The sequence below is a fragment of the Arthrobacter sp. ATA002 genome (assembly GCF_026898095.1).
Lineage (GTDB): Bacteria > Actinomycetota > Actinomycetes > Actinomycetales > Micrococcaceae > Arthrobacter_B.
On the sequence record NZ_CP114015.1, the window covers coordinates 2459337 to 2570354 of the forward strand.

General features: G+C 66.0%; 108 protein-coding genes, 7 tRNA genes, 15 pseudogenes and 2 riboswitches (2 of these 132 running past the window's edge). Of the genes and pseudogenes, 60 read left to right on the forward strand and 70 right to left on the reverse strand.

From position 1 onward, the window contains the following. The 3 genes and pseudogenes from OL239_RS12210 to hisI all read right to left on the reverse strand — a co-directional run. Window positions 1–649, reverse strand: partial view of a Trp biosynthesis-associated membrane protein gene (locus tag OL239_RS12210; protein ID WP_268909182.1) — the 5' portion only. The gene continues 53 nt to the left of window position 1, outside the view; the window shows 649 of its 702 coding nt (coding positions 1–649); it begins with the start codon at window positions 647–649; its stop codon lies beyond the left edge, outside the window. Continuing rightward, window positions 646–2260, reverse strand: a pseudogene (locus OL239_RS12215) (anthranilate synthase component I). Before OL239_RS12215 ends, OL239_RS12210 begins: the two are co-directional and overlap by 4 nt. Window positions 2261–2278: 18 nt before the next feature. Further along, a complete protein-coding gene (hisI, locus tag OL239_RS12220; protein ID WP_268909183.1) occupies window positions 2279–2680 on the reverse strand; it encodes a phosphoribosyl-AMP cyclohydrolase in 402 nt (133 codons plus the stop codon). 179 nt (window positions 2681–2859) lie between these two features. Between hisI and OL239_RS12225 the strand changes: the two genes are divergently transcribed. Together OL239_RS12225 and OL239_RS12230 are read left to right on the forward strand one after the other, a co-directional pair. Next, the gene (locus tag OL239_RS12225) at window positions 2860–3594 is read left to right on the forward strand and encodes an SDR family oxidoreductase (RefSeq protein ID WP_268909184.1); all 735 of its coding nucleotides are present in this window, start codon (window positions 2860–2862) and stop codon (window positions 3592–3594) included. Between the two features lie 88 nt (window positions 3595–3682). After that, on the forward strand, window positions 3683–4327 hold the full coding sequence (locus OL239_RS12230; RefSeq protein WP_268909185.1) for a TIGR03085 family metal-binding protein: 645 nt from the start codon (window positions 3683–3685) through the stop codon (window positions 4325–4327). A gap of 88 nt (window positions 4328–4415) precedes the next feature. On the opposite strand, the pseudogene OL239_RS12235 reads toward OL239_RS12230, so the two are convergent. Next, a pseudogene (locus tag OL239_RS12235) lies at window positions 4416–5440 on the reverse strand (DUF808 domain-containing protein). Window positions 5441–5673: 233 nt separating this feature from the next. Between OL239_RS12235 and OL239_RS12240 the strand changes: the two are divergent. Together OL239_RS12240 and OL239_RS12245 are read left to right on the forward strand one after the other, a co-directional pair. Beyond that, window positions 5674–6078, forward strand: a complete 405-nt coding sequence (locus tag OL239_RS12240; RefSeq protein WP_268909186.1) for a hypothetical protein — start codon at window positions 5674–5676, stop codon at window positions 6076–6078. Window positions 6079–6150: 72 nt separating this feature from the next. Continuing rightward, entirely contained in the window at window positions 6151–6762 is a 612-nt protein-coding gene (locus OL239_RS12245) for a dihydrofolate reductase family protein (RefSeq protein WP_268909187.1), read from the forward strand. A 28-nt stretch (window positions 6763–6790) separates the two neighbouring features. Here the strand turns inward: OL239_RS12245 and OL239_RS12250 are convergent, their stop codons facing one another. From OL239_RS12250 to OL239_RS12285, 8 genes and pseudogenes are all read right to left on the reverse strand, one after another. Beyond that, on the reverse strand, window positions 6791–7345 hold the full coding sequence (locus OL239_RS12250; protein WP_268909188.1) for an RNA 2'-phosphotransferase: 555 nt from the start codon (window positions 7343–7345) through the stop codon (window positions 6791–6793). A gap of 129 nt (window positions 7346–7474) precedes the next feature. Continuing rightward, the gene (locus OL239_RS12255; RefSeq protein ID WP_268909189.1) at window positions 7475–8515 is read right to left on the reverse strand and encodes an NAD(P)-dependent alcohol dehydrogenase; all 1041 of its coding nucleotides are present in this window, start codon (window positions 8513–8515) and stop codon (window positions 7475–7477) included. A gap of 102 nt (window positions 8516–8617) precedes the next feature. Then, window positions 8618–8941, reverse strand: a complete 324-nt coding sequence (locus OL239_RS12260) for a hypothetical protein (RefSeq protein ID WP_268909190.1) — start codon at window positions 8939–8941, stop codon at window positions 8618–8620. Window positions 8942–8983: 42 nt separating this feature from the next. Then, window positions 8984–9752, reverse strand: a pseudogene (gene hisF, locus OL239_RS12265) (imidazole glycerol phosphate synthase subunit HisF). 12 nt (window positions 9753–9764) lie between these two features. Next, window positions 9765–10610, reverse strand: a complete 846-nt coding sequence (gene hisG / locus OL239_RS12270; RefSeq protein WP_268909191.1) for an ATP phosphoribosyltransferase — start codon at window positions 10608–10610, stop codon at window positions 9765–9767. A 78-nt stretch (window positions 10611–10688) separates the two neighbouring features. Further along, complete coding sequence (locus OL239_RS12275) at window positions 10689–10952, reverse strand: phosphoribosyl-ATP diphosphatase (protein WP_146362223.1); 264 nt, start codon at window positions 10950–10952, stop codon at window positions 10689–10691. 500 nt (window positions 10953–11452) lie between these two features. Next, window positions 11453–11767, reverse strand: coding sequence for a hypothetical protein (locus OL239_RS12280; RefSeq protein WP_268909193.1), 315 nt, complete (start codon window positions 11765–11767; stop codon window positions 11453–11455). Next, entirely contained in the window at window positions 11767–12447 is a 681-nt protein-coding gene (locus tag OL239_RS12285; RefSeq protein WP_268909194.1) for an epoxide hydrolase family protein, read from the reverse strand. The genes OL239_RS12280 and OL239_RS12285 overlap by 1 nt, the downstream gene beginning before the upstream one ends. A gap of 115 nt (window positions 12448–12562) precedes the next feature. Here OL239_RS12285 and OL239_RS12290 point away from each other — a divergent pair, with 115 nt between their 5' ends. Continuing rightward, the gene (locus tag OL239_RS12290; RefSeq protein ID WP_268909195.1) at window positions 12563–13081 is read left to right on the forward strand and encodes a MarR family winged helix-turn-helix transcriptional regulator; all 519 of its coding nucleotides are present in this window, start codon (window positions 12563–12565) and stop codon (window positions 13079–13081) included. 199 nt (window positions 13082–13280) lie between these two features. On the opposite strand, the gene OL239_RS12295 is transcribed toward OL239_RS12290, so the two are convergent. From OL239_RS12295 to OL239_RS12320, 6 genes and pseudogenes are all read right to left on the reverse strand, one after another. After that, window positions 13281–14483, reverse strand: a complete 1203-nt coding sequence (locus tag OL239_RS12295) for an ROK family transcriptional regulator (RefSeq protein WP_268909196.1) — start codon at window positions 14481–14483, stop codon at window positions 13281–13283. 81 nt (window positions 14484–14564) lie between these two features. After that, a pseudogene (locus OL239_RS12300) lies at window positions 14565–17595 on the reverse strand (alpha-mannosidase). A 48-nt stretch (window positions 17596–17643) separates the two neighbouring features. Next, a complete protein-coding gene (locus tag OL239_RS12305) occupies window positions 17644–18486 on the reverse strand; it encodes a carbohydrate ABC transporter permease (RefSeq protein ID WP_268909197.1) in 843 nt (280 codons plus the stop codon). After that, complete coding sequence (locus tag OL239_RS12310; protein ID WP_268911754.1) at window positions 18483–19322, reverse strand: carbohydrate ABC transporter permease; 840 nt, start codon at window positions 19320–19322, stop codon at window positions 18483–18485. The genes OL239_RS12305 and OL239_RS12310 overlap by 4 nt, the downstream gene beginning before the upstream one ends. Before the next feature lie 100 nt (window positions 19323–19422). Then, window positions 19423–20790 (reverse strand): extracellular solute-binding protein, encoded by a 1368-nt coding sequence (locus tag OL239_RS12315; protein WP_268909198.1) that lies wholly within the window; start codon window positions 20788–20790, stop codon window positions 19423–19425. A gap of 258 nt (window positions 20791–21048) precedes the next feature. Further along, on the reverse strand, window positions 21049–21801 hold the full coding sequence (locus OL239_RS12320; RefSeq protein WP_268909199.1) for an SDR family oxidoreductase: 753 nt from the start codon (window positions 21799–21801) through the stop codon (window positions 21049–21051). 204 nt (window positions 21802–22005) lie between these two features. Here OL239_RS12320 and OL239_RS12325 point away from each other — a divergent pair, with 204 nt between their 5' ends. Continuing rightward, a complete protein-coding gene (locus tag OL239_RS12325) occupies window positions 22006–22584 on the forward strand; it encodes a hypothetical protein (protein ID WP_268909200.1) in 579 nt (192 codons plus the stop codon). Between the two features lie 39 nt (window positions 22585–22623). On the opposite strand, the gene OL239_RS12330 is transcribed toward OL239_RS12325, so the two are convergent. From OL239_RS12330 to OL239_RS20210, 5 genes and pseudogenes are all read right to left on the reverse strand, one after another. Further along, window positions 22624–23181 carry a hypothetical protein gene (locus OL239_RS12330; protein WP_268909201.1) on the reverse strand — a complete coding sequence of 186 codons (558 nt, stop codon included), beginning with the start codon at window positions 23179–23181 and terminating at the stop codon, window positions 22624–22626. A gap of 148 nt (window positions 23182–23329) precedes the next feature. Then, the gene (locus OL239_RS12335) at window positions 23330–23608 is read right to left on the reverse strand and encodes a hypothetical protein (protein WP_268909202.1); all 279 of its coding nucleotides are present in this window, start codon (window positions 23606–23608) and stop codon (window positions 23330–23332) included. A gap of 123 nt (window positions 23609–23731) precedes the next feature. Next, window positions 23732–23917: pseudogene (locus OL239_RS19570) on the reverse strand (hypothetical protein); the annotation flags it as partial. Window positions 23918–24042: 125 nt separating this feature from the next. Further along, window positions 24043–24234: pseudogene (locus tag OL239_RS19575) on the reverse strand (ATP-binding cassette domain-containing protein); the annotation flags it as partial. Next, a complete protein-coding gene (locus tag OL239_RS20210) occupies window positions 24231–24389 on the reverse strand; it encodes a hypothetical protein (protein ID WP_442864139.1) in 159 nt (52 codons plus the stop codon). The gene OL239_RS20210 and the pseudogene OL239_RS19575, both read right to left, overlap by 4 nt. Window positions 24390–24766: 377 nt before the next feature. Here OL239_RS20210 and OL239_RS12350 point away from each other — a divergent pair, with 377 nt between their 5' ends. Together OL239_RS12350 and OL239_RS12355 are read left to right on the forward strand one after the other, a co-directional pair. Beyond that, a complete protein-coding gene (locus OL239_RS12350; protein WP_442864140.1) occupies window positions 24767–25159 on the forward strand; it encodes a YciI family protein in 393 nt (130 codons plus the stop codon). 35 nt (window positions 25160–25194) lie between these two features. Beyond that, window positions 25195–26334 (forward strand): RNA polymerase sigma factor, encoded by a 1140-nt coding sequence (locus OL239_RS12355; RefSeq protein ID WP_329609213.1) that lies wholly within the window; start codon window positions 25195–25197, stop codon window positions 26332–26334. Window positions 26335–26365: 31 nt separating this feature from the next. Here OL239_RS12355 and OL239_RS12360 read toward each other — a convergent pair whose 3' ends face one another. The 5 genes from OL239_RS12360 to OL239_RS12380 form a co-directional block, all read right to left on the reverse strand. Further along, on the reverse strand, window positions 26366–26671 hold the full coding sequence (locus tag OL239_RS12360) for an EthD family reductase (protein WP_268909204.1): 306 nt from the start codon (window positions 26669–26671) through the stop codon (window positions 26366–26368). Between the two features lie 94 nt (window positions 26672–26765). Next, window positions 26766–27305 (reverse strand): MFS transporter, encoded by a 540-nt coding sequence (locus OL239_RS12365; protein WP_268909205.1) that lies wholly within the window; start codon window positions 27303–27305, stop codon window positions 26766–26768. Continuing rightward, window positions 27305–27604 carry a hypothetical protein gene (locus tag OL239_RS12370; RefSeq protein ID WP_268909206.1) on the reverse strand — a complete coding sequence of 100 codons (300 nt, stop codon included), beginning with the start codon at window positions 27602–27604 and terminating at the stop codon, window positions 27305–27307. The genes OL239_RS12365 and OL239_RS12370 overlap by 1 nt, the downstream gene beginning before the upstream one ends. A 1188-nt stretch (window positions 27605–28792) precedes the next feature. Next, on the reverse strand, window positions 28793–29401 hold the full coding sequence (locus OL239_RS12375) for a hypothetical protein (protein WP_268909207.1): 609 nt from the start codon (window positions 29399–29401) through the stop codon (window positions 28793–28795). Between the two features lie 217 nt (window positions 29402–29618). Next, window positions 29619–30179, reverse strand: a complete 561-nt coding sequence (locus OL239_RS12380; RefSeq protein ID WP_329609214.1) for an RNA polymerase sigma factor — start codon at window positions 30177–30179, stop codon at window positions 29619–29621. A 240-nt stretch (window positions 30180–30419) separates the two neighbouring features. Further along, a riboswitch (TPP riboswitch) is annotated at window positions 30420–30529 on the forward strand. 30 nt (window positions 30530–30559) lie between these two features. Here OL239_RS12380 and OL239_RS12385 point away from each other — a divergent pair. The 8 genes and pseudogenes from OL239_RS12385 to OL239_RS12420 all read left to right on the forward strand — a co-directional run bounded on the left by OL239_RS12385 (window position 30560) and on the right by OL239_RS12420 (window position 36488). Then, the gene (locus OL239_RS12385; protein WP_268909209.1) at window positions 30560–31231 is read left to right on the forward strand and encodes a YkoF family thiamine/hydroxymethylpyrimidine-binding protein; all 672 of its coding nucleotides are present in this window, start codon (window positions 30560–30562) and stop codon (window positions 31229–31231) included. Window positions 31232–31253: 22 nt separating this feature from the next. Then, a complete protein-coding gene (locus OL239_RS12390; protein WP_268909210.1) occupies window positions 31254–31898 on the forward strand; it encodes an ECF transporter S component in 645 nt (214 codons plus the stop codon). Beyond that, a complete protein-coding gene (locus OL239_RS12395; protein ID WP_268909211.1) occupies window positions 31862–33595 on the forward strand; it encodes an ABC transporter ATP-binding protein in 1734 nt (577 codons plus the stop codon). The genes OL239_RS12390 and OL239_RS12395 overlap by 37 nt, the downstream gene beginning before the upstream one ends. Further along, window positions 33592–34398, forward strand: a complete 807-nt coding sequence (locus OL239_RS12400; protein ID WP_268909212.1) for an energy-coupling factor transporter transmembrane component T family protein — start codon at window positions 33592–33594, stop codon at window positions 34396–34398. The genes OL239_RS12395 and OL239_RS12400 overlap by 4 nt, the downstream gene beginning before the upstream one ends. A 92-nt stretch (window positions 34399–34490) precedes the next feature. Then, on the forward strand, window positions 34491–35489 hold the full coding sequence (locus OL239_RS12405) for an MFS transporter (protein ID WP_268909213.1): 999 nt from the start codon (window positions 34491–34493) through the stop codon (window positions 35487–35489). Then, the gene (locus tag OL239_RS12410) at window positions 35426–35860 is read left to right on the forward strand and encodes a hypothetical protein (protein ID WP_268909214.1); all 435 of its coding nucleotides are present in this window, start codon (window positions 35426–35428) and stop codon (window positions 35858–35860) included. The genes OL239_RS12405 and OL239_RS12410 overlap by 64 nt, the downstream gene beginning before the upstream one ends. A gap of 170 nt (window positions 35861–36030) precedes the next feature. After that, a pseudogene (locus OL239_RS12415) lies at window positions 36031–36150 on the forward strand (universal stress protein); the annotation flags it as partial. A 161-nt stretch (window positions 36151–36311) separates the two neighbouring features. Then, window positions 36312–36488 (forward strand): universal stress protein, encoded by a 177-nt coding sequence (locus OL239_RS12420; RefSeq protein ID WP_268911755.1) that lies wholly within the window; start codon window positions 36312–36314, stop codon window positions 36486–36488. Window positions 36489–36514: 26 nt separating this feature from the next. Here OL239_RS12420 and ribH read toward each other — a convergent pair whose 3' ends face one another. The 11 genes and pseudogenes from ribH to OL239_RS12475 form a co-directional block, all read right to left on the reverse strand. After that, the gene (gene ribH / locus OL239_RS12425) at window positions 36515–36997 is read right to left on the reverse strand and encodes a 6,7-dimethyl-8-ribityllumazine synthase (RefSeq protein WP_268909215.1); all 483 of its coding nucleotides are present in this window, start codon (window positions 36995–36997) and stop codon (window positions 36515–36517) included. A gap of 93 nt (window positions 36998–37090) precedes the next feature. Further along, window positions 37091–38422 (reverse strand): 3,4-dihydroxy-2-butanone-4-phosphate synthase, encoded by a 1332-nt coding sequence (gene ribB, locus OL239_RS12430; RefSeq protein ID WP_268911756.1) that lies wholly within the window; start codon window positions 38420–38422, stop codon window positions 37091–37093. A 33-nt stretch (window positions 38423–38455) separates the two neighbouring features. Then, window positions 38456–39081, reverse strand: a pseudogene (locus tag OL239_RS12435) (riboflavin synthase); the annotation flags it as partial. A 19-nt stretch (window positions 39082–39100) separates the two neighbouring features. Further along, window positions 39101–40198 carry a bifunctional diaminohydroxyphosphoribosylaminopyrimidine deaminase/5-amino-6-(5-phosphoribosylamino)uracil reductase RibD gene (gene ribD / locus OL239_RS12440; RefSeq protein ID WP_268909216.1) on the reverse strand — a complete coding sequence of 366 codons (1098 nt, stop codon included), beginning with the start codon at window positions 40196–40198 and terminating at the stop codon, window positions 39101–39103. Continuing rightward, window positions 40198–40881 carry a nicotinamide riboside transporter PnuC gene (gene pnuC / locus OL239_RS12445; RefSeq protein ID WP_268909217.1) on the reverse strand — a complete coding sequence of 228 codons (684 nt, stop codon included), beginning with the start codon at window positions 40879–40881 and terminating at the stop codon, window positions 40198–40200. The genes ribD and pnuC overlap by 1 nt, the downstream gene beginning before the upstream one ends. A 104-nt stretch (window positions 40882–40985) precedes the next feature. Then, a riboswitch (FMN riboswitch) is annotated at window positions 40986–41132 on the reverse strand. 141 nt (window positions 41133–41273) lie between these two features. After that, on the reverse strand, window positions 41274–41942 hold the full coding sequence (gene rpe, locus OL239_RS12450; protein WP_268909219.1) for a ribulose-phosphate 3-epimerase: 669 nt from the start codon (window positions 41940–41942) through the stop codon (window positions 41274–41276). A gap of 32 nt (window positions 41943–41974) precedes the next feature. Continuing rightward, a pseudogene (locus OL239_RS12455) lies at window positions 41975–43548 on the reverse strand (RsmB/NOP family class I SAM-dependent RNA methyltransferase). Next, window positions 43526–44454: pseudogene (fmt, locus tag OL239_RS12460) on the reverse strand (methionyl-tRNA formyltransferase). Before fmt ends, OL239_RS12455 begins: the two co-directional pseudogenes overlap by 23 nt. 12 nt (window positions 44455–44466) lie before the next feature. After that, complete coding sequence (gene def / locus OL239_RS12465) at window positions 44467–45075, reverse strand: peptide deformylase (RefSeq protein WP_268909220.1); 609 nt, start codon at window positions 45073–45075, stop codon at window positions 44467–44469. Between the two features lie 255 nt (window positions 45076–45330). Continuing rightward, window positions 45331–46212 (reverse strand): cytochrome, encoded by an 882-nt coding sequence (locus OL239_RS12470; RefSeq protein ID WP_268909221.1) that lies wholly within the window; start codon window positions 46210–46212, stop codon window positions 45331–45333. 161 nt (window positions 46213–46373) lie between these two features. Next, window positions 46374–46445, reverse strand: a tRNA-Val gene (locus OL239_RS12475). A gap of 524 nt (window positions 46446–46969) precedes the next feature. Here OL239_RS12475 and OL239_RS12480 point away from each other — a divergent pair. From OL239_RS12480 to OL239_RS12505, 6 genes are all read left to right on the forward strand, one after another. Beyond that, window positions 46970–47043, forward strand: a tRNA-Gly gene (locus OL239_RS12480). 60 nt (window positions 47044–47103) lie between these two features. Then, window positions 47104–47177: transfer RNA gene (locus tag OL239_RS12485), tRNA-Cys, on the forward strand. Window positions 47178–47200: 23 nt separating this feature from the next. Further along, window positions 47201–47272: transfer RNA gene (locus OL239_RS12490), tRNA-Val, on the forward strand. 38 nt (window positions 47273–47310) lie between these two features. Continuing rightward, a tRNA-Gly gene (locus OL239_RS12495) sits at window positions 47311–47384 on the forward strand. A 44-nt stretch (window positions 47385–47428) separates the two neighbouring features. Continuing rightward, a tRNA-Val gene (locus tag OL239_RS12500) sits at window positions 47429–47500 on the forward strand. Window positions 47501–47525: 25 nt separating this feature from the next. Beyond that, window positions 47526–47599 (forward strand) — tRNA-Gly (locus OL239_RS12505). Window positions 47600–47675: 76 nt separating this feature from the next. On the opposite strand, the gene OL239_RS20215 is transcribed toward OL239_RS12505, so the two are convergent. Both OL239_RS20215 and OL239_RS12510 read right to left on the reverse strand, forming a co-directional pair. After that, window positions 47676–47987, reverse strand: coding sequence for a DUF6355 family natural product biosynthesis protein (locus OL239_RS20215; protein ID WP_442864141.1), 312 nt, complete (start codon window positions 47985–47987; stop codon window positions 47676–47678). A gap of 28 nt (window positions 47988–48015) precedes the next feature. Beyond that, on the reverse strand, window positions 48016–48234 hold the full coding sequence (locus OL239_RS12510; RefSeq protein ID WP_268909222.1) for a DUF6355 family natural product biosynthesis protein: 219 nt from the start codon (window positions 48232–48234) through the stop codon (window positions 48016–48018). Between the two features lie 490 nt (window positions 48235–48724). Between OL239_RS12510 and OL239_RS12515 the strand changes: the two genes are divergently transcribed. After that, complete coding sequence (locus OL239_RS12515; protein ID WP_268909223.1) at window positions 48725–48982, forward strand: antitoxin; 258 nt, start codon at window positions 48725–48727, stop codon at window positions 48980–48982. Between the two features lie 899 nt (window positions 48983–49881). Here OL239_RS12515 and zapE read toward each other — a convergent pair. Next, window positions 49882–50919 (reverse strand): cell division protein ZapE, encoded by a 1038-nt coding sequence (zapE, locus tag OL239_RS12520; RefSeq protein WP_268909224.1) that lies wholly within the window; start codon window positions 50917–50919, stop codon window positions 49882–49884. A 165-nt stretch (window positions 50920–51084) separates the two neighbouring features. On the opposite strand from zapE, the gene OL239_RS12525 reads away from it, so the two are divergent. Genes OL239_RS12525 through ybaK form a run of 4 tightly spaced genes read left to right on the forward strand, consistent with a single transcriptional unit; the run spans window position 51085 to window position 53546 of the window. Continuing rightward, window positions 51085–51552, forward strand: a complete 468-nt coding sequence (locus tag OL239_RS12525; RefSeq protein ID WP_268909225.1) for a hypothetical protein — start codon at window positions 51085–51087, stop codon at window positions 51550–51552. 46 nt (window positions 51553–51598) lie between these two features. After that, window positions 51599–52507 carry a sulfurtransferase gene (locus OL239_RS12530; protein WP_268909226.1) on the forward strand — a complete coding sequence of 303 codons (909 nt, stop codon included), beginning with the start codon at window positions 51599–51601 and terminating at the stop codon, window positions 52505–52507. Between the two features lie 34 nt (window positions 52508–52541). Next, on the forward strand, window positions 52542–53006 hold the full coding sequence (locus OL239_RS12535) for a SufE family protein (RefSeq protein WP_268909227.1): 465 nt from the start codon (window positions 52542–52544) through the stop codon (window positions 53004–53006). A 30-nt stretch (window positions 53007–53036) separates the two neighbouring features. Then, the gene (gene ybaK, locus OL239_RS12540; RefSeq protein WP_268909228.1) at window positions 53037–53546 is read left to right on the forward strand and encodes a Cys-tRNA(Pro) deacylase; all 510 of its coding nucleotides are present in this window, start codon (window positions 53037–53039) and stop codon (window positions 53544–53546) included. A 66-nt stretch (window positions 53547–53612) separates the two neighbouring features. On the opposite strand, the gene OL239_RS12545 is transcribed toward ybaK, so the two are convergent. Next, on the reverse strand, window positions 53613–54902 hold the full coding sequence (locus tag OL239_RS12545) for an alpha/beta hydrolase family protein (RefSeq protein ID WP_268909229.1): 1290 nt from the start codon (window positions 54900–54902) through the stop codon (window positions 53613–53615). A gap of 129 nt (window positions 54903–55031) precedes the next feature. On the opposite strand from OL239_RS12545, the gene OL239_RS12550 reads away from it, so the two are divergent. From OL239_RS12550 to OL239_RS12615, 14 genes are all read left to right on the forward strand, one after another. Beyond that, the gene (locus tag OL239_RS12550; protein ID WP_329609215.1) at window positions 55032–55529 is read left to right on the forward strand and encodes a hypothetical protein; all 498 of its coding nucleotides are present in this window, start codon (window positions 55032–55034) and stop codon (window positions 55527–55529) included. A 7-nt stretch (window positions 55530–55536) separates the two neighbouring features. Next, window positions 55537–56001 (forward strand): peptide-methionine (R)-S-oxide reductase MsrB, encoded by a 465-nt coding sequence (gene msrB / locus OL239_RS12555; protein WP_268909231.1) that lies wholly within the window; start codon window positions 55537–55539, stop codon window positions 55999–56001. A 6-nt stretch (window positions 56002–56007) separates the two neighbouring features. Next, a complete protein-coding gene (locus tag OL239_RS12560) occupies window positions 56008–56553 on the forward strand; it encodes a flavin reductase family protein (RefSeq protein WP_268909232.1) in 546 nt (181 codons plus the stop codon). A gap of 309 nt (window positions 56554–56862) precedes the next feature. Further along, window positions 56863–57117 (forward strand): ferritin family protein, encoded by a 255-nt coding sequence (locus tag OL239_RS12565; protein WP_268909233.1) that lies wholly within the window; start codon window positions 56863–56865, stop codon window positions 57115–57117. Window positions 57118–57195: 78 nt separating this feature from the next. Further along, window positions 57196–57633 (forward strand): hypothetical protein, encoded by a 438-nt coding sequence (locus OL239_RS12570; protein WP_268909234.1) that lies wholly within the window; start codon window positions 57196–57198, stop codon window positions 57631–57633. Continuing rightward, on the forward strand, window positions 57630–58370 hold the full coding sequence (locus tag OL239_RS12575) for a hypothetical protein (protein ID WP_268909235.1): 741 nt from the start codon (window positions 57630–57632) through the stop codon (window positions 58368–58370). The genes OL239_RS12570 and OL239_RS12575 overlap by 4 nt, the downstream gene beginning before the upstream one ends. A 5-nt stretch (window positions 58371–58375) precedes the next feature. Continuing rightward, window positions 58376–58591 (forward strand): hypothetical protein, encoded by a 216-nt coding sequence (locus OL239_RS12580; RefSeq protein WP_268909236.1) that lies wholly within the window; start codon window positions 58376–58378, stop codon window positions 58589–58591. Beyond that, entirely contained in the window at window positions 58578–59948 is a 1371-nt protein-coding gene (locus OL239_RS12585) for a V-type ATPase 116kDa subunit family protein (protein WP_268909237.1), read from the forward strand. Before OL239_RS12580 ends, OL239_RS12585 begins: the two co-directional genes overlap by 14 nt. Next, entirely contained in the window at window positions 59945–60406 is a 462-nt protein-coding gene (locus OL239_RS12590) for an ATP synthase subunit C (RefSeq protein WP_268909238.1), read from the forward strand. Before OL239_RS12585 ends, OL239_RS12590 begins: the two co-directional genes overlap by 4 nt. Further along, window positions 60403–60657 carry a hypothetical protein gene (locus tag OL239_RS12595; RefSeq protein WP_268909239.1) on the forward strand — a complete coding sequence of 85 codons (255 nt, stop codon included), beginning with the start codon at window positions 60403–60405 and terminating at the stop codon, window positions 60655–60657. Before OL239_RS12590 ends, OL239_RS12595 begins: the two co-directional genes overlap by 4 nt. Window positions 60658–60673: 16 nt before the next feature. Beyond that, window positions 60674–61201, forward strand: coding sequence for a V-type ATP synthase subunit E (locus OL239_RS12600; protein ID WP_268909240.1), 528 nt, complete (start codon window positions 60674–60676; stop codon window positions 61199–61201). Continuing rightward, entirely contained in the window at window positions 61186–63111 is a 1926-nt protein-coding gene (locus OL239_RS12605; RefSeq protein WP_268909241.1) for a V-type ATP synthase subunit A, read from the forward strand. Before OL239_RS12600 ends, OL239_RS12605 begins: the two co-directional genes overlap by 16 nt. Beyond that, complete coding sequence (locus tag OL239_RS12610; RefSeq protein ID WP_268909242.1) at window positions 63108–64541, forward strand: V-type ATP synthase subunit B; 1434 nt, start codon at window positions 63108–63110, stop codon at window positions 64539–64541. The genes OL239_RS12605 and OL239_RS12610 overlap by 4 nt, the downstream gene beginning before the upstream one ends. 90 nt (window positions 64542–64631) lie before the next feature. Continuing rightward, window positions 64632–65231 (forward strand): V-type ATP synthase subunit D, encoded by a 600-nt coding sequence (locus tag OL239_RS12615; RefSeq protein ID WP_268909243.1) that lies wholly within the window; start codon window positions 64632–64634, stop codon window positions 65229–65231. A gap of 45 nt (window positions 65232–65276) precedes the next feature. Here OL239_RS12615 and OL239_RS12620 read toward each other — a convergent pair whose 3' ends face one another. Further along, window positions 65277–66080 carry an SDR family NAD(P)-dependent oxidoreductase gene (locus tag OL239_RS12620; protein ID WP_329609216.1) on the reverse strand — a complete coding sequence of 268 codons (804 nt, stop codon included), beginning with the start codon at window positions 66078–66080 and terminating at the stop codon, window positions 65277–65279. 207 nt (window positions 66081–66287) lie between these two features. Here OL239_RS12620 and OL239_RS12625 point away from each other — a divergent pair, with 207 nt between their 5' ends. Further along, window positions 66288–66767 (forward strand): DUF2809 domain-containing protein, encoded by a 480-nt coding sequence (locus OL239_RS12625; protein WP_268909244.1) that lies wholly within the window; start codon window positions 66288–66290, stop codon window positions 66765–66767. On the opposite strand, the gene OL239_RS12630 is transcribed toward OL239_RS12625, so the two are convergent. Next, the gene (locus OL239_RS12630) at window positions 66733–67899 is read right to left on the reverse strand and encodes an acetyl-CoA C-acetyltransferase (RefSeq protein WP_268909245.1); all 1167 of its coding nucleotides are present in this window, start codon (window positions 67897–67899) and stop codon (window positions 66733–66735) included. The two genes, OL239_RS12625 and OL239_RS12630, sit on opposite strands and share 35 nt — an antisense overlap. A 437-nt stretch (window positions 67900–68336) precedes the next feature. On the opposite strand from OL239_RS12630, the gene OL239_RS12635 reads away from it, so the two are divergent. From OL239_RS12635 to OL239_RS12645, 3 genes are all read left to right on the forward strand, one after another. After that, the gene (locus OL239_RS12635; protein ID WP_268911757.1) at window positions 68337–69917 is read left to right on the forward strand and encodes a peptide chain release factor 3; all 1581 of its coding nucleotides are present in this window, start codon (window positions 68337–68339) and stop codon (window positions 69915–69917) included. Window positions 69918–70049: 132 nt separating this feature from the next. After that, entirely contained in the window at window positions 70050–70367 is a 318-nt protein-coding gene (locus tag OL239_RS12640; protein ID WP_268909246.1) for a PadR family transcriptional regulator, read from the forward strand. Further along, complete coding sequence (locus OL239_RS12645) at window positions 70360–70899, forward strand: hypothetical protein (RefSeq protein WP_268909247.1); 540 nt, start codon at window positions 70360–70362, stop codon at window positions 70897–70899. Before OL239_RS12640 ends, OL239_RS12645 begins: the two co-directional genes overlap by 8 nt. On the opposite strand, the gene OL239_RS20220 is transcribed toward OL239_RS12645, so the two are convergent. Further along, on the reverse strand, window positions 70896–71369 hold the full coding sequence (locus tag OL239_RS20220) for a PLD nuclease N-terminal domain-containing protein (RefSeq protein WP_442864142.1): 474 nt from the start codon (window positions 71367–71369) through the stop codon (window positions 70896–70898). The genes OL239_RS12645 and OL239_RS20220 overlap by 4 nt on opposite strands. Here OL239_RS20220 and OL239_RS12650 point away from each other — a divergent pair. The 12 genes and pseudogenes from OL239_RS12650 to OL239_RS12700 all read left to right on the forward strand — a co-directional run bounded on the left by OL239_RS12650 (window position 71338) and on the right by OL239_RS12700 (window position 81909). Next, entirely contained in the window at window positions 71338–71718 is a 381-nt protein-coding gene (locus tag OL239_RS12650; RefSeq protein ID WP_268909248.1) for a VOC family protein, read from the forward strand. The two genes, OL239_RS20220 and OL239_RS12650, sit on opposite strands and share 32 nt — an antisense overlap. Window positions 71719–71928: 210 nt before the next feature. Beyond that, window positions 71929–72324, forward strand: a complete 396-nt coding sequence (locus OL239_RS12655; protein ID WP_268909249.1) for a GNAT family N-acetyltransferase — start codon at window positions 71929–71931, stop codon at window positions 72322–72324. 65 nt (window positions 72325–72389) lie between these two features. After that, the gene (locus OL239_RS20225; RefSeq protein WP_442864143.1) at window positions 72390–72848 is read left to right on the forward strand and encodes an SdpI family protein; all 459 of its coding nucleotides are present in this window, start codon (window positions 72390–72392) and stop codon (window positions 72846–72848) included. A gap of 197 nt (window positions 72849–73045) precedes the next feature. Then, window positions 73046–74437 (forward strand): DUF6421 family protein, encoded by a 1392-nt coding sequence (locus tag OL239_RS12660; protein WP_268909250.1) that lies wholly within the window; start codon window positions 73046–73048, stop codon window positions 74435–74437. After that, window positions 74438–75238 (forward strand): SDR family NAD(P)-dependent oxidoreductase, encoded by an 801-nt coding sequence (locus tag OL239_RS12665; protein WP_268909251.1) that lies wholly within the window; start codon window positions 74438–74440, stop codon window positions 75236–75238. Between the two features lie 15 nt (window positions 75239–75253). Then, window positions 75254–76363: a threonine aldolase family protein gene (locus OL239_RS12670; RefSeq protein WP_268909252.1), complete on the forward strand. Its 1110-nt coding sequence runs from the start codon at window positions 75254–75256 to the stop codon at window positions 76361–76363. 265 nt (window positions 76364–76628) lie between these two features. After that, window positions 76629–77354: a DUF3000 domain-containing protein gene (locus OL239_RS12675; protein ID WP_442864302.1), complete on the forward strand. Its 726-nt coding sequence runs from the start codon at window positions 76629–76631 to the stop codon at window positions 77352–77354. 7 nt (window positions 77355–77361) lie between these two features. Further along, a pseudogene (locus OL239_RS12680) lies at window positions 77362–78656 on the forward strand (HRDC domain-containing protein). 36 nt (window positions 78657–78692) lie between these two features. Further along, window positions 78693–79124, forward strand: a complete 432-nt coding sequence (locus OL239_RS12685) for a GNAT family N-acetyltransferase (RefSeq protein ID WP_268909253.1) — start codon at window positions 78693–78695, stop codon at window positions 79122–79124. A 124-nt stretch (window positions 79125–79248) separates the two neighbouring features. Continuing rightward, complete coding sequence (locus OL239_RS12690) at window positions 79249–79671, forward strand: NfeD family protein (protein ID WP_268909254.1); 423 nt, start codon at window positions 79249–79251, stop codon at window positions 79669–79671. Between the two features lie 129 nt (window positions 79672–79800). Next, window positions 79801–80232 carry an SRPBCC domain-containing protein gene (locus OL239_RS12695; RefSeq protein WP_268909255.1) on the forward strand — a complete coding sequence of 144 codons (432 nt, stop codon included), beginning with the start codon at window positions 79801–79803 and terminating at the stop codon, window positions 80230–80232. Window positions 80233–80658: 426 nt separating this feature from the next. Continuing rightward, window positions 80659–81909, forward strand: coding sequence for an MFS transporter (locus tag OL239_RS12700; protein ID WP_268909256.1), 1251 nt, complete (start codon window positions 80659–80661; stop codon window positions 81907–81909). Here OL239_RS12700 and OL239_RS12705 read toward each other — a convergent pair. From OL239_RS12705 to OL239_RS12760, 12 genes and pseudogenes are all read right to left on the reverse strand, one after another. Next, a complete protein-coding gene (locus tag OL239_RS12705; protein WP_268909257.1) occupies window positions 81896–82414 on the reverse strand; it encodes a DinB family protein in 519 nt (172 codons plus the stop codon). The genes OL239_RS12700 and OL239_RS12705 overlap by 14 nt on opposite strands. Before the next feature lie 57 nt (window positions 82415–82471). Further along, a pseudogene (locus OL239_RS12710) lies at window positions 82472–85575 on the reverse strand (glycoside hydrolase family 2 TIM barrel-domain containing protein). Beyond that, window positions 85572–86528, reverse strand: a complete 957-nt coding sequence (locus OL239_RS12715; protein WP_268909258.1) for a carbohydrate ABC transporter permease — start codon at window positions 86526–86528, stop codon at window positions 85572–85574. The pseudogene OL239_RS12710 and the gene OL239_RS12715 overlap by 4 nt, the downstream one beginning before the upstream one ends. Continuing rightward, window positions 86525–87469 carry a carbohydrate ABC transporter permease gene (locus tag OL239_RS12720; protein WP_268909259.1) on the reverse strand — a complete coding sequence of 315 codons (945 nt, stop codon included), beginning with the start codon at window positions 87467–87469 and terminating at the stop codon, window positions 86525–86527. Before OL239_RS12720 ends, OL239_RS12715 begins: the two co-directional genes overlap by 4 nt. Further along, entirely contained in the window at window positions 87466–88806 is a 1341-nt protein-coding gene (locus OL239_RS12725; RefSeq protein WP_268909260.1) for an ABC transporter substrate-binding protein, read from the reverse strand. Before OL239_RS12725 ends, OL239_RS12720 begins: the two co-directional genes overlap by 4 nt. Window positions 88807–89005: 199 nt before the next feature. Further along, window positions 89006–89419 carry a VOC family protein gene (locus OL239_RS12730; RefSeq protein ID WP_268909261.1) on the reverse strand — a complete coding sequence of 138 codons (414 nt, stop codon included), beginning with the start codon at window positions 89417–89419 and terminating at the stop codon, window positions 89006–89008. Window positions 89420–89516: 97 nt separating this feature from the next. Beyond that, complete coding sequence (locus OL239_RS12735) at window positions 89517–89654, reverse strand: hypothetical protein (protein ID WP_268909262.1); 138 nt, start codon at window positions 89652–89654, stop codon at window positions 89517–89519. Beyond that, complete coding sequence (locus OL239_RS12740; RefSeq protein WP_442864303.1) at window positions 89651–90196, reverse strand: GNAT family N-acetyltransferase; 546 nt, start codon at window positions 90194–90196, stop codon at window positions 89651–89653. Before OL239_RS12740 ends, OL239_RS12735 begins: the two co-directional genes overlap by 4 nt. 120 nt (window positions 90197–90316) lie before the next feature. Then, window positions 90317–92815, reverse strand: a complete 2499-nt coding sequence (gene uvrA, locus OL239_RS12745) for an excinuclease ABC subunit UvrA (protein ID WP_442864304.1) — start codon at window positions 92813–92815, stop codon at window positions 90317–90319. A gap of 123 nt (window positions 92816–92938) precedes the next feature. Further along, window positions 92939–93256 (reverse strand): hypothetical protein, encoded by a 318-nt coding sequence (locus tag OL239_RS12750; RefSeq protein ID WP_268909265.1) that lies wholly within the window; start codon window positions 93254–93256, stop codon window positions 92939–92941. A gap of 26 nt (window positions 93257–93282) precedes the next feature. Then, window positions 93283–93621, reverse strand: a complete 339-nt coding sequence (locus OL239_RS12755) for a hypothetical protein (RefSeq protein WP_268909266.1) — start codon at window positions 93619–93621, stop codon at window positions 93283–93285. A 321-nt stretch (window positions 93622–93942) separates the two neighbouring features. Next, window positions 93943–94278 (reverse strand): hypothetical protein, encoded by a 336-nt coding sequence (locus OL239_RS12760; protein ID WP_268909267.1) that lies wholly within the window; start codon window positions 94276–94278, stop codon window positions 93943–93945. 49 nt (window positions 94279–94327) lie between these two features. Between OL239_RS12760 and OL239_RS12765 the strand changes: the two genes are divergently transcribed. Next, on the forward strand, window positions 94328–94759 hold the full coding sequence (locus OL239_RS12765) for a pentapeptide repeat-containing protein (RefSeq protein ID WP_268909268.1): 432 nt from the start codon (window positions 94328–94330) through the stop codon (window positions 94757–94759). A gap of 28 nt (window positions 94760–94787) precedes the next feature. Here OL239_RS12765 and OL239_RS12770 read toward each other — a convergent pair whose 3' ends face one another. The 5 genes from OL239_RS12770 to OL239_RS12790 all read right to left on the reverse strand — a co-directional run bounded on the left by OL239_RS12770 (window position 94788) and on the right by OL239_RS12790 (window position 98617). Further along, the gene (locus tag OL239_RS12770) at window positions 94788–95348 is read right to left on the reverse strand and encodes a dihydrofolate reductase family protein (protein ID WP_268909269.1); all 561 of its coding nucleotides are present in this window, start codon (window positions 95346–95348) and stop codon (window positions 94788–94790) included. Window positions 95349–95412: 64 nt separating this feature from the next. Further along, window positions 95413–95619 carry a VOC family protein gene (locus OL239_RS12775; RefSeq protein ID WP_268909270.1) on the reverse strand — a complete coding sequence of 69 codons (207 nt, stop codon included), beginning with the start codon at window positions 95617–95619 and terminating at the stop codon, window positions 95413–95415. 42 nt (window positions 95620–95661) lie between these two features. Beyond that, entirely contained in the window at window positions 95662–96057 is a 396-nt protein-coding gene (locus tag OL239_RS12780; RefSeq protein WP_268909271.1) for a hypothetical protein, read from the reverse strand. Between the two features lie 173 nt (window positions 96058–96230). Continuing rightward, window positions 96231–97271 (reverse strand): hemolysin family protein, encoded by a 1041-nt coding sequence (locus OL239_RS12785; protein ID WP_268909272.1) that lies wholly within the window; start codon window positions 97269–97271, stop codon window positions 96231–96233. Beyond that, the gene (locus OL239_RS12790; RefSeq protein WP_268909273.1) at window positions 97268–98617 is read right to left on the reverse strand and encodes a hemolysin family protein; all 1350 of its coding nucleotides are present in this window, start codon (window positions 98615–98617) and stop codon (window positions 97268–97270) included. Before OL239_RS12790 ends, OL239_RS12785 begins: the two co-directional genes overlap by 4 nt. A gap of 292 nt (window positions 98618–98909) precedes the next feature. Between OL239_RS12790 and OL239_RS12795 the strand changes: the two are divergent. Together OL239_RS12795 and OL239_RS12800 are read left to right on the forward strand one after the other, a co-directional pair. Beyond that, window positions 98910–100156, forward strand: a pseudogene (locus tag OL239_RS12795) (thiolase family protein). Beyond that, window positions 100156–102300, forward strand: coding sequence for a 3-hydroxyacyl-CoA dehydrogenase NAD-binding domain-containing protein (locus OL239_RS12800; protein ID WP_268909274.1), 2145 nt, complete (start codon window positions 100156–100158; stop codon window positions 102298–102300). Before OL239_RS12795 ends, OL239_RS12800 begins: the two are co-directional and overlap by 1 nt. A 74-nt stretch (window positions 102301–102374) precedes the next feature. Here OL239_RS12800 and OL239_RS12805 read toward each other — a convergent pair whose 3' ends face one another. The 7 genes and pseudogenes from OL239_RS12805 to OL239_RS12830 all read right to left on the reverse strand — a co-directional run. Continuing rightward, window positions 102375–103352, reverse strand: coding sequence for an aldo/keto reductase (locus OL239_RS12805; protein ID WP_268909275.1), 978 nt, complete (start codon window positions 103350–103352; stop codon window positions 102375–102377). 273 nt (window positions 103353–103625) lie between these two features. Then, window positions 103626–103943 carry a hypothetical protein gene (locus OL239_RS12810; protein ID WP_268909276.1) on the reverse strand — a complete coding sequence of 106 codons (318 nt, stop codon included), beginning with the start codon at window positions 103941–103943 and terminating at the stop codon, window positions 103626–103628. 81 nt (window positions 103944–104024) lie between these two features. Further along, on the reverse strand, window positions 104025–104873 hold the full coding sequence (locus OL239_RS12815) for an NmrA family NAD(P)-binding protein (RefSeq protein ID WP_268909277.1): 849 nt from the start codon (window positions 104871–104873) through the stop codon (window positions 104025–104027). Between the two features lie 41 nt (window positions 104874–104914). Then, window positions 104915–106887: pseudogene (gene dxs, locus OL239_RS12820) on the reverse strand (1-deoxy-D-xylulose-5-phosphate synthase). Between the two features lie 179 nt (window positions 106888–107066). After that, window positions 107067–107684: a hypothetical protein gene (locus OL239_RS20230; protein WP_442864305.1), complete on the reverse strand. Its 618-nt coding sequence runs from the start codon at window positions 107682–107684 to the stop codon at window positions 107067–107069. Beyond that, entirely contained in the window at window positions 107612–109891 is a 2280-nt protein-coding gene (gene acnA, locus OL239_RS12825) for an aconitate hydratase AcnA (protein ID WP_442864144.1), read from the reverse strand. The genes OL239_RS20230 and acnA overlap by 73 nt, the downstream gene beginning before the upstream one ends. A 277-nt stretch (window positions 109892–110168) precedes the next feature. Further along, a pseudogene (locus OL239_RS12830) lies at window positions 110169–111018 on the reverse strand (class I SAM-dependent RNA methyltransferase) (it continues 475 nt past the right edge of the window).

The window sequence follows — 111018 nt, forward strand, 5'->3', positions numbered from 1 at the left end:
TGTCGTCAATCGGTTCCGCGCCGTCGTCCTCGTCCGCGGCGGGCGTGCCCGCGGCGGATGGGGAGGTTGAAGCGGTGCCGGGTGCTGCGGCCTCCGGCGCCGCAGCACCGGCCGCAGGTGCCGACGGCGGCGTCTTGCCGGCAGCGGCGGCCGGGGCGTACCGGCGCGAGGACTTCCAGCCGCGGCTGGCAATGGCCAGCCAGATGCCGGTGAGGGCGATCAGGACACCGGAAACGAGGGCAACCCACGGCAGAGCCGTGGGGGTGACCACGGTGCCCGTGGCGCCGCTGACCCCGATCGCCTGTCCGATGGCACCGGCGGCTCCCTGCTCCGGATCGCTGATCACGGTGTAGCTGGCGGCAGCCACCCCGATGCCGGACACCAGCAGGATCACGCTGACGATCCAGCGGGCCACGGGGCCGGCGATGGATGCCGCCAGGCCAGCGGTAATGGCGACGACGGCGAAGGCGGTCACCGCGGTGGCGGCGTCCGAACCGGAGACGGCCAGGTCGGGGGTTTGGACGGCCGTCCGCGGCAGCTGGACGTTCAGCCAGGTGCGCGTGGTGGTGGCAAAGGCTGCGATGCCAAAGAGCACCGCCGCCATAATGACGGTTCCCTTGCGCTGCCACCTCTTCATGGGTGTGCTCACTGCGGTACTTCCTGCTCTGGTGGTGGGGCGGTATTACGGACGGGGCTCAGGGGTGCCGGAACGGAGGCGCTGCCGGTGACGGTCTCCAGGCTTTCAGCGATCAGGGCCGCGCGCAGCGGCGCCGCTGCCTTGTTCACTGTCTCCTGGGCTTCGGCTTCCAGGTCGGAGTCGGCAACGATCCCGCCGCCGGCCTGAACAAAAGCCTTGCCGCCGCGCAGCAGCGCCGAGCGGATGGCGATGGCCATGTCCATGTCACCCGCGAAGTCCAGGTAACCGACCACGCCGCCGTAGATGCCGCGCCGGTGCGGCTCCAGCTCGTCCAGCAGGCGCAGGGCGCGGGGCTTGGGCGCACCGGAGAGGGTGCCGGCCGGGAAGGTCGCGGCCAGCACATCATAGGCGCTGCGGTGCGGGGCCAGTTCCCCGACGACGGTGGAGACCAGGTGCATAATGTGGCTGAACCGCTCCACCTCCATGAACTGGGTGACGTCCACGCTGCCCGGAACGCACACCTTGGACAGGTCGTTGCGGGCCAGGTCCACCAGCATCAGGTGTTCGGAGCGTTCCTTTTCGTCAGCCAGCAGCTCCTCGGCGAGGACGCGGTCGGCGTCGGTGCCCTTGCCTCGCGGGCGGGACCCGGCGATGGGGTGCGTGATCACTTCGCTGCCGGTAACCGTGACCAGTGCCTCGGAGAGGAACCCACGACGGCGAAGGGGTTGCCGCGGGAGTCCTCGAAGTTGAACAGGTACATGTAGGGGCTCGGGTTGGTGTTGCGCAGCACCCGGTAGACCTCCAGCGGACCGGCTCCGCACTCCGTTTCGAAGCGCCGGGAGATGACCACCTGGAACACTTCGCCGTCCACAATGGCTTCCTTGCCGCGCTGCACGGCTTTCGTGTACTCCGGCTTGGGCCAGGATTCCTTCACTCCGTCCGTAAGGGCAGCCAGGTCCACGGTGCCGCCGCGCAGCACGGAGACCGGCTGCGGGGTGGGTTCGGCCAGCCGCTGCAGCATGGACTCGACCCGCGCCACGGCGTCATGCCAGGCCTCGTCCACCCTCTCGTCGGAGCCGTCCATGTTGATGGCGTTGGCCACCAGCATGACGGTGCCGTTGGAGTTGTCGTGGATGGCCATGTCCGAGACCAGGTTCATGGCCAGTTCGGGCAGGTCCAGGTCGTCGGCGGGCGGGTTGGGCAGTTTCTCCCAGTGCCGGACGGTTTCCCAGCCTACAAAACCGACCAGCCCGGAGGTGAACGGTGGAACCCCGTCGAGGCGCTCGGTTTGCAGCAGTTCAATGGTGCGGGCCACCGCTTCCACGGGGTTTCCGTCCAGCGGCACCCCGGCCGGCGGCGCCCAAGCCAGTGGGTTTCACCGTCATGCGTGGTCAGAGTGGCGCGCGACGAGGCACCGATGAAGGAGTAGCGGGACCAGACGCCGCCGGCGGCCGCGGACTCCATCAGGAAGGTCCCCGGTGCCCCGGCCGCGAGCTTGCGGTAAATCCCGATGGGCGTGTGGGCGTCGGCGAGCACGCTCAGATGCACCGGCACCACGCGGTGCTCGGCGGCCAGTGCCCGGAATTCCTCAAGGCCGGGGCGGATAACTCCAAGATCCTGCATATGTATGGTTTCTTTCGGTCAGCTGGAAGCGTCGGTCGCGGCCAGAACCGGGAGTTCCCGGCCGTCAAAGCAGGTGCGCGTTCCGGTGTGGCATGCGGCTCCCACCTGGTCCACGCGGACCAGCAGGGCATCGCCGTCGCAGTCCAGGGCGACGGACTTCACCCACTGGACATGCCCGGAAGTATCGCCCTTGCGCCAGTATTCCTGCCGGGAACGCGACCAGAAGGTCACCCGTCCGGTGGTCAGGGTGCGGTGCAGGGCTTCGTCGTCCATCCAGCCGAGCATCAGCACTTCACCGGTGTCATGCTGCTGGACGACGGCGGCCACCAGGCCGGCGTCGTCGCGCTTCAGGGCGGCACTGACCGCGGGATCGAGGCCGGGCGCCGGCGGGAAGTCGGAAGAAGGAGTTAAGGAAGACATCGTATCGATTCTAGTGGGTCGGGGCGGTGCGCGGCCGCTGAACCCGTTTCGCCCGGTTCACGGCGCTTCACATGCCGTTTTGGGAGCCGATGCTTATGGTGCCGGAGCCCCGCCGCTACCGTGGAAGGAACCCCGCCTGGCGCCGGAAACACCGGATAAGCCTGGAAAGGACAGCTGCCATGACCACTCAGGCATCACCCGGTCCCGTCGCCGTCATCACCGGCGCTTCGTCAGGGATCGGAGAAGCAACGGCACGGGAGTTAACCGCCGCCGGGTACCGCGTGGCGCTGCTGGCCCGGCGGACCGGGCGCCTTGATGCCCTGGCTGCCGAACTCGGGGACGGCGCCCTTCCGATCCAGGCGGACGTGACCCGGCGGGATGATCTGGAGGCAGCTGCCGGGCGGGTGAAAAGCGAACTCGGCGGCACCGATGTCCTGGTGAACAATGCGGGCGTCATGCTGCTCGGCGCTTTTGGTCCGGACCGGCACAGCGACTACCGGAACATGGTGGACGTTAATTTGCTGGGCGCCATCACTGCGACCGAAGTGTTCCTTGACCAGCTTCGCGACGGCGGCGGCGACCTGGTCAATATGTCCTCCGTGGCCGGACGCACGGCCCGGCCCGGGGATGCCGTTTATGCTGCCACCAAGTGGGGCTTGATCGGGTTCTCCGAATGCATGCGCCAGGAGCTGCTGCCGGATGTCCGGGTGACCGTGGTTGAGCCGGGGTACGTAGCCACTGACCTGCCCACGCACATCACCGATGATGAAGCTCGCCGGTCCACTGAGGAACTGTATTCACACGTCACCGCCACCCCCGGGGACGTGGCGCGGGTCATCGCCTTTGTCCTGGCGCAGCCCCGGCACCTGTCGGTCAATGAGGTCGTTGTCCGTCCCAGCGACCAGCGTCACTGACTTCCTCCCGGCGTCCTTCGGTGCGGAACCTTCCCGCCGGGCCTGTCACCCGCGCCAAACCGCGCTTAACGTGCTAGTTTCAGCAGTGATGCGATTTGTACAGCCCTCCCGTGAAGTCCTGGCCGAAACGTTGCTTGCGGCCGGTCCTCAAGCACCCACTTTGTGCGAAGGCTGGCTGACCAGGGATCTGGCCGCCCACCTGTATTTGCGGGAGCACAAGCCCGCCGCCGCCCTCGGTTTCTTCCTGAAGCCGTTTGCCGCGAAGACGGACCGGGTCATGGAGGAAACCGCTGCCCAGGCGTCCACCGCCGAGGGCTACGCCAAGCTTGTGCGCGCTTTCCGGTCCGGGCCGCCACGCCTGTCCCCCATGCACCTGAAGTCCGTGGATAACAGCGCCAACCTCGTGGAGTACTTCATCCACACCGAAGATGTTCGCCGGGCGGGTGACCGCTGGGCTCCGCGCGCGCTGGACAGCGACTACTCGGACGCCCTGTGGGCGGACCTGATCAAACGCGCAGCGCTCCTGTACCGCGGGGTGGATCTGGGCATCGTCCTGGTGCGGCCCGACGGTCCCCGGCACGTGGCCAAGCGGGCGCCGGTGTCCGTTGCCATTATCGGCGAGCCCGGCGAGCTGCTGATGCATGCCCACGGCCGCACCAAGCAGGCTCTGGTGATGTTCGAAGGCCAGCCTGACGCCGTCGCGCTCCTGGAAAGCGCCGACATCGGCCTCTAAGCGTCCCGCCGCGGGCCCGCAACCCTGCGGGCCGCGGCCCGCGGCTCGCCTGATCCCCGGGCCCGTAACCCGGCCCGGGGACGCTCATTCAGCCGGCCGGATCGGTGCCGGGTTTCTCCGGCCGGTGGCCGGCAGCAGCTGCCCGGACATCGCCGTCGTCGTGCCCGTCTTTCTTCTTGCCGAACGGCAGCACCTTTTTCAGGGGAAGGAGAACGGCCATGACAACCAGCCCCCAGGCCAGTCCAACGGCGGCCGAGCACAGGGTGTTCACGAGCCAGCCCAGGAAGCCGCCAACAACCGCAATGCCTGCCACGGGGTTTTCAAGTGCATGGACCAGGTCATACGGCGCATGCCAGCCCAGGTCTGAGACACCCACCAGCATGATATGGCCGCCCACCCAGAGCATGGCGATTGTTCCGACAAGGGTGATGGCAGCCAGGACGGACGGCATGCCTTTGACCAGCAGCCCGCCGATCCGCTTGGATCCGGCGGAGTCCTTGCCGCCATATGCAGCCCGATGTCGTCCATTTTGACGATCAGTGCCACGGCTCCGTAGACGAGTACCGTGATCGCCACGGCAACCACCACCAGGATGGCCCCCCGGACCCAGATGGACTCGGCCGCCACCTCGTTCATCGAGATGACCATGATCTCGCAGGACAGGATGAAGTCTGTGGTGATGGCACCCTTGACCACCTTGGACTCAGCGCCGGGACCGCGGTCCACCGCAGGCGCTTCTTTGGCCTCATGGTGGCCGCCAAAGAACTTGTGCCAAACCTTCTCCGCGCCCTCGTAGCAGAGGTACGTGCCGCCGAGCATGAGGATGAACGGGATGATGCCGGGGACGAAGGCGCTGACCAGCAGCAGGGCGGGCAGGATGATGAACAGCTTGTTCCGAAGCGAGCCCCAGAAGATCTTCTTGATCATGGGCAGTTCGCGGGACGGGTCCGCGCCGGACACGTACTGAGGCGTCACGGCGGCATCGTCAATAACGACGCCGGCCGCCTTGACTCCCGCTTTCGCGGCTCCGGCAGCGATGTCGTCAACGGACGCGGCGGCGATTCGTGCCAGGGCAGCGACGTCGTCCAGCAGGGCGACGAGCCCGCCGCTCATCGAACGCCTCCGAGGTCATGGGCGGCCCGCGCGGAGAAGCTTCGATGGAAATAGGTACATGGCATATCGAAATTATAGGACCGCAGGGTTGCTGTTCCCGGCTCCCGCCCGGAGACACGGCTTGTGAAAGCGATGAGCCGTGGACCTGCGTACTTAGACCGCCGCGGGCCTTCCGCCACACCGCCAGCCCGCCAGCCCGCTCCAAATCTCTGGGCAGGGGTATTCTGCGGGTCATGACCTACGACATTTTGGCGTTTGATCCGGACACTGTCACAGATGAAGATTTCCCGGCCTGGTGGGAAGAGCAATCGAGCTGGCATGAGAGTCACTCGTACGACGACGCGGCCGTGACAACCCCATCCCTGAGGACGTTTTACCGGGAACTGATTTCGGTTTTCCCGCCGATGAACGGACCCGATGCTCCGTCGAATGAAAAAATTGATGAGGATCCGGATCTGGAAAGCCGGCTTACCGATTACACCATCGGGACGGCTGTGGTTTACGCGGCGTTCGCGTGGAGTCAGGACGGGAGAGCGCGGGCCCTATTCACGTCGTTGGCTTCCAAGCACGGCGTTGCCGTCGCACTGTTCAGCGATGACATCGAGATCCTTCGTCCGTCGACCCGCGAGCCCGGGTAGATTTCCGCTCCGGGTTCCCTCGGCTCCTACTCCGGGCTGATGATGGAGGAACTGAACCGGAAGGGCGAACCCATGGGCAACTTGTCGCTTGACCTCTTTATGACCCTTGATGGCGTCTACCAGGCGCCCGGCGGCCCGGACGAAGATCCCGGGGGCGGCTTCCGGTACGGCGGCTGGCAGGCACCCTACACCGATGAGGCAGCCAGCAGCTGGATTGGCGGCAACATCGAGCGGATGGATGCCTTGCTGCTCGGACGCAGGACCTACGACATTTTTGCGTCCCACTGGCCTGCACGGGGAAACGATGATCCCATCGCGGCAAAATTCAACTCGCTGCCCAAGTTTGTGGTGTCCCGGTCCCTGTCCGGTCCTGTCTGGCACGGCACCACCGTGCTCACTTCCGCCGGGGACGTGGCGGAGGTGAAAGACCGGTTTGCCGACATGCATATTGTGGGCAGCGGCAGCCTGGCCCGCGCGCTGTTGGACGCCGATCTGGTAGACCGGCTGAACCTGCTGTTGTATCCGCTGACCTTCGGCACGGGCAAGCGGCTGTTCGCGCATGATGCAGGGATTCCGGCCGCTTTCCGGTTTGTGCGGCCACCGCGCGCGTTTTCCACGGGGGCCGTGGCCCTTGAATATGAGCGGGCGGGGCCCCCGGTAACCGGCGTCACTGCCGGCAGCTAGGCAAACACGACACAGTCCAGGAGTACTTTCATGCCCGCACCGCCGACGCCGGAATCACGCCGCCGGCGAGCCATACGCCCGAGTCCGACCGGTAGAAACTGATGCCCTGAGCCTGGGCGATTCCGGTATCAACAGTGAGAATCACTGGTTCGGCGTCCTTACGCCGTCCCACCTCCCGGGCCTGTTCCGCGGTCTCCGCCAGATGGACGTACTGCCGCCGCATGGGGAGGATGCCCGACTCCCGGATGATCGCGGCAGCGGCGCGGCCCGTTCCATGAAACAGCACCGGCGGAGGTTGGACCGGCGCCGATGACGGCTGCACCGGGACGGAATGGCCGTGCACTGCGCGTATCCGGCCGTTCTCTATCTGATGCCGTTTTTTCCCGGTCCCGGCCAACACCTCGTGCAGCACGCCCTGATCAACAAACTCCCACTGGGGGCCCAAGCCATGGAGGGCCTCAAGCACCCCGCTCACGTGTGTCCACCCTTCGGCGTCGAGGGCTAGTCCGTATTCTGCGGGCGCATGACGCAGCGCGTGGGATAACACGCGGCTGATCTCGGGCGTCGTTGGACGGGTAGTCATGGGCACGGACCTCTCAGGCTTGCAACACTGTGGTTCGGATGCGTCAAAGAATACCCACATGAAACCCCGCATACGCGAAGGCGCCCCACCAATCGGTGAGGCGCCCCTGCGGACTGCGGAATCCGGGTCCTAGATGGTTGCCGCGTCAATGACGAAGCGGTACCGGACGTCGGACTTCAGGACACGCTCGTATGCGGTGTTGATGTCCTTGGCGTCGATCAGTTCGATCTCCGGGGCGATGTTGTGCTCGGCGCAGAAATCCAGCATCTCCTGGGTTTCGCGGATGCCGCCAATGTTCGAGGCGGCGTACGAGCGGCGCTGGCCCATCAGGGCGAAGACCGAGATCGGCAGGGGCTCGGGCGGGGCGCCAACGCTTACCATGGTGCCGTCCAGGCGCAGCAGCGAGAGGTACTGCTGCAGGTCGACCGGGGCGCTGACCGTGTTGATGATCAGATCGAACGTATTGGCCAGCTTCTCGAACGTGCTCTCGTCGCTGGTCGCGTAGTAGTCCTTCGCACCGAACCGGAGTCCGTCTTCCTGCTTGCTCAGGGTCTGGGACAGCACCGTGACATCGGCGCCCATGGCAACGGCGATCTTGACGGCCATGTGGCCCAGTCCGCCCATGCCGACGACGGCGACGCGCTTGCCCGGGCCTGCATTCCAGTGCGCGAGCGGCGAGTAGGTGGTGATGCCGGCGCAGAGCAGCGGAGCCGCGGCCTCGTACGGAATGCTTTCCGGGACCCGGAGCACGAAGTCGTCGTTGACCACCACGGAGGTGGCGTAACCGCCCTGCGTGATGGTGCCGTCCACGTCCTTGCTGGCGTACGTGCCGATGTTGCCGTTCAGGCAGTATTGCTCCATGCCGGCCTTGCAGTTCTCGCACTCACGGCAGGAATTGACCATGCAGCCCACACCCACGCGGTCGCCGACCTTGTGTTTGGTAACGTCAACGCCGACTTCGGCGACCGTTCCGACAATTTCGTGTCCGACGACCTGCGGGTATGCAATGGGACCCCATTCGCCGCGGACGGTGTGGATGTCCGAGTGGCAGACACCGGCGTAGGCGATGTCGATGAGGACGTCGTGCGGGCCGACGTCACGCCGCTCAATGGTGGTGGGGACCAGATCATCGGTGGGCGAGGTGGCGGCTAAAGCGCGTGCGGTGCTCAATGTTTCTCCATACTGTGGGGCTGGTGTGCCAGAGGGCACATAAAAGCTAAGCCTACTTTGCGTCTATTTATTTCCCGAAGGGCACAATCTCTGCCAGAACTCCTAGTGAGCCACCACGCCGTAGCTGCGAAGGCTCAGCCGGTGAGCATCTCCCGGGGCCGTTTCCAGCGCCTCGTCAAGGTGGACCGAGAAGAGCCGAAGCTTGATGGCCGCAGATGAGGCATCCTCACCCGGCCACAGTCCCCCGGCATCGATACGTTCAACGGCACGGTGAATACCGGCTGCATCCTCGTCAAAGGAGAACAGCCGGCCGTCGTTGCTACGAAGCGAAACCCGTGCGGCCCCACCGCCGCCCTCGGATTCGATCACTCCGAGATGGGCGGCGGCCGCGGACAACTGCGTGAGGAAGCGGGCACAGTCGGGCATTGGTTCACCATCTCTTGGCAGGTGCCGCGGGCAGGCCCGGCCCTAACGGACCGGGAAACCTGCCCCGCGGATGGCCTGCTTCACCTGATGGATTGCATCGTCGGGCCCGAAATGGAACACCGAGGCGGCCAGAACCGCGTCGGCCCCCGCGATCACGGCGGCCGGGAAATGCTCGGGCGTCCCCGCTCCCCGGAAGCAATCAGCGGAACCTGCACCGCGGCACGGACGGCCTTGATCATTTCAATGTCGAAGCCCTCGCGGGTGCCGTCGGCGTCGATGGAGTTCAGCAGGATCTCCCCCACGCCGCGGTCCGCCGCCTCGCGGGCCCAGGCGACGGCGTCGATCCCGGTCCCCCGGCGGCCGCCGTGCGTGGTGATTTCAAAGCCCGACGGCGTGGCGCCGTCGTGCGTCCGCCGTGCGTCCACGGACAGCACCAGCACCTGCGAACCGAAGTGCCGGGTGATTTCGTCGATGACGTCGGGGCGGGCCACGGCGGCCGAGTTGATGGAGGCCTTGTCCGCGCCGGAGCGCAGCAGCTTGTCAACGTCCGCGATGCCGCGTACTCCCCGCCCACGGTCAGCGGAATGAACACTTCCTCCGCGGTCCGGGACACGACGTCGAACACGTTGTCCCGGTTCCCGGACGAGGCGGTGACGTCCAGGAAGGTCAGTTCGTCGGCTCCGGCGCGGTCGTAGCGGTGTGCCAGCTCCACCGGATCTCCGGCGTCGCGCAGGCCCTCGAAGTTGATGCCCTTGACGACGCGGCCGGCGTCGACGTCCAGGCAGGGGATGACGCGGATCGCAACACTCATGGCGTTCCTTCGCTAGATCCGGCAGGCGTGGATGGTGCTCACGAGGATGGCGCGGGCGCCAATGTCATACAGCTCGTCCATGATCCGGTTAGTATCGGTGCGCTTGACCATGGAGCGCACGGCCACCCAGTCGGAATCCCGCAGCGGGGAAACCGTGGGCGATTCCAGGCCCGGAGTGCGCGCAGCGGCTTCCTCAAGGAGATCGCGGCGCACGTCGTAGTCCATCATCACGTACTGGCGGGCCACCAGGACACCGCGCAGCCGGCGGATCAGCACGTCCAGCCCGGCCGGGTGTTCGGCGTCCTTACGGCCGATGAGCACGGCTTCGGACTTTAGGATCGGCTCGCCGAAGATTTCCATGCCCGCGGCACGCAGGGTGGTGCCCGTTTCAACGACGTCGGCGATGGCGTCCGCGACGCCCAGGCGCACGGAGGACTCCACGGCGCCGTCGAGCCGGACCACGGAGGCGCTGATGCCGCGTTCGGCCAGGTAGGCGCGCAGCAGGCCGTCGTAGCTGGTGGCCACGCGCTTGCCTTCAAGCTGGTCGATGGAGGTGAAGTCCCCCACCGGGCCGGCGAAGCGGAAGGTGGAGGCGCCGAAGCCGAGGCTCATCAGTTCCTCGGCGTCCACCTGGGCGTCCAAGAACAGGTCGCGCCCGGTGAGGCCGACGTCGAGAGTTCCGGCGCCGACGTACACGGCAATGTCGCGGGGTCGGAGGAAGAAGAACTCAACCTCGTTGTCGGGGTCCACCATGACCAGTTCGCGGGAGTCGCGGCGCTGGCGGTAGCCCGCCTCGTTGAGCATGGCGGAGGCGGATTCGGACAGGGCACCCTTGTTGGGCACGGCTACACGGAGCATGGGAGGCATCTTTCGCTGGAAGTCACTGTTTGTGGGGTGAGGTTTGCCGGCGGGGCCACGCACTGGATCAGCGCGTGGCTAGAGATGCTTGTAAACGTCCTGCAGGGTCAGGCCTTTGGCGAGCATCAGGACCTGGAGGTGGTACAGCAACTGGGAGATTTCTTCGGCGCATTCGGCATCGGATTCGTATTCGGCGGCCATCCACACTTCGGCGGCCTCCTCAACCACCTTCTTACCGATGCCGTGCACGCCCGACTCGAATTCGGCCACGGTGCGCGACCCGGCGGGGCGGTCCTGAACTTTCCGGCTCAGCTCGGCAAAGAGGTCTTCGAAGGTTTTCACAGTGACAAGGGTACGCTGTGGCGCGGTGTGGCGTGGAATCGGCGGAGCGGGTGTGACACTGGAACGGTCAGGACGAGTGGGATCGCCGACCAAACATGCAACCGCATTTAACGACGCACCGCGGCGGTGCCGCCTTCTGCACTCCTGGGTCCCGCACTCCTCCGGCACACCGCCGCGCTGGCGACCTCCACGAGCGCGACGGCGACGACGGGACAGCCACACGGCTGTTCGCCTTGGGCGGCCCTGGCCTCCGGACCTGGGTGAACGCGGGCACCTGACCTGGCAGGCCGCCCGGCTCAACAGCACGCCGCCGGCTTAGCGCATGAGGCGGAAGCTGGTTCGAATATCGGCTACAAGCAGTTCAGGCTGTTCAAGGAGCGCGAAGTGTCCACCCCGGGCGACTTCGTTGAAGTGGACGAGGTTGATGTAGCGCTTCTCTGCCCATCGGCGGGATCGGCGGACATACTCTCCCGGCATGACACTGAGCCCGACGGGGATGGTCAGGGTTCCTCAATGGTGCCGGGGGCAGCCCAGCCTGATTTGTTGGTTTCCCAGTACAACCGGGCCGCAGAGGCAGCAGTATTGGGAAGCCAGTACAGCATGATGTCGTCGATCATCTCGTCCAGGGTAAACAGTTTCTCGGCGTCGCCATGTTCGCCGTGGGAACCTCCAACGTCCTGGAACATGGCATATATCCAGGACGCCAGGCCCACGGGAGAATCGGTAAGCGAGTACCCGATGGTCTGGGGACGGGTTGACATCTCCTGGGAATACGCCGAAAGCACCTGCCAGTAGTAGCCGCTCTCCTGCAGCATCACCTGCTCTTCCTCAGTGGCTGTACGGGCCTCGGCATCGGTGGGCATGAACAGAGCCATGTTGAGGTGGATGCCGGCGAGGCCGATGCTTTCAGATGCCTCGAGCGCGGCGAGTTCCGCGGTGACGGAAGCGCCGAGGTCCCCTCCTGCGCAAACCAGTTCGTATAACCAAGGCGCTGCATCAGAGTCGCCCAGGCCTTGGCGGTGCGGTTGAGGTTCCAACCGGGCTCGGTGGGCTTTCCGGAGAAACCGAATCCGGGCAGGCTGGGAATAACAAGGTGGAAGGCATCCTCGGCCGCGCCGCCGTAAGCTTCAGGGTCGGTGAGTGGGCCCACTACATGACGGAATTCAAGCACGGAACCTGGCCAGCCGTGCGTCAGGAGCAACGGGCGTGCTTCCGGCACAGCGGACCGGATGTGGAGGAAGTGGATGTTGAGGCCGTCGATAGTGGTGGTGTACTGGCCCCAGCCATTGAGAAGCGCCTCGGTTTGACGCCAGTCATAGCTGGTTGCCCAGTGTTCAACAAGCGCCTTGATCTTATAAAGCTGCGGTCCCTGCGAGGTGTCTCCAACGGTCTCCCGGTCCGGCCACCGGGTATTCACGAGGCGCTGCTTGAGATCGTCCAGCTCCGTCTGGGGGATGTGGAGGGTGTAAGGGGTGATCGAGGTGTTGATGCTCATGGCGCCGTCTTTCCGGTTGAATGAAATGGGCCCGCACGCCGCGGGCAGCCCCTCATTTCGTCATGGGCTGTGATCATCTTCACACGAGACGATCTATTTCCGATACGATTTTCCAATGGAAAGTTCTGACAGGTTAGTTGCGGCGGACGCCCTTCCGGAGATCGATTGGGACGCCGGAGGAATCGAGACCGAACTCGGCTGGGCGCTGCCGGCGGTGTATCAGGGGTTTTCACGGTCCACGATCGGCGCGGTTGCCGCTGTTCCCGGCGGACCCCGGGGATATCAGGTTCTGGTTGCCGCAACAACCGAGGAGCCTTCCTCCCAGCTGGCCCTCGCTCACCGCCTCGGGATCGACAAGACCCAGATGACCTACGTGATCGACGCCCTCGAGGCAGGCGGGTTTGTAAAGCGTTGCCCCGACCCGAACGACCGGCGTGTCCGTCAGGTATACGCCACTGATGCGGGCCGCTCCTTGCTCATCTCGGCACGGAGGGCGCTGCGTGACGTGGAGAATGCCCTCATGCGGCACCTGACCGAGAGTGAGCAGACGCAGCTGCGCCGCCTCCTGGCCCGCGTTGCGCTCGGTGTCGGCGACATTGAATCCTGCCTCGCGGACCGCACCACTCTGGAGTAGTCCCCGGCAGAGCCAGGCCGCTCCCGCAGACCTGCTCCTGAGCCCGCCTGAGCCGCATCATAAACACGGTCAGGACCAAATAATGCATATCCTCAGCCCTGGCTGCACCTGGGCCCGGTCTATTTCATCGGGTCCGTTACCCGCCATCCGGTTGTCCCGCCCACCCATGATCCCCGCCCGAAAGAGCGGCTCCCTCCGTTCAGTGCTGGAGCAGCAGCCGCCGGGTATCGGGCGAAATAGCGCCGTCGAAGACCGTACAGGCGGCGCCAATGGCTCCAACATCCGTACCGAGGGTGGTGCCCTCCACCCTCGGGCCCGCCGCATGCGGAGCAACGGTCAGTTTCCGCAGGGCATCAGGCACCAGGGCAAGGTATGCCTCGGAGAGTACCGGCCAGTACGGGCCGCCGAAAACAACCCGGTCAAAATCGAGGGCATTGGTAAGCACGGACACTGCCTTCGCCAGCCGGACGGCAGAGCGGTTAATGATCGCTCCGGCTCCGGAATCATCTTGGCGGACCTTCGCGCAAAGCTCCAGAAAGGCAGCCTCGACGGCCAAGGGATCTTCTAGATTCACAGGCTGTGTCAGGACACCCGCGCCGATCGCCTCCGCAACCAGGTTTCGCGGCATGCAGGTCACGGCCACGCAGCCGCGGAGACCGCAGAAACAATCCGGACCGTCCGGGTCAACCACAATATGTCCCACCTCACCCGCATTCCGGCTGACCCCCCTCAGGACGACACCGCCGGATACAAGTCCCATGCCGATGCCCGTACCGAGGTACACGAAGATGAAGTTTTCCGGCGACTGGCTGTGGCTGCCCCAGATTTCAGCGACCGCGGTAGCCGCCACATCCTTTTCAAGCACTACCGGAAACCCTGTGGCCTTGCCAAGAGCCTCACGCAGAGGGACACGCTGCCATCCCAGCAGGTGCGGCGGGTCGACGACGATTCCGTGCGCTGAATCGATTGGTCCAGGGGAAGCGATACCGACGCCCAGAACCCGCCCGTCTTCCACTCCTGCCTCGGCCAGCAGATCCGTTACGGCCTCGACCATCGCACGGATCACCACGTCCACGTCCATCGGCTGCGGCATCCGCCGGGTTGCACGGGACACCACGCGGCCGCTGAGATCGAGAACCACGCCGGTGATCACGGCCGGGTCCAGGTGAACACCGACGGCGTACCGGGCCGAGGGTTTGAGGGTCAGCAGAGTGCGGGGCTTACCGGGACCCAGCTGGACCTTTCCGGACTCGGTGATGAGTTCCTGTTCGAGCAGTCGGCGTGCGATGTTGCTGAGGGTCTGTGCCGACAACCCCGATATTTCCGCCAGTTCCACACGGCTGAGGCCATTGGGCGACCGGCGGATCGCGTCAAGGACCACCGTTTGGTTGAAGCTTCCCATTCGAGGGAGATTTGTTCCCCGGCGACCGACAGCTCCCGGTGCAGCGCTCAGGGCAGGACCTCCGTGTAGGAATGGGCGGTTTCATTGACCGGTGACAACAAATCTTAGCGTGACAAGCTGGAATGGCCGGAGCGCGAGGTCCACCCTGTTCCCGTCTCGACGCTGGATGGCCGAAACCGGCATCCGGTTCTCCAGCAGGTTGGTCTCCACGACGTCGAAGTGCCCGAAGTCTGTGGTCAGCGTGCCGTGTGCTCTCGTCCCGTGGGCCTCGTATAGACGCACGACGACGTCACCGGAACCGTCCTCGGCCAGCTTCACGGCCTCGACGACGAGGGCAGGGTTGTCGACCCGGATCAAAGGATCGAGAACGGTCCGCGCCACCCCCTTCACGGTGCGCAGCGGAAGATTCAACCGGTAGCCCTCGGCAACGGCGTCGGGGATCCCCGCACCAAAGACCACTGAGGTGGCCATCCGGTGCTGTCCCTGATCGGCCGCCGGGTCGGGAAATGTGGGTGCCCGCAGGAGGGACAGACGCACGGTCGTCGTGGTGGCGCGGCCTGAGTCTGCGGAGCGGGTGATGTCGTGCCCGTAGGTGGAATCGTTGGCAACAGCCACCCCGTAGTCCGGTTCGCCCACGTGGACCCAGCGGTGTGCAACGGTCTCAAAGCGTGCCGCATCCCAGGACGTGTTGGCGTGCGTTGGCCGGTGGATATGCCCGAACTGGATTTCCGACGTCGCCCGCTCAGCGTGGATGTCCAGCGGGAAGGCGAGCTTGAGGAGTTTCTTCTGCTCGTGCCAGTCCACCTCCGTGCTGATCTCCAGCCTCGGGGCGCCGCTGTCGAGGCAGAGATGCTGGATTACCCGCGAGGACCCGAAGAAACGCTCGATGCGCAGTGCCTGCCCTGCCGGTCCGTCGACAATTTCCACCAATGACACATCCACGAGGTTAAGTGTGTTTCGGCGGTAGTGCTCGTCGATGTCCCAGGCATCCCACTGGGTCGGAGTATCCCGGTGCAGCTGCAGCAGGTTGGCGGCAGAGCCGGACGGTACCAGTTCCCGTTTTGCGGACTTGTCATACATTGAGCGGATAAGCCCTGCCCCGTCGACATGGATCCGTGCGTTGGCGTTTTCGAGGACATAACCGTCCCCGGTGCGTGTGACCGTACTGCTGAGCGGAGTGGGTTCAGCGCCTGCACCAAGAGCGGTCACCCCGGCCACAGGATATGGCGACGCGTTCAGCGCGGCCGACTCAGTGCCGCGGCCGAGCAGCTGATGAGCCGCAGACTCGATGATTGCTGCGAGCGCTGCGGCCACCTCGGCATAGTTCCGTTCGGCTTCCTGATAGACCCAGGCGATCGACGTGCCCGGCAGGATGTCGTGGAACTGCTGCAGAAGCACCGTCTCCCATGCCTGCCGCAACTCCTCCGCCGGGTAGGGCGCCCCGGTCCGGATGGTTGCCGTCGCCGCCCAGAGTTCAGCCTCGCGAAGCAGATGCTCGGAGCGCCGGTTGCCGCGCTTCGTCCGGGCCTGGGACGTGTAGGTGCCGCGGTGGAATTCCAGATACAGCTCGCCCGACCAGACCGGAGGCTCCGGATATTCAGCCTCCGCAGCTTCAAAAAACGCTCGCGGGCTCGACAGCTCAACGGTGGGTGAACCTTCGAGGGACCGGGTTCGGCGTGCAGCAGCGATCATTTCCCGGGTGGGACCTCCCCGCCGTCACCATGGCCAAAGGGGACCATCGACGTCGTGCCGATCCCCTTCTCGGCATACTGTCTTTCCGCCCGGGCAAGGTCCGCGGCACCCAAGTCCGAGTTGTAAGTGTCCACCGGTGGGAAATGGGAGAAGATCCGTGACCCGTCGATGCCCTCCCACCGGAAGGTGTGATGCGGCATGGTGTTCGTCTCGTTCCAGGAGATTTTCTGCGTCAGGAACCAGCGGGCACCCGCAGCTTCCATAATCTGTGGCAGGGCAGCTGAGTAACCAAAGGAATCGGGCAGCCAGACCTCTTCGCAGTCGACCCCGAATTCCCGCAGGAAGAAGCTCTTGCCCGCGACGAACTGACGGGCCAGAGCCTCCCCGCCAGGCAGGTTGGTGTCCGACTCGACCCACATCCCGCCCACCGGGACAAAATTCCCCGCGGCGACCTTTTCCTTCACCCGTTCGAAGAGCCCGGGATAGGACTGTTTGAGCCACGCGTACTGCTGGGCCGAGGAAGCGGCGAAAACAAAGTCGGGGTTTTCGTCGATGAGGTCACACACGTTGGAGAAGGTGCGGGCCACTTTGCGGACCGTCTCGCGTGTGGGCCACAGCCAAGCTGAGTCGATATGCGCGTGTCCGACGGCGCGCACGTGGTGCGCGCTCGCGGATGCGGGTTTGCCCAGCACCGGCGCGAGGACCGAGCGGCCGACGGCGGCGGTTCCGGAGACGTCGTCGGGTTCCATGGTGTCCACCATCCGGTCGAGGGCACGAAGGATTTCGGCGCGCCGCTGGGAAGATGGGGACAGTTCCCCCAACAGTCCCACGAGAGCCTCGATGTCCTGTTTGAGCTCCCATACGGGCAGGTCAAGAAGTCCGACCTCGAGCTGGGCCAGGCGGTAGAGGCGGGCTTCACCCGCAGTCGCCTTGTCTCCATAGGGGGTGGGAAGGAACAAAAATCCTGCGCAACATTCGGATTGGCTGCTGCCTCAATATAGACGTCGATTCCACCGCCGAAACCAACCTCCAGCCTGACACTCCGGTTCAGAGGTTCCACGGCCTTAATGATCGACCCCGAGGAGGAATAGACCGTCCCCTCTGCCTGGAAGCCCGGCTGCGCCCCGGTGAATCCCAGGTCGACGACGAGTTCCACCTGCACGTCCTTTTCCTCCGCCCAGGCCGTCGGCACCTTGCCTTCGGCGTGAAACCAGACGGTTTCCCACGGCCTGCCCCATGCCATGCCGGGTTCCGCCGGCCGGTAATGCTCCCCCACCGCGGCATTGAAGGGAACCGGTTCATCGGGAACTTCCCAGAAGGATAGATCGAGCGGCTCAGTACTGCGGTAGAGGGCCGGAGTCAGCCGTTCCCCCAGGAATCGCCGGACACGGGCTTCAACAAGGGCGGAGTCATAGTGCATGTGGACTGCCTTTCAGGGGGCTGGTATGCGGGTTCGGGCGCGAGAGGGTCAGCCCTTGAGCGCGCCGGCGGTTGCGAAGGATCCGCCAATGCCCTTGGTTACGAGGACGTACAGGAGGATCACAGGGATGGAATACAGCAGTGAGAAGGCCGCCAGTTCGCCGTAGGCAACGCTCCCGTACTGGCCAAAGAAGTTGAACACCGTCACGGCTGCGGGTTGCCTATGGCTCGACAGCAGCAGGATGAAGGGAATAAAGAAATTTCCCCAGGCCTGGATGAACACGAAGATGAAGACGACGGCCAGGCCCGGACGCATCAGGGGAACCACCACAGTCCGCAGCGCCTTCATCGCGCTGGCACCGTCGATCCATGCTGCCTCCTCCAGGCTGACGGGCACCGAGTCCATAAAGTTCTTCGTCATCCATATGGCCATGGGAAGGGAGGTCGCGGCCATAAAGAGCGCAACCGCAGGGACGCTGTCGAGCTGTCCCAGGCGGACAAACATGCTGTAGACCGGCACCATCATCGCGGTGATCGGCAGTCCCGTCCCGAACAGCACTGCGTAGAGGAAGGGCTTGTTGTAACGGGCCTGATACCGGGACAGGGGATACGCGGCGAGCACCGCAGCAACGACGGTGATGATAGCGCACCCGGCCGAAAGCAGGAAACTGTTCCACAGCGGCCACAGTGTCTGCTCCGGAGTCAGCACCGCGGAGAAATTCGCCAATGAGAACTGTTCGGGCATTCTCAGCGATGCACTCGCCCCAGTGTCGAGGGACGCGAGAACCAGCCACGCCAGAGGCAGCAGGAAACACGCGGCGACAGCGAGGAGCACGCCGGAGGCCAAAGCCCTGGAAGCGCTGCGCCGCGGAGTGGCGGTACTGATGCTCATGAGGAGCCTCCCGGCTTGAGGACGCGGATATAGAGGAACGAAAACACGGCGCCGAGCAGCAGCATCACCGTGGCGATGGCGGTACCGTAGCCGATTTTGCCGAGGCCAAACGCTTCCGCATAGGCAAACAGGGGCAGCGTGGTGCTGCGCTGGTTCGGGCCGCCGCTGGTCATCACGAAGATCAGGGTAAAGACCGAAAGGGTCTGCAGCGTGATCAACATCAGGTTCGTTGAAATGCTGTTGCGGATCATCGGGATGGTTACATAAGCGAGTCGTTTCCAGCTGCCTGCGCCGTCAATCACCGCTGCTTCGGTGATCTCCGGCGCGACGTCATTCAGAGCGGCCTCGTAGATCATCATCGAGAAGGCGGTGCCGCGCCAGATGTTGGCCAGGATCACTGCGATCATCGGGTAGGCGAACAGCCACTCGACCGGTTCGATCCCGGCCAGGCCTGTCAGCGCATTCAGCGTCCCATCGCTGCTGAAGAATGCGTAACAGGCAAAAGCCGCCACGATCTCCGGCAGGACCCAGGCCGCGACGACCGTTGTACCAACGACTGAGCGGACGGCTTTCGGCGCCTTGGCCATCAGCAGCGCGAGCCCCAGTCCCAAGAAGTTCTGGCCGATGACTGCTGATACCAGGAGGAAAACAACGGTCAACCAGACAGCATTCGGGAAATCCGGATCCGTCAGCAGCGCAACATAATTATCGACGCCGATGAAACGCGGTTCCGAAGCGGCACTGCCTGAGAGCGCTGCGTTGGTAAATGAGCCCCAGATGGACCACAGGACCGGGCCCAACATAAACAGCAGAAGCAGGAGAACGGCGGGCACCAGGGGACAGCCCGGCGCGCCGAACGTCCCCGTGGTGCCTTCCGGCCGGCCGGAACGGCAGAGCGTGAAGCGCGTTCCTCGACGGGATGAGTGGGTGTGGCTGTCATCCCTGGCTGACGTTCTCTTCGCCGACGAGGGAGGTCACGGCTTCGTCATACGCCGCAGCGGCTTCATCCACCGATTGTTCACCGGTCATGACCGCCTCCATGGCCTGCTGGATGTTGCCCGAAATCTCCGCATAATCGGACGTTGTGGGCCGGTAGTTGGTTACCTCCACCAAATCGCTGAAGAAGCCGCTCACCGGACTGGACTCAGTGAATTCCGGGTCTTCCGCGACATCACTGCGTACCGGAACCTGGGAGGCGTTCACGTTGTAGGAGAGGCTGTTCTCCTTGTTCAATGCCGTGCTGATAAAGTCAAAGGCCGCATCCGGGTTATCGGTGCCTGCCCCCACCGCAAGGGTCCATCCTCCGGACATGCTTGTGGCGCCGGGCTCCCCGCCGTCCTGAGTCGGCATCGGAGTTACCGCCATAACCTCGGACCATTCCGGCCATGGCGTTGGACCGTCTGCAAGCCAGTTTCCCGCGATCCACGACCCGTCGATCGACGCACCGACTTGGTTGGCCGGATACCACTCGCCGTTGAGTTGCTGGTAGTAGTTCGAATCCAGGGCTTCCGCTACTTCCGGCCCCAGCCCGCCGACGTAGACGTCTGATACGAATTGGAGGGAATCCTTGAAACCCTGTGAGCCTACAATCCACTTGCCTTCATCATCGTCATAAAGTGTGTCCTCCGTGCCGTAGAGCAGCATTTCAAAGCCCTGCATGGAGGCTGCTTCACCCATTCCTGTGCCGGAGTAGATGTTGAAGGGAACCGCTTCAGGGATTGCCGCCTTTACCGTTTCCGCTGCGGAGAGAATGTCGTCCCACGTCTTGGGTTCCCACGGTACGGGTAGTCCTGCCTGCGCAAAGACCTCTTTGTTGTACCAGAGTGCCCTGGTGTCGGTTCCCATCGGAACCGCATATGTGCTGCCGTCTGACCCGACTCCTGCCTGCTTGGCACTGTCAATGAAGCCGGTGTCCCAGTCCTCCCACTCTGCGAGGTAGTCATCGAGCGCCAGAAGGTAACCCGCTTCCGCGTCCGGCCGGACGCGGAAGCTGTCCTCGTAGAAGACATCGGGTGCTGTGTCCGGGGACCGCTGCATCAGCGCAAGCTTGGTTGCGTAGTCGTTTTCCTCGGCTTGTATCGGCTCCAGATTTACAGTGACGTCCGGGTTTGCCGATTCGAAGTCTTCCTTTGCCTTCTTCATCAAGGCATCGACTTGAATGAAGGCACTAGTCGTCTGGTACGCCACAGTGATGGATTCTCCGTCGGCGTTTTCGCTTCCTCCGCTGCCCTCAGGGGCGCAGCCAGTGGCTCCGAGGGTCAGGATGAGGATGATGGGCACTGCCCGTGAGATGGACCTTCGCATGGTGCTCCTTTGCTCCACTCGGGACCCACTGTGCCTGCGGGAGCGCTCCAAGATGAGCGGCGCCGGGACCGTGGGATACGGCGTCGGACGTGAACTGACGAACGTGCGCATAAGTAAAGCGAATGGATAAACTCGTGTCAATGGTCCGGCGGAGGCGAAAAGGGACTTGTAAGCGGTCTAGCACCTGTTGCACTTGCGGGTGGCCGGCAAAAGTCAGGTCAGTGCCTCACCGGTGGCGGGGCAAGGCGTCAACGGCAGTTACCACGGCTGGTTGGCCGGTCCGACCGTGAACTCATTGACCGTGGTGTCCGGCGGCAGAGCAAGGGCATACGCGACGACGTCGGCCACCCGCCCGGGGGCGATCCCGTACCGCTGATAGAGGGACTGCGCCCCTTCTGCCGTGTCCTTGTCGCTGATCGTGTCCAGCAGTTCCGTGTTGATGGCTGCGGGGTAGATCGTGGCCGTGCGGATGTTCGTTCCCTCGGCGGCTGACTCCATGCGCAGGACTTCCATGAAGTCGCGCAGGAACCACTTGGTGCCGCCGTAGACCGCGCCGCCCGGATAGGCCTTGAGCCCGGCGACGGAGGAGGCGGCAATGACGTGCCCGGACTTCTGGTCAATGAAGGTGGGCAGTACTGCGGCAATGCCGTTGAGCACTCCGTTGACATTCACCGCAACCATCCGGTGCCACTCGTCGGTTTTAAGCGCGGACAGCGGACTGTTGGGCATCAGCCCGGCGTTGAGGAAGACGGCGTCCAGGCCACCGAATGCCTTCTGCGCCAGCTGCACGATCTCATCGTTCTCCGCCTGGACAGTGACATCCAGGCTTTGGCTGACCGCTTCGCCGCCGTTGTCCCGGATCTGCGTGACGATCCGGTCCAGCTTGTCCCGGCGCCGGGCGCCGAGCACCACCTTGGCGCCCCTGTGTGCGAGCAGTGTCGCGGCCGCCTCACCAATTCCCGATGATGCTCCCGTGATGACAACGACTTTCCCGGCGATGTTGCTGGCCATGGTGAATCCTCATTTCGCTGCAGTCCGTGCCGGCATGCTCACCCGAAGCGGGCGGGCCGTGTACGCGGCCCGCACACCGCGTGCCCCCATCAGTCTCCCGTTCCCGCGGTGGCAGCGGGAGGGTGGAGTGGCAGAATTGTTTCTGCCGAAATCCGCCGGCTCCACCCAACCGACACCGCTCAATAAGCAAATCGAGGCCGCATAGTGACCAATGACTCCATCCCGTCCGGACACACCGAACGTCCCGAACCCACGCCGGTTCCCAACGCGGGCCGCGCGCTCACCGTATGGGAGGACGGCGTTCGGCTGGACTTCACCTTTGACGACTGTATGAAATACCACGGCCCGGGCTTCCCCGGCGGTGTCGCGCATGCCTTCGCTGCGCTTGGCCGGGCGCTGCCGGAACTCGCCGCCCGCACCCCGGGCGGCCGGGTCGAGCGCCGCGGCATCCGGGTCCGCACTCCCTTCGGCGGTCCCGGCGCGCGGGACGCCTTCGAGCTGGTGACCCGCGCGGTCACCGGGAACCGTTATGCCGTGCTGCCGGAGCTCGCCCACCCCGAGCGCGGGAACACCCTGGCCCGCTATGTGTTCGAGCTGAGCGCCGGGGATGCCCGGGTCACCTGTGTGCTCCGCGACGACGGCATTGTCGCCGACGAATTCATCGAGCTCACAGCTAGGCCGGACAAAACGGCGGCAGAACTGGCCCACTTGGAGGTCCTCAAGGTTCAAATGCGCGACCGGATTCTCGAGCGGGACCCGGACCGGGTCTACGACGTGGAGTGACCGCCGCCGCCGAGCCTTGCAGTTCCTTCCGGAAGCCGGTCAGCGCACCGTGGCCGGACGCAGCAGCAGCCACGTTCCGGCGGCGGAAAGCCCCACTGCACCCACTGCCGCGGCCGTAAGCCACCAGAGCTGGAAGACGGCGGCGATTGCGGCCGCCTGAGGCACCAGGACGATTGCTGCTACGGCCAGGGCGAGGACGACGCCGCCGGCGATGAGCTGGGGGCCGAGCGATCCAAAGCGCACCCAGGCCGCGGCAAAGACTCCGCCGATGGTGAGGGTGGCGAGGACGCCGAAGAAGACGATCGGCAGCAGGCGCAAAATGTCGCCGCCGCCGAGAACGTAGATGTCAAAGATATAGAAGCCGGCGAACCAGTGGTTCGTGGCGGTCTCCACAGCAGTGAGCACAGCCAGGATCAGGGCCACGTAGGCGGCGGTCATCGCGTTCCAGATGAGCGTCCCGGCAACGAAGGCCCGCCGGGTTGCACCCAGAGCCAGTGCGAACGGAAAAGTGGTGCCGACGCTCGCCACGCCGAGGTAGCCGAAGAATCCCAGCAAGGCGTAGACAATTCCGGGATTGCTTGAGATCCCTGGATCCATTCCGCGCTGCCCGGCTGGCTGCCGGAGCGCCAGAAGATCAGCGCGATCAGCACGGAGATGACCGCGACGACCGCGGCGATCACGAGCGGCACGATAAAGGTTTCGGTCCGCCGGTTCAGGTGAATCCTGACGGTCGGGATGACGGCGTTCATGCGTGTGCCTCTTTCCTGCCGTGGACCGGTTCCGGCGCATCGGCTCCGAACCCGGCGACGAGATCCGGCAGGGTTGCCGGCGAAACGCTGGCTCCGAGCGCCTGCGCCTGGGCCCGGAAGCCGTCGTCGGCCGCTCCGCTGATGGTGGCTGATTTCAGGGTGCCGACCGCGTGCGAAAGCAGGACCGTCCGGCCCTCCGCGAGCCGTTCGACAGCCTCCGCGGAACCGCTGACGGTGAAGGCAAGGCCTGGAACTTCTTCACTGGCGCAGTTCACGCGCACCCTGCCGCGGTCAATGATCGCCACCCGGTCAAAGAGGGCTTCGGATTCCTCGATGAGGTGGGTGGAGAGGACGACGGTACGGGGGTGTTCCGTGTAATCACGGAGAAGAACGTTGTGAAAGAGCGCCCTCGCTGTGACGTCAAGGCCGAGGTAGGGCTCGTCCAGCAGCGTGAGGGGCGCCCGGGAAGCCAGGGCCAGAACAATCGCGACGGAGGAAAGCTGTCCCCGGGAGAACTTCTTGACCGGGGTCCTGCCCGGAATACGGAATCCTCCACCAGTTCCGCGGCAATGTCCGCGTTCCAGTTCGGCGCGAACTCGGGGGCAATCCGCAGCACATGGTGCAGCCGGTAGCTGTCCGGATACCGCTGGTTGTCGCGGATGAAGCTGATCCCGGACAGGGCCGCCCGGTTTTCAAAGGGATTCTGCCCGAACACTTCCACCGTGCCCGCACTGGGCCGGTCCTGGCCGGCGAGGATCGACATGATCGTCGTTTTGCCGGCACCGTTCCTGCCGAGGAGCCCGCAGATGGAACCTTCCGGCACGGCGAGCGTGACGTCGTCCAGCGCCCTGGAGCGGCCGAAGACCCGGCTCACGGAGCGGATATCGATTGCAGTGGTCATGCCGGATCCTGTTCGTCGTCAATCATCGAATGCAGCTCGGCGGCCGGGATCTCGAGGACCGCAGCTTCCCGAAGAAGCGGCTGCAGGTACTGTTTCCGGAACTCATCGCGCCGGCGGGTGAGGAGGATCTTCCGCGCTCCGGTTGCGACAAACATCCCGATGCCCCGTTTTTGTAGAGCACGCCCAGGTCAACGAGCATGTTCACGCCTTTGCTCGCGGTGGCGGGGTTCATTTGGTGAAACACGGCGAAGTCGGTGGCCGAGGGTACCGCGGTCTCTTCGGGATAGCTTCCCGCCACGATGTCGTCAGCGATCTTCGCAGCGAGCTGCTGGAAGATCGGCCCTTCTCCGGTGAACATGGGACCAACGTAGTCCATTAGTGGACTAATGGACAGGGGTACCGGAGACAAATTCTTGGAACCCGTTGCCGGCATTGTCGAAATTCCGTCCGCTGCTTCGTCCACGGGGTGAATGCAGCCACAATGGCTGTGTTGCTGGAGACCCAGTCAATGCAGGAGAACTAGGAGACCGTCATGGCCAAGTATTTGCTGCTTAAGCACTACCGCGGCGCACCGGCACCCCTGAATGACGTGCCGATGGACCAGTGGACGCCCGATGAGGTTTCGGCCCACATGCAGTTCATGCAGGATTTCGCCGACCGGCTGCAGGCCAGCGGCGAGTACATCGACGGGCAGGCCGTCGCACCGGAAGGCACCTTTGTGCGGTACGACGGCGAGGGCCGGCCGCCGGTGACGGACGGCCCCTTCGCGGAAACCAAGGACCTGATCGCCGGCTGGATGGTGATCGACGTCGATGACTATGACCGCGCCCTCACACTCGCCGGAGAACTCTCCGCTGCCCCGGCGGCAGGAGGAAGCCGCTGCACGAATGGATCGAGCTGCGCCCGTTCCTTGCGCAGCCCATGACCATCACGGAGTAAGCGCTCCCACGAGGAACGCCCGTGGAGGAGAAACCAGTGGACGAAAACCTGCTGCGGAGCCTCACCCCGCAGGTGACCGCCGTCCTCGTCCGCCGCGGAGCGGATTTCGCAGCGGCCGAGGACGCGGTGCAGGACGCCCTGATCGAAGCCCTGCGGATTTGGCCGGAGAACCCGCCGCGGGAGCCCAGGGCCTGGCTCGTCACTGCTGCCTGGCGGAAATTCCTGGATATGGCCCGGGCACAGTCCGCCCGGAGCCGCCGTGAGCTCACGGTCGACGCCGAACCTCCGCCGGGCAGCGCGGGCGGCACCGATGACACGCTGCAGCTGTATTTCCTGTGTGCCCATCCGACCCTGCCCCCGTCGTCGGCCGTGGCCCTGACCCTGCGGGCGGTTGGCGGGCTGACTACCCGGCAGATCGCCGCCGCCTATCTGGTAGGGGAAGCGACGATGGCACAGCGCATCAGCCGGGCCAAACGCACCGTCTCCGGTGTCCGGTTTGATTCCCCCGGCGAGGTGGCTACCGTGCTGCGCACCCTGTACCTGGTCCTTAATGAGGGCTACTCGGGCGACGTGGATCTGGCCGCCGAAGCCATCCGACTCACCCGGCAGCTGGCCGCCCGCATCGACCATCCCGAGGTCCAGGGGCTGCTGGCCCTGATGCTCCTCCACCACGCGCGCCGCCCGGCAAGGATCGACAACGCCGGCCGGCTGGTGCCGCTGGGCGAGCAGGACCGCAGCCGCTGGGACACCGGCCTGATCTCCGAAGGGGTGCGCATCCTGGAGCAGGCCCTGGCCCGGGACCGGCTGGGCGAATACCAGGCGCAGGCCGCCGTGGCGGCCCTGCACGCTGACGCGCTAACAGCCGCGGAAACGGACTGGCCGCAGATCGTGGAATGGTATGACGAGCTGGTCCGGCTCACCGGCAGCCCGGTCGCGCAGCTGAACCGCGCCGTCGCCCTCGGGGAGGCGGACGGGCCGCGCGCCGGGCTGGCCGCGCTGGCGAAACTGGACCCGGCGCTCCCCGGCACACCGCCGCACTGGCGTACCTGCACGAGCGCGGCGACGAGGCCGGAACAGCGGCCCGGCTGTACGCGGAGGCGGCATTGGCTGCACCGAACCTGTCCGAGCGGCAGCATCTGGCCCGTCAGGCCGCCCGGCTAAATGCCCGGCATTGACACCACCGATCCAGCACTCAGCCGTTGTCTATGTCGGAAAACAACCCCGTAAATGGTGTTCCGGAGGCCCTGAGCTGACCCATGAGATCAGTCCCGGCAGAGGCTGCCACCGCGGCGGAGGCGTCGTCGTAACTGTCAAAATACAGATCGAGTGTCCGGTGGGCCGGGGTGGGTGCGCCGTTTTCCTTGGGCCACACCTTGCCGGCTTCGTACCGGCGCAGCTTCGGCAACTGCTTGGCGGTGTCCTCGATACTCTTGTACGTGGTTTCGAAGGCGGCGGGGTCGGCGGGGTTATCGAAGATGAACGTGATTTTCGTGGGCATGACGGTGTCCCTTTCGAATCGGTTGGGATGGATTCCTCATTGTGGTGCAGACGGGAGCGGCGGGCCAGAGTAGGCGCGCTGGGAGCAACGCCGGCTACCGGCCCGGTTCAGCTACAACGGCTCCGCGCCGCGCCCAGAGCAGCACCGGAAGCAGCAGCAGCGCCAAAACACCGCCAGCCAGCGCAAGCACGGCGTAGCTTGTCCCGGCCATCACGACACCGGAGAGCATTCCGCCCCCGGCACCGGCAAGGGCCACCAGGACATCGATCTTGCCCTGGACCCGGGGACGGATGTCCGGTGCGGTGTTGTCCACCACCAGTGCCGTTCCCGAGATGAGCCCAAAGTTCCAACCGAGCCCCAGCAGCGCCAGCGCAAGAATCAGCAGCCCCAGCGATTCCCCGGGGGCCAGAGCCGCAGTAACGCCGGCCAGCAGCAGGGTCAGCCCGGCCGCAGCAGCCATCGGAGTGCGGCCCACCCGGTCCACCAGGGCACCGGTCACCAGGGACGGCAGATACATCGATCCAATGTGGACTCCAATCACCAGCCCGACGTCGGCCAGGCCGTGGTGGTGGACCCGCATGTGCACCGGCGTCATTGTCATGATCGCCACCATCGCAATCTGGGTTAGCACCATCACCGCCGCCCCGACATACACTCCGGCCCCCGGTGCGCCGGCTTCCGTAACCGGCACCGCAGCGCCCGCGGACGCGGCGCCGTCGCCGTCGTCGGCGGCGGCATTTTCCGCAGCCTGCGGGCCAGGAGGAACGGATCGGGCCGCAGAAACACCAGGAGCACGACGCCGGCAGCCAGGTATGCCGCCCCGGCCAGCAGGAAGGGCCCGGCCAACGCGGGAATACCGAGCGCGCCCGCGAGTCCGCCCATGGGCGTGACCAGGTTCGGGCCGGCCACCGCGCCCAGCGTCGTGGAGACCATCGCGATGCTGATCGCTTTGCCCTCCGGGCCGGAAGCGCCAGATCGGTACCCGCATAGCGGGCCTGGAGATTGGTTGCAGTGCCTGCCCCGTAGACAAACAGGGCGGCAAACAGCAGGGCAGGACTGCCGACGACGGCAGCCAGGACCACTCCCAGCGCGCCCAGCCCGCCGGCAGCGAACCCGGCCCCAAGGCCGAGCCTGCGCCCCGACCGCTGGGTCACCCGCCCCACCAGGTAGGCAGTCAGGGCCGAGCCGAGGGTAAAGAGGCCTGCCGGCAGGCCGGCGAGCCCGTCCGAACCCAGCAGCTCCTGGGCCAGCAGCGCACCGACCGTCACGCCCGCGGCCAGCCCTGCCCCGCCAAGGATCTGGCTGGCAATAACAACGGTCAGGGTCCGCCGCTGCACCTTGACGCGGACTTCTTCGTCGCCGGCAGGCATTCCCGGCGGATCGCGGGGCACATGTTCCATGTCCTGAGGATAGTTCGGGAAGTCCTCCGAGGACGCTCGTCATCTTCCTTCCAACGGGATCCGCTGTCCGAAGAGCCCTTGTCCCCGCTCATGTTTTCAACGGCTGCCCCGCTCCTGAGGGCCGGTGAAGGACCCGCCGGCCACCACCCGTTGCTGCTCCCGCTTTCGCATCCCGCCCTGCCGCAGTAATCACCGGCTTGCCAACGGGAAAATGCACGGCTTCTCCGGTTGTGCCTATGCTGAGGTGCATGAACAGAAAGCATGACTACCGTGCAGCCTTCTCCATTCTTGGTGTGGGATTCCTCAGCGCCGTTGCAGTATTGCTGATACCGGGATTGTTCGAAGAGTTTGGAATAGGCCGTTTCGTCACGATTCTGGGCCTGTTGGCAGGGGCAGCCTGTTTCGCTGTCGCCGCTACATGGAATCGGCGGCTCATTCAGGAGCAGGGGTAATTCTCCCCTTGTCGAGTGTCGCCGCGGGTCACGGATGCCGATGCTGACGGCAGGGGGCCGCCGGTATCGCACCGCCTGAGCATCCTGCATGAGGGCGCGAAACATCTCGGTCATATAGACAGCGATACCCGCATATTGCGCGACGAGGCCTGCCCCGTCCCCCAGCACGGCTCGAACAGGTTCCAGCGCCGGTGTGGACGGGTCCGCGGCGGCCGTGCGCAGCAGCTCCAGACGTTTATGGCCCGGTGCCGGCATTGGGGCACGTGATCCTAGAAGCTGAGTTCCTGGATCCCGGTGGTTCCGTCACGATAGGTCAGCACCACGGTGCTGCCACCGTCAGACGCATCTTGGAGTTCGTCTCCCGGCAGCCAAAATGCGAATTGTCCTTTGGATACGGTCGCTGTCACTTCCTCGCCGGTAATGCTGGTGTACGTTACGCCCACGACGTCGTCGCCGGCGCGTCCTGAAGCCACCGAGATGGGTTTGTTCATGATCATCCCGGTTCCCAGCTGCGTCGGTTTCAGGGATCGGGGGCCGGGATCGGTCTCGGCACCGAGCTTTCCGATGGAACCGATCATGCCTTTATCGAACCACGGCGCTGAAGCATCCGTAATGCATGTCGCTTCGAAACCGCCCGGGCCTGCGAGGACGACAGTCATCCATGCTCCGCGGCGTTCCGCGACGGCCACTTCCGCGGCGGCAAGGTCATCCGAGTACATGCCGTCGCCGGTGCTTTCATTCGCGTCCAAGCAGTCCGTGACGGCGTCATCGCGGTCCGTTCCGCTCAGGGATACGGGGTTCGCGGTCCACGTAGCGAAAGCTCGATCACCGCCTGTGAGGGCGGGGACGACGAGCAGTCCGGCAGTCGTGGCGGCCACCAACCCTCCCAGGACGATGGCCCGGCGACGGCGGTCGAACGTGCCGGGCTTCTGCCCGGGGCCCGAATGGCGTTTCCCTTCGCAGCGGGCGCCGCCGATGCAGGGTTTTGGGAGAGAATCCGCTCGAGGTCAGCCTGCGAGCGCGCCGCACGGGCCGGCGGCGCTTCCCTGGAAGCGTCCATAGTTCGCAGCAGTGCGTCGATGTCCTGGTCACGTGTCACGGGGTTGCCGTCCTTTCCGATGCTGATGCGGACATGTTGGCGGAAGGGGGAAGATGATCCAGAAGCAGACGCAGGGCACGCCGCGCCCGGCTCAGGCGGAGCCGGAACGCGACCGGCGATATGCCGAGCACCACGGCGGCCTGAGCCGCGGAAAGGTCTTCGAAGACTGCCAAGCCGAGTGCTTCTTGATGAAGTTCAGAGAGAAGGTGCCAGGCGCGGCTCAGGTCAACCCGGCTCATCACCGCATCCTCATGGGAGCTGCTGTGAGGCTCGGAGCCTGTGTCGGTGAGACGAATGCCAAGGGCCTGCCGGCGTTGCTCGCCGCGATGGGCGTTCAGCATGATGTTCCGGGTAATGCCAAACGTCCATGCCCGGGCGTCGTCCTGATTCCGCGGCACCTCGGCAAATCGGCGCCAGACAACGAGGAGCGCCTCCGACACGACGTCCTCAGCCAAAGCTGTGTTTGTGCGCCGTTGAACGAACCGGAGCAGGTCCGGGTACACCGCTTCGTACAGGGCCCGGAATGCATCCGCCCGGTCAGGGTGATGAAGGATCACTCATACCTGTACCTGTCCGCCAGTGGCCCACGTGTGTCGCACGGCGGGCAAGGAAATTCCAACCCAGTCGTTTCGACGCCCACCCCCGCCCCCGGCATGCTGCAACCTTATCGGCGTCGAAAGTGAAGACACCGCCGGGCTCCCGCTCCCGCCGGAACCTGGTGTGCCGCCCAGCCAGCACAACCGCGGGAATAACTTCGTCCTACCTGCGCTCTTTCGGCCAGCCTTCATGTAGGCTGCTGGCTTGTACACGGGAGTCCGGTGAGCCGGGCTGAGAGGAAACTTCTCAAGTTTCGACCGTTGAACCTGATCTGGATCATGCCAGCGCAGGGAGCAACCCTCAAACCCGTGCCCTGTTTATTCAACAGAAAGGCACGAAAATGCAAACAACTGACACTACCGCCGCGGCTGCGAACCGCCCCTCCCCCGGCAGGGATGAAACGCCGTTCACAGCTACCCCGCGCGAGTTCGGTGTGGGAGCAAGACTGACCCTGGCTGTCATGGCAGACAGCTACGCCGACGTCATTCTGGAAGCGCTGGAGCAAGCCGACGCCGCCGGACTCCTAGTCCAAACCGGGAAGGTCAGCACGTACGTCAGCGGCGCCGAGCAGGATGTGCTGCGCTACCTGAGCCAAGTCATTGCCGCGGCCGGACGCAGCGGAGCCCACGTGTCGGCCGCTGTCCATCTGTCCCGGGGCTGCCCCGGCGGCGTCACCTGCGACATACCAGAGGGCGGCGCAGCACTGTACTCGGACATCCCGCATGTGGAGATAACAGGCATATCGGCGACGGCGGACTGGGCGATCTACCCGCTCGCCGACGGCGGAACCGGCAGCGCCGCAGCGGATCACATGCGCGATATCTACGCTGCCATCGAGCACGCCAAATCCACCGGCGTAACCGTCACCGAAGACCACTACATCACCCGGCTGGACGGAGACCTGGCCCAGGTCCTGCAGACCATCGCGGCGGGTTGGGTCCTGGTCGGACGCTCGGTCCAACACGTCGTCACGCACGCGACCCTGTCCATCAACAGCCCCAGTGCGTCCTGACGCCGGCCGCGAAGGAATCCACGTGTCAACATCATCTGGCCCTGCCCGTGCACGGTCTTCCTGGAGTCTTAAGGACCTCGTCCTGCTGGTGGTCCTCGGCGTCGTCTTCGGTTTTCTCTACTGGGTTTTCGTCCAGGCCTGGACCGGCCTGTCAATTCTGATGGGGCCTCTCGGAGACCTCTCTCAGCACCTTCTTGCCGGAACCTGGCTGTTGGTTGCGCCGATCGCCATTGCCATCGTGCAGCGTCCATTCGCCGGCGTCATCGCCGAAGTTCTCGCATCAGTCATCGAAGTCGTGTTCCTGGGCTCGGCCGTGGGCCCGCTGCTGTTCATCGCGGCGGCCATCCAGGGCATCGGCAGCGAACTCCCGTTTGCGGCCACCCGTTACCGTTCCTATGGCTGGATGATATACGCCCTGTCCGGGCTTCTTGGAGCCGGGCTGGTCTTCTTCTACTCGGCTTTCCGCTCCGGCTGGTATGGCCAGGATCTGTTTCTCACCCGCCTGGTCATCCACCTGATCTCAGGAGTAGTTTTCGGCGGGCTGCTGGCGAAAGTGATCGTCGACGCCCTGGCGAAGACCGGCGTCGTGGATAACTTTGCGATCGGGCGCGCACGTCTGGGGGAAGATCAATGCCCGTTGAACCGGCCCTGTTGCTCGACGGCGTGACTGTCGAGTTTCCCCGGAGGAAGACCGCGGTATTGCGCGGTGTCACCCTGCGGCTGAACCCCGGCGAGCACCTGATCGTGTTCGGGGCCTCAGGGTCCGGCAAGTCCACGCTGCTGCAGGCGATTACCGGGGTGGTTCCGCACACGGTGCTGTCCACGCTCGGGGGCTCCGTATCCGTGAAAGGGACCGTCACGACTGATGCGTCCGTCGTCGAGCTGTCGCGCCATGTCGGCGTCCTTGCCCAGGATCCATCCTCCGGCGTCTGCCTTCCCGACGTGGAACAGGAGTTGGCCCTCCCGCTGGAGAACCGTGCCGTGCCTCCGGAACAGATATCGGAGCGCATCGACCGCGCGCTCAGGGCGGTTGATGCGGCCGGCCTGCGGCACCGGCAGACGGACCGGCTTTCCGGCGGAGAGAGCCAGCGCGTGGCGCTGGCCGCCAGCCTGATCGCCGAACCGGCGATCCTGCTGCTCGATGAGCCGACCTCCATGCTCGATCCATCCGGTCTCGCTGCCGTGCGGCAGGCGATCGACGCTGCCACCGCCGCCTACGGCCCGGCAGTGGTGCTGGTCGAACACCGGCTCGATGACTATGCCGGCCGCGCCGGAATCGCAGGGCTGCCGGGCCGGGCGGTCGTGCTCGGGGATGCCGGCCAGGTCCTGGCCGACGGCACCACCGCGGAGGTGCTGGTGAGCAACGCCCGGCAGCTCAATGCCCACGGATGCTGGCTGCCCCTGGAGGCGGAACTTTTCGCGGTGACCGGCCGGACCGGCGGCTTGGAAGAGTCCTGCGTCCGATCGGCTCTCCGGGACTTGGCCTTCGCGAATGACGGCGGCGCTCCGAAAGTGCCCAGTGCCGGCGGCACCGTCATGGCCGCGCGTAATGTCTGTGTCTCCCGCGGCGCCGACCGGAAAAAGCGGGGGCGTTCCCGGCACATCACCCCGACCATGGCCGGACCGGAACCGCCCATCCTCGAGAACGTGAACTTTGACCTAAGACGCGGCGAAATCACTGCCCTGCTGGGAGCCAATGGGGCGGGAAAAACATCGTTGCTGCTCACTCTTGCCGGGCTCCTTTCACCCGCCGGAGGAAGCGTGCTTGGGCCGCGTCCGGGAATGGTATTCCAGAATCCCGAGCACCAGTTTGTGGCCCACACTGTCGCTGATGAGGTTCGGCAAGGTCGAACGGACGCTTCTGAGGGCTTCTTCGCAGACCTGTTGAAACAGCACCGGCTCACACACGTGGCCGAACAGAGCCCCTTCCGGTTGTCCGGCGGCGAAAAGCGCCGCCTTAGCGTCGCCGCAATGTTGGCCCATAACCGGCCTTCGTTGCTGGCGGACGAGCCGACGTTCGGTCTTGACCGCAGGGACACGATTGCCACCGCCGCAGCGTTCAGGCAGGCGGCGGAGGCCGGACGCGCCCTTCTCTTCTCCAGCCACGACCTCCGCACCGTTGCCGCACTGGCCGACCAGGCCATCGTCATCGCAGAGCGCACTGTAATTGCCCGCGGACCCATCTTCGATGTGCTGCGTGACCGCGATATCCTGCGGCGGGCCGGGCTCAGGATGCCGCCCCTGCTCGACTGGCTGCTCGCGGAATTTGATACGGCAGCTGAAATCCGCTGTGTCCTGCGCGGGTTGGATGCGGCAGTGTCCGCTGAAGCCCCCGCGCAGCGCCCGACCAGGCGCGGCGCGTGACCGCCGCCCCACCTGTTTGGCCGCTGACCGCCGGCGGCACCCTCGCCCGCCGCAACCCCACGGTCAAGCTGGCACTGTTGTTCGTCGTCTCGCTGGTGCTGGTCTTCATTTTCGATCCGGTCACCCCGGCGGCCCTCTATCTCGTGGCCCTCGCGGCCATCGGCTCCTCCACCCGCCTGGCCGTCAAAACCATGGCGCTGGGGCACGTTCCTTTCCTCGCCTTCGGTCTGGGGATCCTCGTGGTCAATGCACTCAGCCGCCCCGGCCGGGTCCTCTGGGAGGCCGGGCCGTTGCGGGTCACCGTCGAAGGACTGTCGGTGGGTGGTTCCCTGGCCCTGCGGACGCTGGTGATCGGCGTTCTCGCCATCGGCTTCATCGTTTCCACCGACGGTGTGGCGCTGATGGGAAGCCTGCATCAACATGCTCGGCTCGGCTCCCGAATTACCTATGCGGTACTGGCCGGCTACCGCATGCTGCAGGAAATGCCACGGGAGTGGCAGACCATCAGGCAGGCACACGCCGTGCGGGCACCGCTCCGCCCCGACGGCAGCCTGCCCGGCGGGCTGTCCGCCCACGGGCGGGCGGCCTATACCCTGCTCGTGGTCTCCGTGCGCAAAGGCGAGCGGATGGCCCAGTCACTGGAGGCCCGCGGCCTGGGGCTAACCCCGCGAACAGTCTGGCGCAAGGTCCCGCTCCTGCGTGCTGACTGGTTGATGGCAGGAGCCGTCATCCTTGTGCTCGGCGGGATCGCTTATCTCAGCCACGTCCTCGGGTTCCTGGAAGGATACGGTGCGCTCAGGTAGGCGCCGGAGGTCAGCTGTCGCAGTAACCCTGTCCCGGCGGGCGCCGGGGTGCCAGCATGAAGGACAAAACTCCGGCAGGGAGGACCGACCCGATGGCAGACGCAGCCGGCAGCCCGGCAAACCCCGGCCGGATCCTGACGGTAGCCATCCTGGCGTCCTTTGTCGCGTTTCTGGACGGCTCCATTGTCACGGTCGCGCTGCCTGCCGTCAGTGCCGACCTGGGCGGAGGACTGTCCACCCAGCAGTGGGCCGTCAACGCCTACCTGCTGACCCTCGGCGCCCTGATCCTGCTCGCCGGGTCCCTCTCTGATTCCTTCGGACGGCTGAAAATCCTGCGGATCGGCCTGCTGGGCTTTGCCGCCGCATCGGTCGCCTGCTCCGTTGCGTGGAGCCCGGGCTTTTTGATCCTGGCCCGCGCCGTCCAGGGCGCCGCGGCGGCACTGCTGGTACCGGGTTCCCTCGCCTTGATTACGACGGCGTACCGGGAGCCGCAGCGGTCCCGCGCCATCGGCCGGTGGACAGGCTGGACCGGAACGGCCGCAATCATTGGCCCGCTGCTCGGCGGCGTCCTGGTGGATCTGGTCAGCTGGCGGCTGATCTTCGCGGTGAACGTGCTGCCGGTGGCTGCCACCCTGTTCCTGTTGGCCGGAATGCAGGACAGCTCCGCGCGCCGGAGAACCGCCCTGGACCTCCCCGGCGCGCTTCTGGCCATGACGGGGCTCGCCGGTCCGGTCTATGCACTCATCGAACTGGACCGGCGCAGCTGGACCCATCCCGCCGTCGTCGTTCCCCTGGCCACGGGAATCCTGGCGCTGGGGCTCTTCGTCCTCCGCGAAGTGCGCACACCGGCGCCGATGATGCCGCCGTCCCTTTTTCGGGCGCGGAACTTCCGGTTCGGCAACCTGGTGACCGCCGCCGCCTACGCCGGAATTTCGCTGGGTTCGTTTGCCGTCACCGTCTTTCTCCAGGAGACAGGCGGTTTCTCCGCCACGGAGGCCGGATTTGCGGCGCTTCCCTGCCGGTGGCCATGCTGCTGCTCTCCGCGCAGTTCGGCAAACTCGCGGGCATCCACGGCCCGCGCCTGTTCATGACCGCCGGACCGATGCTTTGCGGTGCCGGATTCCTGCTCATGCTCACGGTGCATCAACCGCTGAACTTCCTCACGCAGCTGCTGCCCGGGCTGCTGCTCTTCAGCCTTGGCCTGGCGGTCATGGTGGCCCCGCTGACCTCGGCCGTTCTGGGCGCGCTCCCGCCGGAGGACGCAGGGATCGGTTCGGCGGTCAACAATGCCGTATCCCGGGTGGCCGGACTGGTGTCCGTTGCCCTGGTTGGCACGATTTCCGCCGGCTCGCTGGACTACCCCGGATTCCGGCAGACCGCCGTGGTCACGGCCGCCTTGTTTCTAACGGCAGCCGCAACTGCGTTTCTGGGCATCCGCAACCCCGGGACCGCCGGGCGTTGACGGAAGCCACGGCAGTTCCGTCTCCTCACCGCGACCGTTGGCCCACAATTTCCGTACCGCTGCCTTTGGCTCGTTTTCGGGTCCGGGCCGGCCGAAACACCATCGGCCCTGAACAGCACACCGGCACGGGTCTACGATGCTCGATAAGGCCCATGAAAGGTATCGGACAAATGACCACTGGCGGCTCATTCACGATTGTTGTTGGCGTTGACGGCTCCCCCGACTCCCGGTTGGCACTGAAATGGGCCGTGGAGGAGGCCCACCAGCGCCACGGCCAGCTCCGCCTGATCACGGCCTGGAACAAGCCGCCGTTTGAATGGTATCCGGCAGTGCTGGAAACGGCGGCAGGCGGAATTGCCGTTGAACCTTCGCCTGAGGACGACGCCGGCAAGCTGAACGCCGAGGCGCTGAAGTTCGCCGCCGACGGGGCGCAGCCGCTACGGGGCAGGTCATCCACGCCCATTCACCGGCCACAGCGATACTCAACGGGGCCCTGGAAGCGGACCTCGTGGTTGTCGGCGCGCGCGGGTACGGCGGTTTTGAAGGGCTGCATCTCGGCTCTGTGGCCCATCAAGTCGTCAACCACGCCCGCTGCCCGGTGGCGGTTTTCCGCCCCAGGCATTCCTGAGGGGCAGCCCTTGGAACCCGTGGGGTTCAGACCCCGGCGCCGCGCAGGGCTGCCACGGTGTTCACCGCGGCGGCCACCGCCTCATACCCCTTGTCCTCGGACGAGCCGGGCAGGCCGGCACGGTCCAGGCCCTGCTGCTCCGTGTCGCAGGTCAGCACGCCGAAGCCGATTGGCGTACCGGTGCGGACGCTGACATCGGTCAGGCCGGTGGTCGCTGCGGAGCATACGTAGTCGAAGTGGGGGGTGCCGCCGCGGATGACGACGCCGAGCGCCACCACCGCGTCAAAGTGCGGTGCCAGCCGCGCGGCAGCCACGGGCAGCTCAAAGCTGCCGGGAACCCGAATCAGCTTTGGCCGCAGCCCGGCGTCCCCGACGGCCCGAAGGGCCCCGCCGATCAATCCGTCCATAATCTCCGTGTGCCAGCTTGCGGCCACAATGGCCACCCGGATATCCAGGGCCTGGGTCTTGATGCTGCTGACGTCATTGTCGGGTGCGCCGTGTCCGCTCATGGGGTGTGCTCCTTCTTGATGGTTCGTGAATGGGGTGTGGTGCGGGGAGGTAGGCCTGCCGTGCTGCAGCCAGCACCCGCCGGGTCCGGGGAACTAGCTTTGGTGAACCGGCTGGGTCCGCAGCAGCGTCAAATGGTGGTCCATGCGGTCACGCTTGGTCTGCAGGTAGCGCTCGTTCTCGGCGCGCACGGGAACTTCGGAGGGGACCATGGCTTCCACATCAATCCCGTACTGCTGCAGGCGGTCCCGCTTGAGCGGGTTGTTGCTTAGCAGCCGGATCCGGTTGAGCCCCAGGGTGTGCAGGATGCCCGCGGCGGCCTGGTATTCGCGGGAATCGACCGGAAGTCCCAGCTGTTCGTTGGCTTCCACAGTGTCGGCGCCGGCTTCCTGCAGGGCATAGGCCCGCAGTTTGTTTGCCAGGCCGATCCCCCGTCCCTCATGTCCGCGCAGGTAAATGACCGTGCCGCCGTGCAGGTGAATCAGTTCCAGCGCCTGCTCCAGCTGTTCCCCGCAGTCGCAGCGGTAGGAGCCGAACACGTCACCGGTCAGGCACTCCGAGTGCAGCCGCACCAGCGGAGCACCGGTGCCCATTCCCGCCGTCTCCGCCTGCAGCCCCGTTCCCGGCGCGGACACGCTCAGGTGTTCGGCGCCGGTCCGCGGATCGGTCCAGGCCTGGGCGGTGAAGTCACCGAAGGCGGTGGGCAGCTGGACTTCCGGCCCCGGCACGGCGGCGCCGGCGCCGGCTCCGGCAGCAAACCCGTTCCGCACATCCGCAGCGGCTGCCGCCGAAGCCGCTGCGCCGCCGGATTCGTCCCGCGCCTCCACATACGCCACCAGGTCCTCGATGGAGATCAGCGGAACGCCGTGGAGATCGGCAAAGCCGCGCAGGGCCGGCAGCCGCATCATGGTCCCCTCGTCGTGGACGAGTTCGGCGATGACGCCCACCGGAGTGCAGCCGGCCAGCCGGGCCAGCTCGACCGCCGCCTCGGTGTGGCCGCGGCGGCCGCGGACGCCGTCGTCGTGCGCCCGGAGCGGAAAGATATGTCCCGGCCGGGTGAGCTGCGGCGCCGCAGCGGCGGGATCAGCCAGGACGCGCGCAGTGACAGCGCGGTCGGCGGCGCTGATACCGGTGGTGACGCCTGCCGCCGCATCGCAGGACACCGTGTACGCCGTGCCCTTGGAGTCCTCGTTAACCGCGGTCATGGGCGGCAGGTTCAGCCGGTCCGCATAGGAGTTGGGCAGCGGCACGCAGATGACGCCCGAGGTGTGGCGGACCGTCCAGCCCATCAGCCCGGCGGTGGCGTGCTCTGCGGCAAAAATGATGTCACCTTCGTTTTCGCGGTCCTCATCGTCCACGACGACGACGGGCCGGCCCGCGGCGACCGCTTCCACTGCTGCGGTGATGCTGTCGAGGCGGATGCTCATGCGGCGCCCTTCCGGCTGGCCCTCAGCCGAGTGCGCCGGTTGCCGCGGGCTGGTGAACGCGAGCAGCCGCTCGGCGTATTTGGCCAGCACGTCCACTTCCAGGTTCACCGCTCCCCGGGCTGCAGCGCACCCAGTCCGGTCTCGGCGAGCGTCGTTGGAATCAGCCCTACTTCAAACCACTGCTCCGGGTCGCCTGCGTCACTGACCTCAGTGACGGTGAGCGACACACCGTCGACGGCGATGGATCCTTTTTCGGCAATGTACCGCGCGAGCCGCTGCGGAACGGCGAACCGGAGCCGCTCCCAGCTGCCCCGGTTCTCGCGCTCAAGCAGTTCGCCGACGCCGTCCACATGCCCCTGGACGACGTGTCCGTCCAGCCGGCCGCCGGCCGGCACGCAGCGCTCCAGGTTCACGGTGCCGCCGGGGCGGAGCCCGCCGGTGGTGGTGCGGTGCAGGGTTTCGCCCATGACGTCCAGCGATATCCGGTCACCGTCGACGGCGGTTGCGGTGAGGCATACGCCGTTCACGGCAATGGACCCGCCCAGCTCCAGGCCGGCCCCCGTGGCCGGGGCGCTGATGACCAGGACGGCGGAGTCGTCCGCTGTGTTCGGTTCCAGGGATTCAACACTGCCCTGTTCAGCGACAATTCCGGTAAACATTCATAGTCCTTACGTCGGATTAGGTGTTGGGAGCGGCACCGGCCGCCGGCAGCGGTTCGAGCCGCAGCCTCAGGTCCTGCCCTTCGCGGCGCACCGCACCGCCGCCGGTTTCGTCCCAGCGCCAGCGGGAGGCGTCGGCCAGGGTATGCACGCCAAGCGGGCCGACGGCGGAGGTGCCGGCGCCCAGCAGCAGCGGAGCCACGTAAGCCACCAGTTCATCGGCCAGGCCGGCGCGCAGGAAGGCGCCCGCGACCGTCGCGCCGCCCTCAACCATCAGGTGGCGCACGCCCCGGGCATAGAGTTCGCGGCAGATCAGAGCGGGATCATGTTCCTTCAACTGCAGGAACCGGTCATCGGTACCCCGGATCGCCGCATGGCCGGGAACCGGGCGCCGGCCGGCGACGACCCGCAGCGGCTGCCGGGGTGCCGCGCCGCCCAGCTCGTCCCGTGCGCTCAGCTGCGGATCATCGGCCAGTACGGTTCCGGTGCCCACGACGACGGCGTCCGCCCGGGAACGGATCGTGTGCCCGTCGGTGCGGGCGGCGCTGCCGGTGATCCACTGGCTGGTGCCGTCCTCGGCGGCGGTCCGTCCGTCCAGGGACTGGGCGATCTTTACGGTGACGAACGGCCGCTGCTCCTGTACGGCTTGGGTCCAGCGGTGGTTCAGGAGTTCGGATTCCGGCGCCAGCAGGCCGCCCCGGGCCTGAACCCCGGCAGCGGCCAGGGCTGCCGCGCCGCCCGCGGCTTCGGCGGTTGGGTCAGCCGCTGCATAGACCACGCGGGAGATTCCGGACGCCAGGATCGCCTGAGCACAGGGTCCGGTCCGTCCGGTGTGGTTGCACGGTTCCAGCGTCACCACCATGGTGGCGCCGGCGACATCCACGCCGGCTGCGGAGGCGGCGGCCAGCGCATCAGCCTCCGCGTGCGGAGTGCCGGCGCCGCGGTGGTAGCCGGTGCCGAGCAGCTGCCCGGATGGGCCCAGGATTACGGCCCCCACCAGCGGGTTGGCTCCCCGCACGCCGCGGCGGGCCAGGTCCAGGGCACGGATCATGGCTTCGGTCTCGGTGAGGGTGTCCGTGGGCGTCTGCGGCACGGACGAAGCCGGATAGCCGTCCATCAGCGGACCCTAGGGTCCGGCATCAGCACGTCCACCCGGGGTTTTTCGTTGTTTTTGGCCTTCCACCACACGAAGAAGCCGATCAGCGTGAAGATGCCGTAGAACAGGTACATAAACGCTGTGGCGTAGTAGCCGGTGCTAAACAGCAGCGGCACGCCGACGACGTCGACCGCCACCCAGATGAGCCAGAACTCCACCCAGCCCTTGGCCATGCCGTACGTCGCCAGCAGCGAACCCACGAACGTCCAGGCGTCGGCCCACACGGGCTCGTAGGAGCCGAGCCGGGCAAAGACCGGTGTCAGGGCGACGGTGCCGATCAGGAGGCCGGCCACCAGGCCAAGCCGCTGTCTGCCGGAGGCCCACTGCGGTGTGACCGCCTCGCCGCCGTTGTCCTGGCTCTGCTTCCAGCGCCGCCAGCCGTACACGGCAACGGCGATGAACATGATTTGCCGGCCGGCCTGTCCCAGCAGGGTGGCGGACTCGGCGGAGCCGAACAGGGAGCCGAGGAACACTGTCAGCAGCAGGAGGTTGCCGATGATGCCCACCGGCCAGGCCCAGATTTTTCGGCGCATGCCGCCGAAGGCACTGAGGAGCCCGAAGATGTTGCCTACGACCTCTCGGACCAGCAGGGATGAAGACCCCACCGGTACCTGAGCGTCAAAGAGCCACCGCAAAAAATCCATGTCGTTCCTATCCCTTAGCGGCGGCTCCGGGGGTACGACAGTACGGTGCATCGACAGCAGCGTCCGCGCTTGCGGGGACGCTTAACCGTCGGTTCAACAAACTGCACGTGCTTCTCCCATCCAGACTTTAACTGTCGGTACCGGAATTTCACCAGTTCAACCACACTGCTTTTCCCGTTGGTTCGGGAGCTGCAGTGCGGGTCGCGGACTATAACCGCCGGTTCGGAATTACACCGACCCCGGAGCACGATTGTTAAATACATTCTTACACAGCGGGACCGGCGAAGCGCCAATCCCGTTGAAGCATCAAGTAATCTTTGTCACACTTTAGCTTGTTTTGGACGCCGGTTCAGCGCCGCGTGAACTCCGCGCCCATCCGTGCTTACCCGTGCTTAGCCGGCGGACACGGCTTCCGCGGCGGCGCGCAGCTTGCTGATGGCGTCGTTCGGATCCCCGCTGCCGTAGACCGCTGATCCGGCCACGAAGACGTTGGCCCCGGCTTCGGCCGCCCGTTCAATGGTGTCGGCGGAAATTCCGCCGTCCACCTGGATGGCCAGCGGCAGTCCGGAGCCGCGGACGGCCTCGGCGGCGCGGCGGATCTTGGGCAGCGTGACATCCAGGAACTTCTGACCGCCGAATCCGGGTTCCACCGTCATGATCAGCAGCATGTCCAGCTCGGAGAGCACGTCCAGGTACGGCTCCACCGGAGTGGCCGGGCGCAGGGCCATGCCGGCCTTGGCTCCGCGGTCGCGGATGTCCCGCGCCAGCTTGATCGGTGCGGCCGCGGCCTCCACATGGAAGGTCACCGAGGCCAGGCCCAGTTCCGCGTAGGCGGGGGCCCAGCGGTCGGCGTCGGAAATCATCAGGTGCGCATCCAGCGGCAGGGCGCTGACCTCCTGGATCCGCTGCACCACGGGCAGGCCGATGGTCAGGTTCGGCACGAAGTGGTTGTCCATCACGTCCACGTGGACGGCGTCGGCAGTGCTGATCCGCTCCAGCTCGGCCTGGAGGTTAACGAAGTCGGCCGAGAGGATGCTCGGATTGATGCAGCACTTGCTCATGGTTCTCCTTGTGGACTTGCTGTGGCTTAAAGTCAGGGCTTGCGGCGGATCAGAGCCAGGAACATGGCGTCGGTGGCGTGGAGGTGCGGCCAGAGCTGGGCCGTGGACTCGTGGCCGGCGCCCAGATTTCCGGTCAGGCTGACGGCGTCCAGGGCCGCCCCGGCGTCGAGCAGTTCCAGGTCATTGCGCAGGCGCAGCACGTCGCTGACGACGGCGGTGGTCTCCGCCGGATGCGGCGAGCAGGTCACATAGGCCACCACGCCGCCGGCCTTGACGGCGTCCACTGCCGCAGTAAGCAGTTCACGCTGCAGCGCACCCAGCTCCCCACGTCCGACGGCTTCCGCCGCCAGCGCGATTCCGGCCGGCGGCGCAGGGCACCCAGGCCGGTGCAGGGAGCGTCCACGAGGACCCGGTCGAAGGTGTCCGGATACTGCTCGGCAATGCTGCGACCGTCTCCGGTACGCACATCCCAGACCTCGCCCGGAACAGCTTCCAGCGCCTGCTGCACGAGCTTGGCGCGGTGCGCCGCGGGTTCGTTGGCCAGCAGAATGGCGCCCCGCTCGTTGGCCAGCGCCGCCAGCAGGGCTGCCTTGCCGCCAGGTCCGGCGCACAGGTCCAGCCACTGCTCACCGTCGCGGCTGCCGTCAGCAGTGCGGTCGCCGATATCCACGGCGGCCAGGGCCCGTGCCACCAGCTGCGACCCGGCGTCCTGGACGCGGGTAGTGCCGGCGCGCACGGAATCCAGGCGTCCGACGTCGCCGGCCGAGTACAGTGCCGAACCCTCGACCAGCTCGCCGTCCACCGCTCCGGCTTCCCGGGCCTCGTCCAGGTTTCCCAGTCCGGGCAGCGCCACCAGGTTCACCACGGGGGCGTCGTTGTCGGCCTTGAGCAGGTCCGTGATTTCCTCGACGCTGCGGCCGTGGGCCACGAGCGACTGCCGCAGGGCGCGGACAATCCACTCGGGATGGCTGTGTTCCACCGCCGCGCGGCGCGTGGCGTCGGTTTCGTCGCGGGTCAACTCAGCGACCCAGGTGTCCAGGTCGCGCGCGGCGACTTTGCGCAGGACGGCGTTGATCAGTGCCGACGGTCCGGCTCCGATGACGGCGCGCGCCAGTCCGACGGTCTGGTCCAGGGCAGCGTGGGCCGGAACCCGCATGGCCAGCAGCTGGTGGGCGCCGATGCGCAGCGCATCCAGGACGGCGGGGTCCAGCCGCTCCAGCGGACGGTCCACGCACTTGGCCAGGATCGCGTCATAGGTGCCCTGTCCGCGCAGTGCGCCGTAGGCAAGTTCGGTGGCGAAACCGGCGTCGCGCTTGTCGAGCTGGTGTTTGCGGATGCTCTTGGGCAGCACGAGGTTGGCGTAGGCGTCGTCCTCGGACACGGCGCGGAGGACTTCAAAGGCCACCAGCCGGGCCGGATCGGCGGAACGGTGCGCTGACCCGGAGCCTGGGCGGTGCGGCTGCGCACTGCGGGGCGGCTGCGCTCGTGGCCCTTCTCGTTGCGCTGCTTGTTGCTGCGCGGCTCGTTGTTCCGCTGCGGGTTGTTCCGCGGGGTGTTGTTCTGGGAAGCGCTGTTCTGGGGGGTCACTCGAAGACCACGTCCTCACGGTTGGCCAAGCCGCGGGCCCAGTCGGCCCCCGGCATCATTTTCTTGCCGGCGGGCTGCACCTGCAGCAGTTCCACGCCTGTCGATCCGGTGCCCACCACTGCGGCAGCCTGTGCGCCTCCGGTAAAGCGGACCTGGCCCGGGGCCAGATCGGTGATGTCGGGCCGCGGTACTGCGGAGCCGATCTTGAACCGGGCGCCGTCCCACGTGGTCCAGGCTCCCGGTTCCGGCGTTACGCCGTTGATGCGGCGGCGGATGGCCAGTGCCGGCTGGGTCCAGTTCACCCGCGCGTCATCGATCGTAAGTTTGGGTGCGAGCGTCACATCGCCGGACTGCGGTACGGCGTGGGCCGCACCGGCCCCGATGGCCGACAGGGTCTGTGCGAGCAGTACGGCGCCGCTGTGCGAGAGCCGTTCCAAGAGAGCGCCGCTGGTGTCCCCCGGGTGCACCGTTTCAGTTAATTGTCCGTAGACGGGACCGGTGTCCAGTCCCTTTTCCAGGAGGAAGGTGGAAGCGCCGGTGACGTCGTCACCGTTGATCACGGCGTGCTGCACCGGTGCTGCGCCGCGCCAGGCGGGAAGCAGGGAAAGTGGAGGTTGATCCAGCCGTGGGCGGGGATCGTCAGGGCCCGCTCCGGGATAAGTCCCCCGTACGCCACGATGGCCGCGGCGTCCGGATTGGCGGCACGAATAGCCGCGACGGCGTCGTCGTCGATCTTTGCTGCGCGGATGACGGGCAGGCCCAGTTCTTCAGCGCGGGCGGCAACGGGCGACGGTGTGAGGACGCGTTTGCGCCCGAGCGGCGCGTCGGGGCGGGTGAGTACCGCAACGACGTCGAACCCCGCTTCCAGCAGGGCATTCAGGGACGGGACGGCGACGGCGGGGGTTCCGGCGAAAAGTACGCGCATGACCACGGGCCGCTAGGCCTGTCCGCCGGTGCGGGAGGTGCCGCCAAAGGCACCGCTGCCGAAGGACGCTCCGGCGCCAAAGGCCGAACCGACCGTCTGGGCGCGCTCCGCCGTCGTGCGGCCCGCGATCGCGTCATAGTCCGCCTGGCGGATGGCGCGCAGTGCCTTCTTCCGGTTTTCGCCTTCCAGCCGGTCGATGTACAGCACGCCGTCCAAGTGGTCGGTTTCGTGCTGGAAGGCGCGGGCCAGCATTCCTTCGCCCTCAACGCTGACGGGCTTGCCGTCCTTGTCGACGCCGGTAACCCGGGTCCAGCGGTATCGCGGCACCGGGTAGCCCAGGCCGGGGATCGACAGGCAGCCCTCCATGTGGTCTTCCTGGCGGTCTTCGCTGAGCTCGAGCACGGGGTTCACCACGTGTCCCGCGTGGCCGTCAATCCGGTAGGTGAAAACCCGGAGACTGACGCCCACCTGAGGTGCGGCAAGGCCTGCGCCGTCAACGTCCTCCATTGTTTCTTCCATGTCGGCAACAAGCTTGGCCAGTTCAGGCCCGAAGTCCGTGACTTCCTCGGCACGGGTCCGCAGGACTGGGTCGCCGATAATCCGGATGTTCAGGATTGCCATCTAGGGTTCGTTCCTTACTGTTGCTGCTCTGCCGCTGATTGTTGCTCAGAACCAGTCTAGTTGGGCCGGGCACGTTGCTGCTCCCCCGCGCTCACGGATGCGGCGGTGATGCGGGCATACAGCGCACGGCGCGGCGGGTGCCGTGTGCACAGCGCGCGGTGCGGAGGCGCACACAGCGTGCGCACGGTGCGCGGTGTGGTGCCTTCGTGCGGTGCGTACGTGCCGTGCGTGCGCGTCCTTTCGACGCGGGTGCGTTTAGGTGGACGAGGTCTGGGGAGCCCGAACCGCATGGGCGCCGACCGGGGGCGGCGCGATGGGAAGCAGTGCGCGTCCGGCGGCGGCGACGTCGTACGAGGTCTGCCAGAGCCGGCGGAGAGCGCAGAACTTGAACCAGTGCTGCGGCAGCACCTCGGGGTTTGCGCGCATGGGACGGACTTCGGTCTGTCCCACCGCGACGCCGAGCAGCAGCGGATCCTCCCCGTACGCCCAGGGCTCCCACTCGCCCTTTCCGGCATCAACCAGGGACTCTTTCGCCTTCATTCCGGCCACCAGCTGCATGACAACCTTGTCATCGAGCGGCTTGACCTGGCCGTCGCGGTCGGTGTTTTTGGTCTTGTAGTCGATGAGGCAGAGCCTGCCGTTGATGCGTGCCACCAGATCAAGCGTTCCGGCGTATCCCAGTTCGTCATTCCATACGGTGATCTCGGGTGCCAGAGGCTGAACCTGGTACAGGTCCCACCACTCGTCGAAACGGTCGGCAAACTGATGCTCTCCGTGTTCCTGAAGCGCGGTGCGGGCCGCTTCCAACTCATGCGGAAGGTCCAGGGCGCGCAGGGAAACTTGTTCGCAGTAATAGTGCACCCGCGTGCCGCGTTCCGCCGCCTGGTCCCGGTAGCGCTCCGAAGCGCGTGAAGCCTCCTTGACGAGGGAACGCAACGCACCCGGATTGCCCAGACTTGCCGGGAGTTTGGGGTCCTTGACCACAGCAGTGGCGGCCATGTGGCTGTGCCAGCCGTCCAGCGAGGTGGAACCCTGCGCAATCACAGTCGTAATGGACGGTACCGACGGCGGTTCCGAGAGGGAGCGGGAGTACATCCGCCCAAATTCCGTTGAATGTGCCAGTGCAGGTTCAGTCATGCTTCCAGTTTGCCATCCGGCACCGACAGTCCCGTTTCCGACGCCCGGGGTGTCATCTGGGACTGCGGTCCGCCCATGCGGTGCGCACACGCTCCAAACACGATACAGCGCATACGCAAAAAAGTCCCCACCTTCCCGAGGGAAGGTGAGGACCTTGCCGGTGGGCGATACTGGGTTCGAACCAGTGACCTCTTCGGTGTGAACGAAGCGCGCTACCACTGCGCCAATCGCCCCCTTGCCGCTGTTGTTTTCACAACCGCAACGTCTAAAGATGCTAGCCCAGATTGGACCTGGCTCCAAACCGGCGGAATTTACCGGAATCGGGCGCACCGGCAACCGTCGTACTGGGACGCGCCGCGAACTCCCGCAGGTCGCGGCGCAGCAGTGGATGTTCACCAGTACACAGCGCCCACCCCGGCAACCCGGCAACCGGTTATCCGCCATCCGCCATCCGCCATGCGGTTATCCGCCATCCGCCAACCCGGTAAGCGGTTATCGACCATCCGCCATGTCTCGCCGCGGGAACACAGGGGCCCACACCCGTCGTCGTCATCTCTGTTTGTCAGCCGGACCCCCCACCTCCCGCCCCACCTGCGACGATGTACATCTCTTGGCTGAGCCCGTCGCCCAGGGCCGGAAATTGCCCCGATTGGACGAACCACGAAACGTCCAGTAGAGTTTTTCTTCGTTGGAAAGCGGGAGTTCGCCGCGAAAAGCGAAAGCGATTCGGGGTCGATAACACTAACTTTCTCAGCATGCGGACGTAGCTCAGCTGGCTAGAGCACCACCTTGCCAAGGTGGATGTCGCGGGTTCGAATCCCGTCGTCCGCTCGCAAGTCACTGTAAACCGGTTGATTCTGACCGGCCGGCCTATGCTTATGCAGTGGTCACGGTGGGGTGGCCGAGAGGCGAGGCAGCGGCCTGCAAAGCCGTATACGCGGGTTCGAATCCCGTCCCCACCTCCACGGTGGACTTGCAAGCCCTTTGGGCGCGATTGGCGCAGCGGTAGCGCGCTTCCCTGACACGGAAGAGGTCACTGGTTCGATCCCAGTATCGCGCACTACAGTTAGACGTTTTTGACGAACAACTGTGTTTTATGCGGACGTAGCTCAGCTGGCTAGAGCACCACCTTGCCAAGGTGGATGTCGCGGGTTCGAATCCCGTCGTCCGCTCTCTTGACTGCACCGGGAACTCCTTTGGAGACTTGGTGCGTCAAGCGCGATTGGCGCAGCGGTAGCGCGCTTCCCTGACACGGAAGAGGTCACTGGTTCGATCCCAGTATCGCGCACGGACAACCCTGGTTGTCCTGTTTTGCGGACGTAGCTCAGCTGGCTAGAGCACCACCTTGCCAAGGTGGATGTCGCGGGTTCGAATCCCGTCGTCCGCTCGCAACGCTGCAAAGGCAGCAACTGAAGGAGCAGGCTACCCAGCCTGCTCCTTCAGTGCTTTAAGCTTTCCTGCAACTAGCAGGCACCTATGGCCCATACATTTTTCAATGCGCCGATGGATGGATCAGCATAGAGGCGCGTCTCCCGGGGCGCTACGCACATTTCCCGTGAGGCGTATGTATGTTCAATGTGAATTTTCACCGGAGTATTGGAATCCGTGCAGTGAAAATAAGTGCCGGCTTCGGCGCACGGACTGCTGTACCACTTTTCATCTGCCTGCCACCCGCACGGAGTTGCAGCATGGGCCACTGCGGGGACTGCGATGAATCCCGCCATAAGAAGTCCAGTTGTCGCAAATTGGACAATTTTCCGATGACCGCCGGACATTAGCAACCCCCAGTGTAGTACGAATACGTTATTTTTCGATCCATAGTCGCAAACCCCAGACGGTGTCGCCCGGCTGGACACAGAGGGATTCGTCACCGTCGGCAGTATTCACCGTGATGCGCACGTTTCCGTCTCCGCAGTGCCCATAATGGGCCATTTCCCGCTTACCTCCAAACAAATCCACCGAGCCGACAATGGGTAGGTCATAGGGCCGGAACTCATGGTCCTCCCCTATTGCCTTGCTCATATTTAATCGTCTTTGAGCATTTATTTGGAATAAGCAGATAAAGCTAGCACTTCGATAATTCGCATCAAAGGTTACCGTGATACTGTGTCCCGCATGGATCGTCGAATTAGGTATGCAGCCATCCTGCTAGCAGCGTTTTTCCTTTTGGATATCCTCGACCGAAATGGGGTGATCCCGCCGGAGGTGGCAATTCCGGCCGCCGTCGCACTCTTTGTCCTGGTGTTCATTGTTGTCGTCCCTGAGTCCTTCACCCGGGCAGGCAAGGATCACCGGAAGCAGGAACGTTGACCTCTCAGCCTGTCCGCCAGCTTTAGGCGGCGCCGCAGGCTCTGTTGGAGAGCAGCCGGCATCTGGTCGGAAGACCGCGTAATCATCCCGGACCATAGGTCGGCTCCACTCCCCGGTTTTCGTCCTTGGCCCAGCTGCTCAGGAGGCTTACCATTGAACTGAACGGGAAACGTGTGGTTTCCCCTGCGAAAGGAGGTGGTCCGTGTCTGTATTTGACGGGCTCAAGGGCAAGGCCGGAGAGCTGAAGGGCAAGGCTACCGAGCTTGTTGGCGGAAACGCCGACAAGATCAAGGGCGGCATCGATCACGCAGGAAAGTTCGTCGATCAGAGGACCGGCGGCAAGTACTCGGATAAGATCGATGGCTTCCAGAGCAAGGCCTCGGAAGCGGTGGACAAGGTCGACCGCAAGCAGGGCCCGGACTCCGGAACCGAATCCGGACCGACTCCTCCGGCCGTATAAGCTTCAGAGCACGACAGGGGTCCCGGCACCCGCCGAAAGGCAGGTGCCGGGACCTTCGTCCTTTAAGCCCCCAAGCACGTATCCGGGGCCTACTGTTCGGTCTCCTCAAAGATCCGGAGGCCAATTACGCGCGGCCAGTTCCGTCTCAACCGCTAACCGTCAGCTGGGATAAGTAGTGGCCTTCAGATCCGTGTCTTCAGGCCCTCTTAAGGAACCGATGTAGTCGCCGCTGATGAACGACACGGTGCCATCAACGGTGCCGTCGCACAGTTCCACGCCTTCAGGCGTTACGGAAGAGTGGTTCAGGCAGAAGGCGCTGTTATACGGCATCCCCCGCTCTGTGAGTTCGGGAGCCTGATGCGCCTGGTGCCGGGAGTGCTCCGGGTCTGCGGGCGGGGTTTTTCGTGCGTTCTCGCTTCGGGGCGGAAGCGGAGGAGGGGTGCTCCGGGTCTGCGGGCACCTGGTATGCAGGTATGGGGGCCTCGGCGCCGTCGACCCGCCAGATCTGCACACTCGATGAACGTGCGGCGTCTGTTGTACAGATGACGGGCCTAAAAGGACGTTTTGACCCCGTTATCTGTACAAGGAACGAGCTGGGAGGGTGCTAAGGCCCGTTATCTGTACAACGGAGAGGTGTTTCGTTACTATTCCCCGGAATTACGCCACCATCAGAATCGCTTCCGTCGGCCAGCAGCACATCTTCGTGCCGGTGCCCAAAATAATCCGCACCGGAACGGCCAATTAGGCCGCTGCCGCCCAGGACAACCGCTCTGCGCAACAAGACCCCCATGTATGCCGCCGCTGCTCGAAACCCGCTGCCACTCTTGTACCGCCCGGTCTGAGTCCGATGTTTTCATTGCTCAGCGGAACCGCTCTGGCCCGCCGAAGCTAACCCGGGACTAGGCTGATTCTCCGGTCTGGCCTTCGCGGGCCAGCGCGGTAAGCCGCGAAACGGCACGGAAGTATTTCTTCATGTAGCCGCCGTTCATCATTTCCTCGGTGAACAGCTGGTCGAAAGGAACACCGCTGGCAAGAATCGGCACATCTTTGTCGTACAGCCTGTCGGCGAGTACCACGAAACGCAGCGCAACAGACTGCTCGGTGATCGTTTCAACGTTGTGCCAGGCGACGGCGTCGACACCGTCAATGAGCTGGCGGTACCGGCTCGGATGAACGGTGGAGAGATGGCTGATCAGTGCCGAGAAATCATCGTCCGCCACGACTTTTCCGCTGAATTCCGCCGCAACCCGGCCGGCAAGATCCTCCTCGGCAACGGGATCGGGAGACTGCGGCAGCCCGCGGTGGCGGTAGTCCTCGCCGTCAATGCGCACGACGTCGAACTGGTCGGCCAGAACCTGGATTTCCCGCTGGAAGTCGACGGCGGCAAACCGCCCCTCCCCCAGCGAACCGGGCAGGGTGTTGGATGTCGCAGCGAGCTTCACACCGGCGTCGGCCAATTCCCGCATGAGGCGGGACATCAGGACCGTGTCTCCCGGATCATCCAGCTCAAACTCATCGATGCACACCAGTTTGTAGGCGCTCAGGGCGTCCACCGTTTTCCGGAAGGACAGGGCGCCCACCAGGTTCGTGTATTCAACAAAGGTGCCGAAAGCCTTGGGGCCCTCGACGGCGTGCCAGAGGCTGGCCAGCAGGTGCGTCTTACCGACGCCGAAGCCGCCGTCCAGATAAAAGCCGGCCTTGGAGTCGGCCTTTTTGGCGCCAAACAGCTTTCGCAGCCCGGTGGGCTCGGGAACGTCGACTGCGGAGGCGAAGTTCCGCATCGAGCTCACCGCCTGCGACTGTGAGGGCTGCGAGGGATCCGGGCGGTAGCTGTCAAAGGAAACCGAACCGAACCGGGGAGAGGGAAAGAATCCCTTCAGCAGTTCATCCGTCGAAACCTGGGGAGTCCGCTCCGCAAGGTGCTCCACTTGTGCCACTGTGCGCAATCCGTCCGTTTGTTGCCTGCGTCCGGCCCAATACGCCGGTCCTGCATGTGATTCGTGGCGGCGTTCTGCCGCCCTCGCAACGATACGCCAAAATGTGCGGGCATTCGGAAATGCGGCACATGGACGGCGGCATCGTCCGCGATGGACACTTCAACTATGACGACGCGGAGAAAGAAGGCCCGGTCCGGACGGTATTTACCGCAGGAACGGGCACTGATGGGGATCGAGTTTGGTACGGCCGCTGCCGCGCTGGCCGGCGGCGTCCTCCTGGCACTGCGGCCTGACGGCGCGTTCCTGCATGCCGGTCCGGCGGTCCTGCGGCGGACCCCGTTCTCCACCTGGCGGATTCCCGGACTGCTCCTTGCCGCCGGCTGCGGCGGCGGTTACGCGGTTGCCGGAGTGCTGCACGCGCGGCGCAGCAGGGCAGCCCGTTTCGTTTCCGTAGCGGCAGGCAGCGCGCTGGTGGGGCTGGAAGCGTGGGAAATCGCCGTCATCGAATACCAGCTCCTGGAACTGGTGTTCGCGGGAGTCGGAGCCGCCGTCGTGGTCCTGGCGCTGCGCCTGCCGGCAGCGGCTAGCAGCCGCCGGCTGCCGTTGGAAGTTTTCGCCGCCCGGCGTCGTTAGGCTTATAGGAAGCCCGAACGTAAAAGCCGAGGAAGAAGTTTCGCGAATGCCGATCGCTGCTGACAGCAACCCCAAGTTTGCCGCCTATGCCCACCCGGAGCGCCTTGTGTCCACGCAGTGGCTGGCGGAGCAGTTGGAAGCTCCGGATGCCGGCAACCTGGTGGTCCTTGAGTCCAACGAAGACATCCTGCTGTACGAAACGGGACACATCCCCGGGTCCCGCAAGATCGACTGGCACACCGACCTCAACGACGCCGACACCCGCGACTTCGTGGACGGCGAAGCCTTCGCGCAGCTGATGTCCCGCAAGGGCATCACCCGCGACTCCACCGTGGTCCTGTACGGCGACAAGTCCAACTGGTGGGCCGCGTACGCCCTCTGGGTCTTCACCCTCTTTGGCCACGAGGATGTCCGCCTGCTCGACGGCGGCCGGGACAAATGGGTTGCCGAGGGCCGTCCCATGACCACGGACAAGGTTTCCGTGGAACCCACCGAGTACCCGGTGGTGGAGCGCAATGACGAGAAGATCCGAGCCTTCCTGCCCGACGTCGTCGGCCACCTGGGCAAAGGCCCGCTGATCGATGTCCGCTCCCCCGCCGAATACACCGGCGAACGCACCCACATGCCCGATTACATGGACGAGGGTGCCATGAAGGGCGGCCACATTCCCACCGCCCAGTCCGTGCCGTGGAGCAAAGCAGCCGCAGAAGACGGCACCTTCCGCACCCGTGATGAGCTCGAAGCGCTCTACCAGGACGGCGCGGGCCTCAAGGAGGGCGACGACGTCGTGGCCTACTGCCGCATCGGCGAACGTTCCAGCCACACCTGGTTTGTGCTGAAGCACCTCCTCGGCTTCGAATCCGTCCGCAACTACGACGGCTCCTGGACCGAGTGGGGCAACGCCGTACGCGTGCCGATTGCCCGCGGCGAAGAGCCCGGCAACGCCCCCAGCTGAAGCCGTTTTTCCGATCCACCAGAGAGACACACCCATGAGTGCCACCACCCCCGAAACGTCCGTCCCGGAGCAGCTGGCCGAGATTGTCGATGACTTCCAGGCCCTGGAGGAAGCCGAGCGGCTTGAACTGCTGCTGGAATTTTCCCGCGACCTGCCGGACCTGCCCGCCGAAATCGCCGACCGCCCCGAACTGATGGAGCAGGTGGTCGAGTGCCAGTCGCCGGTCTTCCTGAGCCTGGATGTGGATGACTCCCCCGAGCAGCTCGTGACCCTGTTCTTCAAGGCACCGAAAGAGGCCCCCACCACCCGCGGCTTCGCCGGTGTGCTCTACGAGGGACTGAACGGCCTGCCCGCGGCACAGATCCTGGCCGTGCCGGCAGACGTTCCGGACCGGCTGGGCCTTACCCGCGCCATCACACCGCTGCGGATGCGCGGAATGTCCGCCATGCTGGGACGTATCAAGCGCCGCCTGGCCGAACACGAAAAGCTCGCCCAGTAAGCAGGCGCCGCAGCGAGGAAAGGGCGCAGCATGGCAGCGAACCGGGAGAAGCAGTCAGGCAAGGGCGCGACGCCGGCCACCCGGCTGCTCGACGACGCCAACGTTCCGTACACGGTGCGTCACTACGAGCACGACGCCGGCGCGCCCTCGTACGGGCTGGAGGCGGCAGAGAAACTGGAGCTGCCGCCGGAAAGCGTTTATAAGACGCTCATGGTGGATCTGGGCGGACGGCTCGCCGTGGCGATGGTACCGGTGGCGCTGAACCTGGACCTGAAGAAGTTCGCCGCCCTGATGGGCGCACGCAAGGCCGTGATGGCAGACCGGCGCGAAGCCGAACGGCGCACGGGCTACGTGGTGGGCGGCATTTCGCCCCTGGGCCAGAAACATCCGTCCCCCGCGGGGATCGACAGCCAGGTGGAGCTGCTGGACGAGGTGTATGTGTCCGGCGGCCGCCGCGGCCTGCAGATCGGGCTCTCCCCGTTTGACCTGATCCGGCTGACATCGGCGCTGACGGCTCCGATCGCCGCCTCCCCGGGATAGCAGCAGGCCACGCTGCCGGCAGCACGAAGACTGCCGGACAGAGCGGCCGCGCCGGTGGGTCGGCGCCTAGCCCTTCGGCTGGTCCGCGCGGCGCTCGGCCGGATGCCTCGTCCGGCCCAGAATGGTGTTCAGCCAGCCCAGCACCACGCGTTCCCACCGCTCAGGATCCACGTTGTACTCCTTGGTGTGACCGGCTTTGGAGAACCGCTCGAAGGTCACCACTCCGGGGTTCTTCTCCGCCAGCTCGGCCGAGGGTCCGGACGGCACAAACTCATCGTCCTCGCTGTGCAGGATCAGGGTCGGAATCCGGATCTCCTCGGCGCGGGACACCCAGTCCATGCTCTTGAGGTCCAGTGGAGCGGCAAGTCCGGTCAGGGCGCGGCCCGCCGGATTGGAGATGAGCCACTGTCCGAGCCGGCCCGACTGGACGGGAATCCGGTTCAGGCGGGCGTGGTGGGTCAGGACGTCCAGCCAGTTGATCACGGGCCCGTCGAGCACCAGGGCCCGAATGTGCCGGCGCAGCGGCGACCGGTCGGCTGCCTGGAGGCTGACGGCACCGCCCATCGACCAGCCGAAGAGAACAACGTCTTTAGCCCCGTGGTTGAGGGCATACCTGATCGCGGCTTCGACGTCGTGCCACTCCGTCAGGCCGAGCCCGTACCGGCCGTCGGACGCGTAGGGGGCTTCGCCGTCGTTCCGGTAGGAAATGAGCAGGCTCGTCAGCCCGGCTTCGCGGGCCGTGCGTACCGCGCGCAGGCATTCGGTGCGCTGCGCCCCGCGGCCGTGGACCATGATCGCCCAGGTGGCGGCATCCGGCTCCGCACGGACCAGCCAGGCAGGCGCCAAACCGCCGTCCACGGGAATGTTGACTTCCTCTTCCGCGAGGCCGACGGCGGCAGGTGAGGGGTAGATGGCGCCGCTCCACCAGCCGCGCAGGGCTTTGGCGAGGTCACCGCTGTAGATCTCTTCGACGTCGCGCTGCACTGTGCCTTCGCGCGGCACATAGGACCGGATCGTGCCGATCCGGGCGTGGCTGGCGCCGCCGTCAAAGTAGAGGCTGTAGGTGCCGTCCACCGTTGTGTCTTCGTTGGCCGGAAGGATGATTTGCTTGCCGTGCTCGGAATCGAAGACGGCAAGGATCTCGAGGTTGGCATCGCGGGTTCGGCGGGGAGTGACCACTTGCCGGGCAAAATAGACGCCGAGTCCGGACGTGGCCGCGAAAAGCGCCGCGGTTGCCGCTGCACCCATTCCCGCCCCGAACGCCGTCCACTTAATCCAGGGAGCGGACAGCCCGGTTGCAGGTTCGGGAACGTCGGAGACAGCCGGGAACGGAAGCGCGGGGATGGAGATAGCCATACCTCCATTCTTACTGATGGAATCAACCCGGACCGCGGGGGCGTGCCGCCGGAGGACAAGTGTCACAGCCGCCACACCGGAAGGGGCCGACGCCGGAAACGCAGGCTGGCTTGGGACTAAGCTGGCCGCATGACTGCAACTATCGTGGTGCTGACCGAAGAGTCGCTCAATGACGTAGACATTTCCAACCTCCGGTATCTGGTGCAGGACAATCCCGCCCGCTTCACTGTGCTGGTGCCTTCGGATACCGGCCGCAACCTGCTGGTGGACGTGCTGGACAACCTGAGCCTGCTGGAATTCGCTGCAGCCTTCCGTGACTTGACGGGCGGCAAACCCACCAAGGACGAGGAAACGAAGGCCGCCGAGGTCGAGCTCGCTGAATCCCTGCAGCTGCTGCAGGCCTCCGGCTTGGAAGCCACCGGTTCGGTGACCGGCGAGGACCCGGTCCAGGCAGTGGTTGCCGCAGCAAAAGCTGCGGAAGCACAGCAGGTGGTGGTGATTACCACCCTCACGCCGTGGAGGACACCTTCCGCACCGACTGGGCAAACGAAGCCCAGGACCGGCTCGGAGTGCCCGTGCTGCACCTCTACTCCGGCTCGGGATTTATTGGCGACTCTTAAGCGTTGACGCGAATATGACTGAAGACACCACCGGAACTGTGCCCGTACAAAAGACAGACGATCAGTGGCGCGAGGAACTGACTCCCCAGGAGTACCAGGTCCTGCGCAAAGCCGGAACCGAACGCCCCTACACCGGCGAATACTGGGATACCAAGACCGCCGGCGTGTACCAGTGCCGCGCCTGCGGAAGCGACCTGTTCACCTCCGGCGAGAAGTTCGATTCGCACTGCGGCTGGCCCTCCTTCTTCGCCCCGCTGGCCGAAGGCAGGGTCCGTTACCTGCACGACCGGAGCATGGGCATGGACCGCATCGAGGTCCGCTGCGCCAACTGCGACTCACACATGGGGCACCTGTTCGAGGGCGAGGGGTTTGACACCCCCACCGACCAGCGTTTCTGCATTAACTCCATCTCCGTGAAGCTGGTTCCCGCTGATGCCGGCGCGGCCGGCAGCGGCACACAGTCCGCCGGCGGCAAGTAGGAGTTCATGGAACAGGGTGTGTTTCCCGGCGAACGGATTCCCCTGCCGGATATCACCGAAGAAGCCATCGACAGCTACCGGCTGCTCAGCGCCGACATCGCCTCCGGCGTCGCTGTGGTGTCCACCCGGCTGCGGGACCGGGACTACGCCGCCACGGTCAGCGGCTTTCTGTCCGTGTCCTATGATCCGCCCACGCTCCTGGTCAGCCTCTACGCGGAATCACGGATCGCCGAAGCCGTGGTGGAGAGCGGCACCTGGGCGCTGAGCCTGCTCTCCGCACGCCAGCGCGGCACCGCAAACTGGCTCGCCAGCCCCGGCTCACCGCTGGAGGGGCTTCTCAGCCAGGTCGATTTCGGCCGCGGACCCGTCACGGGAGCTGCGGTGATCGAGGATTGCATTGCCTGGTTCGAGGTGCGCACCACGCAGGTCACGACGGCGGCCACCCACCAGCTGGTGGTCGGTGAAGTCGTTGCCATGGGACGGCGGGCAACAGCTGAGGACGAGGCCGATCCCCTGGTGCATTTCGCGTCGGCTTACGCCCGTCTGGGATAACCGGCGGAACAGCGCGCACGGCGGAGCAAAGCGCACAAGGTCCGGATGCCAAGGCATCCGGACCTTTGCTGCCGTACGGCAGGGGCGCCGGGCGTGCCATTGTGTCCCTGCAGGGCCATCCGTAACCTCGAAGACAGGGGACAAACGGAAGAGCCGGCTGATCCCGGGCCCGGTCCACGGGCCGTTCACCAGACTTCATGGACGGGGGCCGGCGCCTCTGCGGACTCATCACCAGGAGACCACCATGGGCACAGAGCAGTATCACGAACCACCGGCCGAACTCCCGCGGAAACCCGAACCTTCGCCAGGATGTGCGCCAGCCTCAGCGAAGAGGCCGAAGCGATCGGCTGGTATGTCCAGCGCATGGCGGTGGAGCCCGATGCCGAGTCCCGCGCCATCATGCACGATTCGCTGGGCGAAGAGTTCAAACATTTCAGCATGGAACTGGAGTTCCTGCTCCGCCGGACGCCGCTCTGGCGGGAGATCGCCAAGGGCATCCTCTTTACCGACGGTGACATTGTGCAGCACGGCGAAGCCTCCGAGGCCGAAGCCACCGGAGACTAGGAGACGGCTGGGAGGACCGCGGCGGGAGCTCCCTGCAGGATTCACAATGCACCATGCACTTGACCAGGAGGTGCTTCGATGGCACGCAACAGTCTGCTGGACAGGTTCCGGCCCGTAGGTTCCCCGGGGCCGGCGGGTCCTGCCGGCGTTCCGGCCGGTGACGAGGAAGGCCCGGAGGCCGAGCTCATTCCGGTATTCGAATCACTGGATCCCACCATCCGTCATGCGCGCGGCCGCACCGAAGATGCTTCAGCGGGGGCAGCGGAAACTGTGGCACAGGCCCGTTCACGGGCCGCAGCACTGATCGAACAGGCCCGGATGGACAGCGGTGCCGTACGTGCACGGGCCGCGGCAGAGGTGGCAGAAAAAACCGGGGCCGAAGATGCCCTGATGCTCTCGAATGCCGGGTCAGAGGCCACCGAGCTCCAGGAGCGGGGCGAATCCCGGATTCCGGAACTGGCGGCGGCCATTGTCGCGGAAATGGTGGCGGATCTGCTCGGGGACACGGATTCATGAGATCGGACTGGGTGGCTGCATCAGTACGTGCCCGGTCCATGGCCCAGCGCCGTGCCGGTGCCGGAACCTGCCGGGAGACCGCCGCCGCACCCGGCCTGCGGGCAGCCCTCGATCACCTCGCGGACACGGTCTACGGCAGGGAATTCGCGTTCGTTCACACACTGCCGGAAGCGCACCGGGCAACCCGCAAAACCGTCCTGTGGCAGCTGCGGGTCCTGGCCGGCTGGATTCCCGCCGGAGGAACCCGCCTTGTCCGGGCCGCGGCGGCGGCCTTCGAAGCCGACAACATCCTTGACCTGGATCTCCGGCTGCGTGAAAACTCCGGCGGGACTGCACCCTTCGACCTCGGCGGGCTGGCAACGGCGTGGCCGCGTCTCCAGAGGGCAGCAACGGAGGACGAGCTGCGTGCGGCACTGGCAGCCTCACCCTGGGGTGATCCGGGACCGGAGTCTGCGCTGCCGGACATCCTCACAGTGGTCTGGCTCCGCCGCCTCGCCGCGGAAGCGCCAGCTGCGAGGCCCTGGGCGGCAGCAGCCGCGGCACTGATCGCAGCCCGCATCCTTTTGGTGGAGCGGGCTGCACCGGCACCGCGGCTGATCACGCTGCTGCGGCCGCTGCTGGGCACAGGCTGGACCGGCAGCAGGACCACCGGGTCTCCGGACCTGCCAAACCTCGCCAGCCTCCCAGACCTGGAGAACCTGCACAGCGCCCTTCCCCGGCAGCTGCACAGGCACTAACCGGCGTGGACCATCCCGCAGACCTCTGGCGGGCCGAAGCGGCACTGGCAGCACGGGTTGAAAACGACGGATTCCGCCTGATCCGCGCCGGACTCCCCGGCCCTAACACGGTCCTGGGTGCCATGGCCGTACTGGCAACCGACGCGTGGCGGGTCCGCGCTGCCCTGGCCGCCGCAGCAGCGCACGCCGGAACAAGCGAGGTGCTCGATGCCGTGGCGTGAAACCCTCAGCCCGGTGCGGATGGAACGGGTGGCGCTGGTTGCACCCATCGAGACCCGGCACGAGATGCTCACCGAGGTGGCCCGCAGCGAAGCCGTGGAATTGGATCTGCCGTACGATCCGGGGACCGGACCGGAGGAATACGATCGGGCGGCCGGGGCCGCCGTCGTCCACGGCCCGGTGGCAGCCCTGGTGGGCTGGTCACCGTCCCAACAGCTGCCCGCCCTGCAGGCAGCCCTGGAACCGCACGGCGCTTCCGCCGTCGCGCTGCGGCGGCCGCGCGGAGTGCAGCCGCCCACTCTGCTCACCGGCGATGAGCCCCGCCGCCGGCAGGCACCGGTGCTGTCGCGCCTGCTGGTGGATACCTACACGACCGTTCCGTATGCGGACCTTGACCCGGCCCGGATCGCGGGCGTGGCGTACGTGGTGATGTTCGGAATGATGTTCGGCGACGCCGGGCAGGGCGCCCTGCTCGTCATCGCGGGACTGCTGCTGCGCTTCCTGCCGCGGCTGCAGCGGTTCCGCCGGACCTGGCTGTTCATCACCGGCGCGGGAGCGGCCGCAGTGTTTTTCGGCGTCCTGTACGGCGAGTTCTTCGGTCCCACCGGGGTGTTGCCGGTGCTGTGGCTGGAACCGCTGGAGGAACCAATTCCGCTGCTGGTGGCGGCGCTGGTGCTGGGCGCCGTCCTGCTGGCCGGCTCCTACGTTCTGGGCACCATCAACCGGGTGCGTGAGGGCGGCTGGGGCTACGCCCTTTATGCCCGGTCCGGGCTGGCCGGAGCCCTGCTGTTCACAGCCGTCGGGCTCCTCGCCTGGGGACTGCTGGCGGGAGCGCCGGTGCTCCTGGTCATTGCCGGCGTGGTGGCGCTGCTCGCCCTGGTGCTGATGTTCATCGGACTGTTCGCCGAGTCCGGCGGCGGCGCAACCGGCGGGCTGCAGGCGAGCGTCGAGCTGGTGGACAGCGTGGTGCAGCTGGGCTCCAACCTGGTGTCCTTCACCCGGCTGGCCGCCTTCGGCCTCACCCACGCGGCGCTGATGATGGTGGTCTGGCAGGCAACCACCGCACTGTGGGCGCCGGACTGGCGGGCAGTGGCCGCCGTCGTCGTCTTCCTGATCGGCAACGCCCTGACCTTTGCGCTGGAAGGCCTGGTCGCCGGCATCCAGGCGCTTCGTCTCGAGTACTACGAGCTGTTTTCCCGCGTTTTCCAGGAAGAAGGCAGACGGTTCTGGCCCTGGAATCCGGATCCCGGCACCGGCCTGGGCACCGCCCGGGACCAGGACAGCGGACAGGGAACCGCGCAGGACGCTGGCTCCGGCGTGCACAGCCCACCCGCCCCAGCTGAGAGGCACCTCCCATGAACCCCTGGCTCGCCGGTCTTCCGCTGGTCCTCCTCCTCGCCGTCCTCCTGGCCCTCGGCGCCGTCGTGCTGCTGCGCCGCAACCGCCGCACCGGCATCAAGGCGCTGCTGGGCCTGAACGCCGTCCTCATGGCCGGGGCACTGGCCCTTTTCGCCGCCGCGCTGAACGCTGCGCCGGCAAGCGCGGGAGCGGGCGACGGCGGAACGGCGGCCACCGCTGTCGCGGCAGCAACCGAGGGCGGCGACAGCAGCGGGGCAGCCCTGATCGGAGCCGCCATCGCCGTCGCCGGATCCTCCATCGGTGCCGCGATCGCCGTGGCCTACACAGGGTCCGCGGCACTGGCCGCCATGAGTGAAAGACCCGAGATCTTCGGCCGCGCCATGGTGGTGGTCGGGCTGGCCGAAGGCATTGCCATTTACGGCCTGATCATTTCGATTATCCTCATCGGACAAGCATGAGCAGCCCGGCAGCAACCCCGGAGGCCGGATCCCGCCGGACGGGACGCCGCACGGGAACAGTGGCCGCGCTGGGCGAACCCGCGCTGCTGCTGGGATTCCGGCTTGCCGGCGCCGTCCTGTACCCGGCAACCGGTCCCGCGCAGGTGCGGGCGGCCTGGTCCGCCCTGCCGGAGACGGTCGCGGTGGTTATCCTGACGCCCGACGCCGCAGCGGTACTCGCCGCCGAAACGGCGGACCCGGCCTCACCCTGACGGCGGTGCTGCCGGGATGAGCAGGCTGCCCGCAGGATCCGACGCCGCCCTCGAACCGGTGCGCCTCGCACTGCGCCGGGAGGCTGAAACCGAAGCCGGCCGGCTGGCGGAGGACGCCCGGCGGCAGGCCGAAGCACTGTTGTCCTCGGCGCGGGCCGAGGCTGAGCAGATTCGGGCAACGGCAGCCCGGGAAGGTGCCGACGCGGCACGGACGGAGGCAGCCGGGCGGTCCGCGCGGATCCGCCGGGAAGCACGGCGCACCGTACTGGCCCGGCAGGAAGCCCTGCGTTCCGAGCTGGGCCGGCAGGTCCGGGACCGGGCACGGGACCTGCGCAGCGACCCGCGTTATCCGCAGATCCTGCGGCGGCTCACCGAACGTGCTGATGCGGTCCTGGGTCCGATGGCGTCGGTGACGGAAAGCTACAAGGGCGGCGTCACCGCGGCAGCCGGGTCCCGGCACCTGGATCTGTCCCTGCCGGCCCTGGCCGAGCAGGCCCTGGAGCGGCACGCCGGGGAGGTGCACCGGTTATGGGACGGCGCGTAGCTTCCGGCAGCAGCTCAGACTCTCCCGGCACCCCCGGTACCCCCGGCACGCGCGGCATGCCCGGCGCCCCCGGCGTCAACGGCACCCCCGGCACTGGAACCGGCACGCCCGGCACTGGAACCGGGACCCCCGGCGCTGGAACCGGCACGATCACCCGGGTCAGCGGCCCGCTGGTCGAAATCACCGGGCTGGAGGGGCTGTCCATGCTGGAAGTCGTGGCGGTGGGCCCGGACCGCATTTCAGCGCAGGCGGTCGCCGTCAACGGCGCGGACGCCACCCTGCAGGCCTACGAGTACACCGGAGGCCTGAAAACCGGCGACACCGTGGAACGGACCGGCCACCAGCTGTCCGGGCTGCTGGGCCCGGGGCTGCTGGGAGCGGTGTTCGACGGACTGCTGCGTCCGCTCTCCTCCGCTCCCCTGTGGCTGGCCCAGGACCGGATGTCGTCCACCGAGGATCCGGCCGTGCTGAACACCGCCTGGGGGTTTACGCCGTCGGTCGCGGTCGGTGACACCGTTCAGGCGGGCCAGATCCTGGGCACCGTCCCGGAAGCAGGAACTGTGGAGTTCCGGGTCCTGGTGCCGCCGAACGTTGCCGGCGAAGTCCAGTGGCTGGCGGACGGACGTGTGCATCCGCTGGATCCGGTGGCACGGGTGGCCGGAAGGAACATTCCGCTGGCACAGCAGTGGCCCGTCCACCGGCCCCGCCCCTTCGGCGAGCGCCTGGCCGACACGGTGCCGCTGCACACCGGCCAGCGGGTCCTGGATCTGCTCTTCCCGCTGCCCCGGGGATCGGCAGCCGCAGTCCCCGGCGGCTTCGGCACCGGCAAGACCCTCACGCTCCAGCAAATCGCCAAGTGGTCCGACGCCGACGTCATTGTCTACGTGGGCTGCGGCGAACGCGGCAACGAGATGGCCGACGTGCTGGACGGACTGACCGGCCTGGACGACCCCCGCACGGGCGGCAAGCTGATCGGCCGGACCGTGATCATCGCCAACACCTCCAACATGCCGATGATGGCCCGGGAGGCGTCCATTGCCACCGGCGTCACCGTTGCCGAGTTCTTCCGTGACATGGGGTACGACGCCGTCGTCATCGCCGATTCGACCTCCCGGTGGGCCGAAGCCCTGCGCGAGTTCGCCAACCGCAACGGCGACCTTCCGGCCGAGGAGGGCTACCCGGCGTCCCTGGCCAGTGAGCTCGCCGCCTTCTATGAGCGCGCGGCCCTGGTGCGCACCTTGGGCGGGGCGACGGCGTCGGTCACCGTGATCGGAGCGGTCAGCCCTCCCGGCGGTGATATGAGCGAACCGGTCACCACCGACACCCAGCGGTTCGTGCGTTCACTGTGGATGCTGGACCGGGACCTGGCCTACTCCCGGCACTATCCGGCGGTCAGCTGGCGCGGTTCCTTCTCCCGCGACGCCGAAGCGCTGGGCCGCTGGTATTCCGCGCACGGTGATCCGTTGTGGACCGGGCGGAGGGCCTCGGCTTCGCTGCTGCTCTCCGAAGCGGACCGCCTCACCGCCCTGGCGGAAATTATCGGTGCCGCCTCCCTGCCCGGACATGAGCAGATGGTGCTGCTGGGCGGGCGCCTGGTGCGTGACGGCGTCCTGCTGCAGAACGCGCTCAGTCCCAATGACGGCTACAGCTCCGCGGCGAAGGGCGCCGCCCTGCTGCAGACAGTCCTGGACGTGGTGGACGTGTGCCAGGCCCTGGTGGAGCGCGGAGTGCCGCCGGCCGACGTCGAACGCGTCGATTTCACCCCGGTGCTGCGGCTGCGTGAAGACACCGGACCGGCCGACGCCGAGGGCGTCACGGCCCGCGGGCGCGAGTTCCTGCACCGGCTCCGGCAGCTGGGCAGCGAAACCGGGCACGGCGCCGGTGAAACCACGGAAAGGCGATTCGCATGAGCGGCGGCGGCATACCCGGCACGGAACCGGCCTCCGGCATCCCGCGGGTGGGGTACAGCGCGGTGCGCGAACTGCGCGGACCGTTGCTTGTCCTCGGGGATGCCGACGGCGTGGGCTGGGACGAGTTCGCGACGGTGGCAGTGGCCGGACAGCGGGACCGGCACGGGCTGGTGCTGGAGGTGGACGGAGACGAAGTCACCCTGCAGATTCTCGAAGGCACTGGAGGAATGGCCCTCGGCGGGATCGAGGTCCGGTTCCAGGGCCGGCCGCTGGCGGTGCCCACCGGTCCGGGCTGGCTGGGACGGGTTTGCAACGGGCGCGGTGAACCGCTCGACGGCGGTCCGCCGGTCACGGCCGGGGAGACGGCGCCGGTGGGCGGCTGGCCGCTGAACCCGGTGTACCGCGAACCACCGCAGGACCCGGTGATCACCGGGATCTCCGCCGTCGATGCGTTGACCACCCTGGTCCGCGGGCAGAAGCTGCCGATCTTCTCCGTTCCCGGCCTGCCTCACCTGACCCTGGCCACGCAGATAGCCGCGCAGGCCACCACCTCCGCGGGCCGTGCCTTCCGGGTCGTGTTCGCGGCCATGGGAATGACGCACGCCGACATTGCCTATATCCGCGACCGTTTGGAGGAACGCTCCGCCGCGGGTGAGCTGGTGCTGCTGCTCAACGCCGCTGATGATCCGGTGATCGAGCGCATCCTGACACCGCGCATCGCCCTGACCGTGGCCGAGTCCCTGGCGTACGACGAGGGATCGGACGTGCTGGTGGTGATGTCGGATATGACCAGCTACGCGGAGGCGGTGCGGGAAGTCTCCGCGGCCCGGCGGGAGATTCCGGCCCGCCGCGGCTACCCCGGTTATCTCTACAGTGATTTGGCCGGACTGTATGAACGGTGCGGCCGGGTCAAGGGCCGGGAGGGTTCGGTGACGATAGTCCCCGTGCTGACCATGCCGGCCGGGGATATTACCCATCCGGTTCCTGACCTCACCGGTTACATCACCGAGGGGCAGGTGGTGCTGGATCCGGAGGTCGACGCGCGCGGCGTCTATCCCCCGGTGGACGTGCTCTCGTCGCTGTCGCGCCTGATGCGCAGCGGCGCCGGAAAAGGCCGCACCCGGGAAGACCACCTGGATGTCGCGGCACAGATCCTGTCGGCGATGGCACGGGCCCGGTCCGCTGCCGAACTGGCGGAGCTTGTGGGCGCGGCAGCTTTGAGCGAAACGGACAACGCCTACATTGACTTCCGCTCGGTAGTGGAACGGGAACTGCTGAACCAGGGCCGCGATGAGCTGCGGACTTTCGAGCGGACCATGGACCTGGCCTGGCAGGCGCTGTCACTGCTGCCGCGGCGGGAGCTCACCATGCTGTCCGGCGAGTTCCTGGACAGGTACCTGCCCGGACCGGCCGGCGGGGCCCAGTCATGAGCTGGTCCGCACCGTGAGCGGCCGGGGCGCAGTTGGGAGCTGGCCCGCACCTGCCGCCGGCCGGGGCGCAGTTATGAGCTGGTCCGTACCGTGAGCGGATTTCGGAGCGGCGGAACCCGGGCGGACCGGGCCGACGTCGAACGCCGGCTGGCCACGGCGAGCCGGGGAGCAGAACTGCTGGACCGCAAGCAGCGCATCCTGCAGCGCGCCATCGAGGGACTGCAGGAACAGGCCGATACCGCCCGGAGAGCGTGGGAGGAGCAGGCCGCGGCAGCCGCCCGGTGGCTCCGGCGAAGCGCCGGCCTGGACGGCGGGGACCGGATCAGTGCCGCCGCCCCCGGTGAAGCCGCTGCCGTCCAGGTGCAGTGGGGCGGGGCAATGGGCATCTCCTACCCAGAAGGCGCCGAGTGTCTCCTGCCGAACGCACCTGCCGCGGGAGGAAGCTCGGCGCTGTCCTACACGGCAGCCGCCCACAGGACAGCGCTGCAGGCGGCCGTCGCTGCGGCGGGCGCCGCACGCGCCCTGCTGCTGGTTTCCGATGAACTGGAGGCCACCCGCACCCGGCAGCGGGCCGTGGAGAACAGGTGGATTCCGCTGCTTCAGGAGCAGCTGGGCGCAATCGAGCGGAAGGTCGCCGAGCAGGAACTGGAGGAGAGCCTGCGGCTGCGCTGGTCGGCCGGCTTGATGTGACGCGCCCCTAGAGCTGAGCGTCGGCGTCGATGCCGGTGTTCTCGCTCACGGCCCGCCAGGTCTCCAGCTCGGCGAGCCGGGCCTGCAGGATGTCGGCGTAGGTTCCGGTCGCGTCGGCGCCGAGGACCAGCATCGCCGGCGTGTCCGCCGACTCCACCGCGGTGATGATGGCCGCGGCGGCCTTGGCCGGGTCGCCGGGCTGGGTGCCGTGGGTGGTGTCGTTTTCCTGCGCCGCTTCCCGGCGGTCTCGGCGTAGTCGGGAATCGCCGCCGCGGACTGCTGAAGGGAGCGGCCGGCGAAATCCGTCCTGAACCCGCCGGGCTCCACGGCCATGGCGCTAATGCCGAGCGGTTCCAGTTCCTTGCGCAGCGATCCGGTCAGGCCTTCGAGCGCAGACTTCACCGCCGCGTAGTAGCCGGAGCCGGCGGGGGCCGCCGTTGCCCCAATGGAGGACAGGTTCACGATCGTGCCGGACCGGCGGGACCTCATCTGCGGCAGCACGGCCTTGATGAGGTTCACCGACCCGAAGAAGTGCGTGTCGAACAAGGAGCGGACGTCGGCGTCATCGCCCTCCTCGACGGCGGCACGGTAGCCGTAGCCGGCGTTGTTCACCAGGACGTCGATCCCGCCGAATTTCTCCGTGCCACCGGCGGCCGCGGACTGGATCTGGCCGACGTCGGTGACGTCGAGGGCCAGGGCCAGCGCGGATTCCGGGTACTGCGCGGCGAGGTCTTCAACCGTGGACGGATCGCGGGCAGTGACGACGGCGTTGTCGCCGCGGGCCAGGACGGCTTCCGCGAGAGCTCGTCCGAGTCCCGTCGAGCAGCCGGTGATGAGCCAAGTAGCCATGATGTTCGCCTTTTCCGCCGGTCGCGCCCGGCTGCACAACTAGTTCTTACCTTTTGCCTTCAACGTGTCATTGCCTTCAACGGAACACCCTAGCGGGTCGCGCGGGGTCCCGGTGGGATACCCTGCGGGCATGCCGCCGTCCCAGTTACCGCCGTCCTCCAACCCCAACCCGCCCGGGAGCCGGACTACCCGGCTCCCCGGCTCCCGGTGCCGCACCCGCACCGGCGCCGGGCCCTGCTGCGCCGGGCAACGCTCGCCTGCGCTGCAGTGGGCGTCGTGGCTGCCGGCCTGACGGCGCGGACCGGGTTGACCGGGATCGCCGGAGATGCGGCAGGCGGAGTCCTGTACGCCTCGCTGCTGTATCTGCTGCTGGCTTTCGCCGCGCCCCGGGCACGCTGCGCCGCCGTGGCCGCGGCCGCCGTCGTCCTCTGTTGCGCCGTGGAGCTGTTTCAGCTCACTCCGTGGCCGGCACAGTGGGCGGGACAGTGGTCCCCGCTGCGCCTGGTGTTTGGGACCACGTTCAATCCGTGGGACTTTCCCGCCTACGCCGGCGGTGCCGCGGCGGCAGGGCTGGCGGACCGCCTGCTCCGGCGCTCTTTGGCGCCGGAGCAGGCGCAGGCACCTGAACACATGCCCTTTGCCTGCGTTCTCCCTAGAGCCGGAACCCCTCGTCGAGCCGTTCGATGATCGTGACGTTGGCCTGTCCGCCGCCCTCACACATGGTCTGCAGGCCGTAGCGGCCGCCGGTGCGTTCCAGTTCGTGCAGCAGCGTGGTCATTATGCGGGCACCCGTGGCACCGATCGGGTGGCCCAGCGAGATTCCTCCGCCGTTGACGTTCACCTTGTCCATGTCAGCGTCGAGCTCCCGTTGCCAGGCCAGCACGACGGAGGCAAAGGCCTCATTGATTTCGAGCAGGTCAATCTGGTCCAGGCTCATGCCGGCACGCCCCAGGGCGTGGCGGGTGGCCTCGATGGGTGCGCTGAGCATCATGATCGGATCGTCGCCGCGGGCGGAAATCGAATGGATGCGCGCCCGCGGCTTGAGGCCGTAACGCCGCACGGCATCCTCGGAGGCCAGCAGCAGCACGGCGGCGGCGTCGGAAATCTGCGACGACGTGGCGGCGGTAAGACGGCCGCCGTCGGACAGCGGTACCAGAGACTCGATCTTGGCGCGGTTCGGTTCCCGCGGACCCTCGTCGGCGCTAATGCCGTTCAGCGGCAGGATTTCACGGTCGAAGCGGCCCTGGGCCTGGGCGGCGAGCGCCCGGACATGGGACTCCACGGCGAAGTCCTCCATTTCGGTGCGGGTCAGTCCCCACTTGTCCACCATCATTTCGGCGCCAATGAACTGGGAAACCTTCTGGTTCCCGTACCGCTCTGCCCAGCCCGTGGATCCGGTGAAGGGGTCCGGGAAGCCCAGCTCCTTCGCCGCGGTGTTCGCGTAGCCGATCGGTATGGAGGACATGCTCTGCACTCCGCCGGCCAGCACCAGGTCGCTGGTTCCGCTCATCACCGCCTGCGCAGCGTAGGACACGGCCTGCTGTCCGGACCCGCACTGCCGTTCCACTGTGGTTCCCGGAACGCGTTCGGACAGGCCCGCCGCCAGCCAGGCGGTGCGGGCAATGTCCATGGCCTGCGGACCCACCTGGTCGATGGCACCGAGGATAACCTCGTCTAATTCAGCGGAGTCGATTCCGGTGCGGCGTACCGTTTCGGCAATGACGTGCGCGGCCATGTCGGCGGGATGGATGGTGCTCAGCCCTCCGTTGCGGCGGCCAACCGGGGTGCGGACTGCGTCAATAATAAATGCTTCAGCCATGGAAAGGCCTTTCGTCGATGGAAGGCAGGGCCGTTGCAGGCCCGGGTTGATGGTGTCGAAAACCACACTAGGCGATCACGGCGGCGCCGGCACCCGACCACCGGTATGCGCCCGGAGCACTACGACGCTGCCCTGACCGGCGTCGTGGATTACCGGGCATTGATTGCCGCCATGAGTGCACTCTGCGCGCTGGCAGTGCTGCCTCTGCTACTGGGCCGTGGGCGAAGCGCCGCTGCTGTGCCCCGGAACAGGACTGCTCCGTCTGGAGAGGCTGCACCGACCGGCTAGAATGGAAAGGCTGTCATTGCCGGCAGCACCGCCGCGAGTGTCCAACCTTGCGGCCGCATCCCACCACATGTGAAAGCAGCGGAGTGTCCTTACAGGTTCAGCCCACCGTCAGCGCCACCACCAGTCCGGCCGGCAAAACGACTGCGGCAATTGCACGCGAGTCCTCCCGACGCCGCACCTTTGCTGTAATCTCGCACCCCGACGCCGGTAAGTCCACGCTGACCGAGGCGCTGGCCCTGCACGCCCGCGTCATCGGCACGGCAGGCGCCACCAACGGCAAGGAAAACCGCCGCGAGACGGTCTCCGACTGGATGCAGATGGAAAAGGACCGCGGCATCTCCATCAGCTCCACGGCACTGCAGTTCGCGTACCGGGACACCGTCATCAACCTGCTCGACACCCCCGGCCACGCCGACTTCTCCGAGGACACCTACCGTGTGCTCGCCGCCGTGGACTGCGCCGTCATGCTCGTGGACGCCGCCAAGGGCCTGGAAACCCAGACCATGAAGCTCTTCGAGGTGTGCCGCGCCCGCAACCTGCCGATCATCACCGTGATCAACAAGTGGGACCGTCCGGGCCTGGACCCGCTGGCGCTGATGGATGAAATCACCGAGCGCACCGGCCTCACCCCCATGCCGCTGACCTGGGCCGTGGGCATCGCCGGAGACTTCCGCGGCGTCTGGGACCTGGAGAAGGACGAATACGTAAAGTTTGAACGCCAGAACTCCGGAGCGTCCCTGGCCAAGGAAGACCATTTCACTCCCGAGGAAGCCCTGGAGCGCGAAGGCGAGGTCTGGGAGGACTCTCTGGGCGAAGCCGAGCTGGTCATTGACGGGCGCGAGTTTGACCGCGAGGCCTTCCTCAACGCCAAGGCCACCCCCATCCTCTTCTCCTCCGCCGCCCTGAACTTCGGCGTCAAGCAGATCCTGGACGCACTGGTGGACCTGGCCCCCTCGGCCGGACCCCGTGAGGACAAGGACGGTGAACTGCGTCCCGTGGATGCACCGTTCTCGGGCTTCGTGTTCAAGGTGCAGGCCGGCATGAACAAGGCGCACCGCGACCATGTCGCGTTCATCCGGGTCTGCTCGGGCGTCTTCGAACGCGGCATGGTGGTCACGCACTCCAACACCGGAAAGACGTTTGCCACCAAGTACGCGCAGCACCTCTTCGGCCGCGAACGCGAGGTCATCGACCAGGCCTGGCCCGGCGACGTCGTCGGATTGGTGAACGCGTCGGCGCTCCGTGTGGGCGACAGCCTGTACGTGGAAGCACCCGTGGAGTTCCCGCCGATTCCGTTCTTCAGCCCGGAACACTTCCGCGTGGCCCGGTCCAAGGACCCCAGCCGCTACAAGCAGTTCCGCCGCGGGATCGACCAGCTGGAGCACGAGGGCATCATCCAGGTGCTGCGCTCGGACCGGCGCGGTGACCAGGCGCCGGTGCTGGCCGCCGTCGGCCCCATGCAGTTCGAAGTGGTCGAGGACCGCATGACGCAGGACTTCAACGCCCCCATGCGCTACGAGCAGCTGTCCTACTCGCTGGCCCGGCTCACCACCCCCGACGCCGCGGCGGTGCTGGCCAACGTGCACGGCGCCGAAGTGCTCCAGCGCACCGACGGCGCGTATCTGGCCCTGTTCAATGATGTGTGGGCGCTCAAGCGGGTGGAGAAAAACCACCCCGAGGTATCGCTGACGGTTATCGGCACAGAGTCCCCCAACAGCCGCGGTTACTGAGCACCTGAAATCCCCTGGCGGCCGGGAGAGGCGTTAGTACCGCAGCCCCTGCGCCGCAAACCCTTGTGCGGGGGACACTATTAATGTTCTATTACTAGCATGTCCAGAATACAGGCCCAGCAGGACGCGCAGATGATCCGCGCCGTCCTGCCCCTGCTGGCTCTTACGCTGATCGCCGAAAAGGAATCCTACGGCTATCAGCTCACCGAACGGCTCAGCACCCTTGGACTGGAAGTGACCACGGGACTGGTCTACCCGCTGCTTAGCCGGCTTGAGCGGGATGGCCTCGTCAGCACCCGGATGGTGGCATCGACCAACGGTCCGCCTCGAAAATACTTCGCACTGACGACAGCCGGCGAGTCCGCAAGAGCAGCCGCGAAGGAGCAGTGGCACCTTGTGTCCACGGCTGTCCGCGACGCCACCGACAAGGAGCATTCGCGAGATGACTGAGCACAGTCTGCGGGCCGCAGATTCACCAATCCGTTCTTTTCGTGACCGGCTGCGCATCGACTGGTACCTCACCCGTTTGGACTGGCACCTTGAGGGCGTGCTCACCGGCAGAGAACGTAAAGCCACTCTCTGCGAACTGCGCCAGGCGCTGGCCGGCGATCCCAGGGAAACCACAGTGGCCCTCGCCGATCTCGGGGCCCCCAGCACACTGGCCAGGCAGTATGCCGAGGAGAGCCCCCTCCGGCCGCAGTGGTCCGTTGGTGCCGTAGTGGCCGCACTGACACTCTTCGCTTACTGGGTGGCTTTCCTGCTGTTCAGTCTTGGAATGCTCGCAGCCGTCGACTCGAACGCACCGGCGGAGGCCAACGCAACCTTCCTGTTCGTCGGCGTTGAAGCCTTTTCATTCCCCGACAGGGTCGGCATCGGATGGACCAGCAGCTGGAACTGGCTCGTAGTGCCCGGCGTGCTTGTGCTTGTCAGCTTTCTGCTCGGCTCACGGTCCTGGCGGATCACCAAGAAACCGTCTCATTAGCGCCCGCGTTCCGGGCTTCGGGGCACCCTCTTCTTTCCGAGGATGAACCACAGGAGGGAACCGAGAAACGGAGCGACGAGGACAATCAGAAACCAAAGCACTCTGACCGTCGGCGTAGGGTGTGCACTTTTTGAGATGCTGATCAAAGCACTGACAACCAGGGCCAAATACAGGGCAAGGAATATCGAAACCGTCCATCCGGCCGGCCCAAGAACGGCTGGGTTAAGAGCTGGGTTAAGAGATTGCGCGGAAATATGGACTCCGGTAAAGATCGGCAATCTTGATTCAGCTCCTGTCAATAGAGGTGCACTTTCCCTGATCGTTCCTTGATGAGTTTCGCCGACTATACCCGGTGTGGCTGTCCTGCCAGGTGGAGAAAAGAGTGCTTCAGCAATGCGGCGGAAATAAGGCATACTTCGGGACTGTAGATTGAGGACCATGACCGAACCCGTTGGACAGCTTGCATCCATTTCCCTTGATTGCCCGGATACCGATGTTTTGGCGGATTTCTATTCCCGTCTTCTTGGACTTGAAGAAGCCTTCGCCACGCCCGACCGCGGCGTCGTCGCCCTGGCGGGAGCCGGACCGATGCTGACGCTGATGCGCGTGAACACCTATGTTCCCCCGTCCTGGCCCGAAGGCCCCCAGCACCAGCAGATGCACCTGGATGTAGCCGTGGCTGAGCTTGCGTCCGCAGCCGCAGCAGCCGTAGCTCTGGGTGCAGTGCCTGCTGAGCAGCAGCCGGCACCCGACCGGTGGCGCGTCCTGCTGGATCCGGCCGGTCATCCGTTCTGCCTGACCGCCGTCCGTCCCGGCTAGCGGACCGGCCAGGCAAAGACGTGGCTGATTCCGTGGCCGCGGTCGCCGAGTCGATTCTTACCGTCAAGTCGGAACTGGACTACCGCGCCGCCGCAGCGGTTTATCCCGAGGCCGCCTTCCGCCGGTTTGGGCGGGTTGCCGCAACACGGTTTCCCGCGCTGCCTGCTGCATGCCCGGCCCCGCACAGCCGTCCCGGACCTCCCGCCGGGAGTGCAGGTAAAGGAAGTCGGCCGGGACAACGGCCACTACGGCGACGTCCTGATCCGCGGGTATGCGATGGCTTCGAGCTCGGTGACAGCCCTGGATGTCTTCGCCCGGGAACACGCCACGCCGGGGCTGCGCCGCTATCTCGCCACGGTCAACGGCCAACCCGCAGCTGCAGCAGCCCTGTTTGTCCACGGCGGCCTCAGCCTCTTTGTCGGGGCCGCGACTCTGCCTGCTTTTCGACGCCGCGGCTGCCAGTCAGCCCTCATTCACCGTCGCCTGGCGGACGCTGCGGCGGCGAGCGATCTCACCGTGGTTACCTCCGCGGTCGGCTCGCCAAGCAGCGCCAATTTACGCAACCACGGCTTTGAGATCACGCATCTGCGTACCCTCTGGCAGTAAGCCGTGCGAGCCACCGGCTAGAGTGGGCCCATGGGGATCATTGGAGTCTTTTAATTGCAGCCGGAATGACATTGTCGTGGGTCGCGGAAGCAACGGCGCGGGGAAAGCTGGGCCCGAATTCCTTTGTGGGTATTCGGGTAGGCTATGTGACCCATTCACCCGAAGCCTGGACCGCCGGACACCGGGCTGCACGCTGGCCGATCCACGGGGCGGCCGCAATCTTTGCCGCCTGCGGAATTCTGATCCTCGCCCTGGATATTCCGGAGGAAGTCGCCGGGAGAATTGTCATCGGCGCCTCCTGGCCATCCTGGTGGCGGTTCTTTTGGCGGCCAAAAAGGCAAGCCGCGCCGCTGAACTCGTTGTTGTGCGAAATGCGGACAGCACCCGCTAGCACCCTCCCTCACGGTGTCGCAGTCCGCCAGCCGGACCTGCGATGCTCCCGGCGAAGAAGGGCAACACGCGCCGCAGCTCGGCGGAACAGTACTGCCCGGCGCGGGCAGGAACGGAGCGGACAAGAACGCTGAGCGCAGCATCGGCCGGCGACCTGCGATCATCGGCCAGCACCCTTTAATGGTCCCCGCCGCCACCCGCGATCCAGCATAAGAGAACCTAATGAAACCCCCGCCGCAGAGTAAGTGTTAGTTTTTCGTGAGTATGCTCGACCCAACACATCACCTGCCGCTCCCGGCTTTCGGAGCGGCATCTCCGGAAGGTCGCCGCCATGTCCCTGCACGCGTTCCCCTCGCTCCCCCGCACCCGTTTCGAGGACGTCGCTGCCGGCAGCGACCCGGTGGACTCCCGGGCGTGGCAGGCGCTCAAGCAGGCTGCCACCGATCTGCAGCCGCTGCAGAACAAGAACGGCTCGGTCGACGCCGACAACAAGAGCGCTGCCGAGGCACTGATTGGCACCGCCGCTGCCGCCGTCGAAGCCCTGGCTCCTGCTTTCCCGCACGACGCCGAATACCTCCGGCTGGTGATTCAGGACCTGCAGCGCTGGGCCGCCGAGGGACTGGGCGAACCTGATTTCCTGGATTCCCTGCTCGCTTTCTCCCCGCAGCTGGACCGCACCGACGGCCTGCGGCACCTGGTGCTGTTCCCCATGTACACCCAGAACGGATCCACCAACCGCTGCCTGGAAGCGGTGCTCATCGAGGTTGTCTGGCCCGACTTCGTCGGCGAACTGGAGGCTGGTGAGTACTCCAACAAGCTTTTTGTCCCCATCCGCTTCCTGGACTTCACCCCGGGCTATGACACCAACTCGGCCGTGCTGTTCCCCGAATCCGTTGCTGTCCGCGAAACCCCCACCTTCACGTGGGGCGCCATCTTCGCCGACCGCGAAGCCGCACGTTTCCGGCGGGTGCTGCGCGCCGCCGCCGAGATCACGTCGCTGCAGCTGCCGGAGGACGCCGCCGCGCTGCTGGACGACCAGCACCTCACCGAGGAAACCTTCGTGATGTGGGACCTGATCCACGACCGCACGCACATGCGCGGAGACCTGCCCTTCGATCCGTTCATGATCAAACAGCGCATGCCGTACTTCCTCTACTCCCTGGAGGAGCTGCGCTGCGACCTCACCGCCTTCCGCGAAGCCGTGAAGATCGAAAAGGACGAGGACGCTTCCCCCGAAGCGCGCAAACATGCCACGCTGGTGCAGTACGCGGTGATCTTTGACCGGATCTTCCGGTTCGCCATCACGGGCAGCCGGGTGCGCAACTATGACGGGCTCGGCGGCCAGCTGCTCTTCGCCTGGATGCACCAGAACCACGTTCTGCACTGGACCGACGGGAAGCTGAGCATCGACTGGGAGGACGTGGCCGACGTCGTCGTCCGCCTGGGGGCGAACATCGAGGAGCTGTACTGGCGTTCCATTGACCGGCCGAAGACCGCCCACTGGTTAGCCGCCTATGATCTCGTGTCCGCGACGCTGACGCCCAATCCGGCGTCCATGTGGGCCAAGGGACCGGAGGCGCTGCCGCTCGACGGCCCGCCGCGCGGGCTGACGGACCAGGTGCTGGACGACGAATTTCCGCTGTCCATGTTCTACGAAGCGCTGTCCAAGAAGATGGGCCCGGTTATCGAGTCCACCTCGGGAATCACAGGGAGTTCGAACTAAATGAGCACTCAGCCGGCCCCGGGAACATCCGACGCTCCGCTGTCCGTCCGCGGACGCACCGTCCTGGTGGCCGGTGCCACCTCCGCCTCCGGCGTCGCCGTGTGCAGGGCACTGGAAGCGGCCGGTGCAAAGGTCGTGGCCATTGGGCGCGACGCCGCCCGGCTGGAAACCACCCTCTTTGACCTGTTCGACGCCGACCTGCGCACCTGTGACCTCTCGCGTCCCGGTGATGTGGAGGCGCTGTCGCAGGACCTGCAGGAGATGTACGGCGGAATCGACGGCCTGATTCACCTGGTGGGCGGCTGGCGCGGCGGCGGCGGCATCACCGGACAGAAGGAGGATGACTGGGACTTCCTGCAAACCAACATCCTGCAGACCCTGCGCAACGTCAGCCGCAGCTTTTACGACCAGCTGGCAGCGTCCGACGACGGCCGGCTGGCCATCGTGTCCTCCACCGCCGTGGAGTCCCCCACCGCCGGCGGCGCCGGGTACGCGGCAGCCAAGGCCGCCGCGGAGGCCTGGGTGCAGGCCATCGCGCAGGGCTTCCGCCGGGGGCAGGCAGGCGCCAAGGACAATCCGCAGCCGCAGCACTCGGCTGCCGTCGTGTTCGTGGTCAAGGCACTGGTGGACGACTCGATGCATTCGGCCGAGCCGGAACGGGATTTCAGCACCTACACCGACGTGCAGGACCTGGCCGCCGCCGTCGTCGGGCTGTTCAGCGAGGATGCCGCTGAGCTGAACGGCCGGCGCATCCCGCTGGTCCCGCAGGCAGAGCCGCGGTTCGAACCGAACAGTGCGTAAGAGATACTGGACACTGTGACCAACATTTCCCCGCTGCATGACATATCCATCCGCGCCTTTGCCTCGGACAACTACTCCGGCGTGCATCCCGAGATCCTCGATGCGCTGACCGCCGCGAACCAGGGCCATCAGGTGGCCTACGGCGAAGACGTGTACACCGTGAAACTGCGCGAGGTCCTAACCGCGCACTTCGGCCCGCAGATGCGCGCCTTCCCGGTCTTCAACGGCACCGGCGCCAACGTGACCGCCCTGCAGTCGCTGCTGCCGCGTTGGGGTGCGGTCATCTGTGCCTCCACCGCCCACATCAACGTGGACGAGAACGGCGCACCGGAGCGGATCGGCGGCATGAAACTGCTGCAGATCCCGGCACCGGACGGCAAGCTGACACCCGAACTGATCGACCAGGAGGCCTGGGGCTGGGGCGATGAGCACCGCGCCCAGCCACTGGCCGTGTCCATCACCCAGTCCACCGAGCTCGGCACCCTCTACACCGTGGAGGAAATCACCGCCATTGCCGAGCACTGCCACCAGCACGGCATGCTCCTGCACATGGACGGCGCCCGGCTGGGCAACGCCGCCGCAGCGCTGGGGGTAGGCATGGGCGCCATGACCACCGACGCCGGCGTCGACATCCTGTCCCTGGGCGGCACCAAGAACGGCATGATGTACGGCGAGTGCATCGTCTCGCTGAACCCCGAGGCCTCCCCCGGCCTGGATTACCTGCGCAAGATGAACATGCAGCTCGCTTCCAAGATGCGGTTCATCTCCGCCCAGTTCGTCGCCCTCTACGAGGATGACCTGTGGCTGCGCTCTGCCTCCCACGCCAACGCCATGGCGCAGCGGCTGCGGGCCGCGGTGGAGAAGATCGACGGCGTGGAACTCACCCAGCCCACCGAGTCCAACGCGGTGTTCGCCAAGCTGCCGGCCGGAGTTGCCGACCGCCTGCGCTCCTCCGTCCGGTTCTACGACTGGGACCAGGCCACGGGCGAGGTGCGCTGGATGTGCACGTTCGACACCTCCGAGGCCGACGTCGACGCGTTTGCCGAAGCCATCGCGCGTGAGATTGCTGCCGGTCCGCATGCTCCCGGGACACCCGGCGACCCGGACGCACTGCCGATCAGCTAGTTTTTTGTTTTACCCGGCGGCTCCGGACTCTCTCCACAGGAGGGACCGGGGCCGCTGACGTTGGGGGCAGATTGAGGGATGCGCTGTGCACATCCCGGGGAGGCCGGACTTCAGGACGACTAAGCGGAATCCCCTCTTGCCGGGCGGACTGAACCTTCCCGCCGGATGCAACCCCTCCTAGGCTGGACAGGTAACGAATGGGATACGTCGGCGAGCCTCATCCTCCGCCCGGAGGCGGCCCCCGTAGTCTGCGAAGGTGAGTGCAATCGGTGACTTATCACAAGTACCCCCAGACTTCCTGAAAGCCCTCGGTTCCCTGCGGCGCGCCCAGTGCCGCCCGGAGCTGCACCTGAACGAAATTCCGGCTCCCGCCCGGCTGGCACCGTTCGCGGTGTCCCTGGGTGCGGAGGTCCTCGCCTCCGGCCCGCTGGCGCGCGATGAAGGGCTCGGACACGGGCCCTCAGGAATCGTCATTCCGGAGCAGACCGAACTCGCGACGGGCCGCTTTATCCTGCTGCATGACCCGGACGGGTCAGCCGTGTGGAACGGAACCTTCCGGATTGTCACCTACATCCGCGCCGAACTGGAACCGGATATGGGCAACGATGAGCTGGTGGGCTCGGTGGCCTGGACCTGGCTGGTGGAAGCCCTGCAGGAACACAAGGCCGGCTACACGTCAGCGGGCGGAACGGCGACCCGGATCCTGTCCGAAAGCTACGGCACCCTGGCGGGCCGCGGCGATGCCATCGACATCGAGCTGCGGGCCTCCTGGACCCTGACGCCGCCGACGTCCAGGCACATCTGGAAGCGTGGTCGGACATGGTCTGCACCTTCGCCGGACTGCCGCCGCTGCCGGAGGGCGTCACTCCCCTGCCGCGGGTGCGCCGCAGTTGATCCCTCAGAACCCCGTCCGTCGAACAGGAACATCCCGTGGCCCCGGCCTGCCGGCGTCGGCCCTGTCACTGCGGCACCGGCAGACTCGATAGACTGAGGTCCTTATGACCGTGCAAACACCCGGCTCCGCCCCGCAAACCCCATCCGCTGATCCGAACGGTGAACCTCCGGAGCTCCCGCTCCTGGCGGCGCCAAAAGACGGGGTGCCGCTGATCATCGACACCCCCCGGGGACTGGAACGCGCAGCCAAGGCCCTCGCCGCAGGGACCGGACCTGCAGGAGTCGACGCAGAGCGCGCCTCGGGGTTCCGCTACGGGCAGCGCGCCTTCCTGGTCCAAATCCGCCGGGAGGGTTCCGGTACCTGGCTGATAGATCCGGAACCCTTCGACAATCTGGACATCATTAACGATGCCCTCTCAGGCGTCGAATGGATCCTGCACGCGGCAACCCAGGACCTGCCCTGCCTGTCCGAACTGGGCATGTGGCCCGATAGGCTCTTCGACACGGAACTGGCTGCACGCCTGGCCGGGCTCCCCCGCGTAGGTCTGGCCGCCGTGATCGAGAACCTGCTCGGGTTCACCCTGGCCAAGGAACACTCCGCCGCAGACTGGTCCACCCGCCCGCTGCCCGAGCCCTGGCTCCGCTACGCGGCACTGGACGTCGAGGTCCTGGCGGAACTGCGGACTGAACTGATCAAGGTGCTCGACGACGCCGGGAAACTCACCTTCGCGGAGCAGGAATTCGAGGCGATCCGCACCGCCCCGCCGGCGCCGCCCGGGTCGATCCCTGGCGGCGCACCAGCGGAATGCACCAGCTGCGTGACCGCCGGCAGCTCGCCGTCGTCCGCGAGCTGTGGACCGAACGCGAACACCTCGCGGAAAACCGCGACACTGCACCGGGACGGCTGATCCCGGACTCCGCGATCGTGGCCGCCGCGCGTGCCATGCCCACCACCGTGCCCCAGCTGCTGGGAACACCCGGCTTCCACGGCCGTGCCGCTCAAAAAGAGGCTCCGCGCTGGATGCGCTGCATTTCAGCGGGCCGGTCAACGAGGGACCTGCCCCCGCTGCACATTCCCACGCACGCCCCGCCGCCCCCTCGGGTATGGGCCAAGAACGATCCGGCCGCTGCGGCACGGCTGCAGACAGCCAAACCGCGGCTGGCAGCCGTGGCGGAGAAGCTGAATCTGCCGGTCGAGAACCTGCTGACACCGGATACCCTGCGCCGGGTCGCGTGGCGTCCGCCGGCCACCATCGACCTGGACAGCATCAGCGCCGCACTGCGGGACCTCGGCGCGCGGGAATGGCAGATCGAACAGACAGCCGCGGTGATCACGGTTGCCTTCCTTGACCCCGATCCCCTGGTGGAGAAGGAAAAGGACACCGCCGGAACCCGCTAGGGTGCACGTGCCTGGCGGACGGTTAGGCTGGTGATCATGCCAATAGTTGAATATGCCGACGGATCAGACCTCCCCGTTGCCGCCGTCGTACGACTGTACGACTCAGTAGGCTGGACCGCCTACACCGAAGACCCCGGAAAGCTGACTGCCGCCCTCGCCGGTTCCACGCTGCTCACCGTGGCCCGAGACGGCGCGGATCTGGCCGGCCTGGCACGTGTTATCACCGACGGACACTCCATCTGTTACCTGCAGGATGTCCTCGTTGACCCCCGGTACCAGCGAACAGGGCTGGGCAGGACCCTGGTCGAACGTGTCCTGGCGCCGTATGCCCACGTGAGGCAAAAAGTGCTGCTCACGGATACCGAACCGGGCCAAAAGGCCTTCTATGAATCCCTCGGTTACCGGCAGGCGCGGGAAGAGGACGACGGCGGACCGGCAGTGCGGGCATTTGTCCGGTTTGATGCCTAGACCGCACGGATAAGGGAACACCGACAGTGCTTTATGCAGTTTTCCCCATGGCTTGGGGCGTAGGGCTGTGGGCCCTTCTCAAAAACTTCCAAAACGGACGCGGCTACCTTCCGCCCTCATGGTGGTGGACCACCCTTCCCTTTGGCATCATTGGCGGCCTGACCGCATTGACGGCGCGCTCCCGGCCGCCGGCATCGCCGTGGGGTTGGTTGCCGCCGCCGCTGTCCACTTCTGGGCCTCAGCCCTCACCAGAAAAAGAGACATTCGCCGGGACGAGGCACCGTCCTACATCGGTAAATACGGTGTGGTCACCAAAACCATCTACAGCCTCGATTACGGAAGAATGAATCTGGAAGGGCGTGTGCAGATTGACGGAGACCGGGATATATCGGCCATTACCGTGGGGACAACCAAAAAGGTGGAGCTCCCCAAGGGCACCCGGGTCCGCATTGTTGCCTATTCCGGCGCCCAAACCGTCATTGTCGAACCGGACGGAAATTTCACCGGCGGCTACATGCTGAACGGAATTTACCAACCGGGCCGGTAACGATCCGGCAACATGCGCTGGTGCACCGCGGGAGCCTGAATTATTCTCGGCCACCGGTCCGGGTCTCGCAACGTTTCCACCCTCCGGCCCGCGCATATCGATACCGCGCTGTACGGAAAGGCCACCGCCATGCCCCACGCTGCCTCAACGGAGATCATCTACTCCACGGCCCTGTCATGTCCGCCCGAGGCGGTGTGGCGCGCCATCACCGCCACCAATGTGCCGCGCAGCTGGATGTGGAACTCCGTCCTGCGCGGTCCCATGGAGCCGGACACCGACTACTCGATGGGCGGGGATGACGGCCTCATTGTCGGAACGGTCCTGGATGCGGATGCCCCCTACCGGCTCGTGATGACCTTCGACGCGCGCTGGGATGAACAGGTGGCCGGCGAACCGGCAGGAGAGCTGGAATACCTTATTACCCCCACCGGAGAGCACGAGTCCGTCTTCAGCGTGCGGCTGTCCGGCCTGACCGGAGTGACGGCGGATGCCGCTGCGCAGGACACACCGGATATTTATGCCGGTATGAAGTCCTGGCTGGAGGACAACGACTGCGGTTAGTCCCAAGCCGCGGTTAGCTCGGTTGCAGTCGCTCAATCGGGTACGTTTCCGGCTTTATGACGCCTCCTCTTTTATGCCCGCCCTAAGTATTACCGGGTAAATTACAGCACCGTAATACTTCCAATGATTCTCAGTTGCGGTCGGCACCAAATGTGTCCATACTGATTCAAGTCACGATGTGACCGCATCCACATTGAGGGGAAAATTCCGGAGGCACAGCAACTGGCCGCATGGAAACTTCCGCCGAAAACGCTATTCCATTGTCGAGCATTCAAGGCTTGCCACCGTCGCTCAGCCAATCATGGCCGAGGACTGGAGTATTCGGCCCCGCCCTTTGAGGAGAACCAAGCAACTGAAAATTAGACCACGAATTGCCGTTGTTGCTGCCATAATCGCCCTGCCCGGAGCCGGGAAACGGAGTTACCGATGAAGCTTGGGCCGGAGTACCGGCGGATCTGGATCGGCAGCGCCTCCTCAAACCTCGCCGACGGCGTGACGTTTGTTGCGCTCCCCCTGCTGGCGGCCGCCATCACGCGTGATCCGCTGGCCATTGCCGCCTTGTCAGTCGCCTATACCGCACCGCGCCTGCTGACGGTCCTGGGCATCGGCGTCCTGGTGGACCGCGTGGACCGGCGCCGGCTGCTTTATCTGGCCAACTTCTCCCGGGCAGCCGTCTTTGCCGCTCTCACCGCACTGGTGGCCGCCGACGCAGCACCCATGGCGGCCCTGTACGCCGTCTATGCGTTTATGGGTATCGTCGAAACCATTTCCGACAGCACCGCCGTCGCCGTCCTGCCCCAGGCCGTTGCACCGGCCGGCCTGGACCGGGCCAACAGCCAAATTGCGGGAACGCAGAGCTTGGTGGATGAATTCATCGGTCCGCCGCTGGGTGGATTCCTTTTCGGTCTGGCCGTGTTCGCGCCGTCACTGCTGACGGTCGGAGCCTTCCTCCTGGCCGGAGCCGCCTACTGGCGGCTGCGGCAGGACTATTCCGCCGCCCCCGGCAGCACCGGTGTCCGGCCGACAGGAGGAATCCGGAGACAGATCCGGGAAGGTGCGGCATGGGCGGTGGGCCATCCCATCGTCCGGACCCTGATCATCATCGGTGCGCTGGCAAGCACCGGCTATATGATTCCCTTCTCCTACCTCGTGCTCTATGCACGCGACGTGCTGGGCCTCGATGCCGCCGGCTACGGCCTGCTGTTGTCTTTTTCCGCTGTGGGCGGGCTGCTGGGCAGTTTCACCGCAAGCCGGATTCGCCGCGCCATCGGTTACGGCTGGACCATAACCGCGGCGCTCCTTGCCGGCGCCGCCGCCTTTGCCGTTATTGCCTGCACCACCAATGTGTGGGTGGTGGCCGGTGCCCTGGCGGTCTACATTGGCCATTCCGTGGTCTGGAACATCATGGCCGCCTCGCTCCGGCAACAACTGACTCCGGCGGACCTCATGGGCAGGGTCGGGGCGGTGGGCCGGCTGGCCGGGCTGTTGGGGCTGACGCTGGGCGCAGTGCTGGGCGGCGTACTGGCCACCGCGTTCGGCCTGCGCGCGCCCTTCGGGTTCGCCGCAGTGTTTTTCACTGCCGCGGCCCTGCTGGCCCTGAGCGCGATGGGACACTTCCGGGCCTGGGAGCATGCCGGCGCGGCCGAACCGGCATCACGTCCCGTTACTCCCCCGTAGTGCCGTCCAGCAGTTCCCGCACAATGTCCAGATGCCCGCAGTGCCGTCCGGTTTCCTCGATCATGTGCGTGACGATCCACCGCACGTTGTGCCCGGAGGGACTGCCGGAAACGGCGTCGTCGAGGTTGTAGCGGGAGAGCACTTCCCGGGATTCGGCACACGCGGCCTCGTAGTCGCTGATGATGGCAGCCAGGCTGTCGCCGGGACCGACCAGGAACTCCCCGTCGGGCTCGTCGTCGCTCCACCTGGTCGGCACCCCGGCCTCGCCGTCGAGCCGCTCGCGGAACCAGCAGCGCTCGACGTCGGCCAGATGCCGCAGCAGCCCCGACACGGTGGTCAGTGACGGCAGCACGCGGCGGGCCGCATCGGCGTCACTGAGTCCTTCGGCTTTATGCACGGCGGTGGCGCGCAGGAAATCGAGAAAACCAGTAAGGATTTCCCGTTCGGTTCCGGCGTTGGGCGGTTCCGGCCGGGTGTCCGGCACGGCCTGCTGTTCCTGGGTCATGTGAGTGTTCTCCTCGTGGGTGCGGGCATGGCGCCGGGCGGGATGCCGGCGCCTTGCTTACGCCGGAGCACCGAACCTCAGCTGCAGACTACGGGCCTGCGGTTTCAGGATGAAATCCGGCCAGACGTCGGGCCCGCAGGCCCGGGATCCCAGCCCGTGCTGCGCCGCATCCAGGTAGAGGTAGGACCGCTCCGACGGCGGTAACTCGTGCGGGTGCGCCGCAGCGGCCAGCTGCTGGGCGGTATGGCGGGAGAGCGTGAAACCGGGGCGCCGGCCCCGCTCATCGGCCAGTGCCATAATCTGCAGCCGGGGGTGCGGTCCTTCGAGCAGCGTCAGTTCCCGCAATCCGCTGCGGTGGGCGCTCTCCTGCGGCCTGGCGTACTCCACGGCGAGCTCGTCGATGCCGGCCGCGTACCGCCCCACCAGGGCCGCGTTAAGGCTGTCCGGGTACGAGGGCAACGGACCGGCACCGAACCAGGCAGCGCCGTCGACGGTTCCCGGCAGGTCAAAGCGCACTCCCGCACGGGGCCACACCAGGTCCCAGCCCGACGTCGGCAGCAGGTCCAGGCGCAGCATCACCTCTGAACCGTCGAGCAGCCACAGCTCGTCCAGGTGAACCGCATTGCGCTGTTCCGCCGCAGCCCACCGGGTCCGCCGCCGCAGCCAGTCCGCGCCGCAGGTGACTGACTCCACGCGGGCAACCAACCGGTCCAGGCCCGCCAGCCGCCAGGTTTCGGCTGCCGGAGGCGCGGGAACCCCGTTGCCGTTGTTCTCGTCCGGATCGGAGCCGTCGTAGGAGCCCCTGCTGGCACCGCGGTCATTGTCCGTGGGCGCACGGAAGAGTTCCAGCCGTGGTCCGTCCGCGGGCATGCCGTTCAGTGCGGCAAGGCGTCCGTGCCGGAATTCAGCCGGTCCCAGGACGATCCTGCCGCCGGGGGTATTGCCTGCCGTGGCCCTCACAACGGTCCGGGGGCGAAGGGCAGCATTCCGTTCGGTCAGGTCCAGCTGAACCGCCGACAGCCTGTGCCCTGCCTCCGCCCAGGCTGTATCAGCGCGCAGTACCGCTTCCACGGTCAGCCACAGTTCGCCGCCGGACCCTCCGGGAATATGCGGCAGGGACACCACTGCAGTCTCCCCCGGGGCGAGCGCACCGCCGGATGCCCCCACGACGTCGAACTCGCCGGAGTCGATCCGGTGCCCGTCCTGCTCCGCGTGCCAGCGGAAGAGGAGGTCCGATGTGTCGGAGCTGTGCCGGAGGTTCATGAGGCTGGCTGAGGGTTTGCCGTCCGACCCCTGCAAGGTGATGCGGACCGGCGCAACGACCTGCTTGAACTCGTGCAGGCCCGGGCTCGGAGTGGAGTCGGAGAGCACCATGCCGTCCGTGATGAAGTTGCCGTCGTGAACCGTTTCCCGAAATCACCGCCGTAGGCAAAGTACTCGGTTCCTTCCGCGGTGTTGGTGCGTATTCCGTGGTCCCGCCATTCCCAGACAAATCCCCCGTGCAGGCGCGGGTAGCGGTCCACCAGGTCCTCGTACTGGTCAATGGCGCCGGGACCGTTGCCCATGGCGTGCACGTATTCGCAGAGGATAAACGGCTTGGTCCGCTGGCGCGCCGATTCGGCGGCCGAACAGCCGAGCAGGAGGGCATGCGAGTCATCCCTGCCGATGGACTCGGTTTCGGGGACCGAGGAGTACATGCGTGAGTAGACATCGGTATACGCACCGGCATAATCGCCTTCATAGTGCACCGGCCGTCCGGTGTCCCGGGCATGGACCCACGCCGCCATAGCTGCGAGGTTGGCCCCGGTTCCCGACTCATTGCCGAGCGACCACATGATGATGCATGGGTGGTTCTTGTCCCGTTCCACTGTGCGCTCCATGCGGTCCAGGCATGCGTCACGCCAGTCGGGATCGTCGCTGGGGTTGCCCGTCCAGCCGTGCGCCTCGAACCCGTGGGTCTCCAGGTCGTTCTCCAGGATCACCCAGAACCCGAGTTCATCCGCCAGTTCCAGCACCCGGGGATGCGGAGGATAGTGGCTGGTGCGGAAGGCATTGACGTTGAACTGCTTCATCATCGCCAGATCGGCGCGGACAAACTCTTCGTCGAAGACACGCCCGAGGTCCGGGTTCGCTTCGTGGCGGTTGACGCCGTGGAAGACCACCCGCTTTCCGTTCACCAGGAACCGGCCGCCGCGTATTTCGACGGTCCGGAAGCCAATCCGCAGCGCGAGGGTTTCTGCCGCGTTGGCGACCGTGGCGTCGTAAAGCCGCGGCCGGTCGGCAGACCAGGGCTCCACCCGGGGCACCGTGACGGGCCCGACGTCGGCCGGCGTGTTCCACGTAACGTCCACGTCCAGTTCGGGCACCGTGAGGGTAAGGGGAAAAGCGTCCTCGCCGGCCCGGATTTCGGGTACCACTTGTCCAGTCCCGTAGGCTCCGTCACCGGCACCGGCGTCCTCCCCGAGGTAGGATGTCTGCAGCCAGACGTCGTCGATGCCGCCGGCGGGGCGTGCCAGCAACGTGACGTCCCGGAAGATTCCCGGAAGCCACCACTGGTCCTGGTCTTCCAGATAGCTTCCCGCGGACCATTGGTGGACCCGCACCGCGATCAGGTTGCGGCCGGGCCGGAGAGCAGCCGTAACGTCGAATTCCTGTGCCAGGCGGCTTCCCGTGCCGATACCGATTTCGGTGCCGTTCACCCAGACTCGGTACATGGACTCCACGCCGTCAAAGCGCAGCAGCACGGCCGCAGCGTCCGCCCATTCCCCGGGCAGCTCAAACGTCCGCCGGTAGTCACCCGTGGGATTGTCGTCGGGTACAAACGGCGGCTGAACCGGAAAGGGGTACTGCACGTTGGTGTAGATTGGCCGCCCATAGCGTCCGTCACCCTGAAGCACCCAGTGGGAGGGCACCGGAAGCGTATCCCAGGAGGAGTCGTCAAAGCCCTCCAGCCCAACGTCGTCAGCTCCTTCGCCCGCGGGCAGGACACCGGCGCTGCCCGGAGTCCCCGGCGCGCCGGACAGCAGCCGGAAGCGCCAGCCGCCGTTGAGGGAGAGTTCCGGCGCATCCGAGCGCAGCCGGGAGCGCGCGGGCGCCCGGCGGCCCGCTCCCGGACGGCGGTCGATGAGATAGGAAGCGTGTTCTGCCGCTGGGGAGGTCATGCCTTGACGGATCCTTCCGTAAGTCCGCCGCGCCAGAAGCGCTGCAGGATGATCATGGCTATTGCCAGGGGGATGACGGAGAGTAAAACACCGCCGGTGGTGAGTTCGTAGAATTCAGGCAGCCGGTCCACCTGGCTCAGCCAGTTGTTCAGGCCCAGCGTGATTGGGAACAGGCTCGTGTCGGAGAGCATGACCAGGGGCAGGAAGTAGTTGTTCCAGATGCCCACCAGCTGGAAGAGGAACACTGTCACGAGCGCCGGCGTGAGCAGCCGCAGGCCGATGGTGTGGAAAATCCGCAACTCGCTGGCACCGTCGATGCGGGCCGCTTCCAGCAGCGACCGGCTCATGGTTTCCTGCGCGTAGATTCGGCACAGGAACAGCCCAAACGGTGACACGAGCGAGGGAAGCAGGACGCTCCAATAGGTGTTCGCGATTCCCATCTGGCTGAACAGCAGGAACAGCGGCAGCGCCGTTGCGGTGCCCGGCACCAGGACACCGCCCAGAATCGTTCCGAACACGAGGTTCCTGCCCCGAAACTCGTACATGGCCAGCGCGTAGCCGCCGGCGGCAGCGAAATACGTGGCGATCAGACCGCCGACCCCGGCGTACAGAATGGAGTTCACGAACCAGCGGACAAACACGCCGCCGTCGTAGCCGAGGACCGACCGCAGGTTCTCCCACAGGGAAAAGGTGGGAGCAAACCAGAATCCGTTCGTGCCGAACAAATCCTCGGTGGACTTGGTGGAGGCAACCACCACCCAGTAGACCGGGACCAGGAAATAGATGGCAACAAGGGCCAGGATCGAGGTGACGATAATCTTCGAAGCCCGGGTGGATCCGGAGGATAAATCCTTGGGCGCTGAGCGCTCCGGGGGACGCCGCGGCGGTGCTGCGGGCTCGGACGTCCCGGCGCCGTCGTCTGCGGATGCTGCGGGAACTGTCCGGATACTCATGGGGACTTCCTGTTCGTCAGCTTGAGGAAGGTGAAGGAGAGGGCGAACGCGACAACGGCGATCAGCACGGCCTGCGCGGCGGCGACGTTGTAGTCGTTGTAAGCGAACGCCGTCGTGTAGGCGCTGAGGTTCGGGGTGTACTGGCTGTCGATAGCCGGTGAGACAGTCATCAGCACCTGCGCTTCGGCGAACAGCTGCAGGGTGCCGATGATGGAGAAGATCGTGGTCAGCAGCAGGGCCGGGCGGATGAGCGGCAGCTGAATGCTGCGGGCGACCCGCCAGGTCGAGGCCCCGTCCACGCGGGCCGCTTCGTACAGCTCTGCGGGAATCGCCTTGAGCTGGGCGACGATGATGAGCATGTTGTACCCGGTGTAACTCCAGAGCACAATGTTCGCGATGGACCACAGCACTGTCGAAGGCCCCAGGAAGTCCGGCGTCACCCCAACCAGGGCTGCGGCGTCAAAGAGCGGGCTCAGGCCCGGGATGTACAGGAAGGACCAGAGGATCGTCGCGATGACGCCGGGGACTCCGTAGGGCAGGAAGTAGGCCGCACGGAAGAAGGACGGCCACTTCGCCGAGGCCGATTCAAGCATCAGGGCCAGTGCCGTGCACAGCACGATCATGACCGGCACCTGCACCGCTCCGAACAGGAGCATCCGGCCGATGGAGGCGGTGAAGTTGCCGTCTTCCAGTGCCTGGACGTAGTTGGAGAAACCCGCAAATCCGCTGGAGATTCCGGATTCCCCGAAGAGGCCGCTGCGGGTGACCTTGGTGAAGCTGGACCCGATGGCCACGATAATCGGCAGGACAAAGGTCAGGATGAACAGGGCCAGGAAGGGCGCCAGCAGCATCCAGGGTGCGCGGGCGGTGGCCTTGTTCCTGCCCGTGGACGGTTTGGTCACCGGCTTGCGTGGTCGCACCGGCTCCAGTGTGGCGGTCATGCCTGCTCCTTCCGGATGGTGAGTCCCTTGTTTTCGAACACGGTCATGATCTGCCGCTCGGCCTCACCGATGGATTCCACCAGCGTGGTTCCCGAGGCTTTCCGGCGGAATCCGTCGCTGAGGATGTTGAAGGACTGCTGGGTGGTGGGCCACCAGGACCAGTCCGGGTTCTGGTCCTTTGCCGCCGGAACAAAGATTTCCCGGTTGTAGGCCTGGCCGCTGAAGAACTCGGAGCCGCCCTGGCGGGAGGTTCCAATGAAGTCCCGGGCCGGGGACCAGCCGATGCCGCTGTTGCTGATCATGGCGTCGATGCCCTCCTGGGAGGTGGTCATCCAGACCGCAAACTCGAGGGCTTCGCGGGGATGCTTGCTGCTGGACATGACCGCCGCCGTCGAGCCGCCCAGATAGCTGGAGCCGAAGCCGGAGCCTTCCCACACGGGCATGGGGGCGCCGCGCCATTTCCCGGCGCCGCCGCTGACGCCCTCCACCAGCGCATCGCCCCAGCTTGCCGTGACCACGGAAGCGATGCTGCCCTGCGATGCCGCCGCAAACCACGCCGGCGTGTAGGCCCCGTAACCGATTTGCACCAGGTCCTTGTCGATGGCCTGGTCGTAGAAGTCCGCCACCATGAGGGTCGCGTCGTCGGTCATGTTGATGACCCAGCCGTCCTCCTCGGCCCTAAACCAGCGGGCACCGGCCTGCCCGGCGAGGGCCGCGAAGACCGAGGCGTCGGCCAGCGGGAAGCAGTCAATGTACACGTCCAGCCGGCGCAGTTCCGCGGCCAGTTCCGCCCACTGCGGCCACGTTGCCGGTGCCCCGGTGGCACCGACGGTCTGGAAGACTTCCGGCTGGTAGAACATTGCCATCGGCCCGGAATCCTGCGGAATTCCGTACACCCCGTCCATGTAGCTGACCTGCTGCCAAAGCGTGGGGTCATACCGGGAGGCGTAGTCGTTGGCACCGTAGCGGGACAGGTCCACCACCCCGTTGACCAGCATGAATTCCGGCAGGGACCGCAGCTCAATCTGCCCGATGTCCGGTCCCGCTCCGGCCGCCAGCGCCGAATAGAGTTTCTGGTATCCGCCCGAGTTCCCACCCGGAATCCAGGCCGCTTCCACCTGCACGTTGGGGTTCGCCGCGTTCCACACGTCCAGGACCTTCTGCAGGTCCTTCAGCCACGCCCAATAGGTCAAGGTGATCTTCTCACCGCCGGCCGGCGCGATGGTGGGCGCCGTGTTAACGGACACTGTGCCCGGCGTTGCACAGCCGGCAAGCATTCCTCCCGCCAAGGCTCCCAGGCCGGTCCCCAGTACCTGCCGTCGGGTCAGTACAGCCATCTGCCGCTCACTTCCTTGTGGTGGCCACGTGCTTCCGGGCATGGCGCCCCGGATAGTTTTCACAGGACGCTACCGAGACACCAGGCGTAACACCAGCCCCATGAGCGGTCCAGGGAACCGGTGTTACCTATTCGTAATTTCCGCAGATCACCGGTTTCGCGTCACACGACGCGGAAAGTCCCGGGTCCGAATCCGCGCTTCAGCCCACGAAGATGCAGAACGGATGTCCGGCCGGATCGGCGTAGACGTATAACGGTTCGTCAGAGTCGTCCGTGCGGTCGAAGAGGAGCTCGGCCCCCAGCGACAAGGCCCTGGAGTGCTGGTCTTCGAGGGCCTTCCGGTCGGGAACGGTGAGGTCGAGATGCATCTGCATGGGCACGTCGGGCAGCGGCCACGTGGTGCGCGTGAGGTGGTCAACGTGCTGGAAGGCAAGGATGCGGTTGCCGTGCGCGTCGGTCAGAACCAGCCAGTCGGCGTCATCGGCTGTGCCCCCGGCCGCGGGCTCGTCCCCCTGCCGGTACCGGAGTCCGAGAAGCTGGCGGTAAAACTCCGCCAGTCCCCGCACGTCGGGAGTGTCCAGGACGGTGTGGAGCAGGTGGGGGAAGCCGGGCATGGCCCAACACTAGCGATCACGGGGTTTCCCCACCAGCGTGCGCGGTTTCAGGGAACGCGCGCCGCGTGTACTGCTTCAGCCGCCTGCCGTCGGCAGTTCATGTGGACTGCTGCGGCTGCTGCCGAGCGCCCGGTGCCGCTGTGCGGTTGTCCCCGCGCTCCTCGCCGTCCGCGTCCACCTGGCCGGTGGCCGTCAGCCCGAGCTTCCGCGCGACGGCGGCCGAAGCCCGGTTCACATCGAAGCGTCCAGGATCCGTTGAAAAAGAAGATGGTCCTGCCAGCTGCCGGCGATCTTAAGATACTGCGGAGCCAGTCCGATGCGTCCAAAACCCGACCGCTGCAGAACCAGCTGAGATCCGGTGTTGTGTACCAAGGTGGCCGCCTGGATTCTGTGCAGTCCCAGCCGCCGGTGCGCCGTATCGACGACGGCGGCAACTGCCGCGGTGCCAATTCCGCGGCCGGCGTACTGCTCGTCGATCCAGTAGCCGAGATTCGCTGAAAGGAACGGACCGCGAACAATCCCGGTCAGCGTGACGGTTCCGATGATCCGTTCTCCGTCAAAAAGGACAAAGGGCACTTCGCTGCCGGCACCGTGCAGCGCCAGTTTGGATTCGATGACGAACCGCTGTCCTGCGGGGGTGAAGAAGGCATCCTCCCGCAGGGGCTCCCAGGGAGCCAGATAGGCGCGGTTCCGCTGGTAGGCAGCTGCGAGAGCGCGGGCATCGGCGGAATCCAGCACAGCAAGCCGGATGCCGTGGATCAGGGTGGCAGCAGGCAACTGCAGGTCGGTAAGCACGCCACAGCCTACCCCGGAGCATCCCTCAAGCCCCGTGCCGGGCCGTTACTCCCCGTGGCCGGCGGCCGCTGTGTCCCCGGGCCGGACGTTCGACCGAGCTCCCTAGCCCAGGGCCTTCAGCGCTGCTGCGAGGTAGGACGACGTTTTGCTGGCAGCACAGGCCGCCACCTCAGCGGCTGTGCCGGCGCAGATGATCCGGCCGCCGTCGTCGCCTCCGGCCGGGCCCATGTCGATGACCCAGTCCGCGGAAGCCACCACGTTCATGGAGTGCTCCACCACCACCACCGTGTTTCCGGCGTCCACGAGCCGGTTCAGCTGGGCCAGCAGCAGGCGGACGTCCTGGGGATGCAGTCCCGTGGTCGGTTCATCGAGCAGGTACAGGGTGTGGCCGCGCCGGGCGCGCTGCAGCTCGGTGGCCAGCTTGATCCGCTGCGCTTCGCCGCCGGAGAGTTCGGTGGCCGGCTGGCCCAGGCGCAGATAGCCGAGGCCGACGTCGAGCAGGGTGTTCAGGCTGCGGGCCGCGGCGGGCACATCGGCGAGGAACTCGGCGGCGGACTCCACCCGCATGCCCAGCACGTCGGCGATGCTCTTGCCGCGGTAGGTAACTTCCAGGGTTTCCTCGTTGTAGCGCGCGCCGCGGCACTGCGGGCAGGGGCCGTAGGTGCCGGGCAGGAACAACAGTTCGACCGCGAGGAACCCCTCGCCCTGGCAGGTTTCGCAGCGCCCGCCGGCCATGTTGAAGGAGAAGCGGCCGGCGTTGTAGCCGCGGGCGCGGGCTTCGTCGGTGCCGGCGTAGAGCTTGCGGACGGCGTCAAAGAGCCCGGTGTAAGTGGCCAGGTTCGAGCGCGGGGTACGGCCGATGGGACGCTGGTCCACCTTCACCAGGCGGTCCAGGTGCTCCAGCCCGGCAATGTCGCGCACCGAGGCGCCGGGATCGGCGTCGCCATGCGCTTCCGCATCCGGATCATCTGCCCGGGCGGCTGCTTCCGCTGCGGCCGCGGCGCAACCGTTGACGTGCTCCCCCACGGTTTCGGCCAGCACCTGGCTGACCAGGGTGGATTTGCCGGAACCCGAAACACCGGTGACGGCGGTGAGCACGCCCAGGGGGATGTCGGCGTCGAGCTCTTTCAGGTTGTGCCGGGTGATGCCTTTCAGGCTCAGCCACCGGTCCGGGGCCCGGCGTGCTGGGACGACCCCCTCGGCCTCGCCGAACAGGAACGGCCGGGTGGCGCTTTCTTCCACATCGGCCAGTCCGGCCACCGGGCCGCTGTAGAGCACGGTGCCGCCGCCGTCGCCGGCCTGCGGTCCCACATCAACGACCCACTCGGCGCTGCGCACCACGTCCATGTTGTGCTCGACGACGAACACCGAGTTCCCGGCGTCCTTCAGTTCCTGCAGCACGGCCAGCAGCGGCTCCGCGTCGGCGGGGTGCAGGCCTGCCGATGGCTCGTCCAGCACGTAGATGACCCCGAACAGCCCGGAGCGCAGCTGGGTGGCAATCCGCAGCCGCTGCATTTCACCCGGCGACAGCGTGGGCGTGGCCCGGGACAGGCTCAGGTACCCCAACCCCAAATCAATGAGCACCTGCAGCCGGGACAGCAGGTCGCGGGTGATCGTGACGGCAACCTCGGTGTCTTCGTTGGACGCCGCGGCCCGGGACGCCGTGCCCGCGGCCTTGAGCTCCGCCGTCGGACGGATAATTTCGGCCAGCTCGCCCAGGGTCGCACCGTTCAACTCGGCGATGTTCCGGCCGGCGAAGGTGACGGCGAGCGCTTCGGGCCGCAGTCCGGCGCCGCCGCAGACCGGGCACGGGCCGGAGACCATGTATTCCAGCACGCGCTTGCGCATCTGCTCGCTGCCCGAGTCCGCAAGGGTATGCAGCACGTAGGACCTGGCGCTCCAGAACCGGCCCTTGTAGGGCTTGGCCACGCGGTCTCGCTGCGGGGTAATCATGACGACGGGCTGTTCCTCGGTGAACAGGATCCAGTCGCGGTCCTTCTTGGGCAGCTTCTTCCACGGCACGTCGACGTCGTAACCCAGGTGGGTGAGGATGTCGCGCAGGTTTTTGCCCTGCCAGGCGCCGGGCCAGGCGGCAATGGCACCGTCGCGGATGGTCAGGGACGGATCCGGAACCAGCGAATCTTCGGTGACGGTGTGCGCGATGCCCAGCCCCGAGCATTCGCGGCAGGCGCCGGCGGCGGTGTTGGGCGAAAACGCGTCCGAGTCCAGGCTGCCCGGCTCGGCATCCGCAGGGTAGGTGCCGCCGCGGGAGAACAGCATGCGCATGGAGTTTGAGAGCGTCGTCAGCGTGCCCACGGTGGAACGGGAGCTGGGGGTACCGCGGCGCTGCTGGAGCGCGACGGCGGGAGGCAGCCCGGTGATCTCCTCCACTTTGGGCGTGGAGCCCTGGGAGAGCAGGCGGCGGGCATAGGGAGCCACGGACTCGAAATAGCGCCGCTGGGCCTCGGCATAGACGGTGCCGAAGGCCAGCGAGGATTTGCCGGAGCCGGAGACGCCCGTGAAGGCGACAATCGCGTCCCGTGGAATGTCGACGTCGATATTCCGCAGGTTGTTCTCCTGCGCTCCGCGGACGCGGACCATGCCGTTGGTGCTCGGGTCAGTGCTTGGGGTGCGGGCAGTTTCCGGGGACAGCTCAGCGGTAGTCATCAGTTTCAGCCTAGCGAGATCGTGCAGGAGCACCTAAATGATAAGCATGCTGTCCGCCTAGAGCGTGACGGCGGCCGGCAGCTGCACGCCGTCCGGAAGCTCAGGGGCGTCGAACTTCTGCCGCTCACATTCGGTGCGCAGCTGGGGATACGTGTCGGCAATCAGATCCAGGATCCGGTTCCGGACGACGAGGTAGGCCTCCCCCACCCCGACAACGCCCTTGAACTCCTTCAGCTCCTCCTCGTAGGAGGTCTGCTGATGCCGCAGGTAGTTCACCGTCAGCCGGTCCAGCCTGGCTTTGGAGGTGTTCCGGCTGGCCGGGGACTGGCTGCGGCGGAGCCGGCCGTTGAAGTGTGCAATGGCTTTGTCCTGCATCTGTTCCCAGGGTTCCGGAACGATGCTCAGCTCCAGTGCTTCCGCTGCCGCGACGGCTTCCTTCTTTTTCGCCAGCGCACGGGTGCGGGCGGCGATCTGCCGGGTCCGGGATGCCTCCGGGCCCGCTGATACTCCGCCGTGACCTCGATGGCCTCCACCCGTTCCAGGGCGTACAGCTTCATGGGAGCGGCCTTGCGGGAAAACGGGTTCCGGGCGGTCTGGTCCGGTTCCGGCAGGAACGTCTTGATCTGCGTGTCCGTCCAGCCGCGCTCCTTTTTCAGGTCGTTGGCGATCAGCATCCCCTCACTGTTGGCCGGTTTGGGCCGCGGCGGATGGTGTTTTCCTCGGGACAATGCAGACTCCACGGATTTCCAGCAGGGACAGGGGAACCCATCCATTCTAGGGACCGGCACGGCAGAGCCGAAAAACCGCATGTCGCCAGGCCCCGCGGCCGGAGTGGGTCCGCTACCCTGTGACCAGTGATACTTCCTATGTCTCTGTGACCCAGAGTTCCGACAGCGCTTCCGGCTCGCTCCGTTCAGGAGCGGTGCTTTCGTGTGCCCGTCATGGGAAACCCCGTACGGGGTTTCCCTTCCCGGCCCATACCGAAACCCAACCGTCTGGAAGATCCCATGTCCTCAATGCCATCCCCCGCATCCGGTTCCTTCCCTCCTGCCCGGGACCGGTCATCCCCTGCGGCCGGACTGCGCCAACTGCTTTGCCCTCTGCTGCACCGCCTTTGGCTTCTCGCGGTCAGCAGACTTTGCCCTCGACAAACCGGCCGGATCCCCTGCCGCAACCTTGGTGACGATTTTTCCTGCACCATCCATGAGAGCCTGGTCCCGCGGGGATTCCGCGGCTGCACCGTCTTTGACTGTTTTGGTGCCGGCCAAACCGTGTCCCAGGGAGTGTTCGCCGGAAAGAGCTGGCGTGAACGCCCGGAGACGACAGATGAGATGTTCTCCGCCTTTCGAATCGTCCGGCAGCTCCACGAAATGCTGTGGCACCTGGCGGAAGCCCAAAGCGGACCTTTGACCCCGATGCTGCCGGGCGGGCGGCCCGGCTAAGCACGTGATCGGGACCGCAATCCAGGGTGGACTGCCGGCGCTGTTGCCGCTGGATGTTCCGGACCTTCACAGCCGCGTGAAAATCACGCTGATGGACGTCAGCGAAGAAGTCCGGGCGCCGTACTTTGCGGCCGGCGGCGACCATCTGGAGGCCGCTCTGCAACCGGGTGCGGACTTGATGGGTGCCAAGCTCGGGTTCCGGCAGCTGTGCGGAGCGGATCTCCGGGGCGCCTACCTGATAGCCGCCGATCTGCGCTGCAGCGACCTCTCGGGCGCCGACCTCCTCGGCGCGGACCTAAGGGACACACGGCTCGACGGCGCGGACCTGTCGAAGGCGCTGTACCTGACGCAGCCGCAGGTCAGCGCTGCGAGAGGCAGCGCTTCCACGCGTCTGCCGCCGGAGGTGTCGATGCCGGCGAACTGGATCCCGGGGTAAGTTTTCGCACTGCGGCACGCACGCCCGACTAACGGTTCACGTTGTAGGTGGCCTGGACCATGCCGTTGTCGAAGCGGCGTTCGCGGACGAGGCGCAGGTTCAGCGACAGTCCGTCCGGAAAAACCCGCGTGCCGCCGCCGACAACGGCGGGGCAGAGAAGGAGCTCGACGACGTCGACCACTCCCAGCAGGAGCGCGGTTGCCGCCAGCGTCGGGCCTTCCACCGTGAGGTCGCCCGTTGCCTCCGCCCGGGCGCGCTCAACCGCTTCCAGCGTGAAGGCCGGTTCCAGCCGTGTATTTGTTGTCCATACGTCATCCAGGGAGGAGGAGAAGACGACCTTCCCGGTGCGCTGCCAAACCTGCGCAAACTTTTCCGATTCAGGTGACCCCTCGGCGGCTGAGGGGTCCGTTTCCCACACCGCCATCGTTTCGTACATGCGGCGCCCGAGCAGATACGTGCTCACCGATTCCGCATCAGCGGTCAGCGCCGCAACCACTGCTTCATCGGGGAATGCCCAGGAGAAGTCCCCCTGCGCATCCGAGTTGTAACCGTCCAGGGAGGAGGCAACGGAGTAGATGATTTTTGCCATGCGCCCACTAAACCGACCGGCTGCGGCGGACGCAAGAGGTGCCGCTAAAGCCCCGGCGGCGCGCTCAGCCTGCCGGTGACAGGAACTCGAGCCGGTTGCCGTTGTTGTCCCGCAAATAGAACCTGCGCATGCCTGGAAAAGCGTCGTCCCACTCGGGCACCAGCCCCCGCCCTTCCACATACCGCGCGAAAGCATCCAGGTTGGTGACCAGGATGCCCGGATGGGCCTTGCGGGCCGGCACGTCGGTGACCTTACCGCCCGGTGCCTCCAACTTACAGACCGTTTAGTTCACGCGCAGGAACCCACGCACGTCTCAGACCAGCATTAGAAAGAAACCAGCCAGCGTGCAGGCTGCGCCGACGGCCGTCAGCGTCCAGCCCACCGCCAGGGCCGGATTTTCTTCCCGGGGTTCACCCAGACCCCATCGAGCGGGATGACAGGCATCATAGTGCAGTGCAACGACGGTTCCCGGCTCGAGCCCGCGGGTTTGTTCGGCGGTGTGCAGGGAAAGACGAGGAGTGCTCTCGCCGTCTGACCAGCGAAGTCCCTTGAAACCTCCGGCTTCAAAGACTTCAGCCGTGGTGCTGATCCATACACATCTGCGCCTCCTGATGGCCCGGCCGATAAGCACCAGCGGAATGCCTGCCGCCAGCCCCATCCAGCTTAATAATTCCAGGATGGACCCAATCACGTCTGCGGCTTCCGGCATGGTGAAATTTTATGCCCGAAAAGTGTCCGCCGGGCACCCGACTCTCCCGTTGGTCTGACTTTCAGAACCACACCTTCACCTTCGGTTAACGATGCTGATGCCGCCAGGCTGCCCGCAAGGGCAACCGGCGGCATCGGCCCGGTTATCGGTTGGACGGGGAAGGAAACCCGCGGTTACACGGTGGTGGCGTCCTGGACCTCACCAACGAGTTCCTCGATGATGTCCTCGAGGAACAAGACGCCGGTGGTGTTGCCCTCGGCGTCGAACACGCGGGCAACATGGGCACCGGTGCGGCGCATGGTGGCCAGGGCGTCCTCCAGCTCGCTGCCCCGGAAGGCCGATGCGAGGCGGCGGATGCGCTTGGCGGGAACGGCGGCAGTGAACTTCTCCGGCACCGTCAGGTCCATGACGTCCTTCAGGTGCAGATACCCGCTGGGCACGCCGTCTTTGTCGGTAAGGATGTAGCGGGAGTATCCGTGGCGGCCTACCGCTTCCTGAATGTCCGCAGGCGTGGCCGACTCCGGAAGCAGCACCATACTGGCAATCGGAACCTCGACATCAGCCACGGTCTTCGAGGTGAACTCGAAGGCGGCGCTGAGGGTGCCGCTGGTGTCGGAGAGCATGCCCTCACGAGTGGACTGCTCCACGATGTTCGCCACTTCGTCCATGGTGTAGGCGCTGGTGGCTTCGTCCTTGGGCTCCACCTTGAACAGGCGCAGCACGCCGTTGGCGATGCCGTTCAGCGACCAGATTACCGGCTTGAAAATCCGGGCCACCATCACCAGCGGAGGAGCCAGAATGAGTGCGGCGCGGGTCGGAACGGAGAACGAGATGTTCTTGGGCACCATTTCACCGATGACCACGTGCAGGAACGTCACCAGCAGCAGCGCCACGGCAAACGCGATAATGCTGATCATTTCGGCGGAGAGCGAAGTAAGCCCCAGCGGGATTTCCAGCAGGTGGTGAATCGCAGGCTCGGAGACGTTCAGGATCAGCAGGGAGCAGACAGTGATACCCAGCTGGGCTGTGGCCAGCATCAGCGTAGCGTGTTCCATGGCCCACAGAGTGGTTTTCGCCGCCTTGGAGCCGGCTTCGGCCTTCGGCTCAATCTGAGAGCGCCGGGCTGAGATGACGGCAAATTCCGCACCTACGAAGAACGCATTGACGGCCAAAAGGACGAAAAGCCAGATAATTCCGGGAAGATATTCACTCATGCCAGGTCCTTCGTGAGCTCGTCAATAATCTGGTCGTGGGTGCTGGGCAGCGCCCCCTCCGTGGGGGTGTAGCGCAGCCGTTCCACATGGGTGCCAACGACGCGTTCCACGCGCAGGACACCGTTATTGACGGGCACTTCATCACCCAGTTCCGGAATGCGGTCCAGACGGTCCGTGACGAAACCTGCCAGGGTGTCATATTCCTCGCCCTCGGGAACCAGGACGCCGGTGCGCTCGCGCAGCTCATCGGGGCGGAGCGACGCATCGAAGGACAGGGACCGGCCGCTGCGGACCACGCCAACGCGGGCACGGTCGTGCTCATCCTCCAACTCGCCGACAATCTCCTCGACGAGGTCTTCCAGGGTCACGATTCCGGCGGTTCCGCCGTGTTCATCGGAGACGACGGCGACCTGCAGGCCCTGCTGGCGCAGGAGGCCCAGCAGGGAATCGACGCCCATGGACTCGGGGACCCGGAGAGCCTCGACTTTGAGGTCGGCTGCCGTGACGCTGCCGCGCTCGGCGAGGGAAACGGCAAACGCCTGCTTGACGTGAAGAACGCCCAGAATGTCATCGGAGTCGCGTCCGATTACGGGGAACCTGGAGTATCCGGTCGAAATGGCCAGCTCAATGATCTGCTCCGCCGTATCGGTTGACGCCACTGAACGCATCCGGACCCGGGGGGTCATGACGTCGGCCGCGGTGTGTTCGGAAAAGCGCAGCGTGCGGCTGAGCAGCTGTGCGTGGTCCAGATCCAGGACGCCTTCCAGTGCGGAGCGGCGAACGAGGGAACTGAGCTCTTCGGCTGTCCGTGCTCCGGAGAGCTCTTCTTTCGGCTCGATGCCGAAGGACCGGATAATCGCGTTGGCAGTGTTGTTGAACAGGAGAATGACGGGTTTGAACACCGTGGTAAACACGGTCTGGAATGGCACCACTACCTTAGCGGTTCCCAGCGGCAGGGCCAGCGCGAAGTTTTTCGGGACCAGTTCGCCAATGATCATGGAGAACACCGTGGCCAGGAAGATACCAATAACGGCACCTGCTCCGCCCACAAATGCTTCCGGTATTCCCAGGGACAGCATCGGCTCGCGCAGCAGGGAGCTGATCGCCGGTTCAAAGGTGTACCCCGTCAGCAGCGTCGTGAGCGTAATGCCCAGCTGAGCGCTTGAGAGGTGAGTGGAAGTGATCTTGAGTGCTTTGATGGTGGGGGCAAGGCGCTTTTCGCCTTGAGCCTGCCGTGCCTCCAGGTCATTGCGGTCAAGGTTGACCAGCGAGAATTCCGAGGCAACGAACAATCCCGTGCCGACCGTAAGAACGAGGCCAACCGCGAGCATGATCAATTCATACATTGGGGCGCCCTCTCTGGTTGTGGCCGAAGAATCGGTCAGAGCATGGAGGGGCGAGGGTTTATGTGAAGGGGGTCATCCATAGTTAGACGATAGTACGTGAAAAAACTAGGAAAAAGCTGGGAACACTTCCGTTCGCTCTGAGATGAGAGGATCCTGCCCCAAATCTCCCTGCCTGTCCCCGGTTTCGGTTAGTGTCGACGCGAAAGTCCCCACTGTTTGCAGGCCATGTTACCGACGAGTAACATCGGAGTCCGGACAGTGTTCCGTTTCATATCTCAAAGAGGAGTTGTACGTGAGCCCACAAAGCCGAGCACGGCAGATCAGGGACGTTGTTTTCGTAGACGGAGTCCGCACTCCCTTCGGAAAAGCCGGCGAGAAAGGCATGTACGCCGGGATGCGCGCCGATGACTTGGTGGTCAAGTGCATCCGCGAGCTGATGCGCCGCAACCCCTCGCTTCCCCCGGCACGCATCGACGAGGTGGCCATCGCCGCGACCACCCAGACCGGCGACCAGGGCCTAACCATCGGCCGCACCGCCGCACTGCTGGCCGGCCTGCCACGCACCGTGCCCGGCTTCGCCATTGACCGCATGTGCGCCGGGGCCATGACCGCCGTGACCACCACGGCGTCGGGCATCGGTTTCGGCGCGTACGACGTCGTCATCGCCGGCGGGGTGGAGCACATGGGCAACCACCCGATGGGCCAGGATGCCGATCCGAACCCCCGTTTCGTGACTGAACGCCTCGTGGACCCGGCCGCCCTGAACATGGGCAACACGGCGGAGAACCTGCACGACCGCTTTCCGAACATCACCAAGGAGCGCACCGACGCCTACGCCGCGGCCAGCCAGGAACGGCTTGCCAAAGCCTACGCCAACAACTTCATCCAGCCGGACCTGGTGCCCGTCGCCTCGAAGAAACCCGGTACCGGCTGGACCCTGAACTCCGTGGATGAAGGCCCCCGCCCCGGCACCACTGTCGAGGACCTTGCCGGACTCCGCACCCTTTCCGCGCGCACGGCCGGGTCACCGCCGGCAATGCCTCGGGCCTGAACGACGGTGCCACCACCGCGCTGCTCGCCTCCGCCGACGCCGCCGAGGAACTGGGCCTGCCCGTGAAGATGCGCCTGGTCGGCTATGCCTTTGCCGGCGTCGAACCCGAGGTCATGGGCTACGGACCGGTTCCGGCCACCGAAAAGGTCCTGAAGCAGACCGGGCTGTCCATCGAGGACATCGGCCTGTTTGAAATCAACGAGGCCTTCGCCGTGCAGGTGCTCTCCTTCCTGGACTTCTACGGCATCGCCGACGATGATCCCCGGGTCAACCGCTACGGCGGCGCCATCGCCGTCGGGCACCCGCTGGCCTCCTCGGGCGTGCGCCTGATGAACCAGCTGGCCCGCCAGTTCGCAGAAGACCCGACCGTTCGCTACGGCATGACCACCATGTGCATCGGCCTTGGCATGGGCGCCACCATCATCTGGGAAAACCCGAACCACCCCGACTACAACACCGACACCGAGTCCACGGAGGCCACAAAGTAATGACTTCAAGCGATTACCAGCAGCTGGCCGGACACTTCCCCACCGAGGTCATCACCCATTCCTACGTCTCGGACATTGCCCTGCCCGGCGGGGCCGGCACCTTTGCGCTGATCACCCTGGACAACGACGTCGACCACTCCCGCCCAACCACGCTGGGCCCCAACACCCTGCTGGAATTGGGCACGGTGCTGGATTCCCTGAAAGCGCGCGCTGAAGCAGGCGAGATTGTCGGGGTCGGCGTTACCGGCAAGCCGCATTACCTCGTTGCCGGTGCTGACCTGTCCGCTACGCAGAAGCTGGCGTCCTACGAGGACGGCCTGGCCATGGCCCGGCTCGGCCACGAGGTCTATGGAAAGCTGCAGACCCTTGGCGTGCCCAGCTTCACCTTCATCAACGGCGTGGCCCTGGGCGGCGGGCTCGAGATTGCCCTGCAGTCCAACTACCGCACCGTCTCCACCGGCGCCGGCGCCCTGGCCCTGCCGGAAGCCTTCATCGGGCTGGTTCCGGGCTGGGGCGGCGTGTACCTCCTGCCGCGCCTGATCGGGCCCGAGAACGCCGTGAAGGTGATGATCGAGAACCCGCTCAGCAATAACCGGACACTGTCGGGGCCGGCAGCCTTCAAGCTCGGCATCGCCGACGCCATGTTTGAGCCGGCCGATTTCGTGGAGCAGTCCCTGGCTTGGGCCGCCCGCGTCATCACCGGCGAGGAAACCGTGTCACGCCCCAACGCCGCCGATGCGGCCACGTCGGCAGAAGCCTGGGACGCCGCCGTCGCCCACGGCCGCGCCGTGGTGGAAGCCCGTACCTCCAACGCAGCCCCGGCCCCCGCGAAGGTGCTGGACCTGCTCGAAGCCGGCAGGAACTGGACCGCCGAGCAGTCCCGCGATGCCGAGTGCGCAGCACTGGCTGACCTGATGCAGACACCGCAGTTCCACTCCACGGTCTACGCGTTCCTGGACCTGGTCCAGAAGCGCGGCAAGCGGCCCGCCGGCGCACCCGACAAGAAGCTGGCACGTCCGGTGTCAAAGGTGGGTGTGGTTGGAGCCGGACTCATGGCCAGCCAGCTCGCACTGCTGTTCGCCCGCCAGCTCAAGGTGCCCGTGGTGATGACCGATATTGACCAGGCACGGGTGGACAAGGGTGTGGGCTACGTGCACGCGGAGGTGGACAAGCTGCTCGCCAAGCAGCGCATCTCCCCCGACGCCGCCAACCGCACCAAGGCACTGGTCACCGGTTCGGTTTCCAAGCAGGCGTTCTCCGACGCCGACTTCGTGATCGAGGCCGTCTTCGAGGAACTCTCCGTGAAAAAGCAGGTGTTCGCCGAGGTGGAGGCCGTGGTCTCCCCCGAGTGCATCCTGGCCACCAACACGTCCTCCCTGTCCGTAACGGAGATGGCCGCTGACCTGCAGCACCCCGAACGGGTCGTGGGCTTCCACTTCTTCAACCCGGTGGCCGTGATGCCGCTGCTGGAAATTGTGCGCGCCCCCAAGACCGACGACGCCGTGCTGGCCACCGCGTTTGTCCTGGCCAAGGCACTGAAGAAGACCGCCGTGCTGGTCAAGGATGACGCCGCGTTTGTGGTCAACCGGATCCTGGGCCGCATGTTCGGCGAGATCACCGCCGTCTTCGATGAAGGCACCGACGCCGCGACGGCGGACAACGCGCTGCGCCCCATGGGCCTGCCGATGTCCCCGTTCACGCTTCTGGCCCTGGTGGGCCTGCCGGTGGGCCAGCATGTGCAGGAGTCCCTGCACGCTGCCTTCGGAGACCGGTTCTGGCTCTCGGAGAACTCGCAGAAGATCATCGACGCCGGCATCACGTCGCTGTGGCAGAAGGACGACAACGGGAAGCCGTACATCCCGGAGGAAACCCTGGCGCTGCTGTCCTTTGGCACCACGCCGTCCACCTCCGAGGAGGTCCTGCGCCGCACGCAGGATGCCCTGGCGGACGAGATCGGCCGCATGCTGGATGAAGGCGTTGTGGCAGGACCCGAGGACATCGACCTGTGCATGATCCTGGGCGCCGGCTGGCCGATGCACCTGGGCGGCATCACGCCGTATCTGGACCGTGTAGGCGCATCCGAGCGCGTGAACGGAAAAAGTTCCATGCGGCTGCTCAGGCTGCCGCCTAGCTTCCGCCCCTAAGCATGGCCGCGTCCGCGGTGTGCCGAAGGCCCCGGCAACCGGTCCTTCGGCACACCCGGGGGTGAAGCAGGCGCTTAGAACAAAGCAACCTTCGGCGTCTGGGGGAAGATCCGGTCGAGTTCTTCCAAATCCTTCTCGGACGGATTCCAGGACGCTGCGTCGGCATTCTGCTGCACCTGCTCCACCGTGGTTGCCCCGGCAATGACGGAGGAAACGGCAGGCTGCGCGGCGAGCCAGGAGAATGCCACCTGAACCTCGGTCAACCCCCGGTTCTTTGCGAAGGTTCCAAACTCGGCAAGCTGGTTAAAGTCCGCTTTGTCCAGCAGGTTCTGCCGGGAGTGGGTGAGGCGGCTGCCCTCAGGGGCCGAACCGGAGCTGTACTTACCGGTGAGCAGGCCGTTGGCCAGCGGGAAGTACGGCAGGATGCCCAGCCCGTAGGCCTCGGCAGCCGGAACAACCTCAAGCTCGGCCCGGCGGTCCAGCAGGTTGTAGTGGTTCTGGGCCGAGATGAACGGGGTGTATCCGCCCATTCGGGCCGTGAATTCAGCTTCGGCGATTTGCCAGCCGGAACGGTTGGAATGCCCGATGTAGCGCACCTTGCCGCTGGTCACCAGATCATCCAGTGCCGCCAGGGTCTCGTCGATCGGCGTCAGCGGGTCCGGAGTGTGGAACTGGTACAGGTCTATCCAGTCGGTGCCCAGCCGGCGCAGCGAGGCCTCGGCGGCCCGCACGATGTACCGCCGGGAACCCCGGGCGTCAAAATCCCGCCCGTTGGCGCCCTTCATATCCATGCCGAACTTGGTGGCCAGCACGACGTCGCCGCGCCGGGCGCCCAGGGCCTTGCCCAGCCGTTCCTCGCTCAGGCCCGGAACCGCACCGTACGTATCGGCTACGTCAAAGAGCGTAATGCCGGCGTCAATAGCGGCACTGACGACGGCGTCGGTCCCCGCCTGGTCTTCGGTCCGGGTTCCGGAGCGCCCCAGGTTGTTGCAGCCAAGCCCAACGGTTGACACGGTCAGGCCGGAATTGCCAAGTCTGTTATATGAAGTCATGGTGCCCACGGTACCGAATTCCGCCCGGTGGTGCGCCCAACGGCTGTCGAGTGGCGCAATCATGCCGCATCTACCCGTCGAAAGTCGAGATGTTGCTGTTCCCGCGCGCTCTAAGGGAAAACAGCGCGACAGTCGAAGCGCCGAAGCACCATCAAGTCGACACTCGACACTCGACACTCGACGCCCGACACAGCCGGGACAGCCGGGACAGGGCGGGATCAGACTGGATCAGGCAGACTCAGTCAGGACAGGGACGGCGCCTGCCGAAGCCGCTCATCCCATGAAGGGGAAGGGGTTCGTATTGGGACCCGGAGCCTTGTCCGTCTCCATGATGTATTGAATGGGGATGGGCCCGGTGGGCTGCACGCCCTCGTAAACCCGTTCGGAATGACGGGTCGCCTCCGGAACGCCAGCCTCGCGGACCGCCCCGTAGAAGTGCTGCACGGACGCCGGCTCCCTGCCGGCGTTCTCGCACCAGATGATGTACATGCCGTACAGGTCCGATGCAGGGACCGATTCGGTCTCGTCGAGCCCGGCCATAGTGCATTCGTCGAGGAAGCGGGATACGTGGTCAAGATTCTGCTCAGCCATACTCCGACCCTAGGCAATAACCCCACCAAACCGGAAGCCGTGGGGCACCAATTGGTCATACCGTAAAGACGGCACGCCAATTCAGCGCTGCAGGAGGTACTCTTCCAACCCCACCGCCGGCTGGCCGGTCAGGTCCTGCACATCGGAGCTGACCTGGGCCATCTGTCCGGAAGCAATGGCGGTGTAGGTGCTGACCCACGCCTCAACCTGCCAGCGCGCCACACCGCTCATTTTCCGCGACGCCAGGGCTTCCTCGTAGGTTTCGTTGTGGTACGTCACCGTGGACCCGGTGGCGCGGGTGAGGATGCCGGCAATCTCTGCCAGGCTCAGCGCCTCGGGACCGGTGAGGTTGTAGACGGCTCCCCGGTGGGCCTGCGGATCGGCGAGAATGCGGGCGGCGGACCGTGCGACGTCGGCCCTTGCCACAGCTGCCACGCGACCCGAACCGGCAGGGCCGCGCAGCACACCGTCGCGCCCCACGAACGTGGGCAGGACATCCTGGTACAGGCAATCCCGCAGGAAGGTGTACTCCGCCCCCTTGGATTTGATGTACTCCTCCGTGTCCCAGTGGTCCCGGGCAAGCGTGAAAACCGCAGCCGGTGCCGCGCCCACGAAGGAGGTGTACACGATGTGCCGTACACCGGCCTCGACCGCCGCATCAACGAAGGTTCGCTGGTCCCGGCTGCGGTAAATGCTCTCTGAGGCAGACACCATGAACAGCGTGTGCACGCCCTGGAGGGCCGGGACAGAGTGCTCCCGGTCCGAGTAGGACACCGCATAGGAGGGGGTTCCGGTCAGCTCCGGCAGCCGGGCAGTGTGCCGCGCCAGCAGGCGCTGCCGGATGCCGGCCCCGGCCAGCAGCCGGGCGACCGCCCCGCCGAGGGCGCCGGTGGCGCCGGTGACAGCCACTTCCGGTTGTTCCTGTGCCATGGCGGTTCCTCCTTGCGGTTGCCTCCGCGCCGGGCGGGAGCCTACTGGATTTTCGGGATTTGCCCGGTCGGCATTTCCTGTCCGGGCAGGGGCCGGGCAAAGGGAACCTTGGTGCCGAGGACCTGCGCAACGACGTCGTTGGCCACCTGCCGCGCCGTCAGGCCCACCCGCTCCAGGACTTCGCCCCGGGTGCCGTGGTCAAGGAACTCCACCGGCAGCCCAACTTCGTTCAGTGCCGTGTCCACTCCGGCTGCCCGCATTTCCTGGCGGATCCGTGATCCTACGCCGCCGGCGCGCACGCCGTCTTCGATGACAATGACAATGCGGTGCTCCGCCGCCATGCGGATGATCGAACGCGGCACGGGCAGAACCCAGCGCGGATCCACGACCGTTGAGCTGATGCCCTGGGCACCAAGCCGGTCCGCCACCTGCAGGGCCATTTCGGCCATGGCACCGACACTGACGATCAGCACGTCGTTGGACTTCTCGTCGGAAGGACGCCGCGCGAGAATGTCCACGCCGTCGGAGGTGCGTTCCAGCGCCTCCACGTCCGGTCCGACTGTTCCCTTGGAGAAGCGCACCACACTGGGGGCATCATTGATGGCAACGGCTTCGCGCAGTTCCTCCTTGAGCCGGGTGGCGTCGCGCGGCGCGGACAGGTGCAGGCCGGGCACGATCTGCAGCATGGACATGTCCCACATGCCGTGGTGGCTTGCACCGTCGGGGCCGGTTACGCCGGCGCGGTCCAGCACGACCGTCACGCCGGCCTTGTGCAGGGCCACGTCCATCAGCAGCTGGTCAAAGGCACGGTTCAGGAAGGTGGCATAGAGCGCGACGACGGGATGCAGCCCGCCGAATGCCATGCCGGCCGCGGAGGTGAGGGCATGCTGCTCGGCGATGCCGACGTCGAACACCCGCTCCGGATGCTTTTCGGCGAACCGGTGCAGACCCACGGGAATCAGCATGGCCCCGGTGATTCCGACAATGTCCTCCCGCTCATCGGCAATGTCCGCGATCTCGGTGGCAAAAACCGAGGTCCAGGACTGTTTGCTGCCCGGTTCCACGGCCTTGCCGGTCTCCGGGTCGATGACGCCGACGGCGTGGAACTGGTCTGCCACGTTGGCGCGCGCCGGTGCGTAGCCGCGGCCCTTTTCCGTCATGGCGTGGACCAGCACGGGGCCGTTGTAGTTGCGTGCCTTCGTCAGTGCACGTTCAACGGCTGCCATGTCGTGGCCGTCAATAGGGCCGATGTACTTCAGTCCCAGGTCTTCGAAGAGCCCCTGGGCGCCCACCAGTCCTTGATGCCGCGCTTGGCGGCGTGCAGGCTGTGATAAGTGAAACGGCCCACCGGGCCGCCGTTCTGCAGGCGGCTCTTCCACCAGCCCAGCGTGTTCTCGTACACCCGGTGGGTGCGCACGGTGTCGAGGGTGGGCCGCATGGACGCCAGGTAGTCGGCAACCCCGCCGATCGTCGGCGCGTAGGAGCGGCCGTTGTCATTGACCACAATGACAACACGGCGGCGCTGGTCGGCGGCAATGTTGTTCAGCGCTTCCCAGGCCATGCCTCCGGTCAGGGCGCCGTCGCCCACCATCACCACGGTGTACCGGTCCCCCTCGCCGGTCAGCTGCCGGGCACGGGAAATACCGTCCGCCCAGGACAGGGAGGACGAGGCGTGCGATGACTCCACGATGTCGTGCATCGATTCGGCCCGCGACGGGTACCCGGACATCCCGCCCTGCTGCCGGAGCGTGGAGAAATCCTGGCGGCCGGTGAGGATCTTGTGCACGTAGGACTGGTGCCCGGTGTCGAAGACAATGCTGTCCCGCGGCGAGTCGAAGACCCGGTGAATCCCCACGGTCAGCTCGACGACACCAAGGTTGGGGCCGAGGTGGCCGCCGGTCTGGGCAACATTGCTGATGAGGAATGACCGGATTTCACCGGCCAAGCGTTCCAACTGCTCCGTGGAGAGTCTGCTCAGGTCCCGCGGATCACGGATGGTTTCCAGAAGTCCCAACGGGCGCCTCCCTGCTTCAGGCAACGGCACTGCACACCGTCACAACGGTTTAACTCTAACGCTTGACGGCATGCCCCCGGTTCCAAATGCGCAAGAGCCCCGCCGGCCAAGATGGAAATCTCGGCCGGCGGGGCTCTTCACGTCAAAGGCTCCGGAATCGGTCCTTTGGACGGCGACTGCTACTTAGCGGTGATCTGGCGCAGTACGTACTGCAGGATGCCGCCGTTGCGGTAGTAATCCGCTTCACCCGGGGTGTCGATGCGCAGGACCGCTTCGAAGGTGATGGCCTCGCCGTTCTCGGGCGTGGCGGTGACCGTGACGGTCTTGGGCGTGGTGCCGTTGTTGAGTTCCGTCACGCCGGAGACAGCGAAGGTTTCCGTACCGGTCAGACCCAGGGATTCGGCGTTGACGCCGGCCGGGTACTGCAGCGGAAGGACGCCCATGCCGATGAGGTTGGAGCGGTGGATGCGCTCGTAGCTCTCGGCGATGACGGCCTTGACACCCAGCAGTGCGGTGCCCTTGGCAGCCCAGTCACGCGAGGAACCGGAACCGTACTCCTTGCCCGCCAGGACAACCAGCGGAATGCCGGCTTCCTGGTAGTTGACCGAAGCGTCGTAGACGGCTGCCTGCGGTGCATCAGCCTGGCTGAAGTCGCGGGTGAAACCGCCTTCGACGCCGTCGAGCAGCTGGTTCTTGATGCGGATGTTGGCGAAGGTTCCGCGGATCATGACTTCGTGGTTGCCTCGGCGCGAGCCGTAGGAGTTGAAGTCCTTGCGCTCGACACCGTGTTCCAGCAGGTAGCGGCCTGCAGGGGTGTCGGACTTAAGGAGCCGGCCGGGGAGATGTGGTCAGTGGTGACCGAATCTCCGAGCTTCAGCAGGACGCGGGCGCCCTCGATGTCGGAGACGGGCTCCGGCTGGGCCTTCATGCCCTCGAAGTACGGGGGTTTCCGGACGTACGTGGACTCCGTATCCCACTCGAAGGTTGCGCCTTCGGGGGTGGGCAGGGACTTCCAGCGGTCGTCGCCTTCGAAGATGGTGTCGTAGCTGTTGCTGAACATCTCCTTGTTGATGGAGGCATCGATGATTTCCTGGACCTCAACCGGGTTCGGCCAAATGTCCTTCAGGAAAATGTCGTTGCCGGCTTCGTCCTGGCCCAGCGGGTCATTCTCGAAGTCGAAGTCCATGGTGCCGGCCAGGGCGTAGGCCACGACGAGCGGCGGCGAGGCCAGGTAGTTCATCTTCACGTCCGGGTTGATCCGGCCTTCGAAGTTGCGGTTGCCGGAGAGCACGGCGGTGACAGCCAGATCGGCTTCCTGGATCGCGGTGGAGATTTCTTCTTCCAGCGGACCGGAGTTGCCGATGCAGGTGGCGCAGCCGTAGCCGACCACGAAGAAGCCAAGCTTCTCCAGGTACGGGATCAGGCCGGACTTCTCGTAGTAGTCGGTGACTACCTTGGAGCCCGGAGCGATCGACGTCTTGACCCACGGCTGGGCTGCGAGGCCCTTTTCGACGGCGTTGCGGGCCAGCACTGCTGCGGCCATCATCACCGACGGGTTGGACGTGTTGGTGCAGGAGGTGATCGAGGCGATCGACACGGCGCCGTGGTCCAGCTCGAAGCTGCGGCCGTCAGCCATGGTGACCGGAACAGCGTTGCTCGACCGCTCGGCCGGCGCATCCTGCTTGGCAACCAGGTCGTGCTCTTTGTCTTCGATCTTGGTGCTGCCCTCGGTGAACGAAGGAGCGTCCGATGCCGGGAACGTCTCTTCCAGTGCGGCGTCGACGGTGCCGTCTTCGGCTTCAACGCTCTCGTGGACGTAGTTCTTGAGGTCGTTGCGGAACTGCGACTTGGCGTTGGTCAGCTCCACCCGGTCCTGCGGGCGCTTCGGTCCGGCGATGGAGGAAACAACGGTCGAGAGGTCCAGTTCCAGGTACTCGGAGTACTGGATGTCCACGGACGGGTCGTGCCACAGGCCCTGTTCCTTGGCGTAGGCCTCGACGAGGTCGACGCTTTCCGGCGAACGGCCGGTAAGGCGCAGGTAGTCCAGGGTGACGTCGTCGATCGGGAACATGGCGGCGGTGGAGCCGAACTCCGGGCTCATGTTGCCGATGGTGGCGCGGTTGGCCAGGGGAACGGCGCCGACACCTTCTCCGTAGAACTCCACGAACTTGCCGACCACACCGTGCTTGCGCAGCATTTCGGTGATGGTCAGGACGACGTCGGTCGCGGTGGCGCCGGCCGGGATCTCACCGGTGAGCTTGAAGCCGACAACGCGCGGGATCAGCATGGAAACGGGCTGGCCGAGCATGGCTGCCTCGGCCTCGATGCCGCCAACGCCCCAGCCGAGCACGCCCAGGCCGTTAACCATGGTGGTGTGGGAGTCGGTGCCGACACAGGTGTCGGGGTACGCGCGCAGCACGCCGTCAACTTCGCGGGTCATGACGGTGCGGGCCAGGTACTCAATGTTGACCTGGTGGACAATGCCCATGCCCGGGGGAACAACCTTGAAGTCGTCGAAGGCAGTCTGTCCCCAGCGAAGGAACTGGTACCGCTCACCGTTGCGCTGGTATTCGATTTCCATGTTGCGCTCAAGGGCGCCGGCGTTGCCGAAGGCATCAATCTGCACGGAGTGGTCGATGACCATTTCAGCCGGGGCGAGGGGGTTGACCCGCTTGGGGTCTCCGCCCAGTTCCGCCACTGCTTCACGCATGGTCGCCAGGTCCACGATGCAGGGGACACCGGTGAAGTCCTGCATGATCACCCGAGCGGGGGTGAACTGAATTTCGGTGCTGGGCTCTGCATTGGCATCCCACTGCGCAAGGGCGCGCACGTGGTCTGCGGTAATGTTCGCACCGTCTTCGGTGCGGAGCAGGTTCTCCAGCAGGACCTTGAGGCTGAACGGAAGGCTCTGTGCGCCTTCGACGGAATTCAACCGGAAAATTTCATATTCGTTTCCGCCGACGTTTAGTACGCCTTTGGATCCGAAGCTGTCCACATTAGTCATAATAGGACTCCTCTCGCCACCGTTTTATCTTTGTCCAGCGGTCCGCGGCATGCCAGTTAGGACTCCCTAACCGACCGCCACGGGGGACGGCGGGGAAAATGGTGGACTATTTTCGCTGCCGGGAAACCCCCTGCCGAACGAAAAACTTTCCCCGCCGCAAAGCAGGCGAAGTCTCCCCAACACGGCGCGGATCTGCACAACTGCTCTTATACTATCCGCTACACGCGCCTGTGACCTTGGAGGCGTGCCCGGGAGTCGCCGCCGGACACGCCCGCCGTTACCCGGCCGGCTGGTCCGCGCGGGTCAGGACCGCGAAGGATTCCATGTGGTGGGTGTGCGGGTACAGGTCGAAGACCCGCAGGGAGTCCAGCGTCCAGCCCAGGTCCTGGAAATAGGACACGTCGCGGGCGAAGGAGGCCGGGTCGCAGGAAACATAGCCGACGGCGCGGGGCGCGGCGGCGTTGATCCGCCGGACAACGTCCTTACCGGCGCCGACGCGCGGCGGATCCAGCAGGACGACGTCGAGCCGGCCCTCGTAGGCGGCCAGGGCCTTGTCCACTTTCCCCTGCAGGATTTCCACGTGCGGTGCGGCGAAGAGGTTCTTCCGGGCATCCCGGCTCGCTCCCGGGGAAGCCTCGACCGACAGCACGCGGCCGGACTCTCCGGCGGCGTCGGCCAGCGGTGCGGTAAACAGGCCCGCCCCGGCGTACAGGTCCGCGATCTGCTCCCCCGGCTGGATCTGCAGTCCGTCGAGCACTGCTTCAACCAGGGTGCGCGGCGCGCTGCGGTGAATCTGCCAGAACCCGGCTCCGGTGACCCGGTAGTCGTGGCCGGCTGCGCTTTCGGAAACCCAGGTCCGTCCGCGCAGGCGGGTCAGGGTGGAGGATTCCGGGTCCCAGGAGGCAATGGAAATGCCTGCGGGCAGGGCGGAGGCGATGCGTCCGAGCGCCTTGGGGTGGGCGCCGGCAGCGGGAATCAGCAGCACCAGGGGCGCGCCGGTGGCCGGCACGGCCACCTCAACCCGGAAACGCCGCTGAAATCGATGTCCCAGAGCTGCAGGCCGTTGACGGCTTCCACTGCCAGCGGCATGCGCTGGACCGGGATCAGCTCCTCCGAGCGGTGCGCGT

Bases quoted from the DNA above. Each gene is read 5' to 3' on its own strand.
- hisI (WP_268909183.1), bottom strand. From the start codon at position 2,680: ATGTCTTCCTTAACTCCTTCTTCCGACTTCCCGCCGGCGCCCGGCCTC.
- OL239_RS12225 (WP_268909184.1), top strand. From the start codon at position 2,860: ATGACCACTCAGGCATCACCCGGTCCCGTCGCCGTCATCACCGGCGCT.
- OL239_RS12230 (WP_268909185.1), top strand. From the start codon at position 3,683: ATGCGATTTGTACAGCCCTCCCGTGAAGTCCTGGCCGAAACGTTGCTT.
- OL239_RS12240 (WP_268909186.1), top strand. From the start codon at position 5,674: ATGACCTACGACATTTTGGCGTTTGATCCGGACACTGTCACAGATGAA.
- OL239_RS12245 (WP_268909187.1), top strand. From the start codon at position 6,151: ATGGGCAACTTGTCGCTTGACCTCTTTATGACCCTTGATGGCGTCTAC.
- OL239_RS12250 (WP_268909188.1), bottom strand. From the start codon at position 7,345: ATGACTACCCGTCCAACGACGCCCGAGATCAGCCGCGTGTTATCCCAC.
- OL239_RS12260 (WP_268909190.1), bottom strand. From the start codon at position 8,941: ATGCCCGACTGTGCCCGCTTCCTCACGCAGTTGTCCGCGGCCGCCGCC.
- hisG (WP_268909191.1), bottom strand. From the start codon at position 10,610: ATGCTCCGTGTAGCCGTGCCCAACAAGGGTGCCCTGTCCGAATCCGCC.
- OL239_RS12280 (WP_268909193.1), bottom strand. From the start codon at position 11,767: ATGCTGCAGGAGAGCGGCTACTACTGGCAGGTGCTTTCGGCGTATTCC.
- OL239_RS12285 (WP_268909194.1), bottom strand. From the start codon at position 12,447: ATGAGCATCAACACCTCGATCACCCCTTACACCCTCCACATCCCCCAG.
- OL239_RS12290 (WP_268909195.1), top strand. From the start codon at position 12,563: ATGGAAAGTTCTGACAGGTTAGTTGCGGCGGACGCCCTTCCGGAGATC.
- OL239_RS12295 (WP_268909196.1), bottom strand. From the start codon at position 14,483: ATGGGAAGCTTCAACCAAACGGTGGTCCTTGACGCGATCCGCCGGTCG.
- OL239_RS12305 (WP_268909197.1), bottom strand. From the start codon at position 18,486: ATGAGCATCAGTACCGCCACTCCGCGGCGCAGCGCTTCCAGGGCTTTG.
- OL239_RS12315 (WP_268909198.1), bottom strand. From the start codon at position 20,790: ATGCGAAGGTCCATCTCACGGGCAGTGCCCATCATCCTCATCCTGACC.
- OL239_RS12320 (WP_268909199.1), bottom strand. From the start codon at position 21,801: ATGGCCAGCAACATCGCCGGGAAAGTCGTTGTCATCACGGGAGCATCA.
- OL239_RS12330 (WP_268909201.1), bottom strand. From the start codon at position 23,181: ATGGATCCAGGGATCTCAAGCAATCCCGGAATTGTCTACGCCTTGCTG.
- OL239_RS20210 (WP_442864139.1), bottom strand. From the start codon at position 24,389: ATGTTTGTCGCAACCGGAGCGCGGAAGATCCTCCTCACCCGCCGGCGC.
- OL239_RS12350 (WP_442864140.1), top strand. From the start codon at position 24,767: ATGGCCAAGTATTTGCTGCTTAAGCACTACCGCGGCGCACCGGCACCC.
- OL239_RS12360 (WP_268909204.1), bottom strand. From the start codon at position 26,671: ATGCCCACGAAAATCACGTTCATCTTCGATAACCCCGCCGACCCCGCC.
- OL239_RS12365 (WP_268909205.1), bottom strand. From the start codon at position 27,305: ATGGTGCTAACCCAGATTGCGATGGTGGCGATCATGACAATGACGCCG.
- OL239_RS12370 (WP_268909206.1), bottom strand. From the start codon at position 27,604: ATGGTCTCCACGACGCTGGGCGCGGTGGCCGGCCCGAACCTGGTCACG.
- OL239_RS12385 (WP_268909209.1), top strand. From the start codon at position 30,560: ATGCAAACAACTGACACTACCGCCGCGGCTGCGAACCGCCCCTCCCCC.
- OL239_RS12395 (WP_268909211.1), top strand. From the start codon at position 31,862: ATGCCCGTTGAACCGGCCCTGTTGCTCGACGGCGTGACTGTCGAGTTT.
- OL239_RS12405 (WP_268909213.1), top strand. From the start codon at position 34,491: ATGGCAGACGCAGCCGGCAGCCCGGCAAACCCCGGCCGGATCCTGACG.
- OL239_RS12410 (WP_268909214.1), top strand. From the start codon at position 35,426: ATGCTGCTGCTCTCCGCGCAGTTCGGCAAACTCGCGGGCATCCACGGC.
- ribH (WP_268909215.1), bottom strand. From the start codon at position 36,997: ATGAGCGGACACGGCGCACCCGACAATGACGTCAGCAGCATCAAGACC.
- ribB (WP_268911756.1), bottom strand. From the start codon at position 38,422: ATGAGCATCCGCCTCGACAGCATCACCGCAGCAGTGGAAGCGGTCGCC.
- ribD (WP_268909216.1), bottom strand. From the start codon at position 40,198: ATGGACGGCTATCCGGCTTCGTCCGTGCCGCAGACGCCCACGGACACC.
- pnuC (WP_268909217.1), bottom strand. From the start codon at position 40,881: ATGGATTTTTTGCGGTGGCTCTTTGACGCTCAGGTACCGGTGGGGTCT.
- rpe (WP_268909219.1), bottom strand. From the start codon at position 41,942: ATGAGCAAGTGCTGCATCAATCCGAGCATCCTCTCGGCCGACTTCGTT.
- def (WP_268909220.1), bottom strand. From the start codon at position 45,075: ATGGCAATCCTGAACATCCGGATTATCGGCGACCCAGTCCTGCGGACC.
- OL239_RS12470 (WP_268909221.1), bottom strand. From the start codon at position 46,212: ATGACTGAACCTGCACTGGCACATTCAACGGAATTTGGGCGGATGTAC.
- OL239_RS20215 (WP_442864141.1), bottom strand. From the start codon at position 47,987: ATGTCCGGCGGTCATCGGAAAATTGTCCAATTTGCGACAACTGGACTT.
- OL239_RS12510 (WP_268909222.1), bottom strand. From the start codon at position 48,234: ATGAGCAAGGCAATAGGGGAGGACCATGAGTTCCGGCCCTATGACCTA.
- OL239_RS12525 (WP_268909225.1), top strand. From the start codon at position 51,085: ATGACGACGCGGAGAAAGAAGGCCCGGTCCGGACGGTATTTACCGCAG.
- OL239_RS12530 (WP_268909226.1), top strand. From the start codon at position 51,599: ATGCCGATCGCTGCTGACAGCAACCCCAAGTTTGCCGCCTATGCCCAC.
- OL239_RS12535 (WP_268909227.1), top strand. From the start codon at position 52,542: ATGAGTGCCACCACCCCCGAAACGTCCGTCCCGGAGCAGCTGGCCGAG.
- ybaK (WP_268909228.1), top strand. From the start codon at position 53,037: ATGGCAGCGAACCGGGAGAAGCAGTCAGGCAAGGGCGCGACGCCGGCC.
- OL239_RS12545 (WP_268909229.1), bottom strand. From the start codon at position 54,902: ATGGCTATCTCCATCCCCGCGCTTCCGTTCCCGGCTGTCTCCGACGTT.
- OL239_RS12550 (WP_329609215.1), top strand. From the start codon at position 55,032: ATGACTGCAACTATCGTGGTGCTGACCGAAGAGTCGCTCAATGACGTA.
- msrB (WP_268909231.1), top strand. From the start codon at position 55,537: ATGACTGAAGACACCACCGGAACTGTGCCCGTACAAAAGACAGACGAT.
- OL239_RS12560 (WP_268909232.1), top strand. From the start codon at position 56,008: ATGGAACAGGGTGTGTTTCCCGGCGAACGGATTCCCCTGCCGGATATC.
- OL239_RS12565 (WP_268909233.1), top strand. From the start codon at position 56,863: ATGTGCGCCAGCCTCAGCGAAGAGGCCGAAGCGATCGGCTGGTATGTC.
- OL239_RS12570 (WP_268909234.1), top strand. From the start codon at position 57,196: ATGGCACGCAACAGTCTGCTGGACAGGTTCCGGCCCGTAGGTTCCCCG.
- OL239_RS12575 (WP_268909235.1), top strand. From the start codon at position 57,630: ATGAGATCGGACTGGGTGGCTGCATCAGTACGTGCCCGGTCCATGGCC.
- OL239_RS12585 (WP_268909237.1), top strand. From the start codon at position 58,578: ATGCCGTGGCGTGAAACCCTCAGCCCGGTGCGGATGGAACGGGTGGCG.
- OL239_RS12590 (WP_268909238.1), top strand. From the start codon at position 59,945: ATGAACCCCTGGCTCGCCGGTCTTCCGCTGGTCCTCCTCCTCGCCGTC.
- OL239_RS12595 (WP_268909239.1), top strand. From the start codon at position 60,403: ATGAGCAGCCCGGCAGCAACCCCGGAGGCCGGATCCCGCCGGACGGGA.
- OL239_RS12600 (WP_268909240.1), top strand. From the start codon at position 60,674: ATGAGCAGGCTGCCCGCAGGATCCGACGCCGCCCTCGAACCGGTGCGC.
- OL239_RS12605 (WP_268909241.1), top strand. From the start codon at position 61,186: ATGGGACGGCGCGTAGCTTCCGGCAGCAGCTCAGACTCTCCCGGCACC.
- OL239_RS12610 (WP_268909242.1), top strand. From the start codon at position 63,108: ATGAGCGGCGGCGGCATACCCGGCACGGAACCGGCCTCCGGCATCCCG.
- OL239_RS12620 (WP_329609216.1), bottom strand. From the start codon at position 66,080: ATGGCTACTTGGCTCATCACCGGCTGCTCGACGGGACTCGGACGAGCT.
- OL239_RS12630 (WP_268909245.1), bottom strand. From the start codon at position 67,899: ATGGCTGAAGCATTTATTATTGACGCAGTCCGCACCCCGGTTGGCCGC.
- OL239_RS12640 (WP_268909246.1), top strand. From the start codon at position 70,050: ATGATCCGCGCCGTCCTGCCCCTGCTGGCTCTTACGCTGATCGCCGAA.
- OL239_RS12645 (WP_268909247.1), top strand. From the start codon at position 70,360: ATGACTGAGCACAGTCTGCGGGCCGCAGATTCACCAATCCGTTCTTTT.
- OL239_RS12650 (WP_268909248.1), top strand. From the start codon at position 71,338: ATGACCGAACCCGTTGGACAGCTTGCATCCATTTCCCTTGATTGCCCG.
- OL239_RS20220 (WP_442864142.1), bottom strand. From the start codon at position 71,369: ATGGATGCAAGCTGTCCAACGGGTTCGGTCATGGTCCTCAATCTACAG.
- OL239_RS20225 (WP_442864143.1), top strand. From the start codon at position 72,390: ATGACATTGTCGTGGGTCGCGGAAGCAACGGCGCGGGGAAAGCTGGGC.
- OL239_RS12660 (WP_268909250.1), top strand. From the start codon at position 73,046: ATGTCCCTGCACGCGTTCCCCTCGCTCCCCCGCACCCGTTTCGAGGAC.
- OL239_RS12665 (WP_268909251.1), top strand. From the start codon at position 74,438: ATGAGCACTCAGCCGGCCCCGGGAACATCCGACGCTCCGCTGTCCGTC.
- OL239_RS12685 (WP_268909253.1), top strand. From the start codon at position 78,693: ATGCCAATAGTTGAATATGCCGACGGATCAGACCTCCCCGTTGCCGCC.
- OL239_RS12695 (WP_268909255.1), top strand. From the start codon at position 79,801: ATGCCCCACGCTGCCTCAACGGAGATCATCTACTCCACGGCCCTGTCA.
- OL239_RS12700 (WP_268909256.1), top strand. From the start codon at position 80,659: ATGAAGCTTGGGCCGGAGTACCGGCGGATCTGGATCGGCAGCGCCTCC.
- OL239_RS12705 (WP_268909257.1), bottom strand. From the start codon at position 82,414: ATGACCCAGGAACAGCAGGCCGTGCCGGACACCCGGCCGGAACCGCCC.
- OL239_RS12715 (WP_268909258.1), bottom strand. From the start codon at position 86,528: ATGAGTATCCGGACAGTTCCCGCAGCATCCGCAGACGACGGCGCCGGG.
- OL239_RS12720 (WP_268909259.1), bottom strand. From the start codon at position 87,469: ATGACCGCCACACTGGAGCCGGTGCGACCACGCAAGCCGGTGACCAAA.
- OL239_RS12725 (WP_268909260.1), bottom strand. From the start codon at position 88,806: ATGGCTGTACTGACCCGACGGCAGGTACTGGGGACCGGCCTGGGAGCC.
- OL239_RS12730 (WP_268909261.1), bottom strand. From the start codon at position 89,419: ATGCCCGGCTTCCCCCACCTGCTCCACACCGTCCTGGACACTCCCGAC.
- uvrA (WP_442864304.1), bottom strand. From the start codon at position 92,815: ATGGTCCGCGTCCGCGGAGCGCAGGAGAACAACCTGCGGAATATCGAC.
- OL239_RS12750 (WP_268909265.1), bottom strand. From the start codon at position 93,256: ATGCAGGACAAAGCCATTGCACACTTCAACGGCCGGCTCCGCCGCAGC.
- OL239_RS12770 (WP_268909269.1), bottom strand. From the start codon at position 95,348: ATGGCAAAAATCATCTACTCCGTTGCCTCCTCCCTGGACGGTTACAAC.
- OL239_RS12780 (WP_268909271.1), bottom strand. From the start codon at position 96,057: ATGCCGGAAGCCGCAGACGTGATTGGGTCCATCCTGGAATTATTAAGC.
- OL239_RS12785 (WP_268909272.1), bottom strand. From the start codon at position 97,271: ATGAGTGAATATCTTCCCGGAATTATCTGGCTTTTCGTCCTTTTGGCC.
- OL239_RS12790 (WP_268909273.1), bottom strand. From the start codon at position 98,617: ATGTATGAATTGATCATGCTCGCGGTTGGCCTCGTTCTTACGGTCGGC.
- OL239_RS12800 (WP_268909274.1), top strand. From the start codon at position 100,156: ATGACTTCAAGCGATTACCAGCAGCTGGCCGGACACTTCCCCACCGAG.
- OL239_RS12805 (WP_268909275.1), bottom strand. From the start codon at position 103,352: ATGACTTCATATAACAGACTTGGCAATTCCGGCCTGACCGTGTCAACC.
- OL239_RS12810 (WP_268909276.1), bottom strand. From the start codon at position 103,943: ATGGCTGAGCAGAATCTTGACCACGTATCCCGCTTCCTCGACGAATGC.
- OL239_RS12815 (WP_268909277.1), bottom strand. From the start codon at position 104,873: ATGGCACAGGAACAACCGGAAGTGGCTGTCACCGGCGCCACCGGCGCC.
- acnA (WP_442864144.1), bottom strand. From the start codon at position 109,891: ATGACTAATGTGGACAGCTTCGGATCCAAAGGCGTACTAAACGTCGGC.